The organism is Jatrophihabitans sp., from assembly GCF_035474675.1.
Taxonomy (GTDB): Bacteria; Actinomycetota; Actinomycetes; order Mycobacteriales; family Jatrophihabitantaceae; genus Jatrophihabitans_A.
Window position 1 is genome coordinate 1 of sequence record NZ_DATINC010000155.1, and the last position, 92,800, is coordinate 92,800.

General features: G+C 70.3%; 71 protein-coding genes and 1 pseudogene. 41 read left to right on the plus strand and 31 right to left on the minus strand.

Annotated elements, in window-relative coordinates; genetic code table 11:
* Positions 1–469 (plus strand): annotated as a pseudogene (locus tag VLJ82_RS17980) (RNB domain-containing ribonuclease); the annotation flags it as partial.
* 426 nt (positions 470–895) lie between these two features.
* On the opposite strand, the gene VLJ82_RS17985 reads toward VLJ82_RS17980, so the two are convergent.
* The 5 genes from VLJ82_RS17985 to VLJ82_RS18005 all read right to left on the minus strand — a co-directional run bounded on the left by VLJ82_RS17985 (position 896) and on the right by VLJ82_RS18005 (position 8,655).
* On the minus strand, positions 896–2,014 hold the full coding sequence (locus VLJ82_RS17985; protein ID WP_408664735.1) for a hypothetical protein: 1,119 nt from the start codon (positions 2,012–2,014) through the stop codon (positions 896–898).
* 154 nt (positions 2,015–2,168) lie between these two features.
* Positions 2,169–2,528, minus strand: a complete 360-nt coding sequence (locus tag VLJ82_RS17990) for a hypothetical protein (RefSeq protein ID WP_408664736.1) — start codon at positions 2,526–2,528, stop codon at positions 2,169–2,171.
* Between the two features lie 28 nt (positions 2,529–2,556).
* A complete protein-coding gene (locus tag VLJ82_RS17995) occupies positions 2,557–3,000 on the minus strand; it encodes a hypothetical protein (protein WP_408664737.1) in 444 nt (147 codons plus the stop codon).
* Between the two features lie 472 nt (positions 3,001–3,472).
* Positions 3,473–4,798, minus strand: a complete 1,326-nt coding sequence (locus VLJ82_RS18000; protein ID WP_408664738.1) for a M1 family metallopeptidase — start codon at positions 4,796–4,798, stop codon at positions 3,473–3,475.
* Positions 4,795–8,655, minus strand: coding sequence for a Pls/PosA family non-ribosomal peptide synthetase (locus VLJ82_RS18005; protein WP_408664739.1), 3,861 nt, complete (start codon positions 8,653–8,655; stop codon positions 4,795–4,797). The genes VLJ82_RS18000 and VLJ82_RS18005 overlap by 4 nt, the downstream gene beginning before the upstream one ends.
* Before the next feature lie 214 nt (positions 8,656–8,869).
* Here VLJ82_RS18005 and VLJ82_RS18010 point away from each other — a divergent pair, with 214 nt between their 5' ends.
* Positions 8,870–9,088 (plus strand): hypothetical protein, encoded by a 219-nt coding sequence (locus tag VLJ82_RS18010; protein ID WP_408664740.1) that lies wholly within the window; start codon positions 8,870–8,872, stop codon positions 9,086–9,088.
* 37 nt (positions 9,089–9,125) lie between these two features.
* On the opposite strand, the gene VLJ82_RS18015 is transcribed toward VLJ82_RS18010, so the two are convergent.
* Genes VLJ82_RS18015 through VLJ82_RS18025 form a run of 3 tightly spaced genes read right to left on the minus strand, consistent with a single transcriptional unit; the run spans position 9,126 to position 12,216 of the window.
* Positions 9,126–9,272, minus strand: coding sequence for a hypothetical protein (locus tag VLJ82_RS18015; RefSeq protein WP_408664741.1), 147 nt, complete (start codon positions 9,270–9,272; stop codon positions 9,126–9,128).
* Positions 9,273–9,292: 20 nt separating this feature from the next.
* On the minus strand, positions 9,293–10,468 hold the full coding sequence (locus tag VLJ82_RS18020) for a glycosyltransferase family 4 protein (protein ID WP_408664742.1): 1,176 nt from the start codon (positions 10,466–10,468) through the stop codon (positions 9,293–9,295).
* Complete coding sequence (locus VLJ82_RS18025) at positions 10,465–12,216, minus strand: MFS transporter (RefSeq protein WP_408664804.1); 1,752 nt, start codon at positions 12,214–12,216, stop codon at positions 10,465–10,467. The genes VLJ82_RS18020 and VLJ82_RS18025 overlap by 4 nt, the downstream gene beginning before the upstream one ends.
* 174 nt (positions 12,217–12,390) lie before the next feature.
* Between VLJ82_RS18025 and VLJ82_RS18030 the strand changes: the two genes are divergently transcribed.
* Entirely contained in the window at positions 12,391–12,561 is a 171-nt protein-coding gene (locus VLJ82_RS18030) for a hypothetical protein (protein WP_408664743.1), read from the plus strand.
* A gap of 55 nt (positions 12,562–12,616) precedes the next feature.
* Entirely contained in the window at positions 12,617–13,072 is a 456-nt protein-coding gene (locus VLJ82_RS18035) for a hypothetical protein (RefSeq protein ID WP_408664744.1), read from the plus strand.
* A gap of 97 nt (positions 13,073–13,169) precedes the next feature.
* On the opposite strand, the gene VLJ82_RS18040 is transcribed toward VLJ82_RS18035, so the two are convergent.
* Positions 13,170–14,405, minus strand: a complete 1,236-nt coding sequence (locus VLJ82_RS18040) for a molybdopterin molybdotransferase MoeA (protein WP_408664745.1) — start codon at positions 14,403–14,405, stop codon at positions 13,170–13,172.
* A 58-nt stretch (positions 14,406–14,463) separates the two neighbouring features.
* A complete protein-coding gene (locus tag VLJ82_RS18045) occupies positions 14,464–16,653 on the minus strand; it encodes a molybdopterin oxidoreductase family protein (protein ID WP_408664746.1) in 2,190 nt (729 codons plus the stop codon).
* 509 nt (positions 16,654–17,162) lie between these two features.
* On the opposite strand from VLJ82_RS18045, the gene VLJ82_RS18050 reads away from it, so the two are divergent.
* Entirely contained in the window at positions 17,163–17,657 is a 495-nt protein-coding gene (locus VLJ82_RS18050; protein WP_408664747.1) for a phosphopantetheine-binding protein, read from the plus strand.
* A 392-nt stretch (positions 17,658–18,049) separates the two neighbouring features.
* Positions 18,050–19,084 (plus strand): alpha/beta fold hydrolase, encoded by a 1,035-nt coding sequence (locus tag VLJ82_RS18055; protein ID WP_408664748.1) that lies wholly within the window; start codon positions 18,050–18,052, stop codon positions 19,082–19,084.
* Positions 19,085–19,523: 439 nt separating this feature from the next.
* On the opposite strand, the gene VLJ82_RS18060 is transcribed toward VLJ82_RS18055, so the two are convergent.
* Positions 19,524–20,918, minus strand: a complete 1,395-nt coding sequence (locus tag VLJ82_RS18060) for an FAD-dependent oxidoreductase (RefSeq protein WP_408664749.1) — start codon at positions 20,916–20,918, stop codon at positions 19,524–19,526.
* Between the two features lie 454 nt (positions 20,919–21,372).
* Between VLJ82_RS18060 and cmdF the strand changes: the two genes are divergently transcribed.
* The 18 genes from cmdF (at position 21,373) to VLJ82_RS18150 (ending at position 41,574) form a co-directional block, all read left to right on the plus strand.
* Positions 21,373–22,980, plus strand: a complete 1,608-nt coding sequence (cmdF, locus tag VLJ82_RS18065; protein ID WP_408664750.1) for a tyrosine 2,3-aminomutase — start codon at positions 21,373–21,375, stop codon at positions 22,978–22,980.
* 13 nt (positions 22,981–22,993) lie between these two features.
* Positions 22,994–24,331 carry a condensation domain-containing protein gene (locus VLJ82_RS18070; RefSeq protein ID WP_408664751.1) on the plus strand — a complete coding sequence of 446 codons (1,338 nt, stop codon included), beginning with the start codon at positions 22,994–22,996 and terminating at the stop codon, positions 24,329–24,331.
* Positions 24,332–24,343: 12 nt separating this feature from the next.
* Positions 24,344–25,582, plus strand: coding sequence for an acyl-CoA dehydrogenase family protein (locus VLJ82_RS18075; protein ID WP_408664752.1), 1,239 nt, complete (start codon positions 24,344–24,346; stop codon positions 25,580–25,582).
* On the plus strand, positions 25,582–27,114 hold the full coding sequence (locus VLJ82_RS18080; RefSeq protein WP_408664753.1) for a 4-hydroxyphenylacetate 3-hydroxylase family protein: 1,533 nt from the start codon (positions 25,582–25,584) through the stop codon (positions 27,112–27,114). Before VLJ82_RS18075 ends, VLJ82_RS18080 begins: the two co-directional genes overlap by 1 nt.
* 277 nt (positions 27,115–27,391) lie before the next feature.
* Positions 27,392–28,618 (plus strand): cytochrome P450 family protein, encoded by a 1,227-nt coding sequence (locus tag VLJ82_RS18085; protein ID WP_408664754.1) that lies wholly within the window; start codon positions 27,392–27,394, stop codon positions 28,616–28,618.
* Positions 28,615–30,135 carry an amino acid adenylation domain-containing protein gene (locus tag VLJ82_RS18090; RefSeq protein ID WP_408664755.1) on the plus strand — a complete coding sequence of 507 codons (1,521 nt, stop codon included), beginning with the start codon at positions 28,615–28,617 and terminating at the stop codon, positions 30,133–30,135. The genes VLJ82_RS18085 and VLJ82_RS18090 overlap by 4 nt, the downstream gene beginning before the upstream one ends.
* A 110-nt stretch (positions 30,136–30,245) precedes the next feature.
* Positions 30,246–31,427 carry an acyl-CoA dehydrogenase family protein gene (locus VLJ82_RS18095; protein WP_408664756.1) on the plus strand — a complete coding sequence of 394 codons (1,182 nt, stop codon included), beginning with the start codon at positions 30,246–30,248 and terminating at the stop codon, positions 31,425–31,427.
* A gap of 18 nt (positions 31,428–31,445) precedes the next feature.
* Positions 31,446–31,712 (plus strand): phosphopantetheine-binding protein, encoded by a 267-nt coding sequence (locus VLJ82_RS18100; protein WP_408664757.1) that lies wholly within the window; start codon positions 31,446–31,448, stop codon positions 31,710–31,712.
* A gap of 32 nt (positions 31,713–31,744) precedes the next feature.
* Positions 31,745–32,614, plus strand: coding sequence for a phytanoyl-CoA dioxygenase family protein (locus VLJ82_RS18105; RefSeq protein ID WP_408664805.1), 870 nt, complete (start codon positions 31,745–31,747; stop codon positions 32,612–32,614).
* Between the two features lie 173 nt (positions 32,615–32,787).
* The gene (locus VLJ82_RS18110) at positions 32,788–33,306 is read left to right on the plus strand and encodes a DUF3253 domain-containing protein (protein WP_408664758.1); all 519 of its coding nucleotides are present in this window, start codon (positions 32,788–32,790) and stop codon (positions 33,304–33,306) included.
* A 112-nt stretch (positions 33,307–33,418) separates the two neighbouring features.
* Positions 33,419–33,904: a hypothetical protein gene (locus VLJ82_RS18115; protein WP_408664759.1), complete on the plus strand. Its 486-nt coding sequence runs from the start codon at positions 33,419–33,421 to the stop codon at positions 33,902–33,904.
* Positions 33,898–34,923 carry a cobalamin B12-binding domain-containing protein gene (locus tag VLJ82_RS18120; RefSeq protein ID WP_408664760.1) on the plus strand — a complete coding sequence of 342 codons (1,026 nt, stop codon included), beginning with the start codon at positions 33,898–33,900 and terminating at the stop codon, positions 34,921–34,923. The genes VLJ82_RS18115 and VLJ82_RS18120 overlap by 7 nt, the downstream gene beginning before the upstream one ends.
* Positions 34,924–35,275: 352 nt before the next feature.
* Complete coding sequence (locus VLJ82_RS18125) at positions 35,276–36,370, plus strand: cysteine synthase family protein (RefSeq protein ID WP_408664761.1); 1,095 nt, start codon at positions 35,276–35,278, stop codon at positions 36,368–36,370.
* The gene (locus tag VLJ82_RS18130) at positions 36,367–37,488 is read left to right on the plus strand and encodes an ornithine cyclodeaminase family protein (RefSeq protein WP_408664762.1); all 1,122 of its coding nucleotides are present in this window, start codon (positions 36,367–36,369) and stop codon (positions 37,486–37,488) included. Before VLJ82_RS18125 ends, VLJ82_RS18130 begins: the two co-directional genes overlap by 4 nt.
* Positions 37,485–38,480: an ornithine carbamoyltransferase gene (locus VLJ82_RS18135; protein ID WP_408664763.1), complete on the plus strand. Its 996-nt coding sequence runs from the start codon at positions 37,485–37,487 to the stop codon at positions 38,478–38,480. Before VLJ82_RS18130 ends, VLJ82_RS18135 begins: the two co-directional genes overlap by 4 nt.
* A gap of 96 nt (positions 38,481–38,576) precedes the next feature.
* Entirely contained in the window at positions 38,577–39,323 is a 747-nt protein-coding gene (locus VLJ82_RS18140) for a class I SAM-dependent methyltransferase (protein WP_408664764.1), read from the plus strand.
* A 16-nt stretch (positions 39,324–39,339) separates the two neighbouring features.
* On the plus strand, positions 39,340–41,175 hold the full coding sequence (locus VLJ82_RS18145) for an FAD/NAD(P)-binding protein (protein ID WP_408664765.1): 1,836 nt from the start codon (positions 39,340–39,342) through the stop codon (positions 41,173–41,175).
* A gap of 81 nt (positions 41,176–41,256) precedes the next feature.
* Complete coding sequence (locus VLJ82_RS18150) at positions 41,257–41,574, plus strand: hypothetical protein (protein WP_408664766.1); 318 nt, start codon at positions 41,257–41,259, stop codon at positions 41,572–41,574.
* Here VLJ82_RS18150 and VLJ82_RS18155 read toward each other — a convergent pair.
* The 5 genes from VLJ82_RS18155 to VLJ82_RS18175 all read right to left on the minus strand — a co-directional run bounded on the left by VLJ82_RS18155 (position 41,544) and on the right by VLJ82_RS18175 (position 47,068).
* Positions 41,544–42,818, minus strand: coding sequence for an ATP-grasp domain-containing protein (locus VLJ82_RS18155; protein WP_408664767.1), 1,275 nt, complete (start codon positions 42,816–42,818; stop codon positions 41,544–41,546). The two genes, VLJ82_RS18150 and VLJ82_RS18155, sit on opposite strands and share 31 nt — an antisense overlap.
* A gap of 14 nt (positions 42,819–42,832) precedes the next feature.
* Positions 42,833–43,789: a diiron oxygenase gene (locus tag VLJ82_RS18160; protein ID WP_408664768.1), complete on the minus strand. Its 957-nt coding sequence runs from the start codon at positions 43,787–43,789 to the stop codon at positions 42,833–42,835.
* A 117-nt stretch (positions 43,790–43,906) separates the two neighbouring features.
* Positions 43,907–45,271 (minus strand): ATP-grasp domain-containing protein, encoded by a 1,365-nt coding sequence (locus VLJ82_RS18165; RefSeq protein ID WP_408664769.1) that lies wholly within the window; start codon positions 45,269–45,271, stop codon positions 43,907–43,909.
* 80 nt (positions 45,272–45,351) lie between these two features.
* Positions 45,352–46,662, minus strand: a complete 1,311-nt coding sequence (locus VLJ82_RS18170) for an MFS transporter (protein ID WP_408664770.1) — start codon at positions 46,660–46,662, stop codon at positions 45,352–45,354.
* On the minus strand, positions 46,655–47,068 hold the full coding sequence (locus VLJ82_RS18175; protein ID WP_408664771.1) for a GNAT family N-acetyltransferase: 414 nt from the start codon (positions 47,066–47,068) through the stop codon (positions 46,655–46,657). The genes VLJ82_RS18170 and VLJ82_RS18175 overlap by 8 nt, the downstream gene beginning before the upstream one ends.
* A gap of 868 nt (positions 47,069–47,936) precedes the next feature.
* Between VLJ82_RS18175 and VLJ82_RS18180 the strand changes: the two genes are divergently transcribed.
* Positions 47,937–49,328, plus strand: coding sequence for a hypothetical protein (locus tag VLJ82_RS18180; protein ID WP_408664772.1), 1,392 nt, complete (start codon positions 47,937–47,939; stop codon positions 49,326–49,328).
* 125 nt (positions 49,329–49,453) lie between these two features.
* Here VLJ82_RS18180 and VLJ82_RS18185 read toward each other — a convergent pair whose 3' ends face one another.
* Together VLJ82_RS18185 and VLJ82_RS18190 are read right to left on the minus strand one after the other, a co-directional pair.
* Positions 49,454–50,617, minus strand: a complete 1,164-nt coding sequence (locus tag VLJ82_RS18185; RefSeq protein ID WP_408664773.1) for an NAD(P)/FAD-dependent oxidoreductase — start codon at positions 50,615–50,617, stop codon at positions 49,454–49,456.
* A 33-nt stretch (positions 50,618–50,650) separates the two neighbouring features.
* A complete protein-coding gene (locus tag VLJ82_RS18190; protein WP_408664774.1) occupies positions 50,651–51,118 on the minus strand; it encodes an SRPBCC family protein in 468 nt (155 codons plus the stop codon).
* A gap of 308 nt (positions 51,119–51,426) precedes the next feature.
* Here VLJ82_RS18190 and VLJ82_RS18195 point away from each other — a divergent pair, with 308 nt between their 5' ends.
* Complete coding sequence (locus tag VLJ82_RS18195; RefSeq protein WP_408664775.1) at positions 51,427–52,404, plus strand: YihY/virulence factor BrkB family protein; 978 nt, start codon at positions 51,427–51,429, stop codon at positions 52,402–52,404.
* A gap of 27 nt (positions 52,405–52,431) precedes the next feature.
* On the opposite strand, the gene VLJ82_RS18200 is transcribed toward VLJ82_RS18195, so the two are convergent.
* The 3 genes from VLJ82_RS18200 to VLJ82_RS18210 form a co-directional block, all read right to left on the minus strand.
* Positions 52,432–52,947: a beta-class carbonic anhydrase gene (locus tag VLJ82_RS18200; RefSeq protein ID WP_408664776.1), complete on the minus strand. Its 516-nt coding sequence runs from the start codon at positions 52,945–52,947 to the stop codon at positions 52,432–52,434.
* Between the two features lie 105 nt (positions 52,948–53,052).
* A complete protein-coding gene (locus VLJ82_RS18205) occupies positions 53,053–54,174 on the minus strand; it encodes an aminotransferase class V-fold PLP-dependent enzyme (protein WP_408664777.1) in 1,122 nt (373 codons plus the stop codon).
* A gap of 83 nt (positions 54,175–54,257) precedes the next feature.
* Complete coding sequence (locus VLJ82_RS18210) at positions 54,258–55,076, minus strand: class I SAM-dependent DNA methyltransferase (protein ID WP_408664778.1); 819 nt, start codon at positions 55,074–55,076, stop codon at positions 54,258–54,260.
* A 116-nt stretch (positions 55,077–55,192) separates the two neighbouring features.
* On the opposite strand from VLJ82_RS18210, the gene VLJ82_RS18215 reads away from it, so the two are divergent.
* Positions 55,193–56,434 carry an MFS transporter gene (locus tag VLJ82_RS18215; RefSeq protein WP_408664779.1) on the plus strand — a complete coding sequence of 414 codons (1,242 nt, stop codon included), beginning with the start codon at positions 55,193–55,195 and terminating at the stop codon, positions 56,432–56,434.
* Here the strand turns inward: VLJ82_RS18215 and VLJ82_RS18220 are convergent.
* Entirely contained in the window at positions 56,393–57,505 is a 1,113-nt protein-coding gene (locus VLJ82_RS18220) for a cysteine synthase family protein (protein ID WP_408664780.1), read from the minus strand. The two genes, VLJ82_RS18215 and VLJ82_RS18220, sit on opposite strands and share 42 nt — an antisense overlap.
* A 108-nt stretch (positions 57,506–57,613) precedes the next feature.
* Between VLJ82_RS18220 and VLJ82_RS18225 the strand changes: the two genes are divergently transcribed.
* The 3 genes from VLJ82_RS18225 to VLJ82_RS18235 all read left to right on the plus strand — a co-directional run bounded on the left by VLJ82_RS18225 (position 57,614) and on the right by VLJ82_RS18235 (position 61,649).
* The gene (locus tag VLJ82_RS18225) at positions 57,614–58,858 is read left to right on the plus strand and encodes an ATP-grasp domain-containing protein (protein ID WP_408664781.1); all 1,245 of its coding nucleotides are present in this window, start codon (positions 57,614–57,616) and stop codon (positions 58,856–58,858) included.
* A gap of 8 nt (positions 58,859–58,866) precedes the next feature.
* A complete protein-coding gene (locus VLJ82_RS18230; protein WP_408664782.1) occupies positions 58,867–60,096 on the plus strand; it encodes an ATP-grasp domain-containing protein in 1,230 nt (409 codons plus the stop codon).
* A 68-nt stretch (positions 60,097–60,164) separates the two neighbouring features.
* On the plus strand, positions 60,165–61,649 hold the full coding sequence (locus VLJ82_RS18235) for an MFS transporter (protein ID WP_408664783.1): 1,485 nt from the start codon (positions 60,165–60,167) through the stop codon (positions 61,647–61,649).
* Positions 61,650–61,700: 51 nt separating this feature from the next.
* On the opposite strand, the gene VLJ82_RS18240 is transcribed toward VLJ82_RS18235, so the two are convergent.
* Positions 61,701–62,414, minus strand: a complete 714-nt coding sequence (locus VLJ82_RS18240) for an ANTAR domain-containing protein (protein WP_408664784.1) — start codon at positions 62,412–62,414, stop codon at positions 61,701–61,703.
* Positions 62,415–63,014: 600 nt separating this feature from the next.
* Between VLJ82_RS18240 and VLJ82_RS18245 the strand changes: the two genes are divergently transcribed.
* The 3 genes from VLJ82_RS18245 (at position 63,015) to VLJ82_RS18255 (ending at position 69,543) form a co-directional block, all read left to right on the plus strand.
* Entirely contained in the window at positions 63,015–64,880 is a 1,866-nt protein-coding gene (locus tag VLJ82_RS18245) for an Ig domain-containing protein (protein WP_408664785.1), read from the plus strand.
* Positions 64,881–65,116: 236 nt separating this feature from the next.
* Positions 65,117–67,165, plus strand: coding sequence for a putative bifunctional diguanylate cyclase/phosphodiesterase (locus VLJ82_RS18250; protein WP_408664786.1), 2,049 nt, complete (start codon positions 65,117–65,119; stop codon positions 67,163–67,165).
* 77 nt (positions 67,166–67,242) lie between these two features.
* Positions 67,243–69,543, plus strand: a complete 2,301-nt coding sequence (locus VLJ82_RS18255) for a putative bifunctional diguanylate cyclase/phosphodiesterase (protein ID WP_408664787.1) — start codon at positions 67,243–67,245, stop codon at positions 69,541–69,543.
* 6 nt (positions 69,544–69,549) lie between these two features.
* Here the strand turns inward: VLJ82_RS18255 and VLJ82_RS18260 are convergent, their stop codons facing one another.
* Entirely contained in the window at positions 69,550–70,308 is a 759-nt protein-coding gene (locus tag VLJ82_RS18260) for a hypothetical protein (protein ID WP_408664788.1), read from the minus strand.
* A 115-nt stretch (positions 70,309–70,423) separates the two neighbouring features.
* Entirely contained in the window at positions 70,424–71,365 is a 942-nt protein-coding gene (locus VLJ82_RS18265; protein WP_408664789.1) for a hypothetical protein, read from the minus strand.
* A gap of 423 nt (positions 71,366–71,788) precedes the next feature.
* On the opposite strand from VLJ82_RS18265, the gene VLJ82_RS18270 reads away from it, so the two are divergent.
* The 3 genes from VLJ82_RS18270 (at position 71,789) to VLJ82_RS18280 (ending at position 75,277) form a co-directional block, all read left to right on the plus strand.
* On the plus strand, positions 71,789–72,754 hold the full coding sequence (locus tag VLJ82_RS18270) for a DUF1702 family protein (protein ID WP_408664790.1): 966 nt from the start codon (positions 71,789–71,791) through the stop codon (positions 72,752–72,754).
* A gap of 176 nt (positions 72,755–72,930) precedes the next feature.
* Positions 72,931–73,902, plus strand: coding sequence for a DUF1702 family protein (locus tag VLJ82_RS18275; RefSeq protein WP_408664791.1), 972 nt, complete (start codon positions 72,931–72,933; stop codon positions 73,900–73,902).
* Positions 73,903–73,906: 4 nt separating this feature from the next.
* Positions 73,907–75,277, plus strand: coding sequence for a cytochrome P450 (locus tag VLJ82_RS18280; protein ID WP_408664792.1), 1,371 nt, complete (start codon positions 73,907–73,909; stop codon positions 75,275–75,277).
* A 273-nt stretch (positions 75,278–75,550) separates the two neighbouring features.
* Here the strand turns inward: VLJ82_RS18280 and VLJ82_RS18285 are convergent, their stop codons facing one another.
* Positions 75,551–76,372 (minus strand): helix-turn-helix transcriptional regulator, encoded by an 822-nt coding sequence (locus VLJ82_RS18285; RefSeq protein WP_408664793.1) that lies wholly within the window; start codon positions 76,370–76,372, stop codon positions 75,551–75,553.
* 1,627 nt (positions 76,373–77,999) lie between these two features.
* On the opposite strand from VLJ82_RS18285, the gene VLJ82_RS18290 reads away from it, so the two are divergent.
* The 4 genes from VLJ82_RS18290 to VLJ82_RS18305 all read left to right on the plus strand — a co-directional run bounded on the left by VLJ82_RS18290 (position 78,000) and on the right by VLJ82_RS18305 (position 82,685).
* A complete protein-coding gene (locus VLJ82_RS18290; protein WP_408664794.1) occupies positions 78,000–78,776 on the plus strand; it encodes an enoyl-CoA hydratase/isomerase family protein in 777 nt (258 codons plus the stop codon).
* A 17-nt stretch (positions 78,777–78,793) separates the two neighbouring features.
* A complete protein-coding gene (locus VLJ82_RS18295) occupies positions 78,794–80,356 on the plus strand; it encodes a CoA-transferase (protein WP_408664795.1) in 1,563 nt (520 codons plus the stop codon).
* Positions 80,357–80,429: 73 nt separating this feature from the next.
* Positions 80,430–81,305, plus strand: a complete 876-nt coding sequence (locus VLJ82_RS18300) for an alpha/beta fold hydrolase (RefSeq protein ID WP_408664796.1) — start codon at positions 80,430–80,432, stop codon at positions 81,303–81,305.
* A 117-nt stretch (positions 81,306–81,422) separates the two neighbouring features.
* Positions 81,423–82,685, plus strand: a complete 1,263-nt coding sequence (locus VLJ82_RS18305; RefSeq protein ID WP_408664797.1) for a cytochrome P450 — start codon at positions 81,423–81,425, stop codon at positions 82,683–82,685.
* A gap of 13 nt (positions 82,686–82,698) precedes the next feature.
* Here the strand turns inward: VLJ82_RS18305 and VLJ82_RS18310 are convergent, their stop codons facing one another.
* Positions 82,699–83,571: an arylamine N-acetyltransferase family protein gene (locus VLJ82_RS18310; RefSeq protein ID WP_408664798.1), complete on the minus strand. Its 873-nt coding sequence runs from the start codon at positions 83,569–83,571 to the stop codon at positions 82,699–82,701.
* A 261-nt stretch (positions 83,572–83,832) separates the two neighbouring features.
* On the opposite strand from VLJ82_RS18310, the gene VLJ82_RS18315 reads away from it, so the two are divergent.
* Positions 83,833–84,591 carry an FkbM family methyltransferase gene (locus tag VLJ82_RS18315; protein WP_408664799.1) on the plus strand — a complete coding sequence of 253 codons (759 nt, stop codon included), beginning with the start codon at positions 83,833–83,835 and terminating at the stop codon, positions 84,589–84,591.
* A gap of 29 nt (positions 84,592–84,620) precedes the next feature.
* Here the strand turns inward: VLJ82_RS18315 and VLJ82_RS18320 are convergent, their stop codons facing one another.
* From VLJ82_RS18320 to VLJ82_RS18335, 4 genes are all read right to left on the minus strand, one after another.
* Positions 84,621–85,268 carry a winged helix-turn-helix transcriptional regulator gene (locus tag VLJ82_RS18320; protein WP_408664800.1) on the minus strand — a complete coding sequence of 216 codons (648 nt, stop codon included), beginning with the start codon at positions 85,266–85,268 and terminating at the stop codon, positions 84,621–84,623.
* 247 nt (positions 85,269–85,515) lie between these two features.
* Positions 85,516–86,001 carry an acyl-CoA thioesterase gene (locus tag VLJ82_RS18325; protein ID WP_408664801.1) on the minus strand — a complete coding sequence of 162 codons (486 nt, stop codon included), beginning with the start codon at positions 85,999–86,001 and terminating at the stop codon, positions 85,516–85,518.
* Positions 86,002–86,003: 2 nt separating this feature from the next.
* Positions 86,004–91,904, minus strand: a complete 5,901-nt coding sequence (locus tag VLJ82_RS18330) for an SDR family NAD(P)-dependent oxidoreductase (protein ID WP_408664802.1) — start codon at positions 91,902–91,904, stop codon at positions 86,004–86,006.
* The coding region (locus tag VLJ82_RS18335) for an enediyne biosynthesis protein (RefSeq protein WP_408664803.1) at positions 91,901–92,800 on the minus strand (900 nt) is incomplete at its 5' end. The genes VLJ82_RS18335 and VLJ82_RS18330, both read right to left, overlap by 4 nt.

Here is a 92,800-nt window from a genome sequence, read left to right on the forward strand (position 1 = left end):
CGGGGCGGCCTACGTTGCCTTCGACGGCCAACCGCCTGAGCAGCCGCTGCACGCCGGCATCGGTGCGCCGTACGCCCACGCGACGGCACCGTTGCGGCGCCTGGTCGATCGCTATGTGAGTGAGATCTGCCTCGCGGTGCAAGCTGGCACACCGGTTCCGCAGTGGGTGCGTGACCGCGTCCCGACCCTACCCGCGTCGATGGCCACGGCCGATCACCGCGCACATGCGGTCGACCGCGCAGTCCTCGATCTCACCGAAGCCTGGCTGCTGCGGGATCGCATTGGGCAGACGTTCGCGGCAGTGGTGCTCAGTGCCGATGGCCACGGGGCCTCGATTAGCATCGATGAGCCCGCCATACGCGCACTATGCACGGGCACCTCGCTGCAACCAGGCCAACACATCCAGGCCCGGCTGGTCGCTGCTGACGTCGCTACGCGCACCGTTCGATTCGAGTTGGCCGGTCAGTAGCTTCCTGTTGACGAGTGGCACTGCGAGCGCAGAGCCGGCTACCGCGCCGGCCCGCGATGCGCGATCACAAAGAATCGCGGGTCGTATCCCTGACGGCGGGGCTAGCGTGCACTAGCGCGATCGCCCGCCCTCGCGAGTTATAAGGCCCCGCTTGGTTCGCGATGCGGCGAACAAGAGCGAAGTGGTGAGGACGGCCGACCGCACGGGGGAGCGGCCGGCCGTCAGCGGCCATATTAGACCGGGTGCTTGCGGGGCCGACCGCGTGCGTCCTGCAGCTGCAGGTTCTGGTCAGCCGGCCAGGTAGCGGGTGATCTGCGAGCAAGCTCTGCAGCCGACCTGCCAGGACTCACTCATGAGATCACCGGTGAAGCTGGCGAGTCTGGCCGATCTACGACGTTACGTCGCATAATGCGCGCAGTTCGGTGCCTAGTCCAGATTGAAGTGGCGTCGAAGGTCGGAATACAGTTCCTGGGGGTCGTCCACGGCGGCGACAGCTTGGTTCAGCGCGCCGAACGCGGCGATGGCTGGGTTGTCGTTGGCTGCCGCGAATACCGCGGCGAGCGCGGCCGCCGGTGGCGCGATAGTCGTCCGCGGGGGCGGCGTCCCTTCATGCCGGGTCATGGTCCCGGTAGTACGCAAAGACGGGTAGAGGGTGCTCCACGCGGTGCCGTGGTCGTCGAACGGCGCAGGTAGCGCCTGGCCTCGTGCCAGAGCGCCAAGCGCGGCGCCCCAGTCTAGGTTGCCTGCACCAGCTCGCTCGCAGGATGTACGGGCCGCCCAGTGCGCGACGTGCCTCAGTGTGTCCGGGTCGAGAGTGGCAAGGTGTTCAGCCAGCGCCAGGTCGCTCAGGGCCAGGGTCGTGGCCTCCGGGCCGATGGCACGCAACGCTTCGCTCGGTTTGGTGCCGCCCCACATCAGCAGGTCTCGTTCACTCGCCTGCCTCTCCCATACCCGCGCCTGCTCCGCGGCATCGGAAGCTTCCGCGGCGGGCACCTCATTCGGTGTCGGAGGAGGCGACGGCGTGGTGCGCGCGACGCCGTGCCAATAGGCGGCGAGTTTGCTGCCTTGTCGCACGATCGTCTCCGCAGCGGGCGGCGCGGGCCATAAGGCAAGCAGGTACCGGTCGGTCACCGGGTCCCCGTCCAGCCGGGTGTCCTGGGCTCTGGCGGCATCCATACCGAACGCGCAGTACCGGGCTCGATAGGTAGTCGTTGCGGGCAGTTCCAGCGGGGTCCAGGTGTCGAACGTCGCCAGGCCGTAGCCGCGCTCGGACGCCGTGAAGGACACTTCAACGACGTCTTCCCAGTCACCGGCCAACTCGGGCGCGGACTCGGCGATGCACACGCTGAATGGCACGCGCCCGGTGTGGAGCCCGGTCACCACAGCCAGTCGGCCTGGATAGGCGGCACCGCAAATTCCGTTCACCTGACCTCCGCGCGCGGCGATGATGTCCTCTATCGGTTCAGCCGATCCTGGCTGCAGATACACGAAGCCGTAGTGCACATGAAGGTCGAGGTCGCTCGTCGTCGCCACAGCGGTGATCATCCGCCCATTGACCTGAGCGCGTCCACCCCCGGCGCTGGCCAGGTACGAGGCGGTTGGCTGGCGGGGTTGGCCGACGGGTCGCATGGGCCGCGGTGGTCTATCGGCCCTGGTCCGGTTGAACCTGATCGATCCCGCCGCGCGGCGGCGGCCACTTCTATTTTATCGAGACCCACGCGGCTCCGACGAAGCCGGCGAAGCTGAGTACAAACGCGAGCTGTTGGACGAAGGCGCACCCTCTCAGTACCCCGCCGCGCACAGTGTTCGAGTTGACGATCGTGAACAGCGCCGCGAGGCCTGCGACAATCGAGACCAGCATCAGCACCCACGATATGCGCATGTCCCGCCGCACCGACTGCGAGACATGGCCGCCGGCTACGTCTTTGAAGAAGACCACCGAGAGCGTCAGGGCGGCACTGGCTAGCGTGAGAAGTTGCTTGACCGCATCGGCAAGTTTCGCGACGCTGTCGTCTCCGAGAGCTTTCGTGCCGCGGTCTGGGGAACCTGGGTCTGCCATCGCGACCGATGTCCTTCCTGAGCCGAATCTAGAGCGTGAGTGAGCTTGAAAGTTCCCCTCTTCCGGCCGCGGTTCCCGGCATGCACGGGTAGACCGGACACAGCAACTGATACGCAGTGTTGATCGCGACCCGATCGACCCTCGTCTCGTCGCGCAGGTTGGCGACCAATAGGGCCACCACGATCAGCGACTGGATGTTGTCGATCGCGTTGCGGGTGTCCTTGATGTCGCTCGCATCGCCAATCAGCCTCAGGGCCCCTCGCAGGATGCTGGCCAGTTCATTCTGCGCGGACTCCTCGACTGGCCAGCCCATGCGATCCCCGAGTTGCGACAGCGCCCGGCCAGCCCAGTCCGGGTCCGTCGTGATCGCGCCTGTGATGTCTTCCTCGTAAGCGCCGGATACTTGCTGTTCTAGCGCTTCCCGCACGAGTTGCCCCAGCGGCGGCATCGATGTGCTGTCAAACAAGGCCATTGTGTCCACCCCCATTCAGCCCGCACCAGAGGTGGCGTATAGGCCACCCTCCAGTCGCGCATCCCTCGTCGAGGCACACCGACCTGGTCGTCAGGGGACAAGTAACATGCCGTCGCACCCATGTCAATACCCTCGGTGAACATCCACCATTTCGGTAGGTGAGGGCGAATGAGCTCGCGCGATCCGCAGCATGTCAGTATGTCGCGAAGCCGGATGTGACGCGGTACTGATACGCCTCGGCCGAATGCAGACGCTCACTCTGCTAGCGGACGGAAGTAGTCAGGACGGCCGACCGCACGGGGGAGCGGCCGGCCGCCAGCGGCAATAGTAGACCGTGCACTCGCAAGATCGGCCTCGTCATGCGTCCGGCAGCTAGAAACACCCAGCCAGCCCGTCCTCACCGTGGGGAGCCGGGCTGAGACCTGGCCGCTGACCTCAGCCGGCCCGGCAGTCGCGCGAGGACCGCGAGAACTCAGCCGCCCCGGACGTGGCCCGGCAACTCGGGCAGCTCGGCCCGCAACAGCCAGCGGTCGAAGAGATCGGCCAACGGCTGGTCGCTGAACCGGGTGGCGTGTTCGACGAACATGTCGGTGGTCACGGTGCTGTGCAGGTTGAGCCGGGTCCAGGCGCGCAGCATGGCGAAGAAGGCGTCGTCGCCCAGCACCAGGCGCACCGCATGCAGGGTCAGCGCACCGCGCTTGTAGACCCGGTCGTCGAACATCAGCTCCGGTCCGGGATCGCCGATCAGCAGGTCCTGCGGCAGCTCGGTGAGTCGTTGCCGGGCAGCTCGGGCGGCCCGGTCCGCCGTCGATCCGCCGGAGTTCTCGGCCCACAACCACTCGGCGTAGCAGGCGAATCCCTCGTTGAGCCAGATGTGCTCCCAGCCCCGGACGGTGACGCTGTTGCCGAACCACTGGTGGGCCAGTTCGTGCGCGATCAGCCGCTCGTAGCTGTGCCGGCCGTCCAGGTGATTGGCACCGAACACCGAGATCCCTTGCGACTCCAGGGGAATCTCCAGCTCGTCGTCGGTCACCACGACCACGTACTCCGGATGTGGGTACGGCCCGAACAACCGCGTGAAGGTGTCGAGCATCAGCGGCTGCCGGGCCAGCTCCGCCTGGCAGGCCGCGCGGAGCCGGCCGGGCACCGCGGCGCGCTGGCGCACCGGGCCGGCAGCCAGCTCGATCATCTCGTACCGGCCGATCTGGATCGTCGCGAGATAGCTGGCCATCGGATCGGCCTGTTCGAACACCCAGGTGCTCTGGCTGGCGCTAGTGGTGTGCGAGCGGAGCACCCCGCAGGCCACAACGGAATACGGCGACTCGGTGGTGATCGCCAGCCGGTAGGTCGATTTCTGGCTGGGATGGTCGTTGCACGGGAACCAGGTCGGCGCACCGTCCGGCTGACCGGCCACGATCACACCGTCGGACAACTCCTCCCAGCCGAGTTCCCCCCAGGGCCCCTGCCGCGGCTGCGGGTGACCTTCGTAGTGGACGTCGATGCTGACCTCGGCTCCGGCCGGCACCGGGCTGGCCGGCCGGATGACCAGCTTGTCGCGTGCGGTGCTGAACTTCGCCGCCCGAGTTCCGTCGACCGAGACCTTGGTGACCTTCAGCCCCACCAGATCCAGGCTGAGACTGCTCAGCGGCTGCTCGGCGGTCGCGGCCAGGCTGGCCCGGCCGGCCAGCCGGTTGGTGCTGACCCGGTAGTTCAGCGTGAGGTCGTAGTGGCGCACCCGGTAGCCGGGGTCGCCACTGGCCGGCAGATAGCGATCGCCGATCCCTTGCTGGCTGCTCATCGCTTCGTCCACGGCGAGATCGGGTTGCCGATCCACCGGCTGTGCGCCGGAACGGCTTCGGCCCGCATGACCAGTGAAGACGGCCCGATCGTGGCGCCGGAGCCGATCGACGCTCCGGGCAGGATCACGCTGTGCGGCCCCAGGGTCGCGCCGTCGCCGAGCAGCACCGTATCCATCTGCAGGATTCGATCATGGAACAGGTGGGTCTGGAGCACGCACCCCCGGTTCACCGACGCACCGGGGCCGATCTCGATCAGATCGGCTTCGGGCAGCCAGTAGGTCTCCAGCCAGGCCCCGCGACCGATCCGGGAACCCAGGCAGCGTAGCCAGAGGTTGAGGACCGCGGTGCCGGTGGCAGCCCGGGCGAACCAGGGCGCGGCGACCAGTTCGACGAAACTGTCCACCACCTCGTTGCGCCACACGAACGACGACCACAGCGGGTAGCGCACCGCCCGGGTCCGTCCCACCAGCAGCCACTTGGCGACGCAGGTGAGCGTCCCGGCCAGTGCTCCGGCCGCCAGCAGAACCAGCCCGCCCAGCGCGGCCGCCACGCCGAAGCCGAGTCCGGAGGCCAGCGCCTGCAGGCACAGCAGTACGGCGAGGCCGATGGCTGCCGTGCAGATCACGGCCGCGACCCGGCACACCTCGATCAGCGCCCGGGCCACCCGCAGCATCGGCGGCGGCGAGAACGTCCGGCTCAGGTCGGCCAGGTTGGCCGAGCGGCGCAGCTGGACCGGTGGGCTGCCCAGCCAGGACGATCCCTTCCGGGCCTTGTCGGGCGCGGTCGACAGCACTGCCACCAGCGCGTTCTTCGGCACCGACCGGCCGGGCCCGGTGGTACCGGAGTTGCCGAGAAAAGCGCGTTTGCCGATCTTGGCGCGCTCGACTCGCAGGTAACCGCCCCCGAGCTCGTAGGAGCCGACCATGGTGTCGTCGGCCAGGAACGCGCCGTCACCGATGCTGGTCATCCTCGGCAGCAGCAGGACGGTGGAGGCCTCCACGCCCCGGCCGACCTCGGCGCCGAGCAGTCGCAGCCAGCCTGGCGTGACCAGGCTCGAATACAGCGGGAACAGCAGCGAACGGGCTGAATCCAGGAGCCGCTCGGTAGCCCAGACCTGCCAGCCGAGCCGGCTTCGTACCGGGTGGTGACCGGCGCGCAGGCCGATCCCGAGCAGCCGGACCACCAGCACGGTCAGCAGCGCGTAGCACACCAGCCAGGCGATCGCGGCGACCGGCACCGCCAGTAGCAGCCGAACGGCGGCAACGCTCAGCCGCCCCGCGTCACCGAGACATCGGCGTGCCCACCAGGCAGCCGGCAGCGCCGCCACCGCCGGCAGCAACCAGAACGCCAGCGACGTGAGGCCGTAGCCGGCCAGCCACCACGGCTTGCGCGGCGGGGCCGGTGGCCAGCCGTGCACCGCCCGGCCGAGTCGTACCGCCGGCGAGCCACCCCAGCTCTCGCCGTCCGGAACCGGCCCGCTGACCCAGGAACCGTGCGCGACCTCGGCACCGCGCCCGATCTCGGCACCCGGTCCGAGCGTGCTGCGCGACCGTACGGTGGCACCGTCTCCGATGGTGACCCGGCCGAGTCGCAGGACGTCCCCGTCGAGCCAGTAGCCGGCCAGGTCGACCTCGGGTTCCACCGAGCTGTCCCGGCCCAGCGTCAGCATCCCGGTGATCGGTGGCACTGTGTGCAGCGTGACACCCCGGCCCACCGTGGCACCCAATGCCCTTGCGTAGTAGGCAATCCATGGCGCGCCGGCCAGGTTCGCCGCGTCCACGGCGTCAGCCAGCCGCTCCGCGCTCCACAGCCGCAGATGCACGCTGCCGCCACGCGGGTAGTCGCCCGGGCGTACCCGCAGCAACAGCAGCCGGGCGCCGGCTGCCGCGATGGCCATCCGCCCGAACGGGGTGAGGAACAGCAACCAGCCCAGGCCCACCCACCACCAGGACGCGGCCGGCGCCCAGCCGAACGAGCGGGAATGCGCCAGCAGGTTGTTGGCGGTGGCCAGCAGGGTCAGCCAGCGCAGGCCGGCGAGAGTGCTCACCACCGCGGTGACCGCGAGCTGGACCGACTGGGCGGTCCGCGAGACCGGCCGGACCGTCCGGGTCACCACCTCGGCTGTCGGGTCGGTGGCGGCATCGGCGGCGTCCAACACCCGGGCCAGGTCGGCCAGCCGCGGGTGGGCATAGACATCGGCAACCGTGATCGAGGGCGAGCGCCGGCGGATCGCCGACACCAGCTGCGCGGCGGCCAGGCTGCCGCCGCCGTGCGCGAAGAAGTCGTCGTCCGGGCCGCCGACGCTGGCACCGAGCACCGCTGCCCACTGCTCGGCCAGCCAGCCCTCGGTGCCGGTGAGGCCGTGCGCGGCCACGCTCACCCGCACGCCGGGCAGCGGCCAGGGCAGCGCGTCCCGGTCGACCTTGCCCGATACCCGGCTGGGCAGGCTGTCCAGCACCGCCAGCGTCGGCACCAGCGGCGCCGGCAGTTCCCGCCTGAGCTGCTCCAGGGCGGCCCGCCGGTCGAAGCGGGCGCCCGGCGCCGGGACGAGGTAGCCGACCAGGATCTGGTTGCCGCTGCCGGTGCGCCGGACCGCCGCGGCGGCACCGGCCACCATCGGCAGCCGCTGCATCGCGGCGTCCACCTCGCCGAGCTCGATCCGCCGGCCACCGATCTTGACCTGGTCGTCGGCCCGGCCCACGAACAGCAGGCCCTCCGGTTCGTACCGGACCAGGTCCCCGGTGCGGTAGGCGCGATCCCAGCCGAGGCTCGGCATGGCGGCGAACTTCTCGCCGTCGCGCACCGGGTCGAGGTAGCGGGCCAGGCCCACCCCGCCGATGATCAGCTCGCCGACCTGGCCGGCCGTCACCGGCAGCTGTTGCTCGTCGACCACCGCCAGGTCCCAGCCGTCCAGCGGCAGGCCGATCCGGACCGGGCCGTCCTCGGTGAGTTCGGCAGCACAGGCCACCACGGTCGCCTCGGTCGGACCGTAGGTGTTCCACACCTCTCGCTCCGGACCGACCAGCCGCTCGGCCAGCTCGGGTGGGCAGGACTCGCCACCGAAGATCAGCAGCCGCACCCCGTCCAGCGAGTCGATCGGCCAGAGCGCGGCCAGCGTCGGCACCGTCGACACCACCGTGATCCGGCGGCTGCCCAGCCAGCCGCCGAGGTCGACCCCGCTGCGGACCAGGGACCGCGGAGCCGGTACCAGGCAGGCACCGTGCCGCCAGGCCAGCCAGATCTCCTCACACGATGCGTCGAACGCGACCGACAGGCCCGCCAGCACCCGGTCGTCCGGGCCGATCGGCTGGAATTGCAGGAACATCCGGGCCTCGGCGTCCACGAAGGCGGCCGCGCTGCGATGGCTGACCGCGACGCCTTTCGGAACTCCGGTCGAGCCAGAAGTGAAGATGACCCATGCGTCGTCGCTGACGTCGGGGGCCGGTGGCACGGCAGCCTCGCCGCCGTGCCAGACGGTGAGTTCGTCGAGAACGCAGGCCACGCCCGCCTCGCCGAAGACCAGCCGGGCTCGCTCGTCCGGATCATCCACGTCGACCGGGACGTAGCAGGCTCCGGCGGCCAGGATGGCCAGCAGGCAGACATAGAGCTCGCAATTGCCCGACGGCATCCGAAGCCCGACCCGGTCGCCCCGGCGTACCCCGGCCGCGGCCAACTCGCCGGCCCGGGACTCCGCAGCCCGCAGCAGCTGGGCATAGGTCAATGTGGTGTGGCCATCGTCGAGGGCGGCGGCGTCCGGGTGGGCCGAAGCGGTCGCGATGACGATGTCGATCAAGGTCCGGGGCTGCGGCGCCGAAGTTGAGCGAACCAGCTGCGCACCACCGGTCTTGGCAAGCAACTCGGTTCCGTCCCTGGCTCGCGCGGCTAGGTCGTGCTGGCGTCGGTGACCAGCCGGGTCAGGGCCTCCGACGCGGCTCGACACCTTCGTGGGCACGGCCGATCATACGGCGACGGACCTTCCGGCAGACGGGTGTCGAGGTCGTCCGCACCTGGAACTTCGGCAGCGCCGCTCTGTAGGGTTTGTTCATCTTCGTGTTCTAACCTCACCTGCCATGACCGATTCAGCTAGCCGGCTGCAGGTTGAGCGGCTCGACGACGCGTGGGCCGCGGCCCGCCGCGAGGAGCAGGTCGAGCTGGAGCAGGCCCGCCTGCGCGATCAAGAGCTCGCCGACCGGCTGGCTCAGACGCTCAGCAGCCGCCGGCCGATCGGAGCCGGCCCTGGCGCGCACTGGCCGCCGAGATCTGGGATCGGATTGATCCGGCGCCGATAACGGTCCGGACCGAGGCCCGGCGCCCGGTCAAGGAATGTCAGCGTCCGCCGTACAGCACGACTCCGGAGCGGTTCTGGGAGCCCGAGGGACGCTGGCTGTCGTCGTTGGTGGTGCTGATGATGCCGATCACCGTGGCGATGACGAGCAGCAGGCCGAAGACGGCGGTGAGCAGGGAAGAAGGCATGACAGGGGCTCCGTTCGGAATCAGAGAGCAGCGGTCGCCGGCTGCGGTACGGCACGCTCCAGAACCCCGGCGATTCCGGCGTTCTCCTGCACGGCGAGGGTGCGTCCGGTTACCTCGGCGAGGACGCGGGAGAAGGTGGCGGCCGTGGCGTCCCAGCTGAATTCCGAGGCGTATGCCCGGGCATGGCGACCGAGCACGGCGCACCGCTCGCGGTCGGCGAGCAGGCCGGCCAAGGAAGCGATGTAGGCGTCCTCATCGCCGTCGACCAGCACCCCGGTCTGACCGTCGAGGATCGACTCGGCCAGCCCGCCTGCTCTGCTGAAGGCGATAGACGGGGTTCCGTGCGAGGCGGCCTCCACCACCGACAGGCCCCAGCCCTCCTTCACGCTGGGCAGCGCGCCGACCCAGGCCCGGGCGAGCAGATCGGCTTTGGCCTGCTCGTCGACGAACCCGTGGAAGGTCACGATGTCCTCGACGCCGAGCCGGCGAGCCAGCGCGGCGAGCTCGCCGGCCCACCAGCCCTGGCCGACGATGTCGACCCCGAGGTCCGGAAAGCGCTCGCGCAGCGCCGCCGCCGCGCGGATCACGATCTCGACGCGCTTGTGCGGGACCAGCCGGCCCAGCACCACGACGCGCGGCGTGCCGGAGCGGGCCGCCGCCGAGGGCACCCGCTCCGGCGTGCCGTTGTAGGCGACGGTCACCCGGGCGGGGTCGATCCCCTGCCTGGCCAGCTCGGCCCGGGTGCACTCGCTCACCGTCAGGTAGCGCGACCGGCGATAGACCCGGGGCGCCACCCGCGACTCGAGCAGCCAGCCGAGCGAGCCCAGCCTGCCGAAGACGATCGGCCACTGCTCGCGGTGCACGTGGTGCAGCAACACCACGACCGGCTTGCGGGTCACCAGCCGCGACAGCCAGGGCGGACCGTTCTGCACGTCGACCACGACGTCCGGGCGGACCCGACGGGTCAACAGCGCCCACGCCGCACCCAGGTAGACACCGAACCTGCCGCCGGCTCGCAAGTAGCGCACCCCGTCGCGGGTCTCGTCCGCCGGGCAGCCGGCGACCTTCGCGCACAGGATGGTGACCGGGTGGCCGTTGGCGGCCAGTAGCCGCGCGACGGTCTCGACGTGCTGCTCGCTGCCGCCGGCCTCCGGATGCCGCGAGTCGCGCCAGTTGCAGAGAACGACTGCGGTCACGCCGGAGTTCCCGCTTCGGGCTGCTGGCGGACGGTGGCTTGCGCCGGCACGGCATGCTCCGGCAGGTGGTGCGGCGCCGGCCCGGGCGAGTGGGCGCTGCGGTTCGCCAGCTCCAGAGCGTGTTCCACGGCGTGGGCATCGTCGGTGGGATGCGGGCGCCACGGGCCCCGCAGCAGCAGCGAGAGCGGGCAGAGAGCCAGGGCCCCGGCGGTGCAGATCCAGAACCAGGTCCGCCACTGACCCGGACTGTCCGCCTGCGCCTCGAGGACGTCGGGCGCCTTCGCGGCGAGCAGGGTGAGGTTCTGCTGCGCGGTCTTGTCACTGGCCAGCGTGAGTACCGTCGGCGCACCGACGGTCTCGATCGCGGCCTTCTGCACCGCCGGGTCGTTCGGCGCCGCGGCGAGGTCGTTGAACACCTGGGGATGCGCCTGCGCCTCGGCCAGCAGCAGTTGCAGGGACTCGCTCTTGTCGAAGTAGGCCTGCGCCTGGCGCACGGTAGGACCGTCGTCGACGAGGGGCGTGACGGCCGAGACCACCAACGGGATCGAGATGACAGCACTGGCGATCGTCACCCGCAGGATCCACCCCCAGATGGCCAGGCCGGTGGCCGACAGGGCGGGGTTGCGATGCTCGACGGTCTCGGTGAAGGCAGCCATCCACGGCGTGTACGCGGCCCCCAGCCACGCGCCGGTGAGCGCCAGCAGGATCGCGATGGAGGAGAAGGTCGGAGAGCCGGATCCGGCCTTGGACAGGAATGCGATCTCGACCACGACGCTGGCCAGGGCACCGGCCAGGATGAGCGGCTTGCGCACTCGTAGCTTGTCCGACACCGCGCCGAAAACGAGCATGGACACTGCCGTCGTGGCCCACAGCCAGTTCAGCAGCGAGTTCGACTGGCTGGCGGAGAAGTTGAGATCGGTCTGGAAGTACACCGGAAGGACGCCGATGGCGGTGTAGTACATGAGCAGGAACAGGCTGATGCCGATTGCCGGACCGACGATGTCGAGCCGGAACATCTGCTGATACGGGCGGTGGGTGGCCGCCTCGTGTGACAGCTCGCGGCTGCTCAGCGCCGCTCGAGTCTCGGCCTCGAGCGCGCCCACGATGCGGTCGCGATCGGCACGGTTGAGTTCGCGCAGGCACAGCAGGGCTAACACGCAGACGGCCAGGCCGGCCCAGCCCGCGACCTCGAACTGGAACTGCCAGCGCGGGTGGCTGTCGAGGGTGTGGCTGGAGACCTCGGTGACCAGCAGGCTTCCCAGCACCGGTCCCACCGTCCAGAAGGCCATCGCCTGGGCGCGACCGACCTGGGGACTGAAGTCACGCATCAGCGCGGGCGTGACCACCAGGATGACGCCCTCGAAGATCCCGGCGGCACCGAAGGCGATTCCGTACTGAAGGCCAGTCGTCACATTAGGCAACCACAGCAGCGTCACCAGGGAGACGCCGAACAGGCCGACGATCGCCAGATTGCCGCGGCCCACCTTGTCGGCGATGCCGGAGGCCAGCGAGCCGATGGCTCCGATAGCGTTCGCCACCGCCGTGACGACCGCGAAGTACAGGAAGGAGATGTGGAAGCTGCCGAGCAGCTGCAGCGTGATCGCGCCACTGATGAAGTTCTGGTAGTACGCGACGACTGTCGCGGCGAAGACGATCCCGAGGTACCAGATGCGCCTGGCACCGGTCGGATACTCCGGCAGTTCGCGCTGCCACAGGCGGCGCAGCGGTGATGCTGTAGCAGCAGTCATACTCACTCCCTCTCCCTGGGGAGGGTGGACGACATCAACTGCGCAAACAATGCGCCAGATTGCCCAAGTCAGAACCCGTTCAGCGCCGGCCGGTGTCGACGCTGAATGGAGTGCGTGCAGCGGCCTTGCCTCAAGCTCCGAGGCGGTCGAACGTGCTGGCTATTCGCCGAGGTCGTGCGGCGGTTCGAGGTGGTGGCCGTGCAAGAGGTCCGGCGCAGCGCGCGGGCATTCCTGGCGATGATGACCGCCCTCGGGCTGGACTGGGCCTATCCGGTCACCGACGTCACCGATGGGAAGCCGGCAACAACGCCGCCCTCCACATTGAAGGCTGAGGTAAGACATTGACTGCGTATTGTCAAGACTTGTAGAGTTCGTACACTTTGTCTGAAAGGAGCCTTCCATGCGTAAACTGTGGGCTGCGGCCCTCGCCCTGCTGTCGGCCCTGTTCTTCCTCGTCGTCGCCAGCCCGCCGGCCAGCGCATTCGGCAGCGAGGTGCTCGGCTGCAGTGCCGGACTCGGTTGGACGGCTAATACGTGCTCCAGCGCTGCCTCGCGTTACGTGGGCGACCCCCTCTACGTCACCTTCTCGCCGGCGAATACATCCGGGACCTACGGCACGTCGTGGACCGTCATCGACGACGGCGTCCTCGTCACCACGAAGTGCGTCTCCATCAACAATGTCGCCTGCATCTCCAGCGGGTGTACCGCAGGGTCGATGTCCTGCCAGGTGTTCGATCGGGTAGGCGCCGGGTACTACATCACCGCTTACTTGACACTCACCCAGTCGGGCCAGAGCCGAACCGTGTCAGCGCAGGCCTACATCAAGCCAGGCTTGGAGGGCTGCCGCACATGTTGAGCAACGACGGGTAGGACGCCCTCCGACCTGCCCAGGTGCCGACAGTGTTCGGCCCGACACGGATGATCGATGCGGCGAATGCTGAACGTCTTTAAGGCTAAATGCCGACCGGAAGCACCTCGATGCGGTCGCCGCGGGCGAACGGCCCCTGACCGATCGGGATCGGCCACCACGCATCGGCGCGCACCAGCCGGCTGAGGGAGCCGGCACCGTGCCCCGCACTCGGCACGGCCACCGGAGAATCCGGCCCGGCGTCCAGCGACACCGGCACCCAGTCCTCGACGCCAGGTGGGGAGTTCCAGTCGCAACCGAGCCGCGCCTGCACCGGTTCGCGGTCCGCGGTGCGCTGCCCCTCCAGTTTCTGCAGCAGCGGTGCCGCGAACAGCTCGAAGATCACCGCGGCGGCCAGCGGGTAGCCCGGCACTCCGATGGCGGGCACTGCCATCGCGGATCGGCCGGCAGAACCAGGGGAATCGGCCCCGGGCCGACCGGTACGCACATGACCGAGCAGCACCGGATGGCCAGGACGGACCGCGACCCCGTGCACTGCCACGCCGCCGACTTGGGCAAGGACCGTGGCCGTGTGGTCGTCCCGCCCGCGGCTGGAGCCGGCCAGCACGAGCACCAGGTCGGCCGTGGACGACGCCTGCCGTACCGCGGCGGCCAGCCGCTCGGGATCGTCGGGCTGCACGTCGGTGACCGTGGGCAGCGCGCCGCAGCGTGCCGCGAGTGCTGCGAGCATCACCGAATTGCTGTCAGTGAACTCGCCCGGCCCGAGTGCCGAACCGACCGGACGGATCTCGTCCCCGGTCGGGATGATCGCGACTGCGGGCCGCCTGGCCACCGCGAGGGTCACGTACCCGGCGGTGGCGGCGGCACCGAGGTCCGCCGGGCGCAGCCGGTGACCACCGGACACCAGCAGGCGACCGGCCGGGAAGTCCTCGCCGACGGCCCGGACGTTCCTGCCCCGGGTCACCGCGCCCGTCACCAGGGCGCTGCCGTCGGCGCAGACCGCCACCCGTTCCCGCTCCACCACCGTGTCCGTGCCCGCCGGCAGCGAATCACCGGTGTCCACCCAGGAGAAGGCCGGAGCCGGCACCCCGGCATCGGCACCGAGGCTGCTCCAGGCGAGCGCGATCCCGTCCATCGCCGCGCATGCGAAGCGCGGCGAAGCCCGGCGCGCGTGCACCGCCAGGGCGGTCACCCTGCCGAGCCCCGCCTGCACCGGTACCTGCTCGATGGCCGGCTCCGGGTGCCACCCCGCGCCCGCGCAGGCCGCCACCCACCGGGCGTACGCGTCCTGCGGACTCGGCTGGCGGCTGTCAGCGGTCATGGAACCATGCTCGCAGCTTCTCTCCGAGCGCCGGACGTCGAACGGTCGGCCGCGGAAGTCACCCGGCCGCGACGGAGTCCGGAGCAGGGCTGACCGTGACCGGCACCCCGTTGAACACGGCGTTGCCCGAGATCGGGTCGGCGGTCGAGCTGTCGGTCAGCGCGTTCACGTTCACCCCCGGGTGCCGCGCCGCGACCCGCTGATCCGAGCCGGCGTGTCCCCAGCCGTGCGGCAGGCTGACCACTCCCGGCATGATCGTCTCGGTGGGCTCCACCGGCGCGATCACCTCGCCGACCGCCGACCGCACCCGGGCGTGGCTGCCCAGCCCCAGCTTGGCCACGTCGCCCGGATTGACCTGCAGCGTGCAGCTGTTGCTGCCCCCGACCAGGCTCGGCACGTTGTGCAGCCAGCTGTTGTTGGACCGCAGCTGCCGTCGCCCGATCAGCACCATGTCCGGCGCCGGGGTGTCCAGCAGTCCGCGCAGCCGCTCCACCTCCGGGACCAGTTCCGGTGGTGCCATCCGCACCCGGCCCTCCGGCGTGCACAGCACCTCGGGCAGCCGGGGCTCCAGTGCGCCGAGGTCGATGCCGCTCGGCTTGGCGCGCAGGTCGGCCAGGGTGAGCCGGTACGGGCCCGCCTTGAGCAGCGCGTCCAGCATCAGCTCGGGCGGGCTGTTCCCCTCCAGCCCGGCCCGTACCTCGCCCGGATCCGCTCCCTGCAGGGAAGATCCCGGCAGCTGGGTGGCCAGGCCGAGCAGGCCGCCGAGGAGCATCTCGTGGAACTCCGCCGGATCGGCATCGGCCCCCTTGCCCATCGCGATGAGCACCAACCGCGCCATGATGTCCTCCTCGGACATCTGGTCATCCTCGAGCGGGAGCGCCGGCGTGGAGAACCGCGCGTAGTTGCGCACCGTGATCATGGTTTCCAGCAGGTCGTAGTGCGGCATCTGCAGCATCCGCGGCGGCGGGAGGATCACGTTGGCGAGCTTGGTGGTCTCGTTCAGGTACGGGTCCACGCAGACCATGAACTCCAGGCTCTGCATCGCCTTGCCGAGCCGCGGCCCGTTCGGGGCCGACAGCACCAGGTTGCCGGCCACCGCCAGCAGCGCTCTGACCTGTCCCTCGCCCGGCGTCTCGATCTCGTCCGCCAGGGTGGCCACCGGGAACTCGTCGAGCATCTCCGGCAGGCCGCGGACCCTGCTCTGCCATCGACCGTAGGTGAAGGGCTTGGGCCCCCAGGGCATCTGCAGGGTGGCGGCCTTGGCGAACATGACGCCACCGGGACGGTCGAAGTTCCCGGTGAGGATGTTGATGACATCCACCAGCCACTGGCTCAGCGTGCTGAAGTCGGCGGTGCAGCTGCCCACCCGCGAGTAGACGGCGGCGGTCGGGGCGGCGGCCAGCTCCCGGGCCAGCCGCTCGATGGTGGCCGCGGGCACGCCGCACGCCGGTGCGACCGCTTCGGGCGAGAACTCGGCCGCGAGCTCCCGGAGCTCGTCCATGCCCTCCACGTCGAGGTCCACCGACGTGAGGTTTTCGGCAAGCAGGGTATGGACGATCCCGAACAGCAGGAACGAGTCGGTGCCGGGACGGCTGAACACGTGCTCGTCGGCCATGTCAGCGGTCCGGGTCCGCCTGGGGTCGACGACGACGAGCTTTCCACCGCGCCGGCGCAGTGCCTTGAGCCGGCCGGGGAAATCCGGTGCGACGGCCAGCGAGCCGTGCGACTCGGCCGGGTTGGCGCCGAGAACGAAAAGGTAATCGGTCCGGTCCACGTCCGGCACCGAGATGCCGAGGCCGTTGCCGAACATGAGGCCGCAGGCGACGTGCTTGGGCAGCTGGTCGATGCTGCTGGCGCTGTAGACGTTGGGGGAGCCCACCGCCTGGGCCAGCGCTCCCCGGTAGAGGATGCCGCCCATGGTGTGGAAGGTGGGGTTGCCGAAGTAGGTGGCGACGGACTGCCGGCCGTGCGCCTCGATAACGCCGCTCAGGCCACGGTCGATCTCGGCGAACGCTTCCTCCCAGCTGGCCTCGCGCCACTGCTCGCCGGTCCGGATCATCGGCCGGCGGAGCCGGTCCGGATCCTCGTCCAGCTGGCCGAGGCTCGCGCCCTTGGGGCAGATGTATCCCTTCGAGAACGGGTCGTCCTGGTCCCCGCGGACGGACAGCACCTTTCCGTCGTCGTCGAGGGTCAGGCGCAATCCGCAGATGGCGTCGCAGATCGGGCAGGTGCGGTAGGCGGTTCTCATCACGGCTCCAGGATCGTTCGACTCCAGGACAAGGTCTCTCGTCGTCGGACCAGCCGCTGGGCGCCCGTGCATCGCGGTACCGTCCGCCCAGGTGGTCGTCTGGAGTTACCCAGCCTGGCCAGCAGGATCCGGCGAGAACCGTCCAGTGGTCGAGGTCCTTGCTAGCAGTGACCGGCCCTCGGACGAGAACACGGCCCCGCCGGTCACGCCGCCGTGCGCGACTCCCTCTCCGGAATCTCGACCAGCGGGTGCCGCATACCGGCAGCTGGCCCGTGCATCGCGCTGCGAAGGACCATACGAACGATCCTCGCGCGTAACGGCCGCCCCGCTCATCTTTCGATGTGCCGTCCTGGGCGCTGCCCGCGCCCGCCGGGCGATTCCGGTTGCACCGGTCGAGGAAGGCCCCAAGCTGTGCAATTTCGGAGTGGCTATCGCGCCGGAGCCTGCGAAGGTTGTTCGGGGGCGTGGGAGCGCCGGCTGGAAGGGATGGGCGGGGAATGGTTGCTGCTGTGGTCCAGGATGTGCGGGAGGTGCTGGCCGGGTATCCGGGGCTGGCTGATCTCGTGGTCCGTACCCATGAGCAGGAACCGCTGGGGCAGGTGTTGGTGGCCTATGTGGTGCCGGCTGGTGCCGGGTTGAACCTGGCCGAGCTGCACAAGTACGCCCGCCGGGAACTGCCGGCTGCCCTGGTGCCGGCCGCGTTCGTGGTGGTGGAGGCTCTGCCGGCCGACGGTGCCGGGTTGCCGGCACCGGACCTGCGCGGGTTGGCGCGCTACCGGGCGCCGGAGACCCCGCGGCAGGAGGTGCTGTGCGCGATCTTCGCCGATGTGCTGGCCCGGCCGCGGTGTGGGGTGGATGACAACTTCTTCGCCCTGGGTGGTGAGTCGATCGATGCGATGTTGATCGCGGGCCGGGCCAGCCCGGTGATCGGGCAGGAGATCTCGATCGATGACCTGTTCGACGCGCCCACCGTCGCCGAGCTCGACCAGCTCCTGGACAACTGACCGACAGCTGACCAGCCGAACATCCCGCGCTATAGAGCATGGAGCTTGTCAATGGAAGACGCTGTAGCAGATGTCACCTGATCTGGGAAAGGCATGGCGATCAGGTCGGGCGATGCAGCGGTGGCCGCCTCACAACGGCCGGCGACGTCCGAACGGAAGCCGGGTCGCGCTGGGCCCGCGGCTCTCCTTTTGCTACGCGGCCCAGCAGGATCCCACCGGAGCAGTGGGATCGGCGACTGCGCCAGGCGCAAGCCTGTAAGGGATACAACGCTGTATCTGTTCCCTATGGTGCAGACGATTGTAAATGTATACGCTCCCTTGGTCTTTGGATGGAGGGCAATGGATCCGCAGTCACGCGGATCCCATCCCTCCCAGTTGAAAGGGTTGTTTGAGTGGGGATCGACAGGCGCAAATTCCTGGCGCTCGGTGCCGGTACGGCGGCGGCTGCCGGGCTGACTGTCGCCGTGCCCGGCGGGTCGGCCGGCGCGGAGACGCTATATAAGCAAAAGGGACGGCGAGGACAGCAAGGACAAGACGACCAGGGTGGTTCGGCGCCGTCGAGCGCGGAGCTGGCCCGGTCGCTGGGGGCCGGCTTCAGCAGCCGGTTCGCGGTCGCCAACGGCATCCGCCAGCACTACGTGATCGGCGGCAAGGGCGAGCCGCTGGTGCTGCTGCACGGCTGGCCGGAGACCTGGTGGGAGTACCACAAGGTCATGCCGGCCCTGGCCCAGCGCTACCGGGTGATCGCGGTGGACCTGCGGGGTGGCGGTGACACCGACACGCCGGCGTCCGGCTTCGACAAGAAGACCATGGCCCGCGACATCCGCGAGCTGATCCGGGTGCTGGGCTACAGCAGCGTGAACATCGCCGGGCACGACATCGGCTCGATGGTGGCCTACAGCTTCGCCGCCAACCACCCCGAGGCCACCCGCAAGGTGGCCATGCTCGACGTCACGCACCCGGACCCGAGCTACTACGAGTTCCGGATGCTCAGGGCGCCGGGCCAGCCCTTCTTCCCCTGGTGGTTCGCGTTCAACCAGGTGCCGGGGCTGCCCGAGCAGTTGGTCTCCGGCCGGGCTCGCTACCTTATCGACTGGATGTTCAACAACCTGCTGCTCAACCAGGCCGCGGTCAACGACTTCGACCGGTCGGTCTACGCGGCCGCCTACAACTGCCCGGAGGGCATCCGGGGCGGCAACGGCTGGTACGCCACGTTCGTGCAGGACATCGCGGACTTGGCCACCTACTCGCCGGTGAACGCGCCGATCCTGGGCCTGGTGAACAGCCTGTTCTACCCGAACATGGCCGCGGTGCTGCCCACCCAGGGCACCAACGTGACCGTGCACGAGGTGACCAACACCGGTCACTACTTCGTCGAGGAGCGGCCCCAGGTCGTCATCGACGAGTTCACCGCGTTCTTCGGCTGATCGCGGTTCCCCACCTCAGGTGCCCACGCCGTTCCGGCGTGGGCACCTGCATGTGGGCCTCCCTCCGCCAGCCTTTCAGGGCGTGTGTAACACCCACCGGCCGCCCCAGCGACCGGTGGGTATTCCACATAGAAGCCGCGGCTGGCCGGTACTAAGCCGCCGGGTGCGGCGCGCGCCGAGCCCGGCACACCGGCAGAGAACACGAAGACCTCCGAGTGAGTGCGACCAGATGGCTCGCACTCCGCTCGGAGGTCTTTCTCGTGCCGTCCCGCCGCGCCGTTGCCCGGCTCGACGATCAGGACCAGCTCGACGGTCAGGAACAGCCGGCCGGACGCACCGCCACGAGTGTGGTTCGGAGCTCGGCGGACATGCGAATCGGGGCCGGCAGGATCTCAGAGGATCCCGCCGGCCCCGACTCAGGCCCGGTCGTGCTGCGGCGTCAGGCCGCCTGGGTGGCCGCTACCGCAGGCTGGCTGGCCGGCCGCGGCGGGGTCGGTGCCGGACCGCGCCAGGACTTGCGCAGCACCTTGAGCATGAACCCGGGACGCATCAGCGCGCTCGGCGGGTCCACCATGCCGGCTGCCCGCATGTAGGCGCCGGTGATGCTCCCGTCCCGGGTCGCGGCGGCCTGCACCCGGGCGAGGTAGGCCTGGCCGATCCGCACCTTCAGCGTGCGGCGGCCGGGGACCTCCGGGTAGCTGAGGTCGACGGTGTGGGTCATCTCCCACGGTGCATCGATCACGTCGTGGGCCAGGTCCTTGAAGTACTGCAGCGGGTCGGGCGTGGCGCCGCTGTGCAGGTGCTGGCGCAGCACCAGCGCCGACAGTGCCGCCACGGTCTGCCCCTGGGCGTAGACCGGGTTGAAGCAGGTCACCGCGTCCCCGGTCACCAGCAGCCCGGTGGGGAAGCTGGTCATCCGCTCGTAGCGGCGGCGGATGGTGGTCGGGAACCGGAACGCCACCGGCTCGTCGATGGGCTCGGCGTGCTGGAGGGCATCGTAGATGTCGGGCACCGCGAGCGACTTGACGAAGTCGTAGAACCCGGCCTGGTCGGTCGGCGGGTGGTCACCCAGCAGGCCGTAGACGGTCAGCTCCACCTTTCCGCCGTCGGTCTTGGTGAAGATCGCTCCGCGGGGCACCCGGGGCGAGGCCACCGGGATGATCGCCAGGTCGCCATGCCAGGGATCCTCGTGCAGCACGTAGTGCTGCGTGACGTAGCCCAGGCCGATCTTCGTCCGCTCCTCCTCGACCTCCGGGTAGCCGAGCTGGGTCAGCCAGAGCGGGGTGCGCGAGCCTCGCCCGGTGGCGTCCACCACCAGGTCGGCGGTCACGGTCTCCTCGGCGCTGTCGCCGCCCACCCGCTGCACGCGCACGCCGGTGACGTGGCTCCGGTCCGGAGTCGTCGTCAGTCCGAGAATCTCGTGCTGCTCCAGGAACTTCACCGCCGGCAGCGCCTCGGTGCGCTCCCGGATGTAGCGCTCCATCACCGGTGCGGTCGCCGGCACCGCGAGCAGGTCGACGAAGTGTGGCTGAGCCCGCTTGCCGTCGAAGTACCAGCGGACGTCGCCGGCCATGTCGCCGCTCGGGCAGCCGTCGGCGATCATCTGCGCGGTGATGCCGGGGAACAGCTCCTCCATGACCAGCCGGCCGCGGCAGTGCAGCGCGTTGATGTGGCGGCCCTGCGGGCGGCTGCGCCTCGGCCCGCTGACGCCCGCCAGCCGGTCGCGGTCCACCACGACCACCTCGTCGTAGGCGTCCGCGAGCACCCGTGCCGCGAACAGGCCGGCAATGCTGCCGCCGAGCACGACGGCACGCGTGTTAGTGACGTTGTCCATTTACTGTCGCTTCCTTGAAGTCTCTCGGGATACAGGATCAAGCCAGGCAGTCGACGCAGTGGCCGGTTCTCCCGACTCCCGCGTAGGCGAGTACGCCATCCAGCGCGCCTAGGCCAAATTCGCATTCACCAGCCAGTCGGGCATCTCTCAACGTGCCGGTTTTTCCTTGCCGGCGAAGGGAAATGCTCAGCGGTTGCATGATCGTCGAGAAAGGGTGGAACGGCAGGCGCGCTGCACCGTAGTGTTCATGTTCTGCACCGCATCCCGCCCTCGCCTCTCCGTCTGTGCGGGGTGCCGTCACGGCCCGGCATGGTCCGGCTTTGCCCAGCTGCCGGCCGGTGGGCCGGTGCCGCACGCACGAAGGTGCAGTGCCCCTCCCGGCGGTGATGACATCGACGCCGCGGCCACGTAGCAGGCAGTGGCCATCCGTTTTGCTACATCACTAGGGAGCCACATGACCACGGTCGGAACCGATGTCAACGTCGAACTTGACGGCGATACGCTCGGCCTTCCAGATCTGCGCCGCGTCGCCGAGGACCACGCATCGGTCGCGCTGAGCACGCGGGTGCTGCAGCGCGCGGCCTCGAGCCGGGAGCAGTTCGAGGAGACCGTGCGGCAGAACATCCCGGTCTACGGGGTGACCACCGGCTACGGCGAGATGATCTACATGCTCGTCGACACCGCCAAGGAAACCGAGCTGCAGACCAACCTGGTGCGCAGCCACAGTGCCGGCGTCGGCCCGCTGCTGAGCGAGTCCGAGTCGCGGGCCCTGGTCACCGCAAGGCTGAACGCCCTCGCCAAGGGGCACTCGGCCGTGCGGCCCGCGGTGCTCGAACGCATCGCGCTCTACCTCAATGAGGGCATCACGCCGGCCATCCCGGAGATCGGCTCGCTGGGTGCCAGCGGCGACCTCGCCCCGCTGGCGCACATGGCCAGCACGCTGATCGGCGAGGGCTACCTGCTGCGCGACGGGAAGAAGACGCCGACCGGTCCGGTGCTGCGATCGCTGGGCATCGAGCCGCTGCGACTGCACTTCAAGGAGGGCCTGGCGCTGATCAACGGCACCTCGGCGATGACCGGCGTCGGCGCCCTGGTCGCCGAGTACGCGTGGGAGCAGGCCCGGCACGCCGAGATCGCCGCCGCGCTGGTCATCGAGGTGCTGCAGGGCTCGCTGAGCCCGTTCCAGCCGGAGGGCCACGACGCTCGCCCGCACGCCGGTCAGATCGCCAGTGCCGCCAACATGCGCGCGCTGATGAACGGCAGCAGGCTGACCGTCGAGCACGCCGACCTGCGCCGGCAGGTGGCCGCCAGCAAGGAGAACGGCCACGCCGATGTGGTTCGCTCCGACGTCTACCTGCAGAAGGCGTACTCGCTGCGCTGCATCCCGCAGGTGATCGGCGCGGTCCGCGACACCCTGTCCCACGCCCAGCTCAAGCTCGAGATCGAGCTCAACTCGGCCAACGACAACCCGCTCTTCTTCACCGACCGGGAGATCTTCCACGGCGCGAACTTCCACGGCCAGCCGATCGCCTTCGTGATGGACTTCGTCCTGATCGCGCTCACCCAGCTCGGGGTGCTGTCCGAACGGCGCAGCAACCGGCTGCTCAACAGGCACCTGAGCTACGGCCTGCCGGAGTTCCTGATCAAGGGCGACCCGGGGCTGCACAGCGGCTTCGCCGGCGCGCAGTACCCGGCCACCGCGCTGGTCGCGGAGAACCGGACGATCGGCCCGGCCAGCATCCACAGCGTGCCCTCCAACGGCGACAACCAGGACGTCGTCAGCATGGGCTTCATCGCTGCCCGCAACGCGCGTCGGGTGCTGCGCAACAACAACATCATCCTGGCACTGGAGTTCCTCGCGGCCGCGCAGGCGGTGGACGTCTCCGGGCGCCTGGACCGGCTGAGCCCGGCCGGCCGGATCACCTACGACACCATCCGGTCGCTCGTGCCCACCCTCGAGGACGACCGCTACATGGCAGACGACCTAGAGCTGGTCGCCGCCGAGCTGGAACGCGGCACGTTGATCGATGCCCTCCGCAACGCCGGCGTCAGCCTCCACTGAGAGAGATCCCTACATGACTACCTATCCCGAAGCACAGCAGGAAACCACGTCCGCGCTCTCCCTCCAGCAGCAGTTCCTCTGCCTGTTCGCCCAGGGCTTCGACGCCGGGCCGTTCGGGCCGCAGTACGTGGAGGTCGGCGGGTGGCGGATTCGCGGCCGGGTCGACGTGGAGATCCTGCGCCAGGCGCTGGCCGACGTGGTCGAGCGGCACGAGGCGCTGCGCACCGTGGTGCACCTGGAGGATGGCGGCTCGCAGAGCGTGCTGCCGGCAGGCCAGCCCGAGCTGCGGGTGGTCGAGCTGGACGAGCCGCCGGGTGCCGGCCGGGACCAGCGCGCCGAGCAGCTGATGGTCGAGACCGAGGCCCGGCCGTTCCAGGTCAACGACATCCCGCTGCTGCGCGCCGTGCTCGGCCGCTTCGACGACCAGGACTCGGTGCTGGTGCTCAACAGCCACCACAGCGCTGCCGACGTCTGGTCGCTGCAGGTGCTCCTGCAGGACCTGGCCGAGTGCTACGCGGCCCGCGCGGCCGGCAGCGAGCCGCAGCTGCCCGAGGCGACCCAGTACCGCGACTTCGTCGCCGCGGAGCAGGAAGAGGCCGGCAGCCCGGCGGTGGCCGCTTCCAAGGAGTACTGGCGCAAGGCGCTGAGCGGTGCCCGGGTGCTGACCGTGCCGGTGCACCGTACCGACAAGACCCCCGGCACCAGCTATCACCGCTTCGTCACCGGCTCGCACCTGAGCACCGAGGTGATCAAGCTGTCCAAGGCGACCCGCAGCTCGCCGTTCATGGTGCTGCTGGCCGCGTTCACCGTCTTCGTCAACCGGCGCACCCAGGCGACCGACATCACGGTGCCCACCTTCGCGCCGGGCCGCCGGCCCCGCTTCCAGTCCACGGTCGGGTCGTTCTTCAACTTCGTCCCGGTGCGGGTGGACCTGGACGGCTGCCGGACCTTCCGCGACGTCATCGCCCGCGCCAGGACGGCCAGCATCGGCGCCTTCTCCCACGAGCTGCCGCTGCTGTACCTGCTCGGCGAGGCGCCCGAGCTGCTGGCCTCGGTCGGCCCGGACAACGTGCCGTGCCTGTTCCAGGCCGTCCAGCCGCCCTATCTGATGCAGGGCAAGCGGGTCGGTGACCTGGAGTACACCGCGATCTGGCGGCGGGTCATTCCGCAGGCGCTCGGCTCCGAGACCCCGGACGGCATGATCTGGTCGATGCACCTCAGCCCCAACGAGGTGGTGGGCGGGCTCAGCTTCAGCCGCCACCTGTTCGAGCAGGCCGAGGTCCACCAGCAGGTGGGCGAGTACCTCAACATTATCGGCGAGCTGGTGGCCGACCCGGATGCATCGATCTGAGGTTTTGACTTTATGACTGTCACCGCAAACGCCGTGCAGGGCGCGGCCCTGCCGTCCGAGTCCGAGGTCACCCCGGCCGTGCTGATCGAGCGGGCCAAGGCCCTGGCACCGGCCGTCGTGGCCCGCCAGCGCGAGACCGAGGAGCTGACCCACTACGGCGAGGACCTGCATCAGGCCTTCCGGGACGCCGGCTTCTACCGCATCACGGTGCCCAAGCGCTACGGCGGCTACGAGTTCGGCTTCGAGACCTTCCTGCAGATCGCGATGATCCTGTGCCGGGCCGACCCGTCGACCGGCTGGATGTACTGCCTGGGTGCGGCGCACTCGCTGTTCGCCGCCACCGTGTTCGAGGAGAAGACCCAGGCCGAGATCTTCAGCGACGGTGACTTCATCGCGCCGCTGGTCAACACCCCGTACGGAACGGCCCGGCGGGCCGCGGACGGTGGCTGGATCCTAAACGGCGTCTGGCGGTACTGCTCCGGCGCGCCGTACGCGACCCACTTCATCGGCAACACCATGATCGTCGGGGAGGACGGGACGCCGCAGGGCCCGCTGCTGTTCATCGCGCCCCGCGACCAGTGGGAGATGCTCGACGACTGGGGCGGCCAGCTGGGCCTGAAGGGCAGCGGGTCGAACAGCATCCGCTTCTCCGACGGGCACATTCCCGCCCACTACGGCGTGCAGGTCCAGTTCGAGGAGATCTCGGTGATGGACGGCACGCCGGGCCGCGAGCTGCACGAGCACCCGCAGTACGGCGGCGCGCCGGCCTCCTCGATGGCCATGGAGGGCGCGCACATCGCGGTCGGCATGTGCCAGGGTGCGCTGGACGCCTACACCGAGCTGATGTTCTCCCGCACCACGATCTTCCCGCCGTTCCCGCCCAGGGTGGAGGACCCGGACTTCCAGCTGTGGTACGGGCAGGCCAGCAGCATGATCGACGCTGCCGAGACGCTGGTGCAGGCCACGGCGCGACGCTGGCACGAGCTGTCCGAGCAGCCGCTCGGGGCGTTCACCCCCGAGGAGGACCTGCGGATCGCCCTGACCTGCCGGGAGGCCACCGACCTGGCCTGGCGGGCCGTCGACCAGATCATCCAGCCGACGGCCGGCAGCACGTCCGTGCGTCCGGGCGAGCGCCTGGAACGTATCTGGCGCGACCTGTCCACCGGACGCACCCATGTCAGTTCCGCCGTGCTGCTCACCACTTTCGCCAACCGCCTGTACACCCAGCTGCGGCTGCAGAGCGGGCGCTGATGACGCGCCCGCTCACCGGCGACGAGTACATCGAGAGCCTGCGCGACGACCGGGAGATCTTCCTCTACGGCGACCGGGTCAAGGACGTCACCACGCACCCGGCGTTCCGCAACCCGGTCCGGATGACGGCCAGGCTCTATGACGCGCTGCACGACCCGGCCAACCGCGGCGTGCTGACGACGCCGACCGATACCGGTTCGGGCGGCTTCACCCACCCCTTCTACCGCACTCCCCACACCGTCGAGGACATGGTCGCCGACCAGCGGGCGATCGCGGCCTGGGCGCGGATGAGCTACGGCTGGATGGGACGCAGCCCCGACTACAAGGCGTCGTTCCTGGGCACCCTGGGGGCCAACTCCGACTTCTACGCGCCCTACAGCGCCAACGGCGAGCGCTGGTATCGCGAGTCGCAGGAGAAGGTCCTGTTCTGGAACCACGCCATCGTGCACCCGCCGGTCGACCGCAACCTGCCGCCCGACCAGGTGGCCGACGTCTACATTCGGGTGGAGCGGGAGACCGACGCGGGGCTGATCGTGAGCGGGGCGAAGGTGGTCGCCACCGGGTCCGCGCTGAGCCACTACAACTTCATCGCGCACTTCGGGCTGCCGCTGCGCAAGAAGGAGTTCGCCCTGATCGCGACCGTCCCGATGGGGGCGAGCGGGGTCAAGCTGATCTGCCGGCCGTCCTACGGCGCGACCGCGCTGGCGATGGGCAGCCCGTTCGACTACCCGCTGTCGTCGCGGCTGGACGAGAACGACACCATCCTGATCCTGGACAAGGTGCTGGTGCCGTGGGAGAACGTGTTCGTCTACGGCGACCTCGGCAAGGTGCAGATGTTCGCCGGGAAGTCCGGCTTCTCCGAGCGGTTCACCTTCCACGGCTGCATCCGGCTGGCGGTCAAGCTGGAGTTCATCGCCGGCCTGCTGGCCAAAGCCCTGGAGCTGACCGGCACCAAGGACTTCCGCGGCGTGCAGAGCCGGATCGGTGAGGTGCTCGCCTGGCGAAACCTCTTCTGGGGGCTGGCGGACGCGGCCGCCCGCAACCCGGTGCCCTGGGTGAACGGCGCGCTGCTGCCGAACGCCCAGTACGGCATGGCCTACCGCTGGTTCGCCCAGATCGGCTATCCGCGGGTGCTGGAGATCATCCAGCAGGACGTGGCCAGCGGCCTGATCTACATCAACTCCAGCGCCGAGGACTTCGCCAACCCCGAGATCCGTCCCTACCTCGACCGGTTCCTGCGCGGCTCGGACGGTTCCACCGCCGAGCAGCGGGTCAAGGTGATGAAGCTGCTCTGGGATGCCACCGGCACCGAGTTCGCCGGCCGGCACGAGCTCTACGAGCGCAACTACGCCGGCAACCACGAGAACGTCCGGGTGGAGTTGCTGAACGCCCAGCTGATGTCCGGTCAGATAGACGCCTACAAGGCGTTCGCCGACCAGTGCCTGAGCGAGTACGACCTGAACGGCTGGACGGTGCCGGACCTGTGGGCTCCGGACCACCCGCCGGGCATAGCCGGACTGGAGCAGAGCTGACAGCCGGCGGCATAGCCGGTTGAACACCGAGACCTCCGTGCGAGGTGTGGGAGCTGCAGATCCCACACCGGGCACGGAGGTCTCGGCGTTCGGCACTGCCGCCGGCCGTGCAGAATGCCCCCGCGCACCGGCCGGCCAGCAGCGCACAGCCGAAGTCGCTGGAGGAGCAACACCCCGTTCAGGATGGGTGAAAGTTGCGGCGATCGCTTGCAGCCGGGCTCGTCGCGGCGGCGGCCGCCGCACGTCATCCCATCCGCACCGACCTTTGGAAGTGATCGTGGACAGCGACCAGCCCATTGTCATCGACGGCCTCGGCAGCGACATCCACGGGGAGTCGGCCCGGCTCCGGGAACGCGGACCGGTCGCCCCGATCGAGCTGCCCGGCGGGGTGGCGGCCTGGGCGGTGACCGGCTACCACGCCGCCCGGCAGGTACTGGCCGACGAGCGGTTCTCCAAGGACGCCCGGCTGCACTGGCCGGCGTACGCCGAGGGCAGCATCAGCCCGGACTTCCCGCTGCTGAACTGGGCCCGGATGGACAACATGTCGACCGCGGACGGCGAGACGCACGACCGGCAGCGCCGGCTGGTCGCGGGTGCGTTCAGCGCCCAGCGGGTGGCGGCCCTGCAGCCGCGCATCGAGAATCTCGTGTCGCGCGCGCTGGACGCCCTCGAGACCCGTGCGGAACGGGAACCGGACGGCGTGGTGGACCTCAAGGCCGAGTACGCGCATCCGGTTGCCTCGCAGGTGATCGGGGAGCTGCTGGGTGCCGGGCCGGCGGACCAGGACGCCATCCTGGCACCCGCGGGGTACATGCCGGCGAACCAGCAGGAGATGCGGGCGGCGTTCCTGCGCCACCAGCAGGCGGTCCAGGAACTGGTGACGGCCAAGCGCCGGAATCCGGGCGAGGACCTGATCAGCGACCTGATCGCGGCGCAGGCGGCGGAGGGTCCGGAGTCCGACGAGGAACTGGTATCGCTGGTGCTGCTGATGCTCAACACCGGGACCGAGCCTGCCAAGAACCTCATCGTCAACGCCGTCGCCGCCCTGCTGACCCGGCCCGACCAGCGCGAGCTGGTACGCGACGGCCAGGTCTCCTGGGAGGACGTGGTGGAGGAGACGCTGCGCGCCGACGCGCCGGTGGCCATGATGCCCTTCCGGTTCGGGGTGCAGGACATGACCGTCGAGGGCGAGCAGATCGCGCGCGGCTGCCCGGTGCTGGTCAGCTTCGCCGCTCCGGGCCGCGACCCGGACCTGCACGGCGCCGACGCCGGGGAGTACGACGCCCGCCGGACGGACAAGCGGCACCTGGCCTTCGGCTACGGCGCGCACCGGTGTGTCGGCCAGGCCCTGGCCCGCATGGAGGTCCGCATCGCCGTGCAGGCGCTGTTCGCACGCTTCCCCGGCCTGAGCCTCGGCGTGGCGCCGGAGGACCTCAGCTCGCAGGGCACCTTCGTCATGAACGGGCGCCGGTCGCTGCCGGTCCGGTTGGGTGCCGCCGAATGACCCAGCAGGAACCTGCTCCGACCGCGCCCGAGCCCGGCCTGCCCGTGCACCTGCTCGTCAGGCGGCACGCCGAGGCGGCACCGGAAGCCACCGCCGTCTCCTGGGAGAACGGCTCGGTCTCCGCCCGGGACCTCGACCGACACGCCGGCAGGGTCGCCGCCGCCCTGGCCGGCTTCGCCGGCCGCCCGATCGCGGTGCGGGTGCCTGCCGGGCCGGACCGGTACGCGGCTCTGCTCGGCGTGCTGCGGGCCGGCGCCGTGCTGCTCTGGTCCGGTACCGGCGCGACCGGCGAGCGCGGCCGCGGCATCCTCGAGGCGATGCGGCCGGCCGCCGTGCTGACCGGCGGGCCCGGCGACGAGCTGAGCAGGCAGCACGCCGAGAGCACCGGCGTCCCGCTGATCGACGTGGGCGACCTGCCGGACGCGACCTCGGCCGAGCCGGACGTCCCGCTCGAGGCGTGGGCCTACATCGCGCACACCTCGGGCTCCACCGGCCGTCCCAAGGGCGTGCCGCAGACGCATGCCGCGCTCGCGCAGTTCAGCACCTGGTTCGCCACCGAGTTCGGGCTCGGCCCCGGCGTGCGGGTGGCGCAGTGGGTGTCGCCGGACCACGATCCCGCGCTGTGCGAGACCTTCGCGACGCTGGTGGCCGGCGCGGTGCTCTGCCCGGTGCCCGAGCCGCTCCGCGCGCACCCCGGCCGGCTGCTCGCCTGGCTCGCCGAAGAGCGGATCGACGTGCTGCAGACCGTGCCGAGTTTCGCCCAGCAGTTGCTGGTGGAAAGCACCGAGCGGTCCCGGGTGCCGCTGACGCTGCGCAGGCTGCTGCTGATGGGCGAGGCCGTCTCGGAGGGCCTGGTCCAGGGGCTGCAGGCCGCGGCGCCGGAGCTGGCGCTGGCCAATCTCTACGGCCCGACCGAGACGGTGGCCGCCACCTGGCACCGGATTCCGCATGACAGCAAGGGCATTGTGCCGATCGGGCGGCCGATTCCCGGCCGGGAGGTGCTGCTGCTCGACGAGCAGGACCGCGAGTGCCCGCCCGGTGCGGTGGGCGAGATCGTGATCGGCAGCCCGTACGTGACCCCCGGCTACCTCGGCGCCGAACCCGGCGATCCGGTTTTCCGCGCCGTGCCCGGCCGGGGCCCCGGGCCCTGGTACCGCACCGGAGACCTCGCCCTGCGCCGCGCGGACGGGCTGCTGGAGTTCCGGGGTCGCCGCGACCAGCAGGTGAAGATCCAGGGCCATCGGCTGGAACTGGCCGAAGTCGAGGCCATCCTGCTCGAGCACGGGTCCATAGCCGAATGTGCCGTGCTCGCCGTGAGCGGTGCCGACGGCATCGTCACCAAGCTGGCCGCCTACGTCGTGCCGCGCGAGGGACCGAGCCCGGCCGAGTGGCGCGCCCACATGAGGCAGCGCTTCGGCGAGGTGATGCTGCCCATGGTCTTTCGGACCGTGCCGGGTGCGTTGCCCCGCAACGAGACCGGCAAGGTCGACCGCCGGCGGCTGGCCGAACTGGGATAGCGGGTGGCACATCAGGCCGGCTGCCGGGATAGCAGACCGGAAGATGCGTCGCGGTGTCCCCGCCACCAGAGTCATAACCCAATGCTGTCTTTGATTTGAGGAGAGGATCGATGGAAACAGTTACCACGCCGCCACGAACCGAGTTGGTGAAGCGTGCGGCTGAGCTCGGCCCCGTACTGCGGGCCAGTGCCCAGGCGTCGGAGGAGCGCAGGCAGCTCAGCGACGAGGCGCTGGAAGCGCTGAGCAGCTCCGGCCTGCTGCGCATGCGGGTGCCGCGGATCTACGGCGGCTACGAGTCCGACATGCGGACCGTCGCCGAGGTGCTGGCCGAGCTGGCGCGCGGCGACGGCTCGGCTTCCTGGACCGCGTCGGTCTGGCTGATCAGCAGCTGGATGGTCGGCCTGTACCCGGACTCGGTGCGCGAGGAGGTTTTCGCCGATCCCGACGTGCGAATCAGCGGCATCCTCAGCCCCGGCGCGATGGCGGTGCCGACCGACGGCGGCTACCTGGTCAGCGGCAAGTGGTCGTTCAACACCGGCGCCCAGCAGAGCGACTGGAACGTCAACGCCGCCGTCCGGCCGACCCCGGACGGGCAGTTCGAGCCCGTCATGGTGCTGATCCCGATCAAGGACCTGCAGGTGATCGACGACTGGCACACCGTCGGCATGCGCGGCTCCGGCAGCATCACCACGGTCTGCCAGGACCTCTTCGTGCCGGCCGAGCGGGTACTGCCGGTGGGCCCGGTGATCTTCGGCGTCCACCCGCAGCAGCAGGACCCCGCGGCGCCGATGTGGCGGGCCCCGTTCATGCCGGTCGCCTGCACCACCGTCGGCGCGGTCGCCTACGGCCTGGCGGTCGCGGCCAAGGACGCGTTCCTGGAGCGGCTGCCCGGCAGCAAGATCACCTACACCGACTACACCGAGCAGAGCGCCGCACCGCTGACCCACCTGCAGATCTCCAGCGCCACGGTCGGGGTGGACGAGGCGGGCTACCACGTGCTGCGCACCGCCGACCTGATCGACGCCAAGGCGGCGTCCGGTGAGCAGTGGAGCCTGGAAGAGCGCGCCCGTGCGCGGCTGGACCTGGGTGCCACCTGCCTGCGCGCCAAGGAGGTCGCGGACGTGCTGGCCAACGCCAGCGGCGGCTCGTCGCTGTACAACAGCGTGCCGATCCAGCGCATCGAGCGCGACATCAAGGCGCTCAACCTGCACGCGATCATGCACCCCGACACCAACTACGAGCTGTACGGACGCATCAGCTGCGGCCTGGAACCCAACACCCAATACATCTGATCTCGCCTGGAGAAAGATATGAGCACCCAGCAGTCCGCTCTCAGCACGGAAGAAATCACCCAGCGGGTCAGGGCGATCTGGATCGACATCCTGGGCCCGGGCTCCGACCGGCCCGGCGCCACGTTCTTCGAGCTCAACGGGCAGTCCATCGCGGCAGTGCAGATTGCCGCGGCGGTCGAGGAACAGATCGGCATCATCCTCGACATCGGCGATCTGTTCGAGGACCCGGATGTGGAAACCCTGACCAGCGTCGTCCTCGCCAAGTCCGGCGACTCGGCCAGCTGACCGTGGCGACCACGGAGACCGCCAAGCGCGAACTGACCCACGTGCAGCCGGATGCCGATCTGGAGCACGTGGTGGCGATCCTCGAGCGCGACGGGGCGGTGATCGTCGAGGGATTCGCCGACCCCGACACGCTCGCCGGGCTCCGCGCCGACCTCGAACCGGGCCTGGAGGCGGCTGCCTACAGCGAGAGCGGGTACGACGGGCAGCGGACCAAGCGGCTGTCCAGCCTGTTCCAGCGGTCGGCGCACATGAGCCCGGTCGTGACCCAGCCGCTCTACCTCGGTTCGGCCCGGCGGCTGCTGCAGCAACCGACCCACATGTGGATCGGCAAGGTCCGGATGGAGGTTACGCCGAGCATCCAGATCAGCTTCACCCAGGCGATCAGGATCGATCCGGGCCAGGGCCGGCAACCGTTGCACCGTGACGACGCGATGCACCTGTGGCGGCATCCGGGACCACCGTGCCGGCTGCAGCTGATGCTGGCGATGACCGACTTCACCGCCGCCAACGGCGCGACCCTGGTCATTCCCGGCAGCCAGCACTGGGACGACGAGCGGGCTCCGGCATACGCCGAAGCGATCCCGGCCGTCATGCCCGCCGGTTCCGCGCTGCTCTGGCAGGGCGGTGTCTACCACGGTGGTGGAGCCAACACCACGGATGCGCCGCGGTTCAGCCTGTCCGTGGCGCTCGATCTGGGCAACCTGCGGCAGGAGGAGAACCAGTACCTCGCCGTTCCGCGGGAAACCGTGCAGACCCTGCCCGACGAGGTGCAGCGGCTGCTCGGCTGGGAGCGCTGCCCGCCCGGCCTCGGCCAGGTCGAGACGCAGGACCCGATGCTGCTGTTGGAGCAGACCCAGCAGGAGCTCGCCACCAGGCCGCGGGGTGCCAACCCGTTGACCTAGCGGTGCTGTCCGAGGTCCGCCCAACCCGGGCGGCCTCGGCGGTCCGCCCGATCCAAGGCTCACCCGCAGCCTCAGCTCCAAGCAGCCGGTGTGCCCTGCCACAGCAGGGCGCACCGGCTGTGGCGTTCTGCTCGGCGGATCGAGGTGGTTGCCGCGCCGGGGATAATTTCCGCATGACGGAGTCCGCGCGGCAGGAGAGAACGGCGGACGGCCGGTACATCGTCGTGGCCGGCCGGCGGTGGCGGGCCAGCGATCCCGCCATTCCGGAGGCGCTGCGCCAGGAGCTGGTGGCCGAGCTGATGGCCGCCCGTCGAGACGTCCGCACCGATCCGGAGACGGCGCGTCCCCGCGTCCAGGACGCCAAGGTGGCGCTGGGGGAGCGGGGAGACCCGTGGTGGGAGCCCACTCCCGAGGGTCAACGACTGCGGCTGGCCGCGGCGATGCGCACGCTGCTGCGGCACCGCAGGCCCGAGGCCACGATCTGCCCCAGCGACGCCGCGCGGGTGGTCGGCGGGCCGTCCTGGCGAGAGCTGATGGACCTGGCGCGCGAGGTCGCCCGGGGCCTGGCCGGCGACGAGATCATCGTGGTGCGCCAGCACGGAACGGACGTCGACCTGGCCACGGCGGTCGGCCCGGTGCGACTCGCCCGTGGCCGCCGATGGGAACCCCGGCCGGCCGGTCCGCGCCAATAGCCCTGCCGCTGACGGCCTCGTCCGGTCGACCGAAGGCGGCAGCTCCGGCGGTGGGTTGTTAGGGTGACGTGGCCCCAGCAACGGGGCTGAGCAGGTTGATGGGCTTACGTTCGTGACACTTCCGCACGCCGTTTCCTCCCAGGAGCGGCTCTGGGCTCGCGCCCACAGCAGGGCCACCCTGCTCGCCGACGTCAGCACCACCATGTCCGGCTCGTTGAACGTGCGCCGCTCGGCGCTGCGGTTGATCGAGCTGCTGCGGCCGGCCTTCGCCGACTGGGTGTTGCTGGGCCTGCCGGACCCGGACGGCAAGGCGGCAACCGTGGGGCCGGTGCTGCTGGCGGTGCAGCACCCCGGCGGCAGCCTGGCCGAGCCCGCCGGCGAGCCGCTGCCGCTGCGGCCGGGCGATGTGCTGCTGTGCGTCACCGGCCCGACCGGCACCGGCGACCCGGCCCCGGACCGGGCGGCGCTGCTCGCCCTGCTGCACCGCTACCGCGGCACCAGTGCCCAGGTGCTGGTCGAGGCGATCGAGCAGCACGTCGTGGAACGGCTCGGCGATCACCAGGACTTCCTCGCGGTGGCCGTGGAGTGCCGGTGGTGACCCCGACCGCCGACCGGCTGGCGGTGGCCCGGCAGCATTTCGCCGACGCGATCGACAACCTCGACGCCCAGGCAGCCACCGAGACCATCGGCCAGGCGCTGCGGGACGGCCTGGACCCGGTGGACCTGATCGAGGACGTCATCGCCCCCTCGCAACGCCTGGTCGGCGAACGCTGGGAGCGCGGCGACTGGACGGTGGCCCAGCAGCACGCGGCCACCGGCCTGGCCACCGCCGCGGTCTGCGCGCTGGACGCGGCCATGCCCGCCGCCGATCGCGGCCTGGTGGTGCTGGCCTGTGCCGAGCGGGAGTGGCACGCCCTGCCGTTGCAGCTGATCGGCGCGACGCTGCGGGCCGGTGGCTGGCAGGTCGACCTGCTCGGCTCGGCGGTCACCGCCGGCCGGCTGTCGTGCACCCTGCACGAGCTGGGGCCGGACGTGGTGGCGGTGTCCAGCTCGGTGCTGGGCAGCCTTCCGAACGCGCGCCGCTGCGTCGAGGCCAGCACCACCGCCGGCATCCCGATCGTGGTGGGCGGTCCGGCCTTCGGCACCTCCGCACACCGGGCCCGGGCGATCGGCGCGACCGCCTGGGCGCCGACCGCGCGGGCCCTGCCGGACGTGCTGGCCACGCTGCCGGCCGTGGTGCGGCCGGTGCCTGCGCTGCCGCGCGCCGTGGTCACCGAGCAGGCCGGCCTGGACGCCCAGCATGCGGCGCTGGTGACCCGGCTGGCGGCGCGCTGGCGGTTGACCGCGGGCGTCCGGCCGGACGCCACCCAGCCCGACACGGTGGCCGACCTGGCCGTCGACGTGGTCCGGCAGTACCTGCACGCCGTGCACGCGGCGGTGCTGCTCGGCGACCCGTCGGTGATCTCCGACATCCACCGCTGGGCGCTGTCGGTGTTCGGCGCCCGCGGAGTGGCCGATGCCCCGGCCACCATGGCCGAGCTGCGGGCGCTGGTCGCCGAAGCGCTGGCCGAGTACCCGCTGGCCTCGAAAGCCCTGGGGCCGGTCGGCCAGCCGTAGGGCCCGCAGCGGTACGACCCGGTAGTCGATCAACCGGACCGATTAGGACGAAACGTCTATATCACTAATCCGGCACAAGGGTGAGTATTTCACTACTTAGCACAAATTGAGCTTTGCGGCTCGTCGGCAGAGCTCGTGGCCCACCCCACCCGGCCTGTCTTTCACGTGCAGTCATCCATGGGTGATCGACATGTCCGCCTCACCTTCCGATCGCGGGGGACTGCATGCTGGATTCCGACCTATGTCGACTGCACAACGGCGCCGCAGCCACCTCCTCCGCACGGCAGCAGCGCAGGCCCGGTACCGCTGGGCCGCATCGAACGGCCTTACCGGCAAAGCACGAGGCCGATCGATGACGCAGGTACATGCTCCTGATCTGGTGGAGCGCCTGATCGGGACCGGACCGATTGCTGCCGGCGGTGCCGGCCTGGTCGGTGAGCTGTGCCGGCTGGCCGCGGCCTATCCGGTGACTCCGCTGGAACGGGTCGACGTCGAGGTCGCCGGACGGCGACGCGCCGTGTGGCTGAAACTGGAGGGGAATTCCCCCTGGGGGTCGATCAAGGGCCGCACTGCCATCGGCCTGCTGGCTTCTGTCGCCGAGGTCTACCAGCCGGGCAGCCGGCTCGTCGAATCCTCCTCAGGCAACCTCGGCGTGGCGCTGGCCGCGCTTGCCCGGGCCTGCGGCGCGCAGCTCACAGTGGTTGTCGACGAGCGGTTGCCGGCCGCGCTCCGCCACCGGATGACGGGTCTGGGTGCCGACCTGGTAGGGGCCGATCAGGCTCCGGGAGTGAGTGACCTGCAGCGCCGGCTGGACACCATCCAGCGGCTGCTTCGTGCGCACCCGGACTGGATCTGGCTCGACCAGTACGACAATCCCGCCAATCCGCGGACCCACCAGCTGTGGACCGCACCCGAACTGCTCACGCAATTGCCAGATTTCCAGGCGGCGTTCGTCGGTGTCTCCACGGGCGGCACGCTGGCCGGCATGGCGGCCTGCCTGCACCGCGCGGCACCGGCGACCCGCATCGTCGGTGTCGACGTGGAGGGCTCGACTGCCTTCGGGGGCACAGCCGGACGCCGGATCCTCACCGGCATAGGTGCCAGCCGCGTCTCCACCCACCTGCTGACCACCACGCTGGACGCGGTCTGTCTGGTGAACAGTTGGACGGCGATCGGCTGTTGTCGAGCATTTGCCGAGGCGACAGGTTACGTGCTGGGAGGCTCGAGTGGCGCGGTGCTGGCCGCGTGCCTGCAGGAGATGGCTGCCGACGAGGAGCTGGTCGAGGCCGTCTGCCTGTGCCCGGACCTGGGACTGACCTATCGCGACACCATCTACAACGATCAATGGATCGAACGTGAGCGTGGGTTCCTGGACCGGGTCGTCCCCAGCCCGCAGTTCGGTCCGTCCCGCAACGGGGTCACTCTCGCTACCTGGAGGACCTGGTGAGCCTGACATCCCTGCCCGCGGCCAGCGGCTCAGCCAGCACCTCTCCGGATCCGGCCGAAGCCTTCCGCATCCTGACCCGGGGTGATGTCCGGGGCGCGCTGGCCCGGGCCGACCCGGTTGCGACCATCGAGGCCGCGCTGCGCGCCCACGCCGAGGGCCGGACGGTACTGCCGGCCGAGGCCTATCTGCCGTGGCGAAATGCCGAGGGTGCCTACTGTCGATCGCTGGCGATGCCCGGTGGCCTGTTCGACTCCGATCCGCCGATCCTCGGCATGAAGCTGATCAACGCCGCGGTGTCCAATCCGGCGGCCGGGATTCCTCGGGCCGGCGGCTTCACCGTCGCCTTCGACGCCGAAACCGGCCGGCCGTCCCTGCTTGCCGAAGGAGCGCTGATCTCGGCGTTGCGGACGGCGTGCTACACGGTGGCGAGCCTGCGAGTGCTGGGGCCGGAACGCTTTGCCCGGATGGCGATCCTCGGTTGTGGCTATCTCGCCCGGGTGCACGTCGAATTGATCGAACGGTATTTCCCCGACGTGACCCAGCTGGACGTGCACGACGTCCGGACAGCGGCTGCGCAGGCCCTTGTCGATCACTGGACCCGCCTGCCGGGCCGGACCGCGACGGTGCACGAACAACCCCGAACCGCTGTCGCGGAGTCGCCGGTGGTGATCACCCTGACCACCTCGGACACGCCCTACCTGCTCGAGTCCTGGTTGCCGAAGGAGGTCTTCATCGCCCACGTGTCACTCGACGACCTGACCGCGGACGTCCTCCAGGATGCCGACATCTTCGTCGACGACATCGACCTGGTTCGCGACAACCCGCGCCGGATACTGGGCCGGCTGCTGAACGAGGGCGGTGTCGTGCAGCGTCCGGATACGGGTCGGGCAGGCCTGCTGGGAACTCTGGGGGAGGTACTGACCGGCGCGATTCCCGCCGTGCGCCCCGACGGCCGGCGCGTGGTCAGCAACCCGTTCGGCATGGCGGTGCTGGATCTGGCCCTGCTCCGGCTCGTGCAGCAGGCAGCCGCCGAGCAGGATCTCGGGGTGCCGGTCGACCTCACGCGGGAGGCTCCCGCCCGAGAGGTGCTGGCGCAGCTGGCTGGTGGCCTTCGATGACCGGCCTGATCAGCTTGGCCGACCTGACCCCGCAACAACTGGCCGATCGGGTGAGCAGAGCCTGCACGCTGTACCGGGACCGCCGTGCGCATGACCGTCCGCTGGCCGGGCAGGTTGCCGGAATGTTGTTCCAGATGACGTCCACTCGCACCCGTACCGCGTTCACGACCGGGGCGTTGCGCCTCGGTGCGGACCTGATCAGCTACGGCCCGCACGACCTCCAGGTCAACACCGGTGAGACATTGGCCGATACCGGCAGGGTGTTCGCCGCGATGCTGGACCTGCTGGTTGCCAGGATCCCCGGGCCGTCGGCAGACCTGCGCGACCTGAGCGGCGGCCGGCTGCCGGTGGTGAACGCGATGTCGGCCGACGAGCATCCGACCCAGGCGATCACGGATCTGGCGACGCTGCAACGGCATTACGGCAGCTTGGCCGGCGTACGACTGCTCTACGTCGGGGAAGGCAACAACACGGCGGTGGCGCTGGCTCGGGCACTGGCGATGGTGCCAGGAGCGCGGGCCTGGTTCTGGTGTCCGGCAGGTTACGGCCTGCCGGCACGGGTGATCGAGGAGAGCCAGCGGCTTGCCGTGGGCAGCGCCGCCCGGATCATCGAGGTATCCCACCGGGACGAGCTTCCCGCTGCGGTGGACGCCGTCTACACCACCCAGTGGCAAACCACCGGCAGCACCAAGGGCGACCCTTGCTGGCGAGAGGCGTTCCGTCCGCTGCAGGTGAACCGGCAGTTCCTGCAGCCGTGGCCGGACGCGGTGGTCCTGCACGACCTGCCGGCCCACCGGGGCGAGGAGATCTCCGGGGAGGTCCTCGACGGCCCGCGTTGCCTGGCGTGGACGCAGGCCGCGATGAAGCTGCCGGCGGCAATGGCGGTGCTGGAACGAAGCGGCTCCGGCCAGGACCAGCCCGAGGAGGGCCCAGGTTGGCCCGAGCAGGATGTGGCCCTCGGGTTGTCCAGGAGTGCCAATGGCACACATTGACCGTCACCGCGCTGCCCCGAGGACTGGCCGCCATCCCGGCCGACGCAGTCGGCCACGAAGGCCGAGCCCACGTCACAACACTGTCAGGAGGGTGTCTTGAGCACTGAATCGCTGTCCCGCGAAGCGGACGCACTGCAAGCCCGGATGTGGAACGGCGCATACGATTCCTCAGCGCTGGAAGGCCAGGCCAACCTGTGGGGCGATCCGCCGGTGCCGTACGCGCAGGTCGCGGCCGAACTGTTCGCCGCCGCCGACGCCGCGGTGATCATGGATCTGCCCTGCGGGGACGGGCGGAACCTGCCGCCGTTGGCCGCCGGCGCACCGATCCTGCTGGCTGGTGACAGCTCGCACAACGCGATGGCCATTGCCCGGTCGGTCGTCGAACGGGCCGGTGTCCAGCGCGGTGTGGTGTTCCGCGAGACCGACGTCTACGCCACCGGGCTGCTGGACGACTCGATCGACGGCATCTTCTGCTGGGACCTGCTCGGCCACCTCGCCGAGCCGGCCGACGCGCTGACCGAGCTGATCCGGACACTGCGACCAGGCGGCTGCCTGATCGCCAACATGTGGACGATGAACGACTGCCAGATCGCCGACGACTGGGCGAAGATGACCGAGGTCGGGCATCGGGCCTACCTGGATCATGCCGGCTTCTACTGCAAGTTCTACGACGAGCAGGAGCTGGTCGAGCTGCTCGCCGGAGCCGGGATGCAAGCCGAGTCGATCGAGACTGCCCGGTGGTGGGAACCACCGCACGCCAACTACCGCCCCTACGTCCACGAGCACGAATGCCTCATCTTCCGGATCCGCAAGGCCACCCAGCCGCCGAACCAGCCAGCCTGAGCAAGGGAGTCCAGCAGTGACGGAAGCCGGCTCGGTCGCCATCATCGGCCTCGGTCCGCGCGGCCTGAACGTGCTGGAGCGGGTGTTGGCAGTTGCCGGGCAGGCCGGTGAGCGGCTCCGGATAGAACTGATCGACCCGGCCGGCGACGGGGCCGGCATGCACGCGGTGGACCAGCCGGACTACCTGCTGCTGAACACCATCTGCTCGCAGGTGACGATGTTTGCGGACCGGTGCTCGGTCGGCGACACGATTCGGCTGACCGGTCCGAGCCTGTACGAGTGGGTCGTCGAGCGGGGGCTCCGGATCGGCGAGGACGGCTTCAGCGTCGGGACATCCGGCCGCCCGATCCAGCCCTGGGACTTCCTGCCGCGCCGGCTGCTCGGGGAGTACCTCGGCTGGTTCTTCAAGCTGCTGCTCGCCCGGCTGCCGGCCGGCGTGCAGGTACGGCTGCACCGCAGCCAGGCGATCGGACTTGCCGAGGACGGCGAGCAGTTCCGGATCGAGCTGTCCTCGGGCGAACGGGTCTCGGCCGGCCGGGTCTTCCTCACCCTCGGCTACCCCGGCAATGTCGCCGCCGAGCATCCCAGCGGCCGGTTGATCGCCCAGCCGTACCCGATGCCCCGGCAGCTTGGCCGGATACCGACCGGTGCCACCGTGGCGATCGGCGGCTTCGGGCTGACCGCGATGGACGCCATGTCCTGCCTCACCGTCGGCCGCGGTGGCCGGTACGAGCGGCACGGCAGGGGGCTGCGGTACCTGCCCAGCGGAGCCGAACCACGATTGCTCTTCTATTCCCGGTCGGGACGGCCCTGCCGAGCGCGGCCGCGGGTGCTGCGCTACGGACCGGGCTACCGGCCGTTGCTGTTCACGCCGGCCGGCATCGACCAGTTGCGGGCCGAGCACGGCGGCACGCTGGATTTCGACCGGCAGGTGTGGCCGCTGGTGCTCGGCGAACTGCGCATCGCCTTCCGCCGGGCCGAGGCATGGGCGGCCGGCGAGAGCGCGGTCGATCAGCTCGAGCAGCGACTGGCCGAGGCGGCCCGCGCCGGGCGGCTGGACCAGTTGCTGGATTGCATCGACGCCGAGCGCGGGCGGTTCGACCCGGCGCAGCTGCTGGACGGTGCCCAGCCGATGTGGTTGACCGATCCGGCGCGTTACCAGGCATGGCTGGCCGCCGAGCTGGCCGCCGACCTGGCCGAGGGTGAGCTGGGCCTGCAGGGCAGTATCGTCAAGCGGACCCTGGACATCCTGCGTGAGCTGCGGGACACCTTCCGGTACGCGGTCGACTTCGGCGCGCTGACACCGGAGTCCAACCGCGGTTTCTTCCAGCGCACCACGTCGGTGTTGAACCGGGCGGTGGTCGGGCCGCAGTTCGAGCGGCACGAGGAGCTACTGGCACTGCTCGAACTGGGCATCGCCGAGGCACCGTTCGGACCGGATCCGGTGCTGAGCTGGGACGGCGGAACTAACCGCTGGCTGATCGAGTCCCGGCGGCTGGCCCGGCCGCATGCCGACCGGGCGGACTGGCTGGTGGCCGGCCGCACCGACCAGCCAGCGGTCGGCTCCTCGGCCAGCCCATTGCTAGCCGCACTGTTCCGCGACGGCAGGATCCGGCCGAATCCGGCCGCCGAGCCGCAGCTGGCCGGTATCGAGGTGGATCAGGATCAGCACCCGATCAGCGCGACCGGCGAACCGGACCGCCGGATCTGGGTGCTCGGGCCACTCTGTGAAGGCAGCACCTTCTACAACAACATCGTCCCGTCGCCCGGCTGCTTCTCCCGGCCGATCGCGGACGCACACCGCTGCGCGGTCGAGCTGCTCACTGCGGCCCTCCCACTGTCGGTGGCCTGACTCAGGCCGGGCCACAGGTAACTGAGCGGAGCACGGATCGCCATGGCAGGCAACACAGAACCCCGGCACCGGACAGCGGCGGTGACCGCAGATCGGCCGACCAGCCTGCTGGACGATGTGCTGGCCGAGCTGGCGACCGAGCAGGCCGGCCTGGCCGAGTCGCTCCGGTCACTGACCGACTGCGCCGCGGGGTCGCTGGACGTGATGGCCGAGCCGGCGCTCACGCTGGCCGAGGAAACGCTGGCACACGCCCGCGCCAGCGTCCTCATCGCCAGCTACCTGGTCCGGATGATCGACGGCCACCGGCGATGCTCGGGATCGCCGCCGGCTCAGCACCGGCCGTCGGGCAGCTCTCCGGCCACGGAAGGCTACCGAGCTGATGCCGCCGCGGCTGGCTGACCGATCGGGTGCGAGGCCAACTCGACGAGCTCGCTGGCAACGTCCAGCTTCTGGTTGCATTCCTCGGCGCTGTCCCCGTCGGCGATGAGCAATGCATAACGAGCGACGTAATTGTCCGGCGGCAGCCACAGTTCGGTGCCCGGCTGCACCATGGGCTGGAAGCTGACATCGGCCAGCCCGGCCGCTCGGGCGCGCTCGGCATCGAAACGGATGGAGTCCACGACGCACGGTTCATCCGGCCGCAGGAAGCGGATGCCGCAGCATCGACCGGTCGGCGCCGGCCTGCCCGGATTCCTGCCGAGTGCCAGTTCCAGCGCGTACCAGGCCGAGTTGTAGTTCATCGCGCGCTCTACCAGGATCGAGACCAGATCACCGGCCATCCGTCCGTTGACCTCGATCAGGCGGAAGCCGGCTGAGGTGATCCGCACTTCGGTGTGCGAGATCGCATTCCGGAATCCCAGCGCGACATGGGCGGCGGCCATCAACTCCAGCAGGGAGGCATCGGTGAGGTACTCGTCGTCTCCCGACAGGGTGTGGCCCATCTCCTCGAAGTAGGGAGCCTTGTTCAGACGCTTGCGGGTGATGTAGAGCGGCACGAAGTCCTGGCCGTCGAAGTAGCCGTCGACCGTGATCTCGCCGCCCTCGACATACTCCTCGACCAGCACCACGTCGTCGGTGGGCATGCCGGCCTGCCGGGCGCTACGGGTGATCCGCAGCCCCTCGGCAAAGTCTGCCGGCTGATCGACCTTGATCACTCCCTGGCTGGCGCCCAGTGACCGCGGCTTGATCACCCAGGGCGGCGGGATCGCCTGCGCCAGCTGCGCGATGTCGAAGTCGTCGTCCACCAGCGCAAACCCGGGTTGCGCCACACCCGCCCCGGCAAGCAGCTCACGGGTCCTGGCCTTGTCCCGGCAGGCGGTCACCGCTTCGACGCTCGGGCCGGGCAGGCCGAGGGCCTGGGCCGCCGCGGCGGCTGCCACGATCATCCCCTCGTGATAGCAGAACACGGCGTCGATGCGCTGCTCGGCTGCCAGCCGCCGCACCGCGGTGACGGTCTCCGCCGGCGAGAAGGTGTTCGCCGTGGAGGATCCCACCAGGTACGGCCGTTGCCAGGTGGGTGGATCCGGCTCCAGCAGCCACAGCTCGGCATGTTCGGCCGTCTGCTTCAACAGGTACTCGCGATATACCTGAGCCCCGCTGCCGATCAGCAGAACCCGGGGACGCTCGGTGCTCATCTGGTCCATGTCAGCTCCATAGCTCATTCCTTCAGCAGACCGAAGTGGTGGAATGCGTCCGCGGCGCCGGGTACTTCGAGCACGCCGCAACGGGCGAACAGGGCGACCGTGCGTGCGGAGGCATCCCTGATGTAGTCCAGCGTCGCGGCCGGACTGTAGCTGTCGGCAAGGATGTCGGCGACCAGGTCGTCCGGCAGCCCGATGTGCCGCAAGGCCGATCGATGCGAGCTGAGGCTGGGACGCAGCGACCTGACGATGAGCTCCGGCAGGAAGGGCGCGACCGCGATCCGTACCGCCGGTTCCAACTGCTGCCAGAGCTGGCTGAACAGGCCGGCGAAGTACCGGTGGTGCCGGCCCTCGTCCACCGCATGGTCGCGCACCGTCTCCCGCACCAGCGTCTTGACGCCGGAGTCGTTGGGAATGTCCACCAGCAGGCTGGTGATCAGGGTTTCGAACACGATGACCTGGAGCAGCTGGATCAGCAACCGGAGATCGGGCAGGCCGTCGCCCACCGCGTCGAGCTGCCGCAGGAACGGGCCGAACTCGAACGGCAGCGCGGGGATACCCGAGGCTCGCTCGATTTGCAGCCGCACGTCGAGGTTGTACAGCGAGTGGTAGCCCTCGTCGACGTAGATCTGGAAGGCGGCCATCCGGGACTCGACGGGCACCGCCAACCCCGCGGTTCCCTCGGCTATCCGTTGGCACGACCGATTCACCACGGCGACCTCGAAATGGGTGGTGAACTCCAGCCACTGGTAGAGATACTGCGCGTTGAGGTACCGCTGTCGGTCCGGGTCCAGGCTGCGGACCGCTTCATGTCGCAGGTGCGGGATCAACGCGGTGGGGAAGAAGAGCTTGGCGTCCTCGATCTCGCTGTCCTCATCGAAGCGCCGGGGCGACGTTCGCACACCTGCCTTGGTGTACCAGCCGGTGCTGATAGCGGCATCGGCGAGGTCGAGAGCACCGGCGTGATAGGTCATGGCGGTGAGCGCCGGATCGACTGGAACGGCAGCGTGCTGCCGCGGTACGGCGGGTTGCCGTCAGCGGTGCTCACACTGCCGAGTGCCATGGCACGTTTCCTTCTTCCCACGTTCGGGTCAGCTCTGCAGCGCCTGCTCCAGGCCGTCGAGGATGGCGTAGGTGTCGTGCAGCAGGGTCGGCGCGTCACGAGCGGTGAGGAAGAACAGGCCGGCGTAGTCGACCGCGCCGTGGGCCGAGCCGTACCGGGGCATCGGGGTTCCGTCCGGCACGGAGAGCCCGGTCACCACCTCCGCCTCCGTCCCCGGCGAGAGCAGGGAGTCCCAGGAAACCGAGCGGGAGTCCCAGATCCGATCCCGGTCCGCCCACCGGCGCCCCGCGGAGTCGGTAGCGATGATCGCCACCGTGCCGGCGGCGCCCTGACCGTCGACAAGCATCCGGGGCGGGTATTGCACCTGCTGGCCCACCAGCACCTTGCTGAGCATCTCGACGGGGTTGAGGCCGAACACCCTGGTCATCTGCTGGGCCACGTTCACCCCGCCCACCCGGGCGGCGGACTCGATGAGCGCCACGGTGCCGTCCGCTTTCAGCTTGATCTCGGTGTGCGTACAGCAGGTATCCAGCCCCAGGGCCTCCACCGCGGCACGGGCCACCTGCTCGATCTCGCGCTGCTTGTCCTCATCCAGCGTGCACGGAAGGAGATTGGCCAACTCGGTGAAAGGGGGGATCGTGGGAATCCGGGACGTGATGCACAGCGGGTGGTACTCGCCGCCGTCCACCATGCCCTCGACGCTGAGGTAGTCGCCATAGCCACTGCCGGTCGGGTACCAGCCGTCGGTCGAACCGTCGATTATCTCCTCCACCAGGAGATCCCGCGGCGTACCAGCCACTGCCAGCTCGGTGTAGCGGGACTCGAAGGTGTCGTCCAGTGCCCGGGTGGCCGCCGCCCACGCCGCGGCAACCTCGCTCTCGTCGCGAATCACCGTCTGGGCGACCGAGCCGGCGCTCCAAGCCGCTTTCAACAGGACCGGCAGTCGCAGGGCGGCCACCGCCTCGTGTGCCTCCTGCAGGCTGGAGACCGGACGGAACTCCGGTGAAGGCACCCCGGCCTGCCGCCACACCTGGCGCATCAGCCGTTTGTCCCGGGACCGCACCACATTGGGGCCTGCTCCGGGCAGGCCGAGGATCGCTGCCGCCTCGCTGACAGCCAGCAGCGCGAACTCCGACAGGGCGAGGATTCCGTCCACCCGGAGTTCCTTGGCGACCGTGAGGATGGTGTTGACCACCTCCTCGCGACCGAACGCGCGTTCCTGCCGCACGCTGGCGGCGCTGGGCCGCCAGACGTGTTCGGCGTGCGGCGGGAAGGGGCCCAGCCCGAGCACATGGACCTCGGCCACCCTGGCCATCGAAGGCACCGCGAACTCCAGGGTCGGCCCGCCCTTGACGTAGACGAACAACAGGCGTTGCGAACGCCCTGATGGCATGTGGTTCCCCCAGACTTGTGGAGCCAATGTAACGTAAGACCGAAGTGCGATTAATAGATGGTACGTCCCTATATTGCGGGCTACCGCGCGGTGCGCGAGCGGTCGGCGGCCGCTCGGCTGCCGAGGTGACGCCCGCTGGCCCAGCAGCAGGCGGTTGCCAGGCAACCGCCCACCACACAGCATCCCCAGAGCAGCTGCCGGTTGGTCGCGTAGACCACGGTGCCCAGCGACGGCCCGATCGCATAACCCAGGCTCTGCGCCCCGCCGGCGAGCGCGAGGTACCTCGGCCTGGCCGCCTCGGAGGCCATCAGCGCCGGCGCCGAGGCGGCCGGGGGTGCCCCGATCATCTCCCCGGACGTCCAGATCACGGTGGCCAGGACCAATGCGGCGATGCCGCCAGGCAGGCCGAAGCACGCGATGCCCGCCCCGATCAGGAAGACCCCGAGGGGCAGGGTCAGGGCCACCGGGCGGTTGCGCAGCAGGCCGGTCAGGGTGGGTTCGAGCGTGGTCACCAGCAGGGCGTTCGCTGTGATCATCGCGGCGTACACCTCGGTGGGCAGGCCTTTGTGGACGACCTCGAGGGGCAGCGTGGAGATGTACTGCGACTCCACCACCGCAATCGTCATGAGCCCCAGCACCAACCACAACAGCCGCGGGTCCCGCAGTGGCTTCCCCGGTCGCGGCCCGGCTTCGGCCGGTCGGGTCGAGCCAGCCGAGGTGGCCGGGGTGACCCGGTGCGGCAGGCTCACCAGCGCGACCACCCCGAAGAGCAGCGAGGTAGCCGCATCCACGACGAACAGCAGCGTCCAGCTGCGCGCGGCCAGCGCCGCGCCGACCAGCGGCGTGATCAGGGCGCCGAGGTTGAGGCCGAATCGATATCCCGCCGCGACGAGCACCAGCTGGCTGCCGTCGACCGCACCGGCCAACAACGTCATCGCAGCCGGGCGGAAGAGCTGGGTGGCGATTCCGGCGACCCCACAGGCGATGTCGATCGCGGCTCGGCCGGTGAGCACCGCGAGGGCGGCCACCGAGATACCGGCGCCGAACATCGACGCGGCGATGGTGTTGCGGCACCCGAGGCGATCGGTGACCACTCCGCCGGCCGAGACGCCCAGCACCGTACCGATGCCGTAGAAGGTGAGTGCCAGGCCTGCGGCGGCGGGCGGCCAATGCCGGCTGGTGGTGAGGTAGAGCACCGCGAACACCTGGACGAACGAGGCCATCCGGTTGACGGCAACACCGGCGATCAGCAACCGGCAATACCCGGGCAACCGACCGAGGACCTGCCATACCGCGCCGATCCGCGTCTCGTGGCCGGGCAGCCCGGAGCCGGACGCCGTTCCGTCCTGCTCTGCCGCCGTCTGGCCGCCGCGGGCCGGCTGTTCACTCACTGCGCGGTCGCACCAGGCAGGTGGGCGCGGGCTCGAACCCGAGCTTGTTCCAGAAGGGGCCGGAGTCGTGCCCCGGATGCACCAGGAACTTCACCCGCGGGTGGTCGGCTACCACCGCGGTGACCAGCTGTGAGCCCAGCCCACGGCCCTGCCAGCCGGGCAGGACGGCCAGGTCGGCGATGAAGGCGTTGAAGCTGAAATCGGTGAGCACCCGGACCAGGCCGACGAGGGTGCCGTCCTCGGCTCTGGCCACCACCACGTCTTGTGCCTCCTCGAGCATGCGCTCGATCCGGGCCAGGTCGTCCAGCGGTGCGTTGAGCCCGGCGGACCTGAACAGCTCCGCCACCTCCGCCGCGCGCGCGCCGTCGCGGCCCAGGCGCACCGCAGCGACGTCGGATACCGCCATGGCTTCCTCCTCGGTTCTCACGGATGCACGATCGGGTGGCCGGACCCCAGCCCGACCGGACGGTCAGCCGCCCCGGCAGCGCGGTGACCGATCCCGGATTACGGGCAACTATTACCTGATGCCAGGGAAAAAGCCATAAGTAGTCTTTGTCCAGCTGTCGCCTGATGTGACACCTCGGGCTTGCCGTATCGGCAGATAGCCCACCTCGAGCCGGTACCGGCGAGGCACCGGGGCGGTCCGACGGATCGCGCTCGACCTACCCGGCGCGGTCGAGCGCGACCCCGCCGTTCCGGGGGTGGGTGACCTGGTTCAGGAGTGCCTTACCGATTCGGTAACAGGCTGCAGTCAAATATCGTCGAGGAGATTTCGGCAGAGCCGCAATACGCCCTGCATCGCGAATTGACCGGAGAAAGACATGCGCAATGATAACGAGGCGTCGCGAGCGGACGCGCCGTTTCTTGGAGAAAGCCTGGTTCAGTTATCGAACACGCGAGCCGCGCATTGCCAAGGGCAGGGTCGGGTAGCGGTTTTCACCCGCTGCGCCCATCCTGCCTGGCAGCGTTGCACCAACCGCTGCACTACCGGATACACCGGAACGGCAGGCTTCCTGTAGCGCGGAAAGCCTGGTTTTCCAGGGGCTGCAGGCTGGTTCTCATCCAACCGACATCCCGCCGGACCGGCACCGGAGAACCTACGGCCGCAGACACCGGACAAACCGGAAACCGTATTAAGCGCTGAATAGAAAATTGTTTTGTTCGGCTATCTAATCCGCCTACCGTGGGTTAGCCTGTGCCGCGCCGGAACTCTATTAGCCGCACATCAGCGGACCGGCAACTTTCTGCGTGTCCACAGAATCGGAGAATGTTTCGTGACCGAGCAGGCAGCGCCGACGCGTCCCGCCACCTACAGCGAGCGCATGCACCAGAACGCCCTCACCGACACCTACCTGGCCGCGTTCGAGGCCAGCGGGATCCGGCCCAGCGAGTTCCATGCCACCGTCCAGCCGGTCACGGTCGGCACCAACATGGACGGCCGCTGCCTGACCCGTCCGGGATTCCTGGAGCGCGAGCAGGTGCAGCGGCTCGGCGCCGACCTCGAGACCCTGTACCAGTGCCTGACCAGCCTGCCCGACCGGCTGTTCGGCGGTGACCTGGCCTCGTTCGTGATCGCCACCGGGGTGCCGGCCCAGCAGGTCAACGCCATCGTCCGGGGCCGCGGCAACGCGCCGAGCCGGCTGTCCCGGGCGGACATGTACGTCGACGACACCGGCTTCCGGGTGCTGGAGTACAACATGAGCGCCTCGCTCGGCGGCATCGACGCCGCCACGCTGAGCCGGGCCTACATGGACCAGCCATTCATGGCCGAGTTCGCCGCCGAGCACAACCTGGGCTTCATCGACACCATGGTCGAGGCCGCCGAGACGCTCAAGGCCGAGTGCGACGTCCGGCCGGGCACCCGCCCGACCGTGGCGTTCTGCGACTGGCCGGGCAGCTACCCCGACCTGGAAGCGCAGCTGATCAAGAACACCACCAACATCAGCAAGCTCGGTGTCGATGCGTTCCCCTGTCACCTCGGCCACATGCGCATCGACGAGAACTCAGAAGTCTGGGTCGGTGACCGGCACGTCGACATCATCTACCGCAGCTTCCTGATCGAGGACCTGCTCGACCCGACCGGCCCCGGCCTGATCGAGCCGGTGCTGCGGGCCGCCGAGCGCGGCAAGGTGAAGATCTTCTCGCCGATGGACGCCGAGCTCTACGGCAGCAAGGGCGCGCTGGCGCTGCTGTCGGACGAGGCGAACCGCGGCGTGTTCGACGAGCAGGAGCTGGAGGTGCTGGACCGGATCCTGCCCTGGACCCGGATGGTGCGGCCCGGCCCGGTGACCGTGGACGGCAGCCGCAGCGTGCTGCTGGAGGACTACGCCCTCACCGCCCGCGACGAGCTGATCCTCAAGCCGGTGATGCTGCACGGCGGCACCGGCGTGGTGCCCGGCTGGCAGACCGATCCGGACTCCTGGGCCGGCATGGTGAAAGACGCCATGGACGGCGAGTTCGTGCTGCAGCGGCGCATCCACCCGCACACCGAGCTGTTCCCGTCCGACGAGGGACTCAAGGAGTACCTGCTGGTCTGGGGCGCCTTCCTCGGCGCCCGCGGCTACTCCGGGGCGTTCCTGCGCGGCGGGCCGGCCGAGGCGCAGAGCGCGGTGGTGAACACGCTGACCGGCGCGTCCGGTTCCTGTTGCTTCTCCGAGCTTGCCTGACCCGGCGTCAGCCGGGCTGCTGACCAGCCGAGCGCCGTCGTGACCCACCCACCCGGCGGCGCTCGGCCTCAGCCTGGGACCCGTCAGGCTGGGACCGTCAGGCTGGGACCGTCAGGCTGGGAACGTCAACCGGAGAACCGCAGCCGGTTGAGCAGCCGGGGGGTGAGCAGCCCGTCGGCCAGCCCGAAGCGCACCAGGTCGTCGAAGGCGCGCTGGTCGTCGCGGGCGGCCCGCAGGCCGGCGTCCGTCAGCGCGGTCCAGCCGCCGAGCCGGGCCAGCGCGCCGGTGTGCGCCAGGTGCCGCCCCAGCCGCCGCCGGCTGGCCTGCCGGTACCGCGAGCCGGCATCCCCGCCCTCGGTCACCGCCCGGGCGGCGGCCCGGCCGGCCAGCGCCCCGGACACCACCGCGTAGAAGATCCCCTCGCCGGTGAACGGGTTGATCATCGACTGCGCGTCGCCGGCCAGCAGCACCGGACCGTCGGGAATCGGCGGCCGGCCGGACGACAGCGGCAGCCGGTGTGCCCGCAGGCCCTCGGCCTCTCCGAGGCCCGGCAGCAACGCCCGCATCCGGGCCAGCAGGTCGGCCCGGCTCACCGGGTCGGGTCCGAGCAGCTCGCCGTAGCCGACGTTGGCCCGGCCGTCGCCGATCGGAAAACTCCAGGCGTAGGCGGGCCAGTGCCGGTCGGTCATCGTGATGAACTGGCTGCCGGCCAGCGCCGCCAGCCCGGCCGGCTCGGCGGCGTACCCGCGGATGGCCAGCGCGACCGGCGCCCTGCCGGGTGCCGCAGCCGGCCGGGAACCGGCCAGGCTGCGGCGCACCACCGACTCCGCGCCGTCCGCCCCGATCACCACCCGGGCATGCAGGGCGGCGTCCAGCCACACCCCGCCGTCGGCCACCTGCACCCGGCGGACCGGGTGCCGGCGCACCTCGATCCCGCGTTCGCGCACCTGGTGCACCAGCCGGGCGTCGAAGACCTGGCGCGGCACCACGTGCACCGGGTGCCGCATCCGCCGGTGCACCCGCACCCCGCCCGGCGACCGCAGCGCCAGGCCGGCGACCGGCACGGTGCCGGCGAACACCCGCGGCACGTCGAAGCCCAGGCCGGCGAGCTCGGCGTCCACCTCGTGCGCGATGCCGTCCCCGCACGGCTTGTCCCGCGGGAAGTCGGCGCGGTCCAGCACCAGCACCGTCAGCCGCGGCCGGGCCTGCGCCACCGCCGCGGCCGCCGCGCACCCGGCAGGCCCGGCGCCCACCACGATCACGTCGTAGTGCTCCGATGGCCGGCTCATCCGGTCACCGTACGAGCCGGGCCGCCCAGCGGCTCAGTTGCGCCCCGGACGCGGCCGGTGCTCGACCCGGTCGGCCAGCCGGCGCAGCGTCTCGCGGTTGCGCAGCCGGAGCAGCCACCGCTGCACCGGATTGTCCAGCCAGTGACCCGGTCCCGCGGTCGGGGCCTCGCGCAGCGTCACCTCGGTCTGCGACGGCGAGCGCTGGTCCAGCACGATCTCGACGGTCGCCTCGCCCAGCGGCCAGCCCTTGGCGCGCATCAGCAGCCGGCGGCCGGGCTCGCACACCAACGACTCGGTGTCGTCGGCGATGACCAGCGGCCAGACCCCCACCTTGTGGTGGATCTTGCTGCCGACCTCCGGCCAGCCGGCGTCGACGTCGCGGATGTGGGACGCGCCCACCACCCAGCCCACGTAGGCCCAGCCGTCGGCCAGTTCGGCGAAGATCCGGTCGGCTCCGGCGCGCATCGACGCGCGCACCTCGGTCATCGGCGTGGCAGGCATGCGACACCCTTCGGTAGGCGTGGCGCACCACGCTCGGGGGCTACGGGCTCAGCCGGTTAAACCGTAGCGCACCGGCCGGCCCGGGGATCTTCGGCGAGATTCCTCCGCGCGAGGTTTGCACCCGGCTCGCCCGACGGCCTACGTTTGACAGCAGGAGCAGAAGATCACCGGGACGGCTGAATAACCAGCTGCCCGCACCAGATCGCCCGCCGGCAGTCCCGGCGGGCCGGCATCCGCCGAAGCCCACACCGGCAGCGCCCACTCCGCAGCAGCCCGGCAGTGGCGCCCGCCGAGAACCGGAGCATCCGATGACCACCAAAGCCCGTCGAGAGCCCGACCAGCTGACCGAGTTGAGCGACACGTCCTGGAAGGGCGTGTTCAAGCGTTCGGTCAAGGAGTTCCAGAACGACAACCTCTCCGACTGGGCGGCGGCGCTGACCTACCGCGGGGTGCTGACGCTCGCCCCCGGGCTGCTGGTGCTGGTGTCCATCCTCGGCCTGCTCGGCGACTCCACCACCCAGGAGCTGGTCGACAACGTCGGCCAGCTCACCCCCGGCGGCGTGCGCAGCGTGCTGGAGCAGATCCTGGACAACGTGCAGGCCCGCAGCAGTGCGGGCCTGGCCGCGGTGCTGGGCCTGCTGATCGCCTGGTGGTCGGCCTCCAGCTACGTCGCGGCGTTCATGCGGGCGTCCAACGCCATCTATGAGATGGGGGAGGGCCGGCCGATCTGGAAGACCATTCCGCTGCGGCTGGCGATCACCCTGGCGATGGCGGTGATGGGGGTGCTGGCCGCGGTGATCGTGGTGTTCAGCGGTCCGCTGGCCGACCGGGTGGGCCACGCGCTGGGCATCGGCGACACCGGCCTGCTGGTCTGGAGCATCGTGAAGTGGCCGGTGCTGGTCGTGATCGTCAGCGTCATGCTGGCGGTGCTGTACTACGCCGCGCCCAACGTCAAGCAGCCCGGCATCCAGTGGATCAGCCCCGGTGGCGTGCTCGCCGTGCTGATCTGGATCATCGCCTCGGCCGGCTTCGCGTTCTATGTCGCGAACTTCGGCTCGTACAACAAGACCTACGGCTCGCTGGCCAGCGTGATCATCTTTCTGATCTGGCTGTGGATCACCAACATCGCGATCCTGCTCGGTGCCGAGTTCAACGCCGAGCTGCAGCACGCCCGCGCCATCGAGGCCGGCCAGCCGCCGGACCAGACCCCGTTCGCCGAGCCGCGCGACACCCGCAAGCTGACGCCGGACAAGCAGCGGCAGGCCACCGGGCTGGAATCGAAGTAGCTCCGAAGATCGAGAAGGCGGTCAGGCCTACTCGTCCTCGGTGCCGTCGGCCAGCACCTCCAGCGCGCCGGTCCGGACGTCGTAGACGCAGCCGATCACCGCGAGGTCGGCCGGCAGGTACGGCGAGCTGCGAATCCGGCGCACGTCGTGGGCCAGCACCGCCCGCTGGTCGGAGATGGTGCCGAAGTCCAGGCTGCGGGTGTCCACCCCGGAACCGGCCAGGATGTCGGCGTGCACCTGCTCGTCGGTCACCTTCGACATCCGGCAGTCGGTGTGCGCCACCACCATCACCCGCCGGACGGCCAGCAGGTGCACCGCCAGCACCAGGGTGCGCAGCACGTCGTCGGTCACCCGGGCGCCGGCGTTGCGCAGGATCTTGGCGTCGCCCTTGGCCAGGCCCAGCATGGCCAGCGGTTCGATCCGGGAGTCCATGCAGGTCACCACGGCCAGGCCGCGGGCCGCTCGGCCCTCCAGGCGCGGGTCGCGGTAGCCGGCGGCGTAGCCGGCGTTGGCCTCGAGCAGGTCGGAGAACGCTTCGGTCATGGCTCTATTTCAGCAGAACAGACGGCAGGAGCCGCGAACGGGAGGGTGGGCCGCCCCGTTCCCAGGTCCTGAGCCTGTTTCCGGTGTGCCGGAGACCGACGGGCGTCACAGGGCGGCGAGGACTGAGACGGCACGATCGAGATCGGAGTCGCTGACGAAATAGTGCGGCGAGGCCCGGCCGACCGCGAGGAGGTTGCGCCGGGTCATGTCGACGAGCGTTGACGGACGCCTGCTGACCGTGGTGGTCACCCGTTGTTCGCGCAGCCGCTGCTGCACCGTCACCGGGTCCAGGCCCTCGACGGTGAAGGACACGATGCCGCTGCCGTCGTCCGGATCGTGCACGTTCACCCGCCCGAGGGATGCCAGCTGGGTGCGCAGGTAGCGGGCCCGCCGTCGCACGGCCTGCTCGATCCGCTCGATCCCGTAGTCGAGGGCCTCGTCGAGGGCCGCCGCCAGCCCCACCAGCGCCGCGACGTCCTGCTCCCAGAACTCGAAGCGACGTGCGGACTCGGCCACCTCATACGTCGTCGGCCCGGTCCATGATGCCGAACGCAGGTCGAGCATGGCCGGCCGCAGGCGTTCCAGCGACCGGCGCCGTACCCACAGCATTCCGGTGCCGCGCGGCCCTCGCAACCACTTGCGCCCGGTGCAGGCCAGGGCGTCGATGTCGAGGTCGTTCACGTCGACAGCCAGCTGGCCTACCGATTGGCAGCCGTCCAGCAGCACGAACGCGCCGGCCTGGTGCGCGAGCGCCGCCGCCGTCCGCACGTCACCCACCAGCCCGCCATTGGTAGGTACCTGAACCAGCGAGATGGCGGCGACGTCGGCGGTGTGCAGCTTCGCCTCGAGGTCGTCCAGGTCGATGCCGCCGTCGGGGTTCTGGGCGACGAAGCTGACCTGGGCGCCCGCCTGCTCGGCTCGCTGCAGCGCGGCGATGGCGTTGCTGGCGTACTCGGGACCGGTGAGCAGGATGGTCTGTCCCGGGGCCAGCGGGATGCTGTAGAAGCAACTCGTCCACGCACGCGTGCCGCTGTCGCTCAGGGCGATCTCTTCGGGATCGTCCGATCCCACCAGCCGCGCCACCGACGACCGCAGCTCCGACAACCGGGTTGCCACCTGATCCGCCGCGGCGTACCCGCCGATCCGTGCCTCGAGCTCCAGGTGCTGCTGGACGGCCGCCAGCGTGCTGGCACTCATCAAGGACGAGCCGGCGCTGTCCAGGAACACCTGCCCGTGTGCACCGGGCGTCTTCGCACGGGCGGTGCGTGCCCACAGCTCGGCCTCGGTCCAGCTGTCGTCGGTCCTCAGGACTATGCCTCCCTCGTCATGTGCGCCGCCACTATCACCCGCGGTCCGTCGAGTTGCTCGGGCAAGGACCAGGCCTCGTCGGCCAGGCTCGCGGGATGGTTGCTCACCGACAGCACCTCGAATCCCGCCACCTGCAACAGGTACCTGATCTCGACGGGGAACAACAGCCGGTGGAAGATCACCTCCGTGGCGGACTCTTCCTGGCCGCGGGACCAGGCGTACTCCCGGCGCAGTCGCTGGCGGGCGACGTCGATCGACAGACGCGACGTGCAGGTGAGGGCGGAGCCGTCCGGAAGATCTATCGAGACCGTCGAGGTGTCGTGCAGCAACCGCTGCCCGGCCTCGGTCAGGAAGTACCCGCCGTTGCGCATCTCCAGGACCAGCAGGCCGCTGGGCTGCAGGTGCCGGCGGAACTCGGTCAGCGCCCGGTCCACTTCGGCCGGCGTGTAGTTGTACAGGAAGGTACTTCCGAGACAGAGGATGCAGTCGTAGCGGTCCGGCAGGTCGAGATCGGTCATCAGGCGCTGCTCGACCCGCGCGTCAGGGCAGCGCTCGCGGGCCCGGGCAACCATCCGGCCCGAAGCGTCCACCCCGTCGGCGTGGAAGCCTCTCGCCCGCAGGAAAGCCATTTCCGCACCCGGACCGCAGCCCACGTCCAGCACGGAGCCGGCGCCGCGGCGCGCCAGCCGGGCGGCGACCGCCTCGATCAACTCCGTTCCCACATCGGCGGTGTAGGCCTCGTACAGCTCAGGCGCATCGTGCAGGTAGTTCGGAGCGACCAAGGACTGTGGGCCGGTGGTTGCGTCGGCGGAGACCTGCATTCGCTACCCTCCCAGCCCGGGCAGCGGCGCTGCCCGATGACCTAACCTGATCCAGCCAGGGACTGCCGCGAGACGATGACCGGAGCCTGGTCGCGGAGCCGTTAGGAGTTTTCTACGTGTCATATGCTGCCGATCTCCGCCGGATCCGGGCGCTACCCGGCAGCTTCTGGCTTCTGTGGGCATGCACCTTCGTCAATCGCCTCGGGACGAGTGTCCTAGCGCTCCTGACACTCTATCTCTCGGTCGGCCGGGGGCTCGAGCCTGCGATTGTGGGACTTCTCATTGCCCTCCGGGGCGCTGGCACCGTGGTCTCCCCGCTCCTCGGTGGCTGGCTGACCGACCGGCTCGGCAACCGGGCCACGCTGTTCCTGGGAATGGCGAGCAACGCGGTGGCGCTGATCGCGGCAGGCCTGTCCGCGTCCGTGCCCGCACTCGTCGTCTCGATAACCATGCTGGGCCTGACCGACTCGATCTATCGCCCCGCGATGACCCAGTCGATAGTCGGGCGGGTCGAGGACACCCAGCGCGGACTGGCCTTCGAGATGCAATTCGTCGCCGTCAGCCTGGGCACGGCGATTTCGGCCGCCCTGGCCGGCTTCCTGGCCGAGCACAGCTTCTTCCTGGTGTTCGTCCTCGATGCGAGCACCAGCGCGGTATTCGCGCTGATCGCCTTGATCTTCCTGCACGATGTGCCGAGAAGGGGCAACCGCGAACCGGCGCCGAGCGTCGAGGTGGTGCAGAGTACTGACCTCGGCCGCAGTCCGCGCCTGGGTGTTGGGCTGTTCTACCTTGCGACCGCCTTGTTCGCGGCCGTCTATGCCCAGACCATCACTGCCCTTGCCGTGCACATGATCCGTGCCGGACTGAGCACCGGCGACTACGGAATCATGCTTTCGCTGAACGCGATCCTGGTGCTCCTGATCCAGCCGGTGGTCTCTCCCGCGCTGTTGCGATTCTCCGGGCAGGACATCCTGGCCTTCGGTCAGGGCGCGGCCGGCCTTGCGATCGCTGCGACGGCATTCTGCACGACGATGCCGGCTGTCACCGCCAGCGTCATCGCGTGGAGCATTGCCGAGATCGCGGTAGGCGCCCGGGGCACCACCATCGCGGCCGAGCTGGGCAAGCGGTCGCGGCGACCGGGCAGGGTGGTCGGCCGGTACAACAGCGCGTACGCGGCCGGGGTCCTGATCGGTGGCTCGGCGGGTTCCGCGCTGGCCTCGGGCGGTCACGAGAACATCGTCTGGGGGGCCTGTGCCCTGTTCGCGGTCGCCGGCACGATCGCGCAACGGATGTCGAAGTCCCTTATCGAGGAGCGGTCATCCCACCCGGCTGCCGCTGACCTCAGCGTTCATCCATAGCGTGGTCGCCGGAATTCCCAGCTCCTCCTCCAGGCCCGGGACGAGCGCAGGCCGCAGTGGCGCCGCCGACCGGAGCCCGTCGGCATAGGCGCACAACTGCTCGAGATCCGGTGTCCGGGCGCTCAAGCCGCGCTCTTCGAGCCAGGCAGGATCGAACACCGTGTCGAGGTAGCGGTCCCCGCTGTCGGAGAGCATGGCCACCACCGTCTGGCCGGGGCGCAGGGCGCGTGCATAGCGCAAAGCCGCCAGGTAGACCGCTCCGCTGGACGCGCCGGCGAGGATGCCCTCGTGCCGTGCCAATGCCCGGCAGGCCTGGAAGACCAGTTCGGAGGAGATCTTGAAGGCATCGTCGACCAGGGCCAGGTCGAGGTTCACCGGTGTCCAGCCCAGTCCCACACCCGGAACCGCGTAGGCCGCGGACTGGCCGCCGAAGATCTGCGAACCCTCGGCGTCGACCCCGACGAGCACGGTCTTCGGGCTGCGGTCGCGGAAGTACCGGCTGAGCCCACCGAGCTGGCCGCCGGTGCTGACGGCGGCGACGACCACGTCGGGATAGCCCACCTCCGCCACGATCTCAGGGCCGGTGGCCTGATAGTGGGCCTCGGAGTTCGCGAGATTGAAGCACTGGTCGGGACGGAAGGAGTTCGGTATGGCAGCGGCCAGTTCGTTGGCGCGGGCGATCCGGGTCTTGTGGTAGCTGCCGGTGTCGTCCTGCTCGGTCACGACGACCACTTCGGCGCCGTAGGCGTGCAGCACCCGGAGGTTCGCCGGCGTTGCCTTCGGATCGACGAGGATTATGACCCGGTACTTTCGCGCCGCCCCGATCATCGCGAGGCTGATGCCGAAGTTTCCGCTGGATGACTCGATGATCGTCCCGCCGGGCTGGAGCAAGCCGGTACGTTCGGCGAAGTCGACGAGGTGCAGCGCCGGGCGGTCCTTGACGCTGCCGGCTGGATTGGTGCGTTCCCACTTGGCCACGATCCGTGCCGAGCGGGAATCGGTGCTATGTATCAGGGGGAACGAGGGGGAGTCCCCCACTGTATCGAGTACTCCCGCTGAGTGGAAGGTCATTCGCCATCGCCTGCTTCTTCTTGGTACTGATAGGTTCGCCCAAGACGCCTGGGTTCGCCCTCGACGCTGTCTTTGGATCGTTTCGTTTCTAGCCTGCCGGAGAGGTTTATGGCAACCATCGTCGTTCTGGAGTCATTGACATTTGGCTTGTCCCGGTTGGCAGAAGCCGTTCGGTCCCGCGGGCACGACCTGGTCCTGCTGGCCCGGGATCCCGACTGGTACTGGTACGAGCTGGAGGTCGAGATTCCCAGGCGGGGCCTGGCTCCGGTACCGGTGCGGGTCTGTGAAACCTTCGACCGCGACGAGGTCCTTCGCGAGATCGCCACGTTGGCCGACGTCCGGGGACTCATCGCCAATACCGACACCTGGGGTCTCGCGGGCGCCGAGATTGCTGCCGCCCTGGGCCTGCCGACACGTGATCCACGACTTTTCTGTGACCTTCGCAACAAGACCCGGGTGCGCAACTCGTTATACTCCAAGGAGTTGAGCCCGGCACCTGCGAGCGAGCTCGCGGCATCGGCCGTGACGGCCGGCCAACTCCAAGAGCTGATCGCCTCGGCACCGAGTGGTCACATCATCGTGAAGGACGCGGCGGGAACTGGCAGTGAGAACGTGTGGCTGGCCACCTCGGGCACGGCGGCATCGGTGGCAACCGAGGTGAGCGCTGCTGCGCGGAACGGGCGGTTGCGCTCGCAGACGGTGACCTGTGAGCCTTATTTTGAAGGCGAACTCTTCAGTGCCGAGACCGTCTCCTTCGAGGGCGAGCACCGTTTCCTCGCAGTCTCCGGACGGATCACCTCCAGCTTCCCCGGATTCCGGGAGAACGCGGCGGTCACGCCGGTCTCGACCACCGGACGGCTGGCCGGCGTCGAGGAGTGGGTGAGCCGGGTCCTGACCGCGGTCGGCTACGACACCGGCTTCGCCCACACCGAGTTCGTGGTCGGCCCGGACGGCTTCGAGGTCATCGAGGTGAACCCGAGGCTTGGCGGGGTCACGATCGGAGAGGCATTGAGCCGTGCCTTGCAGGTGAATATCTACGATGCATTGGTAGACATCGCCCTCGGCGAGCGCCCCCGCCTGATGGACCTGGAGGCGGCACCGCGTTCCTGTGTGGCACAGTGGGTGCTCTATCCCGACCGGGCCGGGGAGTTCGTGTCGGTCCGGGACCGGCTCAGTGGCGCACCGCTGGCCACGGGTGAATGGTTTCCGACCAAGCGGGTCGGTGTCCAGCTACCCGACCCGGTCGACCAGCGCGCGTCGGTGGGCATGCTCGTGGTCGAGGAAGCCAGTGCCGACCTGGCCATCCTGCGTATGCTGTCCCGCCAGAACGCCGTCGAGGTAGTGGTGGCATGACCTCGCACGTGCTGGTCGTCGGCGGCTGGACCGAGGGCCTGGCTGCCGCCCTGGGCACTGCCGACGCGGTCAGTTTCATCGGCTCCGTCGAGGCGTCGGACAGCTTCGACACGGCACTGCTGAGCCAGTGCTTCCAGGTTCGGCAGTCCCGGGTGGACGACGCGACGGCCGTGGTTCTCGCGGCCCACGAGATAGCTGCCTCGCTCCCGGTGACCCGGGTGGTGTGCCAGACCGAGCGAGGGCTGATCCCTGCCGCGATTGCCGCCCAGTCGCTGAGGATTCCGGGACCGGAGCTCCTGCCCGTGATGCTCACCATGTACAAGCCGGCGCTGCGCAAGCGACTCACCGGCTCGGCTGCCGAACGTTATTCCCTGCCCTACGCGAGCATCCAGAGCCCCGCGGACCTGCGGGAGTTCGCCGAGCGGGTCGGGCTGCCGCTGATCGTCAAGCCCACCGACGGTGCCGGCGCGGTAGGTGTTCGCCAGATCCGGACGCAGGCCGAGCTGGACGAAGTTCTGAGCGGGGACTTCACCGCAGAGCCGAGGCTCGCGGAGGAGCTCGTCGACGGGCCGGACATCTACAGCGTGGAGACCCAGTCGGTGGACGGCCGGCACGTGGTGGTCGGCTTCTCCTACTCGCGGCTGACGCGTTATCCGTACGCGGTCTTCAACTGCACCTTCGTGCCTCCACCGGCGGCCAAGCTGGGAGCGGAGGAGATGAAGCTGGCCGCTGACATGGCGCAGCAGGTGCTCGACGCCATCGGTCTGCGCAACGGTTCGGCTCACACGGAGTTCAAGCTCCGCGGCGACGGAACGCCGGTGCTGATCGAGTCGCAGCTGCGGGTCGGCGGGGACCGCATCTGGCGGATGGTCGACGACGCGCTCGGGGTGCGGCAGCTCGCTGCCGACAGTCACGGTCAGATCCCGCAGCTGCCTGCCGTGCCGCCGGCCTGTCAGGCCTTCTACTCGTTCGTGCCACCCAGTGGCGAGCTCGCGCAGGTGCGGGGGTTGGAGGCCCTGGCCTCCGATCCGGCAGTGCTGTCGGTGGATGTGCTGCCCGGTCTGCTGGAGCGCGGAGTTCCCGATATCGTGGACAACCTGCAGCGCCCGGTGCAGGTGCTGGTCACGGCCGGAAACGCGGAGGCCCTTGCCGAGGCCTTGAGCCGCGTGACCACCGCGATCGAGTTCTGCTACGCAGACGGACGGTGCTGGCGTGCCCCGGCGCCGGACTTTGCCTAGGGGGTACTGACCAGGAGGGGAGCGCGGATGCCCGCACCGACGTCGGCCCGGTCGCCGGAGCAGGGCCGGTGACCGGGGGCGGAGCACCTCCTGGCCTGGCGTTGAAGTCGGCAGCCGGACGCTGGGTGCTGGCCGCCGCCGTGCTGGGCAGCGGGATGGCCATGCTGGACGCGACCGTGGTGAACGTGGCGCTGCCCCGGATCGGGGCGAACCTGCACGCCGGCCTGACCAGCCTGCAGTGGCTGCTGAACGCCTACACCCTGACCCTGTCCGGGCTGCTGCTGCTCGGCGGCTCGCTCGGCGACCGGTTGGGCCGGCGGCGGATCTTCGCCCACGGGGTGCTGTGGTTCGCGATCGCGTCGGCCGGCTGCGCGCTGGCGCCCACCGTGCAGGTGCTGATCGGCATGCGGGCGGCGCAGGGGGTGGCCGCGGCCCTGCTCACGCCGGGGTCGCTGGCGATCCTGGAGGCGGTGTTCCGCCGCGAGGACCGGGCGGCGGCGGTCGGCGCCTGGTCCGGGCTGGGCGGGGTGGCCACCGCGATCGGGCCGGTGCTCGGCGGCCTGCTGACCGGCCTGGCGCCGTGGGGCTGGCGGCTGGTGTTCCTGCTCAACCTGCCGCTGGCCGCCGTGGTGCTGGTGGTCACCCGCAACTGGGTGCCCGAGACCCGTGACGAGCAGGCCGGCGGGCGGCTGGACCTGACCGGCGCGGCGCTGGCCGCCCTCGGGCTCGGCGGGGTGGTCTACGCCCTCACCGAGGGACCGGTGCGCCGCTGGCCGGGCTCGCTGCTGGCCACCGCGGCGGCCGGGGTGGCGCTGCTGGTGGCCTTCGGGATCAACGAGCACCGGCGGCAGTCGCCGATGATGCCGCTGTCGCTGTTCTCCTCCCGGCAGTTCAGCGCCGCCAACCTGGTGACCTTCCTGGTCTATGCGGCGCTGTCCGGATCGCTGTTCCTGCTCCCGGTGCAGCTGCAGCTGGTCAGCGGTTTCAGCCCGGTCGCGGCGGGTAGCTCGATGCTGCCGGTGACCGTGGTGATGCTGCTGCTGTCGGCCCGGATGGGCCGGCTGGCGCAGCGCATCGGACCGCGCCGGCCGATGGCGGTGGGGCCGGTGCTGGCCGGGATCGGGCTCGCCCTGCTGGTCCGGCTGGGACCCGACTCGGGCTACCTCACCGGCGTGCTGCCCGCCGTTGTCATCTTCGCCCTGGGCCTGAGCGGCACCGTCGCGCCGCTGACCGCCACTGTGTTGGCCGCCGCGCCCGAACACCAGGTCGGCATCGCCTCGGCGGTCAACAACGCGGTGGCCCGGACCGCGGGCCTGCTGGCGGTCGCGGTGCTGCCCGCGCTGGCCGGCATCACCCCTACCGCGCTGGCGCACCCGGCGGCCCTGTCGACCGGCTTCCACCACGCGGTGCTGATCGCCGCGGGGCTGTGCATCGCCGGCGGCCTGCTGGCCTGGCTGACCATCTCCGACGACGTGCTGGCCGGGGAGCCCGCGCCGGCCGTCCCGGCAGCCACCCCGCCGGCGCCGCACCCGCCCAGCCTGCCCGGGCACTGAGGCCGTGGTTGCGGGGATCCCCGGGGTCGGCCGGACGGCGCCCGCGCGCCGCTAGACCCGGGGTGCCGGCAGGTCGGGCAGCGTGCCGGTCTCGACCACCTCGGCGGCGACCGAGCGCAGCTTGCGGTGCAGCTGCTGGCTGGCCACCCGCAACAGCGTGAAGGCCTGTTCCTGGGTGACCTTGCGGGCCGACATCAGCACGCCGAGCGCCATGCCGATGGTCCGGCTGCTCTCCAGCGCGGCCTCCAGGTGGGTGGCCTGGTTCTCGGCCTCGTTCAGCGCGACCAGGCTGGAGGCCAGCGCCGCGAAGATGGTGGCCGTGTCGACGGCATCGGAGTTGAACGCATTCGGCTGGTCGGCGTACAGGTTCAGCGCCGCCGCCCGCTCGCCGGCCAGCCGGAAGGCCAGCACGCTGCGGACCGGGGTCTGCGCCGCGGTCGCCTCGGCGAACTGCGGCCAGCGCGGCTCGTTCTCGACGTCGAAGAGCAGGTAGTCGGTGGCATCGGTGGCCGCGGACAGGCACGGTCCCTCGTGGAACCGGTACTGCAGCTCGTCCACCTGGCGGGCCACCTCGTCGGAGACGGTCACGCTGTGGCCCTGCACGCCGTGCAGCGCGGTGATGCTGGCCCAGGTGCAGCCCTCGACATGCTTGACCGCCAGGTCGACGATCCGGCGCAACGCCGCCCGGCTGTCGCCGGCGCCGCGCAGCTCGGAACTGAGAGCCGCGAACTCCTGCGACAGCTCCAGCATCTCGGTGGTGTCCACGGCTGCCCCCAGGTGTTGCCCGCCGCGGAGTGTCGGCGACGGAAGCATCTTGCATGATGGCTGCCCGATGTGGCCACCCTGCCCGGGGGTTGTGCGCGTGGCGCCGGGGCGGGGGAGGGGCCGCGGCCGGTGGCTCGATGCGTCCCGAGCGGCCGGCCGGGTTTCTGCCGCTGCTTTTTCCGCGCCGGCGATATCTGACTTCCCGCCTTTCGGCAGGAGTAATTAATGGCACCCGGACGGGGCGCTCAGCTGCTTTGTGTAGATGCAGTGTGAACGTCATGAAAGCAGAATTTGGTGCTGCGATCTGCTGGAAACGTAAGGAGATTCTCATGAAATCCTGCCTGCTGAATTTACATGTTCAAGCCATTGACGGCGTATTGCATTTTCGGTTACGTTTCCGCGGAAGCACCCAAAGCGCCGGTTATTCCGGCCGGTATTTCCCCGTTCTGCCCCCGTGCCGGCGTCTGAGAGGAGCCCTCGTCCGGCGCTGATCCGCTATGCCCGCTGCCGGTCCGACATGGACTGGAAACAACCGGCTACCGCTCAGCCCTCGAGCGTGCTGCCGGCACCTGCCGTCCCCCAACCCCCGAAAGGTCGACAATGACGTTGCACACCCGATCGCGCCGGCGTGGCGCGGTCCTCGGGGTCGCGAGCCTCGCGGCCCTCGCAGTCACCGGGATCGTCCAGGCCGGCTCGGCCGACGCCGCCCCGGGCAACCCTTACTCGCCGGCGGCCGGGCACAGCTACCGGCACGGCGTGGTTCCCACTATCGGCACCCAGGCGAAGATGAACGCCTACGCCAAGGCGCACCCCGCGACGATCACCGCCACCGGCCCGCAGACGCTGTCCTACGGCGGCGGCATCGACGGCATCGGCGTGCAGAGCGGGCACTCCAAGACCTACCTGATCTTCTACGGCAGCCAGTGGGGGACCTCGTCCACCGATGCCAACGGCAACCTGAAGTTCACCAACGACTCCGCCGGCGCGGCGGGCGCCGCCCAGCAGATGTTCAAGGGCATCGGCACCAACAACGAGCTGTGGTCGGCCGACCTGACCCAGTGGTGCGACGGCGCCGGCGTGGCGACCGGCGCGACCAGCTGCCCGGCCTCCGGCGCCAGCTACATCCCCTACCAGACCGGCGGCGTGCTGGCCGGTGTCTGGTACGACAACTCGGTCGCCTCGCCGGCCACGGCCAGCGGCCACCAGCTGGGCCAGGAGGCGGTCAACGCCGCGGCCCACTTCGGCAACACCACCGCGGCCTCGAACCGGTACGCCTACTACGTGATCCTGTCGCCGCACGGCACCAACCCCGACAGCTACCAGGGCCAGTACTGCGCCTGGCACGACTACAACGGCGACACCACGCTGACCGGTGGCGCGGTGAGCTCGCCCTACGGTGACATCGCCTTCTCCAACCAGCCGTACAACATCGACTCCGGCGCCGGCTGCGGCGTGGGCTTCGTCAACTCGCCCGGCACGCTGGACGGCTGGACGATGACGCTGGGCCACGAGTGGCACGAGATGATGTCGGACCAGAACCCGGCCGGCGGCTGGACCAACCACACCGGCAGCTCCTACAACGGTCAGGAGAACTCCGACGAGTGCGCGTGGCTCTCGCCCGGCACCGCCGGCGGTGCCGCCAACGTCTCCTTCGGCTCGTTCGGCACCTACGCCGAGCAGGCCAGCTGGTCCAACGACACCAACAACTGCGCCATCAGCCACGCCATCGTCACCCACGGCACCAGCGGCGTGACGGTGACCAACCCGGGCAGCCAGACCGGCACGGTGGGCACCGCCAAGAGCCTGACCATGTCGGCCAGTGGCGGCACCGCGCCGTACACCTGGTCGGCGACCGGCCTGCCTCCGGGCCTGTCGATCAACTCCTCGACCGGCGTCATCTCCGGCACCCCGACCACCGCGGGCACCTACAGCTCGACGGTCACCGCGACCGCGTCGGCGGGCGGCTCCGGCTCGGCCACCTTCTCCTGGACGATCAGTCCCGTCGGTGGTGGCTGCACCTCACCGGGCCAGAAGCTGCTCAACCCCGGCTTCGAGTCCGGCAACGTGAACTGGACGGCCAGCTCCGGGGTGATCGGGCAGTACGGGGCCTCCGGTGAGCCGACCCACGGCGGCAGCTGGAACGCCTGGATGGACGGCTACGGCACCACCCACACCGACACGCTGTCCCAGTCGGTGTCCATCCCGTCCGGGTGCGTGGCGACCTTCAGCTTCTACCTGCACATCGACACGGCCGAGACGACCACCACCACGGCCTTCGACAAGCTGACCGTCAAGGCGAACAGCACCGTGCTGGCGACGTACTCCAACCTCAACAAGAACACCGGGTACGCGCTGAAGAGCTTCACCGTCCCGGCCGGCACCACCAGTGTCAGCTTCACCGCCACCGAGGACGCCTCGCTGCAGACCTCGTTCGTGATCGACGACACCGCGTTCAACGCCAGCTGAGGCGGTACCGCACAGCGGGAACGAAGTTCCCGGCGGCCCCGGACCGGCAGGTCCGGGGCCGCCGGCTGTCCGAGGGGCCGCGGCCGGAAGGGCACCCGGCCGGCCGGCTCGTCCCGGGGAGGGCCGGGTCGAAGAATTGCGCCACAACCCCTCACATCTGCTCCGGCCCGGTCGATAGGAACCTCATGGTCGGGGAGCCACGGGGTGCGGGGGGCGGTAGTCGCCCCTCTTTACTCATGCCCTCGATGTTCACCGCCTTCTTCTATTCCTCGGTGATCCTGGGCTGGGCGTCGCTCGCGCTGGCGGTCCGGTCCCTGGTCAGCTCCGATCTCGACACCGCCGGCGCTCCGCTGGCGATGACCGCGGTGCTGCTGGTGGTGCTGGAGCTCCGCCCGCTCATCCAGGGCCGCGGCCACGATCCGCAGGGCGTGGTGATGTCGACCGCGTTCGCCTGCGCGATCCTGTTCCTGTGGGGCCCGTGGCCGGCGATCGTGGTGGTCAGCATCGCCTCGGTGGCCGCCGACCGGCGGGCTCGCAAGACGCTGTGGAAGGTGATCTTCAACGTCGGGCAGTACAACCTGTCGATCTGCGCCGCCTGGGCGGTGATGGCAGTCTGCTCCGGCACCCCGTCGGTGGAGCAGCCGCTGCGTTCGCTGTCCGGCATGGACCTGCCGTGGATGGCCGGCGCCTGCCTGGCCTACTTCTTCACCAACCTGGTGCTGGTCTCCGGGGCGCTGGCCTGGACCAGCTCGTTCCGGCGGTTCCTGTTCGACGACTTCTGGCACTACACCGCCACCACGTTCTCGGTGCTGGCGCTCTCGCCGCTGATCGTCACGGTGGCCAACGCGGCCTGGGAGCTGCTGCCGCTGCTGCTCATCCCGCTGGTGCTGGTCTACAAGATGGCCCAGATGTCGGTCGAGCGCGAGCACCAGGCCGGCCACGACCCGCTCACCGGCCTGCCCAACCGGTTCCACCTGCAGGCCTCGCTGGCCGCCGAGCTCGCCCAGTCCAAGCGGGACGGCCGCCCGTTCGGGCTGCTGCTGATCGACCTGGACCACTTCAAGGAGGTCAACGACACCCTCGGCCACCACGTCGGCGACCAGCTGCTGATCCGCTTCGCCGAGCGGTTGAGCAACGCGGTACGGCCCACCGACCACGTCGCCCGGCTGGGCGGCGACGAGTTCGCGGTGATCGTGCCGGACGCCGACGAGGCGGAGGTGCTCGGCGTCGCCGAGCGAATCCGGGCGGCGCTGGAGAACCCGGTGTCGCTGGAAGGCATGCGGCTGGAGATCGAGGCCTCGATCGGGCTGGCGATGCATCCGGACCACGCCCTGGGGGCTGAGGACCTGTTGCGGCTGTCCGACGTGGCGATGTACGTCGCCAAGGAGTCCCGTTCCGGGGTGGTCACCTACTCCTCGCACCGCGACCGCAACTCCACCGACCGGCTGACCCTGCTCGGCGAGCTGCGCCAGGCCCTGGACGCCGACGCGCTCACCGTGCAGTACCAGCCGAAGGTGTCGCTGCACGACCAGTCGCTGCTGGGCGTCGAGGCACTGATCCGCTGGCAGCACCCGCAGCGCGGCTTCGTGCCGCCGGAGGAGTTCCTGCCGATGGCCGAACGGTCCGGCCTGATGCACCTGGTGACCGACCGGCTGGTGATGCGGGCCCTGTCGCAGCTGGCCGAGTGGCGGCTGCTGGGCCTGTCGGTGCCGGTGACGATGAACGTCGCGCTTTCCGACCTGCTCGACGGCCGGCTGGCCGAGCTGGTGATGACCGGCCTGAGCCGCTGCGACCTGCCGCCGGAGATGGTGCAGCTCGAGATCGACGAGCGGGTGCTCGCCCAGCACAGCGACGAGCTGACCGAGGTGCTGCGCGACCTGGACGCCATGGGCATCACGCTCAGCCTGGACGACTTCGGCACCGGCTACTCCTCGCTGCTGCGGCTGGAGACGCTGCCGGTGCGCGAGATCAAGATCGACCGCGAGTTCGTCAGCCGGCTCGGCGAGGGCCGCTCCTCGACCGGGGTGGTGCGGGCGATCGCGGACCTTGCGCACGCGCTGGGGATGCGAGCGGTCGCCGAGGGTGTGGAGACCGAAGCCGAGTGGCGGCTGCTGCGCGAGCTCGGCTGCGACGGTGCGCAGGGTTGGCACATCGCCGCCCCGATGCCCGGGCCCCGGGCCACCGAATGGCTCCTGGCGCACGCGGCCAGCCGGCAACCGGTGCTGGACAGCCCGGCCGGCCGGCAGCTGGACAGCGTGGTCGTCCGGGCCGAGGTGGCGTCCTGAACGCAGTCGGGAACCAGAAGATGTCCACTCCGTCCACCGGCAGGAACGGGCCTGCGACCAGCGCGGAGCTGGGAGGCATGACCAGCGAGGCCGACCGGCGTGGCGCCCTGCCCGAGCGTGCCGTCCGGCAGCTCGGCATCGCCGTCTGGGTCGTCATCTCGGTGGGCTTCGTCCTCAACCTGGTGGGTGCGGGAGGTCCGACCGACGCGGTGCGCACCGCCCACGTGCTGACCCTGGCGATCTTCTTCGTGCTGATCCTGGTGCGGATCGGGATCGCGGCCGCCGCCCGGCTGCGCCGCCGCAGCGCGCTGTGGGTGCTGTTCGCCGCGATCGCCCTGTGGGCCGCCGGGTCCGCGGTGCTCAACGCCAGCTCGTCCGAACCCGACCTCACCCGCTTCCCGGCACCCGGCGAATGGCTGTTCCTGGCCTCCTACCTGGGCATCGCCGGCTACCTGATCATCGACACCGCCCACCGGCTGACCGCCGCGGTGGACGGCTGGCTGGAGGCGGTGGTGGTCTGCGGCGGCACCGCGTGCCTGGCCGGCAGCCCGCTGCTGCTGGGAGTCGGCAGCGCGGCCGGCGGGCACGGCGTGCCGCTGCTGCTGGCGCTGCTCTACCCGATGATCGACGTCGCGCTGATGCTGCTGGTGGTCGGCCAGGTGGTGCTGCGGGTACGCCGCAGCCTGGAGCGCTCGGCGGTGCTGTGCTTCGGCCTGGGGCTGTTCGCGGTCGCAGACCTCAACTTCGTCACCAACTTGTCGGCGGGCACCTACGGCTTCAACCTCGTGGATGGGCTGCTGTGGGCAGCCGGCTTCGCGCTGATCGTCGAGGCGGCCTGCCGGCCGGGGGCCGAAGTGCTCAAGGCGCTGCCCCGCCGCCCCGGGCCGCTGCTGATGGTCACCCCGGCCTTCATCGCGATCGCGGTGCTGGCGGTGCGCCCGCACACCGGGCTGGGGCCGTACCTGACCTGGCCGGCGGTGCTCACCCTGCTCGCGGCCGGCGGCCGGCTGGTGCTGGCCCTGCGCGAGGCCAAGGGCGCGGCCGAGGCGTTCGCGCTGTCGCGCACCGACGACCTGACCCTGCTGCCCAACCGGCGTTCGGTGATCGCCAAGCTGGACGCCGAGCTCGCCTCCGACCGGCCGCTGGCGCTGATGCTGCTCGACCTGGACGGCTTCAAGGACGTCAACGACACCCTCGGGCACGCGGCCGGCGACTCGGTGCTGCAACTGGCCGCGCACCGGATGCGCGAGGCGTTGCCGGCGTCGGTGATGATCGGCCGGCTCGGCGGCGACGAGTACGCCATCGTGATGTCCAGCGACGACGCCCTGGTGCTGCTGGAGACCGCGCAGCGGATCCTCGAGGTCCTGCTCGAGCCCACCCTGGTGGAGGGCATCGAGCTCAGCACCAACGCCTCGATCGGGATCACGGTGCGCTCCGCGACCGACACCCAGAGCGTGGAACTGCTCCGGCGGGCCGACGTGGCGATGTACCAGGCCAAGTCCACCCGGGCCGGAGCGGTGCTCTACGACGTGCACTCCGACGACTTCTCCCGCAACAAGCTGCAGCTGGCCGAGGAGTTGCGCAAGGCGATCCCCGAGGGCCAGCTGGTGTTGCACTACCAGCCCCAGATCGACGCCGCGACCCAGCAGGTGTGCGGCGTGGAGGCGCTGGTGCGCTGGCAGCACCCGCAGCGCGGGCTGCTGCACCCGATCGCCTTCCTGGCGGCTGCCCGGCGCGAGGGCCTGATGCTGTCGCTGTCCCTGGCCGTCGGCCGGATGGTGGTGGAGGACCTGCACCGGTGGCGGGCCAACGGCCTGGACCTGCGGGTCTCGCTCAACTGCGCCCCGCCGGAGCTGCTCTCCGGCGTCTTCCTGCCCCGGCTCTACGACGCGATCGCCCAGGCGAAACTGCCGAGCGAGAGCCTGGTCATCGAGGTCACCGAGGACAGCTTCATCGCCGAGCCCGCCCGGGCCCGCACCATCCTGCGCGACATCCGGACGCATCGGGTGCAGATCGCCATCGACGACTACGGCACCGGCTTCTCCTCGCTGTCCTACCTGCGCGACCTGCCGGTGCAGGAACTGAAGATGGACCGGTCCTTCATCGCGGCCATGAACACCGACACCCGCAGCCGGATGATCGTCGCCTCCACCTTCCAGATGGCGCAGGCGCTCGGGTTGCGCACGGTGGCCGAGGGAGTGGAGAACGCGGCGACCGCCGCCGACCTGATCGCGATGGGCGTCGACGTGCTGCAGGGCTACCATGTGGCCAAGCCGATGCCGGCCGCCGAGGTGGAGAACTGGATTCGCAACCGCACCACGGTCTCCGACGGCGGCTTCGACTCGCTGCCGCTGGACGGCCAGCGCCGCGACCAGTAACCCTTCTCAGGCCGGGACGCCGACCACCTGACCGGCGCCGACCCGCTGACCGGCGCCGACCGGTTGTGCGGAGCCGGGCACCCGCTCGACGTAGCGGAACTCGGCCAGCGGCGGCACCCGGATGCCGTCCAGCCCGATGCCGTAGGTGAACAGCCGGTGCGCGTCGGGGTTGGTGATGCGCTGCTGGTCGAAGGCCTCGTCGCAGTGCCGGTACACCGGGGTGCTGGCGGGCGACCCCAGGTAGCGGGCCGGCTGGGCGCCGGGCAGCGGCCGGCCGGTCATGCCTGCCGCGGCCAGCAGGAGCCGCACCCGCTCGTCGATGATCATCACCGCGGACCGGATCTCGTTGGCCCGGACCGCCAGCACCAGTCCGTGGAACAGCGCCGCCGAGGCCAGCTTGCCCGCACCCTTGAGGCCTCGCCGGCAGCCCAGCGTCGCCACGTCCCAGGTCTGGCTCAGGTCCAGCCGGGCCGCCCGGGCCGCCCGGGCCACGTCCAGTGACCAGGGCGGCCGTGCCGCGTCGTCCAGCGTCTTGAGCCCGAGCGAGGTGGGCCGGATCAGCCGGCAGGCGCCCAGCACGTCGCCGCTGTCGTCGGCCAGCGCGATGAACACCGAGGCCGGCTCGTACGGCCCGTACTCGTCCGCCAGTTGCTGGCGGGTGTTGCCGTAGGCCCGTAGGAAGACCTCGGCCTCGCAGTCCCGGGCGGCCTCGAGCAGGTCCGCCTCGGGATCGAAGCGCAAGCTCAGCAGGGCGGCGCTGTCCATCTCGAGTCCTCCTCCCGGCCCGGCGGTTCCTGCGAGTGGCGGCAAGCTTACTGCCGGTACCCGCCGATCGGACATACCCAATTGTTCAGCCGAAGAAACTCACCCGGAGGAAACTTCAGCTGTTGTAGGGCATGGTCGGGAACCAGCCGTAGCCGAACAGCGACGGCACCCGGATCGTCCAGTAGATGACGGTGAAGACGCCCACGGTCAGCAGCATGGCTGCCGTGACCCGTGCCACCCGGCCGGGCCGGGCGCTCATCCAGCGCACCAGCCAGCCCCGGCCGATCGCCATCAGCAGCAAGAACAACGCCGCCATGATCAGCATGTTGCCCAGCGACTGCAGGACGAAGATCGCCGCGCCGTAGACCGGGTTGTTGTGCTCGGCGGCGTAGAGGAACAGCTTGTGGAACAGCGGGAACGGCCGGCCGATCAGGAAGCCGCCGACCAGCGCGCCGAGTACCACCAGCCGGGCGTTGGGGCGACGCTGCGACACTCGCGCCAACGGGTCCGGCACCAGCCGCAACTCGGCCAGGCCCAGGTAGACCAGGGCCAGCCCGATCAGGCCGAACACCACCGAGGACTGCACCAGCCGGACCGGCATGCTGCCCACCGTGTCGGTGGACAGCTGCGGAATGCGGGTTCCCAGCCACGCGCCGATCGCGCCGTAGGCCGCCGACACCGGCAGCATGCCGGCCACCAGCCACCCCAGCGGCCGCAGCACGGTGCGCAGGCTCTGGCGCCGGCCGTCCTGCTGCTCGACCATCGGGCCGACCGCGCCGAACACCGCGATGTTGCAGGCGGTGAAGGAACCGGCGACCCCGGTGACGAACGCGAACACCGCCCCGGAGAGCAGCCCGCCGATCGGCGTGGTGCGCGCGTCGTGGCCCAGGGCGGTCTTGGCGATGTTCTGGCCGATGCCGGTGTCGACCAGCTTGGCCGACCACACCACCGCCAGTGCGAGCCCCGCCAGGAAGCCGATCAGCAGGATGCGGCCGCGATGGGAGGGGTGGTGGACGGCAGGCCGGCGTACCTGTGTGCCTACTTGGGTGTTGACCATGGCTGATGCCCTTCTCTGCCGGCTTCAGCCGGCTCTCGGAACCGAACCTAGATACTGGTTGTATCTACTAGCTCCTGCTGAGAGTCCCACTCGCTCGGCATCCCGGTTACTTCGTGCGTGCCCTGCGGGTGAACGCGGCCGGACGGTCTAAACAGGGAGGTTCGGGGGCATAACGAAGGGCACGGCAGAACGTAGTGGGCTCGGCAACGGTCAAGAGGCGCTGTTCGTCGGCGACCGGCCAGACTTTCGGCGAATGCGGATCGACCCTTCGCACCCGGGTCGGCCCGGCTTGCCGTTCGGGCACGCCACGAGACTGCCGTCCTGCGCACCTGCGGAAAGGTACCGGTGGCACTGGCGGGCAGGGTGCGTCAGCCACCGGGTAACGGGGAGCACGATCAGCCCGTTACGACATGAGGAGAGACATTGCCTACTTTTCTCGGCTCGCTCCGAGGACTGGTGCTGGCTCCATCGCTGGAGAAGGTGAGTTTCGCCGGACGGGGTTTCGCGGTCACGCCGACGGCGGCCACCGACCGGCTCGAAGCGGTGCCGCAGGCCGTGGTGTGCGGCTTCGAATGGGCAATCGCCGCCCCCGACCTCACCGACGTCAACCGCAGGCTCCGGCTGGTCGAGGAGGAGCAGCGCGGGTTCGCCTACGAGGGCGCCACGATGGCCTACACCATCCTGGACAGCGTGCGCGGCCACCGCACCCGCGAACTGCTCGACGGCGCCGGCGAAAAGCACATCCTGCTCGCCTACATCGGCATCGGCTTCGCGATGGCGAGATTGCCCCGGCCGCTGTGGAAGAAAGTGCTGCCCGACCTGCGCTCGCGCTACCACCCGACGATGAGCTGGCTGGCGGTCGACGGCTACGGCTTCGACCGGGCCTACTTCGACACCGACCGCTGGGTGGCCCGGCAGGAGATCCCGGATCCCTATCCGTGGCAGGGCTGTCCGGGCTACTTCCCGCGGGCGGTGGACCAGGGCATCGGGCGGGCACTGTGGTTCATCCACGGTGCCGATCCTGATCGGGTCAGCGCCGCGGTACGCCGCTTCGCCGTTACCCGGCAGGCAGATCTGTGGAGCGGGGTGGGCCTGGCGGCGACCTTTGCCGGCGGTTGCCCGCCGGAAGGCCTGGCCCGGCTGCGCAAGGAGGCCGGCCGGCACTGGGCCGAGCTCGCGCTCGGGGCGGTGTTCGCGGTCAAGGGCCGGGCCTATGCCGGTTACGTGCCCGAGCACACGGTGCTGGCCAGCGAGCAGCTGACCAGCCTGTCCATCGAGGGCGCCAACGCGCTGGCCGACCGCACCGAGGTCGCCCCGCACGGCAGCGGGCCGCTGCCGCAGTACGAGATCTGGCGGCAGCGCATCCGGGCGCACTTCGCACCTGCCTGACGGCGCGGCCGCTCTTCGTCCGTGCGGGAGTTTCTGCTGTCCGCACAAGGCAAACACTGGTGGCCTGCCCGGCAGGCCGAGTAGGCACGCCGGAGTAAGCACGGTAATTCCCGCGCTGTCAGCATTCGATCATCACGATCTCTAGGCCGCTAGAGACCCGTCGAGGGAGAGATCATTTGTCCGGCTTTCGGGCGCTGCGGCGCCGCATCCTCACACCCAACCTGTCGGCAACCAAGCTGGACGTGCGAGGTTTCAACGTCAAGGACGCCGCATCCCAGCAGCTGCTGGAGACCGTCGGCGCGACGTTCCTGACCGGGTACGGCCACGCCGTGGAGGCCCGCACGGTCATCGAGTGCGAGCAGCGCTTGGAGCAGATTCCCGAGCGGTTCCGCGGCTTCGCCTACGAGGGCGCGGCGATGGGCTACGCGATCCTGGACGGCCTGCCGTTCGGTTCCAGCCGGCACGTCTCGAAGTTCCTGTCCGGCCGGGGCCGCCAGCACGCCTACATGGCCTACATCGGCGTGGGCTGGGCGATGGCACGCCTGCCCCGGTTCCGGTGGTCGAAGTTCACCGTCGCCGACCCGCTGATGCGCTGGCTGGTGCTGGACGGTTTCGGTTTCCACCAGGCCTACTTCGCCACCGAGAAGTACGTGACCCGGCAGTACCAGGAGCCGGAGTTCCCGTGGCCCGTCGAAGGCCCGCAGTGGTATGCCAACCACGCGATCGACCAGGGAATCGGGCGCGCGATGTGGTTCGTCGGCGGCACCGAGGCCGAGCTGGTGGCCACCATGATCGAGAAGTTCCCGGAGTCCCGGCAGCCGGACCTGTGGAGCGGTGCGGGGCTGGCGGCCACCTACGCCGGCGGCGCCGACGCCCAGGAGCTGGCGACCTTCTTCGACCGGGCCGGCAAGTACCGGCCGCAGGTCGCCCAGGGCTCGGCGTTCGCCTCCACCGCCCGGCTGGAGGCCGGCCTGCTGGTACCGCACACCGCGGTGGCCACCGAGGTGTTCTGCGGCATGGCTCCCGAGCAGGCCTCCCGGGTCAGCACCGACCGCCGGCCGGTGGGCGCCGACACCGAGGACCTGCCCGCCTACGAGCTGTGGCGGCAGCGGATCGCCGACGCCTTCGTCGACCTTGGGCGGGTCTGAGCCGATGGCGGCACCGCTGGTCTCGCTCGCCCCGCCGCGCCGGACGCCTCCCGGCCCGCCGCGCACCGCGACCTTCGGCCTGCTGAACAAGCTGACCTGGAACCGGCTGGCCTTGATGAGCCAGGCGGCCGCCGAGTACGGCGACGCCGTACGGATGGCCATCGGCCCCAAGGTGCTGTACTTCTTCAACAGCCCCGAGTACGCCAAGCACGTGCTGGCCGACAACGCCGGCAACTACCACAAGGGGATCGGCCTGGTCCAGGCCAAGCGGGCGATCGGTGACGGCCTGCTGACCAGTGACGGGCCGTTGTGGCGCAAGCAGCGCAAGATGATCCAACCGGTGTTCCAGGCCAAGCGGATCGCCCAGCAGGCCGGCGTGATCGCGGCCGAGGCCGGCCAGCTGGTCGAGCGGTTGCAGCGCCGGGCCGGCACCGGTCCCGTCGACATCACCGAGGAGATGACCGGCCTCACCCTGGGCGTGCTGGGCCAGGCGCTGCTCGACGCCGACCTGTCCGCTTACGCCGGCGTCGGGCACTCGTTCGAGGCCGTCCAGGACCAGGCGATGTTCGAGATGGTGACGCTGGGCATGGTGCCCATGTGGATGCCGCTGCCCAAGCAGCTGCGCTTCCGCAAGGCACGGGAGAACCTCGAACGGGTCGTCAACGGGCTGGTGGCCGACCGGTTGGCGCGCGGCAGCGACGGCGACGACGTGATGTCGCGGCTGATCGACTCGACCCGGCGCGAAGCCGACCCCGAGGTCGGCCGGCAACGGATGCGCGACGAGCTGGTCACCCTGCTGCTGGCCGGCCACGAGACCACCGCGAGCACCCTGAGCTGGACATTCTTCCTGCTCGACAAGCACCCGGCGGTGTGGCAGCGGCTGCACGACGAGGCCGTCGAGGTACTCGGCGACCGGCCGCCGGAGTACGAGGACCTGCACCGGCTGACCTACACCTCGATGGTGATCGAGGAGGTGATGCGGCTCTACCCGCCGGTCTGGATCCTTCCCCGGCTGGCCCAGGCCGACGACGAGATCGGTGGCTACTTCGTGCCGGCCGGTGCCGACGTGGTGGTCTGCCCGTACACCATCCACCGGCACCCGCGGCTGTGGACCGACCCGGAACGCTTCGACCCGGAACGGTTCAACCCGGCCCGGACGTCCGCCCGGTCGAGCTACGCCTACATCCCGTTCGGCGCCGGTCCGCGGTTCTGCGTCGGCAACCATCTCGGCATGATGGAGGCGGTGTTCGTTCTCGCCTCGGTGGTGCGCAAGCTGCGGCTGGCCACCCAGCCGGGTTACCGCGTGGCGCCCGAGCCGATGCTCTCGCTGCGGGTGCGTGGCGGGCTGCCGATGCTGGTCTCGACCCTGGACTGACCCGGGTACTGCGGCAATCGCCGCCCCGTACGGGTACGGCCCGGCACCGCGGACTGCGGTGCCGGGCCGTTTCGGTCTAGCTACGCCGGCCTGGTCTTCCTAAGCCGTTCAGCTGGGCGACGGCTGGCTTGCCAGCGGCGGCCAGGTCGCCGAATCTCTCGGGGTGGCAACGCAATCGCGGACATGCCGGTACCCGGGCGGATGCATCGTCTGCATCCGCCCGGGTGGTCCGACCGTGTGGAGCTGTCTGCTACCGCCGCCGCCCGGTGCCGGTCAGGTCACCACCAGGCGAGCGTCGCCGGCCCAGTTGCGCTCGGAGCCGGCGGCGCCGACCGTGCTCGGCCGCTGGAAGTCGCTCTTGTTCCGGGAGCGCGGCGCGGCGGTGGGAACGGGTTCCCGGCTGTCCAGCTCGGGCAGTGCCAGCAGGATCGGCAGGTCTGTCAGCCGGGGCGGGCGCAGCTCGACGTGGGCGGTCGCGGTGCGGCCGGCCACCACCTTGACCGGCCGGCTGGCCGACACCAGCAGCGGCTTGCGCACCCAGGGCCTCGGGTCCAGGTTCTGCACGGCCACCGCGGTGGCGTACAGGTACCACTGGCCCTCGGGGACCGCCGGCAGCTCGTAATTGCCGGCGCCGTCGAGGGTCACACAGACGACCGGGGTGCCCTGCGGAATGGTGCTGTCGAACAGCGAGACGTAAATCCGGGCGGGCTCTTTGAGTTCGGGCATGGTGACCGAGCCGTGCACCGCGCCCAGCGGGTGTCCGGTGGGCACCGGATAGTCCGGAGCCGGAATACCGACCTCGGACAGGTAGCGGTAGCGAGCCGGGGAAATCCCGACGCTCCGGGTGAACCGGCTGGAAAACGTTCCCGGACTGTTGTATCCGACCTGGTAGGAGATGTCGGTGACGCTCATGCTGGTCTCCAGCAGCAAGTTCTTCGCCTTGTACAGCCTGATGGCGGTCAGGAACCGCCCCGGCGAGGTGCCGGTGATGCTGCGGAAGAAGCGCGAGAAGTAGAAGCGGCTGAACACCGCCATATCCGCCATTTCCTCCAGGGACAACGGTTCGTCGTACCGGTCCCACATGTTCGTGATCACGCGTTCGACGGCAGATTGCACAACTCCTCCTTGGATCTTTTTCGACCAAGCTCAAGTGGGCATCGCAGAGCAATGCCAATGGCTAAATAAAGGTGAAATGAATTAATGACTAAATATGATGTGCGTTTACCAGCCGTCACTGCCTGGACACGAGATGAGGAGTAGCCGGCGGCGCGAGCCGCCATCGGAAGGGCCAACGAGCCGCCAGGACAGCGAGTCGAGGATTCACCGAATAGGTTACTACGGTGACTGTCCTGGACAATGACATAGTTGTGCCCACCCTGATATCGCTGTGAGTACCTGCTGCATTGGCCGAGCCCCGTTGAGGCCGACCATAGCACCATCTGTGTAAAAGAGACATACTGACTGGTTCTGTTACCCCCCGCAGTCGAGCTGTTGCAGCGGGCAGCCTTTAGTCTGCCTGCTCGGTCGCGGAAAGGGAAGTTTTGTGATGTGTTGAGCACGCGTGGAGAGGCAATCGCTGGTGTCTGCGCAGGGTCTCATTAGATGCCCTGCGAGACCCGCCGGGCGGCCGGAAGCTCGGTACTTCCTGGCCTGTGCGGGCGTGCGCCGGCGAGGCTGCCGGGCGCCGGGTCGGGGCCGTCCCGGACGCGCGACGGAGCGCTCCGTCGCCCGTCGGCAGGGCGTCTCGATTGCCCGCCAAGACTGCGCGACGACTAACGGAACCGCACTTGCCGAGCGCAAGTGAATGCGCCAGCGACAAGCGAATCCACTGTCATATACAGGGGTTTTATCGCTCATCGTTGCGATCGGGCGACGGTCGAGGCGATCGGTCCGGCTCGCTGTGCCAGCGGGTGGGAGCGGGGCGGGTAGTGCCTGCCCGGAAGTGCTCCGGGCCGGCGGCAGGAGGCTTGCCGGGACCGGCGATCAGCGTCCGGCGGAGCGGAATTCTGAAATGGCAATATCACAAACCATAATGACGGCACGCGCAAAGTGGCCGGTGCCGCGGTGGAATGTAACCTGGCAGCGGACAGGGTGGAAACGGATATTCAGCGAAGGTTGCGGCGCGGTTTGAATCACTACCTGAGCACGACCGAGAATACGTTTTCCAGCATATCCCGGCCCGGCAGCCATTCGGTACGGCACGAGAACCGGATTCCGGCACCGTGATTTTCCATTGAATGTGTTCCGGTGCGTGGGCCTCATTGTCGGGTATAACGAGGGGAGGCCCACGTACCGGTTCACGATATTGGCGCACGCTTTAGCAATGGCGCCGGACCCAGGTGGCCGGGAGAATAGGTATTCCATGGTTATCGACCAGGCGCCGGAATATCATTTCCTCATTCGGTCGGCGCGGACTGAACGGGCCCTAGTGCCCACGGTAGCCCCGGCGGCGAGAGCCATCCCAATTTGACCGCCGGAAATAACCAGCGACCCGGGGCACCGAAATAGTGGCGAAAATGACCGTGCCGAGCCGGCGATCCGGCCGGCCTCGCGCAGGCGGTGCCCGGCACTCGCGAAGATGCCCGGTGCCCGGGTGCGCCAGCACGATGCTTCTGCCGGTGCCCAGGAGGGTGCCGGACCGTACGGCATGCGAGCACGCTGCCAGCGGGCCGAACTGTGCCACCAGCCCGGCCGTCGCCGGTCCGCGGAAGGAACTTCCGACATGCCCGACAACGCCGAGCCGGCTGTGCTGCGGGTCGCGAGCGGGCCGGGCACCGCGGTGCTGCAGCTGAACCGGCCCGCCGTGCGCAATGCCCTCAACGCCGCGCTGGTGGACCGGCTCGCCGCCGTCCTCGCCGAGCTCGACGACGACCCGGACGTCCGGGCCGTGGTGCTGACCGGGTCGCCGCCGGGCTTCTGCGCCGGGTCGGACCTGACCGAACTCGCCGGGCTGCCGGTGGCCGAGCGAACCCGCCACGAGGCGCGAGCCGGCTACCTGGCCCGGAGGCTGCAGCAGCTCAGCATTCCGGTGCTGGCGGCGGTGGAGGGCTTCGCCCTGGGCGGCGGCTTCCTGCTGGCGACCAGTTGCGACATCGTGGTCAGCGCCGGCCAGGCCCGGTGGCAGCTGCCCGAGGTGGGGCTGGGCTGGGTGCCGCCGTGGGGACTGCAGAGCCTGCTGGCGCGGGTGGGACCGGCCACCGCCCGGCGGCTGGCCTGGGGCGAGCAGGCGCTGTCCGGGCAGCAGTTGCACCGGCTGGGCGCGGTGGACGAGATCAGCGAGCCGGGCGGCGCGCTGCAGCGTGCGGTGGACCTGGCGGCCAGGCTGGCCGCCCTGCCGCCGCACGCGGTGGCCTCCACCAAGCGGGCGTTCGCCGATGCCGGATCGGCCGAGGGCCTGGACGCGCGGACCGTGGAGATGTTCGGCCTGGACTGCTCCTCGACCACCGCCCAGCTCAGCTTCGCCAGGTTCGCCCGGCCGCTCCGCGACCCGGCCCGATGAGCCGGCCGGCCCGGCCCGTGAGCAAGGTGTGCGATCCGGCCAGTGCCGTGGCGCTGATCGCCGACCGCCAGTCGGTGGCCTGTACCGGGGTGCTTGGCTGGATCACGCCCGACGCGGTGCTGCGGGCCCTCGCCGAGCGCTTCGAACGGACCGGCTCGCCCCGCGAGCTGGACTTCTTCTTTCCCTGTGCCACCGGGGACGCGATGGGCATCCCCGGCATGGACCGGCTCGCCCGGCCGGGCCTGATGCGCCGGATCGTCTCCGGGTCCTACATCAACCCGCGCCATCCGGTGACCGGTGACCGGCCGGCCCTGACCGGGCTGATCCGGCGCAACGAGGTGGCCGCGCACAGCTGGCCGATCGGTGCCTGCGTGCACTGGTTGCGGGAGGTGGCGCGGGGGAGTCCGGGCTACCTGACCCGGATCGGGCTGGGCACCTACATCGACCCCCGGCACGGCGGCGGCCGGTTCACCGACCGGGCCGAGGCCGGGCTGGTCGAGCTGGTGCGGTTCCGGGGCGAGGACTACCTGTTCTATCCCAGCTGGCCGCTCGACGTCGGCATCCTGCGGGCCAGTTCCGCCGACGAGGACGGCAACCTGTCCTTCGAGGACCTGCCGCTCACCTCGGTGAACCTGGCGCTGGCACTGGCGGTCAAGGGCAGCGGCGGAACGGTGATCGCCCAGGTCGGCAGGATCGTGCCGCGTGGCAGCCGGCCCGCCCAGCAGGTCCGGATCCCGGGCGTGCTGGTCGACCATGTGGTGGTCGTGCCGGGCCAGCCGGCCGGCACCGGCGTGCAGTCCGACCCGGGGTACCTGGGGCCGGTGCCGGACGCCGTCGGCCGGCTGCCCCGGTTACCGGCCGGAGCGGACAAGGTGATCGCGCGCCGGGTGGCCGCCGAGCTGCGGGCCGGGGAGACCACCATCCTGGGATTCGGCGGCTCCTCCGACGCGATCCTGGCGATGGCCGAGGACGGCGGGCTGGCCGACGGCCGGCTGGCCGACTACGTGCTGACCACCGAGCACGGCCCGTTCGGCGGGGTGGTGATGAACGGCTGGCAGTTCGCGGCCAACTACTCGCCCGACGCCCTGCTGGACGGCGCGTCCCAGTTCGACTTCATCCACGGCGGCGGCTGCGACTTCGCCGTCCTCGCCTTCGCACAGATCGACGGCGCCGGCAATGTCAACGTCAGCCGGTTCGGCGACACCGTGCCGGGGGGTGGCGGCTTCACCGACATCGCCGAGAGCGTGCGCCGGGTGGTCTTCGCCGGCACCTTCACCACCCAGGGCCTGGAGGTGTGCAGCACCGACGGCCGGCTGAGCGTGCGGCAGGAGGGCCGGATCTCCAAGTTCGTCGCCGAGGTGGAGCTGGTGACCTACCGGGCCGGGGCCGGCGTCCGGCGCGGGCAGCAGGCCAGGATCATCACCGAACGCGCGGTGTTCGACATCACACCCGACGGCCTGGTGCTCGTCGAAGTGGCACCCGGCATCGACCCGCGGCGCGAGATCCTGGACCGGATGGGCTTTCCGGTCACCGTCGCCGAGCAGTTGCGCACCATGGACCCGGCACTGTTCCGGCCGTGACCCCTGGCTGCCTGCCGGGTGTCCGGCAGAATGACGCTGACCGGTGAAGGCCCAGCGCGGAAAGGGAGAACGGATGAGCTCGACCCGGGTGATGTCGGTGCCGGTGCCGGGCGCCCGGCTGCACTGCGAGGTCACCGGCTCCGGACCGGTGCTGCTGCTGATCGCCGGCGCGGCCGGTGACGCGAGCACCCTGGCGCCGCTGGCCAGCCGGCTCTCGGCGAAGTACCAGGCGGTCACCTACGACATGCGGGGCCTGTCCCGCAGCGTGCTGGACGGCCCGGCTGCCGACACCGACATCGAGCTGCTCGCCGACGACGCCTACCGGATCCTGACCGCGCTGGGCTCGGAGCCCGGCTACGTCTTCGGCACCAGCGGCGGTGGCCTGGTGGCGCTGGAGCTCACCGCCCGGCATCCCGACCTGGTCCGGACGCTGATCGCGCACGAGCCCGCGGCGACGGCGTTGCTGCCGCATCCCCAGCAATGGCTGGACTTCCTCGACGAGCTGACCGAGCTGTACCGGCAGCACGGCGCCGGGGTGGCGATGGGCCGGTTCCTGGACGGCATCGAGGCGGTGCCGGGCCCGGGCACCTCCCGGCTGGGGGAGCTGTCGCTGCCGCCGGCCGGACAGGCGAGCGACGAGTCCCGGATGTCGCCGCGGACCCGCGCCTTGATGCGCCGGGCCCAGACGAACATGGACCAGTTCTTCACCCATCACATCCGGCAGGCGGCCCGGTACCGGCCCGACGTCGAGGCGCTCGGCCGGGCAACCAGCCGGATCGTGATCGGCGTGGGAGAGGCCTCCGTGGGCCAGGCGGCCTACCAGGCCGCGCTCGAGGTGGCCGGCCGGCTCGGCCTCGGCGTCGTGGAACTCCCCGGCGACCACCTGGGATATGCCACCCAGCCCGCCGAGTTCGCCGCCGCCGTGGAGCAGCTGCTGGCGGCCGGCTGACCGGGGCGGTCCGGCGGCGCACCGGCGAAGAGGCACCGGGGCGTCCGGCGGCGCACCATCGTCGCAGGCCCACCCGCGGGTAGGCCTGCCCGCCGGCCGGCAGGAGAGGACCCCCACGTGGCCAGTCAGGACCAGCCGGACGAGGCGGTCCCGGCACCGCTGGACACCCTCGCTGCCCCGGCACCGCTGGAGATCATCCGGGAGCTGGTCGGCTCGCCCGGGCGCACCCATCCCTATCCGCGCTACGAACTGCTGCGCGCGCACGGCCCGGTGGTGCCGGTGCGGCCCGGCCTGACGGTCGTGGTCGGCTACGCCGAGTGCGATGCCGCCCTGCGCAATTCCCAGCTGCGGGTCCAGGACGGGCCGAGCTATGACGCCATCTACCCCGACTGGCGCGAGCACCCGGCGCTGCGCGGCTACATCGACTCGATGCTCTACCGCAATCCCCCCGACCACGCCCGGATGCGCGGCCTGGTCAGCGGCGGTTTCACCCCGCGCCGGGTCAGCGGGATGCGCACGGCCGTGACGCAGCTGACCGACCGGTTGCTCGACCGGCTGGCGGTGGCCGGTGCCGGTGGCGCGCCGGTGGAGTTCGTCGCCGAGTTCGCCTCCCGGCTGCCGATCGCGGTGATCAGTGCGCTGCTGGGCGTTCCCGAGCACGACCAGGCCTGGTTCCGCCGGATCGCCGCCGACGTGACGATCGCACTGGAGGGAATCACCAACTCCGCCGAGCTGGCGGTGGCCGACCTGGCGATGGCCGAGCTCGGCGAGTACTTCCTCGCCCTGATCTCCCGGCGCCGGCTGGAGCCGGTCGACGACGTGGTCAGCGCGCTGGTGCACGGCAGCGAGCAGCTGGCCGAGCAGGAGCTGGTGGCGAACATGATGCTGTTGCTGACGGCGGGATTCGAGACCACCAGCTTCCTGCTCGGGCACTGCCTGCTGCTGGCCCTCCGCTCTCCCGGGCTTGCCCGCCGGCTGCGTACCGAGCCCGGCTTCGAGGTCGGCTATGTGGAGGAGACCCTGCGGTTCGAGACGCCGGTGCAGGCCACCAGCCGGTGGGCGGCCACCGAGCTCGACCTGCTCGGGCACCCGATCCCCGCCGGCACCAAGGTGGTGCTCATCCTGGGCGCGGCCAACCGCGATCCACGCCGGTACGCCCGGCCGGACCGGTTCGACCCGGACCGCGGCACCAGCCAGCCGTTGAGCTTCGGCGCCGGCAGCCATTTCTGCCTGGGCGCGCCGCTGTCCCGGATGGAGGCGCAGATCGCGCTGCCCAGGCTGCTGCGCCGGTTTCCGGAGCTGGCCCTCGCCGGTCCGCCGGTGCGCCGCGACACCTGGGTGGGCCGCGGCCTGGACGAGCTACCGATCCGGCTGGGGTGAGACCGGCCGGCGGTCAGGACGCCCGGCTGGCCGCCTTGCGGGCCAGCCACAGCTCGTGGGCGGCGCGCACCCGGGCCCACAGCGCGTCGAGCTGCTCCGGCCCGGCACCGCCCGGCCGGAGGCCGAAGATGTCGCCGAGCGCGTCCTGCCACTCGGCCCGGGTCTCCAGCTCGCGCACCGTCCGCCCGGTGCCGTCGACGTGCCGCAGCAGGCAGCCGGTCAGTGCGTCGATGCTGTCCGCGCCGCGGTGCATGACGGTCAGGGCCCGCACCAGCCGCGACTCCCGGGAGGTCACCAGGTAGTGATGCCAGCGGGTGAACTCGCGTTGCCGGGCAGCGGTGGGCCGGACGTCGATGCCGGTCACCGAGGCCCGCGGATCGAGGTCCAGTCGCAGGCCGGTGGGCTCGGTTGCCGAACAGCTCACCCGGTAGCTGAACGGGCCCTGCTGGTAGCTGCCCGGCCGGGCCGGCAGCGGTTCGTACAACCCGTCGCCGAGCCCGACGTCGACCAGCCAGCGGGTGCCGTCCAGCTCCACCGACAGGGCCATGTGCGGCGCGACGTCGGCGTTCACCGCCGGTATGGCGGCGCTGGCCTGCACCCCGGACGCGTGCCGGCTGACCTGGTAGCCGAGCGCGGCCAGCAGCACCGAGAAGGCGGTGTTGAGCTGCACGCAGTAGCCCCCGCGGCCGGCCAGCACCCGGTTCACCGCATGGTGCGGTTGCACCGAGGTCCAGCGGCCGAGCTGGATGTCGATCACCTCGTAGGGAATCCGCTCGACATGGGCGCGGTGCAGGGCGAACAGGCCCGCCACCGACGGCCGGCCGGGATCGGGAATGTCGAGTCGGCGCAGGTACTTCTGCACGCCCTCGGCAGAGATGGCGGGCATCGACTCTCCTTGCCGGGCGGGCGGACGGTACCGCGGCCGCGGAGCACCGACTTCATGATGGGTTGCGCGGTGCGGGCCGCCGTCTTCGATCGTGCCTATCCGGAAAGGGCAAAGCTCGGAAAAGCCGGGGATGGGGTTGCGCACTCGGGGAGATGTCGGCGCGGCGCGCCCGGCCGGAGGATGGACCAGGCCCGGCGGGGCTTCCGGCCCCGCATGCCTGCCAGCTCAGGCACCGGAGCACCAGATCGAAGGGCCAGGACGATGCGTGATCTTTCCCGGCCTGCCACCTCCACCGTCGAGCAGTCGCCGGCCGGCGCGGCCGAAGCAGCACCGGACGGGCCTGCGGCGCCGCAGGCCTGCATCACCGCCCGCTGGGAGGACCAGCTGCCGCAGCTGATCCGCCGGCTGGGACTGCCCACCGACGGGGTGGTGCAGGTCGGTGCGCACGTCGGCCAGGAGGTGCCGGCCCTGACCCGGTGCGGCTTCCGCCGGCTGGTGATGATGGAACCCAATGCCGACCACATCGCGGCGCTGCGCCGGCAGTTGCACCTGCACCACCGCAGCGCCGGCCGCCCCGAACCCCGCCAGGGCCTGCCGGCCCACGAGGTGGTGCTGGCCGCGGCCGGCCGGGAGCGCGGCCAGCTGGTGCTGCACGTCACCGAGTACGACCAGCAGTCCAGCCTGCTGGTGCCGTTGCTGCCGATGGCGGTGATCCGGCAGGACACCATCGCGGTGCTGCCGGTGCGCGAGGTGCAGGCCGGCTGCAATGTGCTGGTGGTCGACGCCCAGGGTGCCGAGCTGGAGGTGCTGGCCGGCACCGACCTGACCCGGCTGCAGCTGGCCGTCATCGAGGGCAGCACCTGGGCCCGCTACAGCGGCGGAGCCACCCTGGACTCGATCGCCGGGTACATGCGCGCGCAGGGCTGGCGCCAGGTCGCGGCCTGGGCCCACGTCCGGCCGCACGTCGTCGACGTGGCCTGGCTGGCGCCCGCGCATCAGCTGGCGGCGGCGCCGGGCTGAGCTGCCGGAGGGCCGAGCTGCCGGAGGCCTTACCAGCGGAAGGTGTCGGCGAACTCGGTGAGGAGTGCCGGATCGCCGGCCACCACCCGGATGCTGCCGCTCGAGATCGCCTCCGTCGCCGACATCCACCCCATCAGCAGCGGAGCAAGCGCGTGCTCGGTCTCGATCACCAGGTCGGGATCGGGCTGCGGTCCGTCGCTGAGGCCGAGCTCGCCGTCCCGCACCGACACGCTGAGGACGACGTCGGTGATCCGCAGCTCGTAGTTCACCGGCGCCGGCGGGGAGTCGTCGTCCGGGTGGAAGCCGGCGCGCATCGCCATCATCAGCGAACTGGCGGTGTAGATGTCGCCGGGCTCCGGCTGCCCCATCGACTTGACGCCCCAGCGGCCCAGGGCCATCAGGATGTCCTCGAGCTCGCTGCCGTACTCGGTCAGCTCGTAGACGACCGCGGTCGCCGGGCGCGGCAGGATCCGCCGCTGCAGGACCTTGGCCTGCTCCAGCTCCTTCAGGCGCGCCGACAGCACGTTGGTGGGTATTCGTGGCAGGCCTTGCCGCAGATCGGTAAAGCGCTTGGGGCCTGCGATGAGATCGCGCACGATGAGCAGTGCCCAGCGCTCGCCGACGATCTCCAAGGCACGGCTCACCCCGCAGATCTGTCCGTAGCTTCGACGCGCCATAGGCCGGGACTCTACAGGCTGCTTGTTTTCTAAGAGCAGGATCATGAGCAAAATGTTCGGAAATATCCGGGCGGGTAGCTCGGCTTTGCCAGCGTTTGCCCCGAGTGGCCTCCGGTAAGCTTACGTCCTCGCAGCCGATGGCATCTAGATCTGTCGACATCCGCGGGTGCCGGTCGCACCCGCCCAGCACAGCCGGCGGCGGGGCGTCCGAATCGAACACCCCGCCGCCGCCTGGCCATTCTTGTCGTTAACCCTCCCCGGCTGCCCCGTTGGCCAGCGCCGCCCGGGCTTGGCCGTTCAGGCTGGGAGCGATCTCATACTGGGCCAGCGCCGCCCGCAGCGGCTCCGGCACCCGGGTCGGCTTGGTATCGGTGTTCGGGCCGCGCATGCACGCGATCCGTTGCCGTCCCCGGGCGATCAGCTCCTCCAGGCCGTGCCGCAATCGGACATAGTCGAAGGCGAAACCGATCTGGGTCTGGGTAAGGTCCTCCAGCCGCATCCGGATCGAGAGCTCGTCGAAGGCACCGATCTCGACCATGAACTCGCACTCGACCTTGAGGGTGAACAGCTTGAGGTCCTCGCGCAGATCCTCCAGCACCGCCGGCGCCCGGTCCCGCAGGAACATCTCGCGGCACCTGCCCTGCCATCTCAGGTAGTTGACGTAGTAGACGTTGCCCACCAGGTTGGTCTCCTCGAAGCCGACCAGGTGCCGGTACTCGTAATACTTCTCCATACTCAGTTCCCATCCTCGGCCAGCATGGTGAACACCACCGGCTCGGCCACGTCGCGCACCGTGGTGCAGAACGTCGCGATCCGTGCGGTGCCCGCGCGCAGGGTGACCCAGCGGTCGGTGCCCGGCTCGCCGACCGTGATCGGCTCGATCCGGGCCCGGCCCACCTTGCGCAGGCATTCCACCGCTCCCCAGACCCGGGTGGCGGCCAGCGAGAACTCCTCGCCCCGCTCGGCGGACAGCAGCTGGGCCAGGGCGAACGGCTCCGGGCCGAGCAGGTCGGCCCAGTCCTGATCGGACCTGCCGGTCACCACCTCCACGTCGCAGCCGACCGGTCGGGGACCGCCGGCGACCGCGAAGGTCAGTCCGGCCGTGTGCGAGGACGAGACCTCGACCCCGCCCCCGACCTCCGGCTTGCCGTCCGGCCGGTAGCGCACCGTCGTCGGCCTGCCCAGCGCCCAGCTGAGTGCCCTGGCGGTCTGCTCTCGGCGGGCGGCCTGGCCGTAGGCCGGGTGAGCGCCGTCGGGCACCACCGCGCACCGCAGGCCGATGCCGTCCAGGTTCGGCTCGGTACGCCGCTCCAGATACGGGCCGAGCAGGCCGGCCAGCCACGGGCCGGAGCCGTCCTGCTTGCGGACCGCCTGCAACCGCAGGCCCTCCCACCGCTCGACCAGCCGGCCCGCCGGATCGCGGACGTCGAGGTCGTAGAGGTAGGTGTCGCCGTCGCGGTGGCGTTCCACCGCGTGCAGGACGAGCGTCTCGCAGTCCTGCACGCTGTGCCGGTCGGCCAGGTACAGCCGCTCGATGCCGGCCGGCAGCAGGGTGGCGTCCGGCACGCAGCACTGGATGGTGTGCATCAGCGCGTCCCGGGTGCCGGGGTCGGCCAGCACCAGGTCCTGGGCGAGGAAGCCGGCGAACCAGTCGGCGCTGGCCCGGTTGCGGATCCGGGCGGTGCAACTGGTCGCGGCCAGCTGCTGGTAACCCAGCAGCCGCTGGAACCTGGCTCCCTGGAACAGCACCGGCCCGTAGAGGTCACGGCCCGGATCCAGCGGCAGCAGCTCCGGCCGGGCGGGCGAGCCCACCGTCTCGGGCAGGCTGGTGGAGTAGCGCAGGGTCGCCCGGAAATGGTCGGCCTGGTAACCGGTGTCGCTGCTGCGGATGACCGCCTCGACGTCACCGTCTTCAGTGACCAGGGCCGCCACTCGGATGGTGGTCTGGCCGTCGACCGGTACCACGATCGGCCGCAGGAACTCCACGTCGGTGAGCACCGGTGGCCGGTCGTTGCCGGTCAGGGCGGTCGCGGCCTGGGCCATCGCCTCCATTCCCAGCACCGCCGGGAACAGCAGGTCGCCGTCGAGCAGGTGGTCGGGGAGGTAGAGGTCACCGCTGGCCGACAGGTCGGCGTCGGCGACCAGCTCGATGCCGGGGTAGTGCACCTGCGTCCGGTCCAGGAACCGCAGCAGCGGAAGCTCCTGCTGTTCCAGGGTGATCGTCGGCAGGCCCTCGGCCCGTCCCATCACCACCATGGCGGTGGGCGCGGCCGGGTCGGCGAGCACCCGGTGCAGGATCTCGATGCCCTCCTCGGTCCGGATCGGCGAGATGCCCTCGCGCATCAGCGACTCCAGCACGCCGAGCCGCTCACCCATGCCCGAGCCGGACCACACCGACCATTCCAGTGCCACGCACCGGCAGTCGGGGTAATCCTCGGCCACCCGGTAGGTCAGGTCGGTCAGCCAGTCGTTGGCGGTGGCGTAGTCCGCCTCGCCGCGCAGGCCGGCCCGGCCGATGATGCTGCCGAAGGTGACCAGCAGCCGCAACGACGCCGGATCGGTCGCCGCCAGCACGGCCTCCAGGCCGCCGATCTTGGGTGCCAGCGTCCGCTCGAAGGCGGACTGGTCGAGGTTGAGCAGCGAGTTCGGCTCGTTGCGCCCGGCACCGTGCAGGACGCCGGTGACCGGTCCGAGGGTGTTGCGGACCTCCTCGACCGCCGCCTTCACCTCCTCGGCGGAGGTGACGTCGGCCCGCACGTAGCAGTGCCGCACGCCGGCCGCCGTCATCCGTTCCAGGTTGGCGGCTAGCTCGGTGTCGGCGTCCGGGCCGGACCTGCCGAGCAGGCCGACCGCGGCACCGGTGCCCTGGGCCAGCGACAGCGCGCACTCGGCCGTGATGCCCTTGCCGCCACCGGTGACCAGCAGCACGTCCTGCGGGCCCAGCGGCGGCCGGCCGCCGTCGGCCAGCCGCACCGGCCGCAGCACCGGCACCCGGCGGGTGCCGTCGGCGGCGTAGCTGACCTCGGAGAAGCCGGCGGTGGCCGCGACGTCGGCGACGATGCTGCGCACCGCTGCCGTTGCCTGCTCGGCTGCCAGGTCTGCCGGAAGCGGCAGGGTGACCACCGTGGTGGCGACTGCCGGTGCCTCCAGGCAGAGGGTCTTGGCAAGCCCCGCGGCGCCGCGCCGGTCACCGACCACGACGAACCGCGCGGGCGCCGGCAGTGCCAGCACCGCCCGGGCCGCGGCCAGCATCAGCGGGACGTGGTCCTCGTCGCAGTCGCGCGGCAGGCACAGCACCACCCCGCTGCCGAGGCCGGCATCGCGCAGCGCCTGCCGGAGGCCCGCGGCCAGCGGGTGCCGCTCGCTGGCGAACACCTCCCAGCTCCCGCTGCCGGTGGGTCCGGCCGCGGGCCCGGCGGCTGCCGGCACCTTCTCGATGCCGAAGGCCCGCACCCACGGCGCGACGCCCAGCGCGGCGTTGGCCGGCTCGTCGGAGTCCGAGGCGCTCTCACCCAGCTCATCGAGCAGCTGGGCGAGCTGGGCCAGCGTCGAGGTGGCGAAGGTGGAGGTCGCCATCGGAGCGGTCAGGCCCAGCTCGCGCGAGGCCTGGTTGACGATCTGGCCGACCGTGATCGAACTCAGGTGCAGCTCGTCCAGCGGGTGACTGGTGGCGCTGACCGCCTCCAGCGGCAGTTCGGCCCGCTCCGCGGCCAGCCGGCGGAGCACGTCCAGCGCGCTCTGCGGCGGGCCGGACGGCACCGGTGCCGGCTCGGACGATTCCGCTCCGGCAGCCGGCGACTCGCTGACGGTCGGCTGGACCGGCTGCACCGGCTGCACGGCGATCCGGGGCGCCGGCATTCCCGCCGGCGCGGCAGCCGAGCCGGCCGGCAGCCCGGCGCCCAGATCGTCCGTCGGCGCCAGCTCGCAGGGGTTGACGAAGAACCGGAACTGCTTGCCGATCTCCAGGGTGCGGGTGAACCGGTCCCGGTGCAGCTCGGCGTGCCGGATGTCGGCGCCGAGCACGTAGCACGCCGCCACCGCCCGGAACAGGCCGGCCAGGGAGTTGCTGTCGGTCTCCAGCGAGACCGTCGGCATGAACGGGGCGATCTCGCCGGCCAGGCCGCGCAGGATGGTGCCGGGCCCGACCTCGAGCAGCAGGTCGACCTCACCGGCCAGCGCGGTGACCGCCTCGGCGAAGCGCACCGGTTCCCGGACCTGGCGGGCCAGCAGGCCGGCCAGGTCGGTGTCGGCGGGCAGCGGAGCACCGGTGACGGTGGACAGCACCCGTCCCTGCACCGGCGCGAACTCCTCGGCGGCCAGGTGGCCGTGCAGCGCCTCGGCGGCCGGGGCCACCAGTTCCGAGTGGAAGGCGTGCGAGACCGGCAGCCGCATCGCGGTCAGTCCCTTGGCCGCGGCCCGGGCGCAGACCCGGTCCACCGCGTCGGCGGGCCCGGACACCACGGTCTGCCTGGGACCGTTGTAGCCGGCGATCTCCACCGGCTCGCCGGCCAGCAGCTCGGTGACCGCCTCCGGAGCGGCCATGATGCCCGCCATCGCGCCGTCGCCGGTGCTGGTGTCGGCCATCAGCCGGCCCCGGACGGTAGCGATCGAGAGCAGCTTCGCCTCGTCGTAGGCGCCGGCCCAGTGCAGCGCGGTGAGCTCGCCCAGGCTGTGCCCGGCGGCGGCCACCGCCTCGATGCCGAGCATCCGCAGCAGGCGCAGCCCCGCCACCGAGGAGGTGGCGATCCGGGGCTGGGCGGCCGCGGTGTCGGACAGGCTGCCGGCCGGCAGCGGGTGGTCGCGGTAGAGCTCGTCCACCACCGGGAAGCGGCGGCGGACCGCGCCGCCGTCGCTGCGCCGTCCGGCGCCCTGGCCCGGGAACAGCAGGCCGACCCGGACAGTGGTCGCGGCGTTGCCGAGGAACACCCCGCCGTCGAGGTCCAGCACCGAGCGGGCGCCGTTGTCCAGCAGCATCAGCAGCTTGCCGAGCCGCTGCTCGGCCTCCTCCGGGCTGCTGACCAGCACCGCCGCCCGGATCGGGCGGTCGGCCAGGGCCGCCGACAGGGTGCCGGCCAGGTCGCCGAGCTCGGCGAAGGACATCCGCGGCGCCATCGCCGCCAGCTGGCTGATCCGGCCGCGCAGGTCGGCGATGCTGCTGGCGTCGATCAGCAGCAGCTCGCAGTCCTGCCGGGAGCGCACCAGCCGCTGCACCTCCGGAGCGATTTCGGCCCGGCGCTGCCCGTTCGACTGCTCCAGCACCACGTGGGTGTTGATGCCGCCGAAGCCCATCGACGACACCCCGGCCCGGATCGGGCCGTCCGCCGGCCACAGCTCGGCCGTGCTGGGCACCCGCAGCGCCGGCCGGTCGCCGAGCAGCTCCGGGTGCGGGTCGTGGTGGCTGGTGGCCGGCGGGATGACTTGGTGGGAGATGGCCAGGATCGCCTTGAGCAGCCCGCCGACCCCGGCCGCCGCCTTGGTGTGGCCGATGTTGCCCTTCAGGGTGCTGATCGCGGCCGGCGCCGCGTCCGGGTCGGCCTGCCGCCGGGCGGCGGAGAAGGCCCGCAGCTCGGTGGCGTCGCCGACCGCGGTGCCGGTGCCGTGTCCTTCCAGGTAGTTGACGGTCTCGAAGCCGAATCCGGCGTTGCGGTAGGCCCGTTCGATCGCCAGCTGGTGCCCGGCGGCCTCCGGCCGGGTGATCCCGCCCTTGCCGTCGGAGGAGTAACCCCAGCCGACGATGTCGGCGTAGCGCCGCAGGCCCTGGGCGATCGCGTCGCTCTCCCGCACCAGGATCAGCATTCCGCAGCCCTCGCCGGGCCAGAAGCCGTTGGAGTGCCGGTCATAGACCCGCATCTCGCCGGTGGCCAGCGCCCCGGTCTTGGCGAAGCCGATCACCTCGAACGGGTCGATCGACAGGTCCACGCCGCCGGCGATCACGGCGTCGAGCTGGCCCTCGGACAGCGCGTTGCAGGCGGTGGTGACCGACAGCAGCGAGGACGAGCAGGCTCCGTCGACGGTGTAGCCGCCGCCGTTGAAATCGAAGTGGTTGCAGATCCGGCCGGCGATGGTGTTGGCCAGCCCGCCGGCCAGCATGTCCTCGTCCACCGGGGCGAACGGGCTCTTGTACCGGCCTTCCAGCTGGTCGAGGAATGCCCTGAGCGAGGCGTCGTCCCAGCCCTGCTCGCGCAGCGCCGCGCCGACCGTGCGCCGGACGTAGGGCCAGCGCAGCCGCAGCACGCTGGCCCGGCTGAACTCGCCGGTCAGGCTGTTGCCGATCACCACGCCGGTGGCCTGGCGGTTCAGCCCGTCGCCGTTGGGGAATCCGGCGTCGGCCAGCGCCCGGGCGGCGGTGTCCAGCGCCAGCCAGTGGGTCAGGTCGGTGGACCGGTAGGTGGACCCGGCCACCCGGTATTTCACCCGGTCGAACTCGAAGCCCTCGATGACGGCGGCCTTCTGCGAGTAGAACCGGTCCGGTGCCGCCGGGTCGGGGGAGTAGTAGTCCTCCAGCCGCATCCGCTCGTCCGGCAGCCGGCGGAAGGCCCGGCGGCCGGCGAGCACGTTCTCCCAGAGCTCGTCCGGGGAGTTCGCGTCCGGGTAGCGGCAGGAGATGCCGACTACTGAGATGCGCTCCGAACTCATACCGCCACCGCCGAAGGGGTGGCAGCTACCGGACGATCAGCGGCCGCGAGCGCCCGGCGCTGCTTTGCCTTGCCGATGAAGTGCGCGCCCCACCAGCCCAGGCCGCGCAGCGCGCAGACCGCGGTGGTGGCGAAGAACAGCGTGTAGACGACGTTGAACTGCATCATCACGGCGTAGACGAAGGCGACCGACGAGCCGAACATGAACTGGTTGCGGGCCTTGGACGGGGTGGTGCCCGGGTCGGTGATCATGTAGTTGGTGAACAGCACGAAGGGAATTCCGGTCATCACGCCGAGGGCGGAGAAGAGCGAGACGTCCCAGAGCCAGTGCCGGACGAAGGCCTGGATGGCGAAGCCGCCCATCCAGCCGACGATCAGGGCGACCTTGCGAGTAAGCATTGCGTTGATAACCGTTCCTGACACGGCGATGATCAGCGGGATCATCACCCGGAAGAATGTGTTGGCGTTCTCACTGAACTGATAAGGCGGAGCGATGCTGCACCAGTGGCTGAAGCACAGCAGCACCGCGGTGATCCCGAAGTTGGACGGGTTCATGAAGTGCCGCATCCGGCCGTTGATGGGCGCCTGCAGCACCGCCTTCTGCCCGATCGCGACGACCACCGCGAAGGCGATCGGCCAGAACTTGTCGTTCGCGTACAGCAGCATGTTGCAGGCCAGGGCCGTGATGTGGGTCGGCAACAGGAAGGTGTAGACACCCCAGGCACCGTTGCCGCTGTAACCCGGGCGGCGCCGGTGCGCCCGAGCCGACACGGTCTCGATCACGAGCTCGGCGGCGTAGCCGACCCCCAGGGCGAACAACGGCCACGTCCACGGCTGCTCGAAGCCCAGCACGCTGTAGCCGAGGACGTTGAGGATCGACATCGAGATCGCGAAGTT

What these genes read in the sequence shown, in the direction of transcription:
- VLJ82_RS17985 (WP_408664735.1), bottom strand. Translation starts at nt 2,014, where the DNA reads ATGATCACCGCTGTGGCGACGACGAGCGACCTCGACCTTCATGTGCAC.
- VLJ82_RS17990 (WP_408664736.1), bottom strand. Translation starts at nt 2,528, where the DNA reads ATGGCAGACCCAGGTTCCCCAGACCGCGGCACGAAAGCTCTCGGAGAC.
- VLJ82_RS17995 (WP_408664737.1), bottom strand. Translation starts at nt 3,000, where the DNA reads ATGGCCTTGTTTGACAGCACATCGATGCCGCCGCTGGGGCAACTCGTG.
- VLJ82_RS18000 (WP_408664738.1), bottom strand. Translation starts at nt 4,798, where the DNA reads ATGAGCAGCCAGCAAGGGATCGGCGATCGCTATCTGCCGGCCAGTGGC.
- VLJ82_RS18010 (WP_408664740.1), top strand. Translation starts at nt 8,870, where the DNA reads ATGACCGATTCAGCTAGCCGGCTGCAGGTTGAGCGGCTCGACGACGCG.
- VLJ82_RS18015 (WP_408664741.1), bottom strand. Translation starts at nt 9,272, where the DNA reads ATGCCTTCTTCCCTGCTCACCGCCGTCTTCGGCCTGCTGCTCGTCATC.
- VLJ82_RS18025 (WP_408664804.1), bottom strand. Translation starts at nt 12,216, where the DNA reads ATGACTGCTGCTACAGCATCACCGCTGCGCCGCCTGTGGCAGCGCGAA.
- VLJ82_RS18035 (WP_408664744.1), top strand. Translation starts at nt 12,617, where the DNA reads ATGCGTAAACTGTGGGCTGCGGCCCTCGCCCTGCTGTCGGCCCTGTTC.
- VLJ82_RS18040 (WP_408664745.1), bottom strand. Translation starts at nt 14,405, where the DNA reads ATGACCGCTGACAGCCGCCAGCCGAGTCCGCAGGACGCGTACGCCCGG.
- VLJ82_RS18045 (WP_408664746.1), bottom strand. Translation starts at nt 16,653, where the DNA reads ATGAGAACCGCCTACCGCACCTGCCCGATCTGCGACGCCATCTGCGGA.
- VLJ82_RS18060 (WP_408664749.1), bottom strand. Translation starts at nt 20,918, where the DNA reads ATGGACAACGTCACTAACACGCGTGCCGTCGTGCTCGGCGGCAGCATT.
- cmdF (WP_408664750.1), top strand. Translation starts at nt 21,373, where the DNA reads ATGACCACGGTCGGAACCGATGTCAACGTCGAACTTGACGGCGATACG.
- VLJ82_RS18070 (WP_408664751.1), top strand. Translation starts at nt 22,994, where the DNA reads ATGACTACCTATCCCGAAGCACAGCAGGAAACCACGTCCGCGCTCTCC.
- VLJ82_RS18075 (WP_408664752.1), top strand. Translation starts at nt 24,344, where the DNA reads ATGACTGTCACCGCAAACGCCGTGCAGGGCGCGGCCCTGCCGTCCGAG.
- VLJ82_RS18080 (WP_408664753.1), top strand. Translation starts at nt 25,582, where the DNA reads ATGACGCGCCCGCTCACCGGCGACGAGTACATCGAGAGCCTGCGCGAC.
- VLJ82_RS18090 (WP_408664755.1), top strand. Translation starts at nt 28,615, where the DNA reads ATGACCCAGCAGGAACCTGCTCCGACCGCGCCCGAGCCCGGCCTGCCC.
- VLJ82_RS18095 (WP_408664756.1), top strand. Translation starts at nt 30,246, where the DNA reads ATGGAAACAGTTACCACGCCGCCACGAACCGAGTTGGTGAAGCGTGCG.
- VLJ82_RS18100 (WP_408664757.1), top strand. Translation starts at nt 31,446, where the DNA reads ATGAGCACCCAGCAGTCCGCTCTCAGCACGGAAGAAATCACCCAGCGG.
- VLJ82_RS18110 (WP_408664758.1), top strand. Translation starts at nt 32,788, where the DNA reads ATGACGGAGTCCGCGCGGCAGGAGAGAACGGCGGACGGCCGGTACATC.
- VLJ82_RS18125 (WP_408664761.1), top strand. Translation starts at nt 35,276, where the DNA reads ATGACGCAGGTACATGCTCCTGATCTGGTGGAGCGCCTGATCGGGACC.
- VLJ82_RS18135 (WP_408664763.1), top strand. Translation starts at nt 37,485, where the DNA reads ATGACCGGCCTGATCAGCTTGGCCGACCTGACCCCGCAACAACTGGCC.
- VLJ82_RS18155 (WP_408664767.1), bottom strand. Translation starts at nt 42,818, where the DNA reads ATGGACCAGATGAGCACCGAGCGTCCCCGGGTTCTGCTGATCGGCAGC.
- VLJ82_RS18160 (WP_408664768.1), bottom strand. Translation starts at nt 43,789, where the DNA reads ATGACCTATCACGCCGGTGCTCTCGACCTCGCCGATGCCGCTATCAGC.
- VLJ82_RS18165 (WP_408664769.1), bottom strand. Translation starts at nt 45,271, where the DNA reads ATGCCATCAGGGCGTTCGCAACGCCTGTTGTTCGTCTACGTCAAGGGC.
- VLJ82_RS18175 (WP_408664771.1), bottom strand. Translation starts at nt 47,068, where the DNA reads ATGGCGGTATCCGACGTCGCTGCGGTGCGCCTGGGCCGCGACGGCGCG.
- VLJ82_RS18185 (WP_408664773.1), bottom strand. Translation starts at nt 50,617, where the DNA reads ATGAGCCGGCCATCGGAGCACTACGACGTGATCGTGGTGGGCGCCGGG.
- VLJ82_RS18190 (WP_408664774.1), bottom strand. Translation starts at nt 51,118, where the DNA reads ATGCCTGCCACGCCGATGACCGAGGTGCGCGCGTCGATGCGCGCCGGA.
- VLJ82_RS18195 (WP_408664775.1), top strand. Translation starts at nt 51,427, where the DNA reads ATGACCACCAAAGCCCGTCGAGAGCCCGACCAGCTGACCGAGTTGAGC.
- VLJ82_RS18200 (WP_408664776.1), bottom strand. Translation starts at nt 52,947, where the DNA reads ATGACCGAAGCGTTCTCCGACCTGCTCGAGGCCAACGCCGGCTACGCC.
- VLJ82_RS18210 (WP_408664778.1), bottom strand. Translation starts at nt 55,076, where the DNA reads ATGCAGGTCTCCGCCGACGCAACCACCGGCCCACAGTCCTTGGTCGCT.
- VLJ82_RS18220 (WP_408664780.1), bottom strand. Translation starts at nt 57,505, where the DNA reads ATGACCTTCCACTCAGCGGGAGTACTCGATACAGTGGGGGACTCCCCC.
- VLJ82_RS18225 (WP_408664781.1), top strand. Translation starts at nt 57,614, where the DNA reads ATGGCAACCATCGTCGTTCTGGAGTCATTGACATTTGGCTTGTCCCGG.
- VLJ82_RS18245 (WP_408664785.1), top strand. Translation starts at nt 63,015, where the DNA reads ATGACGTTGCACACCCGATCGCGCCGGCGTGGCGCGGTCCTCGGGGTC.
- VLJ82_RS18250 (WP_408664786.1), top strand. Translation starts at nt 65,117, where the DNA reads ATGCCCTCGATGTTCACCGCCTTCTTCTATTCCTCGGTGATCCTGGGC.
- VLJ82_RS18255 (WP_408664787.1), top strand. Translation starts at nt 67,243, where the DNA reads ATGACCAGCGAGGCCGACCGGCGTGGCGCCCTGCCCGAGCGTGCCGTC.
- VLJ82_RS18260 (WP_408664788.1), bottom strand. Translation starts at nt 70,308, where the DNA reads ATGGACAGCGCCGCCCTGCTGAGCTTGCGCTTCGATCCCGAGGCGGAC.
- VLJ82_RS18265 (WP_408664789.1), bottom strand. Translation starts at nt 71,365, where the DNA reads ATGGTCAACACCCAAGTAGGCACACAGGTACGCCGGCCTGCCGTCCAC.
- VLJ82_RS18280 (WP_408664792.1), top strand. Translation starts at nt 73,907, where the DNA reads ATGGCGGCACCGCTGGTCTCGCTCGCCCCGCCGCGCCGGACGCCTCCC.
- VLJ82_RS18290 (WP_408664794.1), top strand. Translation starts at nt 78,000, where the DNA reads ATGCCCGACAACGCCGAGCCGGCTGTGCTGCGGGTCGCGAGCGGGCCG.
- VLJ82_RS18300 (WP_408664796.1), top strand. Translation starts at nt 80,430, where the DNA reads ATGAGCTCGACCCGGGTGATGTCGGTGCCGGTGCCGGGCGCCCGGCTG.
- VLJ82_RS18310 (WP_408664798.1), bottom strand. Translation starts at nt 83,571, where the DNA reads ATGCCCGCCATCTCTGCCGAGGGCGTGCAGAAGTACCTGCGCCGACTC.
- VLJ82_RS18315 (WP_408664799.1), top strand. Translation starts at nt 83,833, where the DNA reads ATGCGTGATCTTTCCCGGCCTGCCACCTCCACCGTCGAGCAGTCGCCG.
- VLJ82_RS18320 (WP_408664800.1), bottom strand. Translation starts at nt 85,268, where the DNA reads ATGGCGCGTCGAAGCTACGGACAGATCTGCGGGGTGAGCCGTGCCTTG.
- VLJ82_RS18325 (WP_408664801.1), bottom strand. Translation starts at nt 86,001, where the DNA reads ATGGAGAAGTATTACGAGTACCGGCACCTGGTCGGCTTCGAGGAGACC.
- VLJ82_RS18330 (WP_408664802.1), bottom strand. Translation starts at nt 91,904, where the DNA reads ATGAGTTCGGAGCGCATCTCAGTAGTCGGCATCTCCTGCCGCTACCCG.